Annotated in this window: 110 protein-coding genes and 1 pseudogene (1 of these 111 cut by a window edge); 44 read left to right on the forward strand and 67 right to left on the reverse strand. The window is 68.9% G+C overall.

Going from position 1 to position 110,113, the window contains the following annotated elements; all coding sequences use genetic code 11:
• The 9 genes and pseudogenes from AC1RGU_RS27160 to AC1RGU_RS27200 form a co-directional block, all read right to left on the reverse strand.
• Positions 1-72, reverse strand: a pseudogene (locus AC1RGU_RS27160) (GTP-binding protein); the annotation flags it as partial.
• A 141-nt stretch (positions 73-213) separates the two neighbouring features.
• Positions 214-2,316 (reverse strand): elongation factor G, encoded by a 2,103-nt coding sequence (fusA, locus tag AC1RGU_RS27165; protein WP_062478855.1) that lies wholly within the window; start codon positions 2,314-2,316, stop codon positions 214-216.
• Positions 2,317-2,413: 97 nt separating this feature from the next.
• Positions 2,414-2,887 carry a 30S ribosomal protein S7 gene (rpsG, locus tag AC1RGU_RS27170; protein WP_007829591.1) on the reverse strand — a complete coding sequence of 158 codons (474 nt, stop codon included), beginning with the start codon at positions 2,885-2,887 and terminating at the stop codon, positions 2,414-2,416.
• A 147-nt stretch (positions 2,888-3,034) separates the two neighbouring features.
• A complete protein-coding gene (gene rpsL, locus AC1RGU_RS27175; protein WP_013543948.1) occupies positions 3,035-3,412 on the reverse strand; it encodes a 30S ribosomal protein S12 in 378 nt (125 codons plus the stop codon).
• Between the two features lie 203 nt (positions 3,413-3,615).
• Positions 3,616-4,785 carry a D-alanyl-D-alanine carboxypeptidase family protein gene (locus AC1RGU_RS27180; RefSeq protein WP_070061890.1) on the reverse strand — a complete coding sequence of 390 codons (1,170 nt, stop codon included), beginning with the start codon at positions 4,783-4,785 and terminating at the stop codon, positions 3,616-3,618.
• Between the two features lie 40 nt (positions 4,786-4,825).
• Positions 4,826-5,458, reverse strand: coding sequence for an alpha/beta hydrolase (locus AC1RGU_RS27185; RefSeq protein WP_492699329.1), 633 nt, complete (start codon positions 5,456-5,458; stop codon positions 4,826-4,828).
• A 70-nt stretch (positions 5,459-5,528) separates the two neighbouring features.
• Entirely contained in the window at positions 5,529-5,882 is a 354-nt protein-coding gene (locus AC1RGU_RS27190) for a (2Fe-2S) ferredoxin domain-containing protein (protein ID WP_062478851.1), read from the reverse strand.
• Between the two features lie 9 nt (positions 5,883-5,891).
• Positions 5,892-7,013 (reverse strand): VanZ family protein, encoded by a 1,122-nt coding sequence (locus AC1RGU_RS27195; protein ID WP_492699331.1) that lies wholly within the window; start codon positions 7,011-7,013, stop codon positions 5,892-5,894.
• Positions 7,014-7,032: 19 nt separating this feature from the next.
• Complete coding sequence (locus tag AC1RGU_RS27200; RefSeq protein ID WP_062478845.1) at positions 7,033-7,461, reverse strand: CopD family protein; 429 nt, start codon at positions 7,459-7,461, stop codon at positions 7,033-7,035.
• 337 nt (positions 7,462-7,798) lie between these two features.
• Here AC1RGU_RS27200 and hemB point away from each other — a divergent pair, with 337 nt between their 5' ends.
• Positions 7,799-8,812 carry a porphobilinogen synthase gene (gene hemB, locus AC1RGU_RS27205; protein WP_260685269.1) on the forward strand — a complete coding sequence of 338 codons (1,014 nt, stop codon included), beginning with the start codon at positions 7,799-7,801 and terminating at the stop codon, positions 8,810-8,812.
• A gap of 75 nt (positions 8,813-8,887) precedes the next feature.
• A complete protein-coding gene (locus tag AC1RGU_RS27210) occupies positions 8,888-10,033 on the forward strand; it encodes a magnesium transporter CorA family protein (RefSeq protein ID WP_492699334.1) in 1,146 nt (381 codons plus the stop codon).
• Positions 10,034-10,116: 83 nt separating this feature from the next.
• Here AC1RGU_RS27210 and AC1RGU_RS27215 read toward each other — a convergent pair whose 3' ends face one another.
• Positions 10,117-10,485 carry a hypothetical protein gene (locus AC1RGU_RS27215; protein WP_062478764.1) on the reverse strand — a complete coding sequence of 123 codons (369 nt, stop codon included), beginning with the start codon at positions 10,483-10,485 and terminating at the stop codon, positions 10,117-10,119.
• A gap of 287 nt (positions 10,486-10,772) precedes the next feature.
• Between AC1RGU_RS27215 and AC1RGU_RS27220 the strand changes: the two genes are divergently transcribed.
• Positions 10,773-11,663 carry a LysR family transcriptional regulator gene (locus AC1RGU_RS27220; RefSeq protein ID WP_159274733.1) on the forward strand — a complete coding sequence of 297 codons (891 nt, stop codon included), beginning with the start codon at positions 10,773-10,775 and terminating at the stop codon, positions 11,661-11,663.
• Between the two features lie 55 nt (positions 11,664-11,718).
• Here AC1RGU_RS27220 and AC1RGU_RS27225 read toward each other — a convergent pair whose 3' ends face one another.
• The gene (locus AC1RGU_RS27225; RefSeq protein ID WP_492699336.1) at positions 11,719-12,402 is read right to left on the reverse strand and encodes a dienelactone hydrolase family protein; all 684 of its coding nucleotides are present in this window, start codon (positions 12,400-12,402) and stop codon (positions 11,719-11,721) included.
• 58 nt (positions 12,403-12,460) lie between these two features.
• Entirely contained in the window at positions 12,461-13,060 is a 600-nt protein-coding gene (locus AC1RGU_RS27230) for a 2-hydroxychromene-2-carboxylate isomerase (protein ID WP_492699338.1), read from the reverse strand.
• 139 nt (positions 13,061-13,199) lie between these two features.
• Here AC1RGU_RS27230 and AC1RGU_RS27235 point away from each other — a divergent pair, with 139 nt between their 5' ends.
• The gene (locus tag AC1RGU_RS27235; protein ID WP_492699340.1) at positions 13,200-13,946 is read left to right on the forward strand and encodes an SDR family oxidoreductase; all 747 of its coding nucleotides are present in this window, start codon (positions 13,200-13,202) and stop codon (positions 13,944-13,946) included.
• A gap of 3 nt (positions 13,947-13,949) precedes the next feature.
• The gene (locus AC1RGU_RS27240; protein WP_099793548.1) at positions 13,950-14,603 is read left to right on the forward strand and encodes a MarC family protein; all 654 of its coding nucleotides are present in this window, start codon (positions 13,950-13,952) and stop codon (positions 14,601-14,603) included.
• Positions 14,604-14,609: 6 nt separating this feature from the next.
• Here the strand turns inward: AC1RGU_RS27240 and AC1RGU_RS27245 are convergent, their stop codons facing one another.
• From AC1RGU_RS27245 to purT, 10 genes are all read right to left on the reverse strand, one after another.
• On the reverse strand, positions 14,610-15,071 hold the full coding sequence (locus AC1RGU_RS27245; RefSeq protein WP_492699342.1) for an EVE domain-containing protein: 462 nt from the start codon (positions 15,069-15,071) through the stop codon (positions 14,610-14,612).
• A gap of 67 nt (positions 15,072-15,138) precedes the next feature.
• A complete protein-coding gene (locus tag AC1RGU_RS27250; RefSeq protein ID WP_062478783.1) occupies positions 15,139-16,305 on the reverse strand; it encodes an ABC transporter substrate-binding protein in 1,167 nt (388 codons plus the stop codon).
• Positions 16,306-16,337: 32 nt separating this feature from the next.
• Entirely contained in the window at positions 16,338-18,194 is a 1,857-nt protein-coding gene (locus tag AC1RGU_RS27255; protein ID WP_492699345.1) for an AMP-dependent synthetase/ligase, read from the reverse strand.
• A gap of 8 nt (positions 18,195-18,202) precedes the next feature.
• Positions 18,203-18,976, reverse strand: coding sequence for an ABC transporter ATP-binding protein (locus AC1RGU_RS27260; protein WP_056576626.1), 774 nt, complete (start codon positions 18,974-18,976; stop codon positions 18,203-18,205).
• 268 nt (positions 18,977-19,244) lie between these two features.
• Positions 19,245-20,063 carry an ABC transporter ATP-binding protein gene (locus AC1RGU_RS27265; protein ID WP_492699347.1) on the reverse strand — a complete coding sequence of 273 codons (819 nt, stop codon included), beginning with the start codon at positions 20,061-20,063 and terminating at the stop codon, positions 19,245-19,247.
• Positions 20,060-21,136, reverse strand: a complete 1,077-nt coding sequence (locus AC1RGU_RS27270) for a branched-chain amino acid ABC transporter permease (RefSeq protein WP_062478791.1) — start codon at positions 21,134-21,136, stop codon at positions 20,060-20,062. The genes AC1RGU_RS27265 and AC1RGU_RS27270 overlap by 4 nt, the downstream gene beginning before the upstream one ends.
• Positions 21,137-21,143: 7 nt before the next feature.
• Complete coding sequence (locus AC1RGU_RS27275; RefSeq protein WP_070061875.1) at positions 21,144-22,019, reverse strand: branched-chain amino acid ABC transporter permease; 876 nt, start codon at positions 22,017-22,019, stop codon at positions 21,144-21,146.
• Between the two features lie 21 nt (positions 22,020-22,040).
• On the reverse strand, positions 22,041-22,871 hold the full coding sequence (locus AC1RGU_RS27280) for a helix-turn-helix domain-containing protein (RefSeq protein ID WP_095950254.1): 831 nt from the start codon (positions 22,869-22,871) through the stop codon (positions 22,041-22,043).
• A gap of 113 nt (positions 22,872-22,984) precedes the next feature.
• Complete coding sequence (gene lipP1 / locus AC1RGU_RS27285) at positions 22,985-23,926, reverse strand: LipP1 family hormone-sensitive lipase (RefSeq protein ID WP_492699349.1); 942 nt, start codon at positions 23,924-23,926, stop codon at positions 22,985-22,987.
• Positions 23,927-24,115: 189 nt separating this feature from the next.
• A complete protein-coding gene (purT, locus tag AC1RGU_RS27290; RefSeq protein WP_492699351.1) occupies positions 24,116-25,318 on the reverse strand; it encodes a formate-dependent phosphoribosylglycinamide formyltransferase in 1,203 nt (400 codons plus the stop codon).
• Between the two features lie 180 nt (positions 25,319-25,498).
• Here purT and AC1RGU_RS27295 point away from each other — a divergent pair, with 180 nt between their 5' ends.
• From AC1RGU_RS27295 to AC1RGU_RS27305, 3 genes are read left to right on the forward strand one after another with little or no spacing between them, the layout of a single operon-like run.
• The gene (locus AC1RGU_RS27295) at positions 25,499-26,347 is read left to right on the forward strand and encodes a 3-hydroxybutyryl-CoA dehydrogenase (protein ID WP_062478806.1); all 849 of its coding nucleotides are present in this window, start codon (positions 25,499-25,501) and stop codon (positions 26,345-26,347) included.
• 37 nt (positions 26,348-26,384) lie between these two features.
• A complete protein-coding gene (locus tag AC1RGU_RS27300; RefSeq protein ID WP_062478810.1) occupies positions 26,385-27,200 on the forward strand; it encodes a crotonase/enoyl-CoA hydratase family protein in 816 nt (271 codons plus the stop codon).
• A gap of 47 nt (positions 27,201-27,247) precedes the next feature.
• On the forward strand, positions 27,248-28,606 hold the full coding sequence (locus AC1RGU_RS27305) for a serine hydrolase domain-containing protein (RefSeq protein ID WP_492699353.1): 1,359 nt from the start codon (positions 27,248-27,250) through the stop codon (positions 28,604-28,606).
• Between the two features lie 27 nt (positions 28,607-28,633).
• On the opposite strand, the gene AC1RGU_RS27310 is transcribed toward AC1RGU_RS27305, so the two are convergent.
• Positions 28,634-29,419, reverse strand: a complete 786-nt coding sequence (locus tag AC1RGU_RS27310) for a type III pantothenate kinase (protein ID WP_062478816.1) — start codon at positions 29,417-29,419, stop codon at positions 28,634-28,636.
• A 134-nt stretch (positions 29,420-29,553) separates the two neighbouring features.
• Here AC1RGU_RS27310 and lysM point away from each other — a divergent pair, with 134 nt between their 5' ends.
• On the forward strand, positions 29,554-30,015 hold the full coding sequence (gene lysM, locus AC1RGU_RS27315) for a peptidoglycan-binding protein LysM (protein WP_062478819.1): 462 nt from the start codon (positions 29,554-29,556) through the stop codon (positions 30,013-30,015).
• A gap of 19 nt (positions 30,016-30,034) precedes the next feature.
• Here the strand turns inward: lysM and AC1RGU_RS27320 are convergent, their stop codons facing one another.
• Positions 30,035-30,988: an AraC family transcriptional regulator gene (locus AC1RGU_RS27320; RefSeq protein WP_139700444.1), complete on the reverse strand. Its 954-nt coding sequence runs from the start codon at positions 30,986-30,988 to the stop codon at positions 30,035-30,037.
• A gap of 129 nt (positions 30,989-31,117) precedes the next feature.
• Here AC1RGU_RS27320 and AC1RGU_RS27325 point away from each other — a divergent pair, with 129 nt between their 5' ends.
• On the forward strand, positions 31,118-31,390 hold the full coding sequence (locus tag AC1RGU_RS27325; protein WP_095950262.1) for a DUF4242 domain-containing protein: 273 nt from the start codon (positions 31,118-31,120) through the stop codon (positions 31,388-31,390).
• A 15-nt stretch (positions 31,391-31,405) separates the two neighbouring features.
• Here AC1RGU_RS27325 and AC1RGU_RS27330 read toward each other — a convergent pair whose 3' ends face one another.
• Entirely contained in the window at positions 31,406-31,816 is a 411-nt protein-coding gene (locus AC1RGU_RS27330; RefSeq protein ID WP_369630479.1) for a rhodanese-like domain-containing protein, read from the reverse strand.
• A gap of 218 nt (positions 31,817-32,034) precedes the next feature.
• Between AC1RGU_RS27330 and AC1RGU_RS27335 the strand changes: the two genes are divergently transcribed.
• From AC1RGU_RS27335 to AC1RGU_RS27345, 3 genes are all read left to right on the forward strand, one after another.
• Positions 32,035-33,144: a TRAP transporter substrate-binding protein gene (locus AC1RGU_RS27335; protein WP_070061869.1), complete on the forward strand. Its 1,110-nt coding sequence runs from the start codon at positions 32,035-32,037 to the stop codon at positions 33,142-33,144.
• Between the two features lie 127 nt (positions 33,145-33,271).
• Complete coding sequence (locus AC1RGU_RS27340; protein ID WP_095747756.1) at positions 33,272-33,940, forward strand: TRAP transporter small permease subunit; 669 nt, start codon at positions 33,272-33,274, stop codon at positions 33,938-33,940.
• Positions 33,937-35,874, forward strand: a complete 1,938-nt coding sequence (locus tag AC1RGU_RS27345) for a TRAP transporter large permease subunit (RefSeq protein WP_492699356.1) — start codon at positions 33,937-33,939, stop codon at positions 35,872-35,874. Before AC1RGU_RS27340 ends, AC1RGU_RS27345 begins: the two co-directional genes overlap by 4 nt.
• Before the next feature lie 14 nt (positions 35,875-35,888).
• Here the strand turns inward: AC1RGU_RS27345 and AC1RGU_RS27350 are convergent, their stop codons facing one another.
• Genes AC1RGU_RS27350 through AC1RGU_RS27360 form a run of 3 tightly spaced genes read right to left on the reverse strand, consistent with a single transcriptional unit; the run spans position 35,889 to position 37,108 of the window.
• Positions 35,889-36,329, reverse strand: a complete 441-nt coding sequence (locus tag AC1RGU_RS27350) for a DUF6691 family protein (RefSeq protein ID WP_369630482.1) — start codon at positions 36,327-36,329, stop codon at positions 35,889-35,891.
• A gap of 15 nt (positions 36,330-36,344) precedes the next feature.
• Positions 36,345-36,782, reverse strand: a complete 438-nt coding sequence (locus AC1RGU_RS27355) for a YeeE/YedE family protein (protein WP_492699359.1) — start codon at positions 36,780-36,782, stop codon at positions 36,345-36,347.
• A 2-nt stretch (positions 36,783-36,784) separates the two neighbouring features.
• Positions 36,785-37,108, reverse strand: a complete 324-nt coding sequence (locus tag AC1RGU_RS27360; RefSeq protein ID WP_062478840.1) for an ArsR/SmtB family transcription factor — start codon at positions 37,106-37,108, stop codon at positions 36,785-36,787.
• 106 nt (positions 37,109-37,214) lie between these two features.
• Between AC1RGU_RS27360 and AC1RGU_RS27365 the strand changes: the two genes are divergently transcribed.
• Positions 37,215-38,126 (forward strand): MBL fold metallo-hydrolase, encoded by a 912-nt coding sequence (locus AC1RGU_RS27365; protein ID WP_492699361.1) that lies wholly within the window; start codon positions 37,215-37,217, stop codon positions 38,124-38,126.
• Between the two features lie 12 nt (positions 38,127-38,138).
• On the opposite strand, the gene AC1RGU_RS27370 is transcribed toward AC1RGU_RS27365, so the two are convergent.
• Together AC1RGU_RS27370 and AC1RGU_RS27375 are read right to left on the reverse strand one after the other, a co-directional pair.
• Positions 38,139-40,172, reverse strand: a complete 2,034-nt coding sequence (locus AC1RGU_RS27370; RefSeq protein ID WP_492699363.1) for a PEP/pyruvate-binding domain-containing protein — start codon at positions 40,170-40,172, stop codon at positions 38,139-38,141.
• Between the two features lie 64 nt (positions 40,173-40,236).
• The gene (locus AC1RGU_RS27375) at positions 40,237-40,521 is read right to left on the reverse strand and encodes a double zinc ribbon domain-containing protein (RefSeq protein WP_492699365.1); all 285 of its coding nucleotides are present in this window, start codon (positions 40,519-40,521) and stop codon (positions 40,237-40,239) included.
• Between the two features lie 227 nt (positions 40,522-40,748).
• On the opposite strand from AC1RGU_RS27375, the gene gorA reads away from it, so the two are divergent.
• The gene (gorA, locus tag AC1RGU_RS27380; protein WP_492699367.1) at positions 40,749-42,107 is read left to right on the forward strand and encodes a glutathione-disulfide reductase; all 1,359 of its coding nucleotides are present in this window, start codon (positions 40,749-40,751) and stop codon (positions 42,105-42,107) included.
• Here gorA and AC1RGU_RS27385 read toward each other — a convergent pair.
• Together AC1RGU_RS27385 and AC1RGU_RS27390 are read right to left on the reverse strand one after the other, a co-directional pair.
• Positions 42,104-43,012, reverse strand: coding sequence for a ketopantoate reductase family protein (locus AC1RGU_RS27385; RefSeq protein ID WP_492699368.1), 909 nt, complete (start codon positions 43,010-43,012; stop codon positions 42,104-42,106). The genes gorA and AC1RGU_RS27385 overlap by 4 nt on opposite strands.
• A 52-nt stretch (positions 43,013-43,064) precedes the next feature.
• On the reverse strand, positions 43,065-43,979 hold the full coding sequence (locus AC1RGU_RS27390; RefSeq protein ID WP_070061858.1) for a LysR substrate-binding domain-containing protein: 915 nt from the start codon (positions 43,977-43,979) through the stop codon (positions 43,065-43,067).
• A 187-nt stretch (positions 43,980-44,166) separates the two neighbouring features.
• Here AC1RGU_RS27390 and AC1RGU_RS27395 point away from each other — a divergent pair, with 187 nt between their 5' ends.
• The 7 genes from AC1RGU_RS27395 to AC1RGU_RS27425 all read left to right on the forward strand — a co-directional run bounded on the left by AC1RGU_RS27395 (position 44,167) and on the right by AC1RGU_RS27425 (position 51,102).
• Positions 44,167-44,934 (forward strand): ABC transporter permease, encoded by a 768-nt coding sequence (locus AC1RGU_RS27395; protein ID WP_492699370.1) that lies wholly within the window; start codon positions 44,167-44,169, stop codon positions 44,932-44,934.
• On the forward strand, positions 44,931-45,959 hold the full coding sequence (locus AC1RGU_RS27400; RefSeq protein ID WP_492699372.1) for an ABC transporter ATP-binding protein: 1,029 nt from the start codon (positions 44,931-44,933) through the stop codon (positions 45,957-45,959). Before AC1RGU_RS27395 ends, AC1RGU_RS27400 begins: the two co-directional genes overlap by 4 nt.
• Positions 45,960-45,981: 22 nt before the next feature.
• Complete coding sequence (locus AC1RGU_RS27405) at positions 45,982-47,058, forward strand: extracellular solute-binding protein (RefSeq protein ID WP_062481407.1); 1,077 nt, start codon at positions 45,982-45,984, stop codon at positions 47,056-47,058.
• Between the two features lie 9 nt (positions 47,059-47,067).
• Positions 47,068-47,889 carry an ABC transporter permease gene (locus AC1RGU_RS27410; protein WP_062481405.1) on the forward strand — a complete coding sequence of 274 codons (822 nt, stop codon included), beginning with the start codon at positions 47,068-47,070 and terminating at the stop codon, positions 47,887-47,889.
• On the forward strand, positions 47,840-48,388 hold the full coding sequence (locus tag AC1RGU_RS27415) for a TIGR00725 family protein (protein WP_062481403.1): 549 nt from the start codon (positions 47,840-47,842) through the stop codon (positions 48,386-48,388). Before AC1RGU_RS27410 ends, AC1RGU_RS27415 begins: the two co-directional genes overlap by 50 nt.
• A 59-nt stretch (positions 48,389-48,447) precedes the next feature.
• Positions 48,448-49,965 (forward strand): AMP nucleosidase, encoded by a 1,518-nt coding sequence (locus AC1RGU_RS27420; protein ID WP_062481401.1) that lies wholly within the window; start codon positions 48,448-48,450, stop codon positions 49,963-49,965.
• Between the two features lie 114 nt (positions 49,966-50,079).
• Positions 50,080-51,102, forward strand: coding sequence for a Bug family tripartite tricarboxylate transporter substrate binding protein (locus AC1RGU_RS27425; protein WP_174250308.1), 1,023 nt, complete (start codon positions 50,080-50,082; stop codon positions 51,100-51,102).
• 37 nt (positions 51,103-51,139) lie between these two features.
• Here the strand turns inward: AC1RGU_RS27425 and AC1RGU_RS27430 are convergent, their stop codons facing one another.
• Positions 51,140-52,189: a hypothetical protein gene (locus AC1RGU_RS27430; protein WP_492699375.1), complete on the reverse strand. Its 1,050-nt coding sequence runs from the start codon at positions 52,187-52,189 to the stop codon at positions 51,140-51,142.
• Positions 52,190-52,269: 80 nt separating this feature from the next.
• The gene (locus AC1RGU_RS27435) at positions 52,270-52,965 is read right to left on the reverse strand and encodes an ArsR/SmtB family transcription factor (RefSeq protein ID WP_492699377.1); all 696 of its coding nucleotides are present in this window, start codon (positions 52,963-52,965) and stop codon (positions 52,270-52,272) included.
• A gap of 83 nt (positions 52,966-53,048) precedes the next feature.
• On the opposite strand from AC1RGU_RS27435, the gene AC1RGU_RS27440 reads away from it, so the two are divergent.
• The gene (locus AC1RGU_RS27440) at positions 53,049-54,212 is read left to right on the forward strand and encodes a cytochrome P450 (protein ID WP_492699379.1); all 1,164 of its coding nucleotides are present in this window, start codon (positions 53,049-53,051) and stop codon (positions 54,210-54,212) included.
• Between the two features lies 1 nt (position 54,213).
• On the opposite strand, the gene AC1RGU_RS27445 is transcribed toward AC1RGU_RS27440, so the two are convergent.
• Together AC1RGU_RS27445 and AC1RGU_RS27450 are read right to left on the reverse strand one after the other, a co-directional pair.
• Positions 54,214-55,179 carry a pyridoxamine 5'-phosphate oxidase family protein gene (locus tag AC1RGU_RS27445; protein WP_492699381.1) on the reverse strand — a complete coding sequence of 322 codons (966 nt, stop codon included), beginning with the start codon at positions 55,177-55,179 and terminating at the stop codon, positions 54,214-54,216.
• Positions 55,176-55,841, reverse strand: a complete 666-nt coding sequence (locus AC1RGU_RS27450) for a glutathione S-transferase family protein (protein WP_492699383.1) — start codon at positions 55,839-55,841, stop codon at positions 55,176-55,178. The genes AC1RGU_RS27445 and AC1RGU_RS27450 overlap by 4 nt, the downstream gene beginning before the upstream one ends.
• Before the next feature lie 105 nt (positions 55,842-55,946).
• Between AC1RGU_RS27450 and AC1RGU_RS27455 the strand changes: the two genes are divergently transcribed.
• The 7 genes from AC1RGU_RS27455 to AC1RGU_RS27485 all read left to right on the forward strand — a co-directional run bounded on the left by AC1RGU_RS27455 (position 55,947) and on the right by AC1RGU_RS27485 (position 62,857).
• A complete protein-coding gene (locus tag AC1RGU_RS27455; protein WP_062481103.1) occupies positions 55,947-56,837 on the forward strand; it encodes a LysR family transcriptional regulator in 891 nt (296 codons plus the stop codon).
• A gap of 38 nt (positions 56,838-56,875) precedes the next feature.
• On the forward strand, positions 56,876-57,841 hold the full coding sequence (locus AC1RGU_RS27460; protein WP_062481101.1) for an ATP-binding cassette domain-containing protein: 966 nt from the start codon (positions 56,876-56,878) through the stop codon (positions 57,839-57,841).
• 11 nt (positions 57,842-57,852) lie between these two features.
• Positions 57,853-58,701 (forward strand): ABC transporter permease, encoded by an 849-nt coding sequence (locus AC1RGU_RS27465; protein ID WP_492699385.1) that lies wholly within the window; start codon positions 57,853-57,855, stop codon positions 58,699-58,701.
• 812 nt (positions 58,702-59,513) lie between these two features.
• Positions 59,514-59,966, forward strand: coding sequence for a MarR family winged helix-turn-helix transcriptional regulator (locus AC1RGU_RS27470; RefSeq protein ID WP_062481097.1), 453 nt, complete (start codon positions 59,514-59,516; stop codon positions 59,964-59,966).
• Positions 59,967-60,047: 81 nt separating this feature from the next.
• Entirely contained in the window at positions 60,048-60,473 is a 426-nt protein-coding gene (locus AC1RGU_RS27475; RefSeq protein ID WP_062481095.1) for an organic hydroperoxide resistance protein, read from the forward strand.
• A 188-nt stretch (positions 60,474-60,661) separates the two neighbouring features.
• Complete coding sequence (locus tag AC1RGU_RS27480; protein ID WP_492699388.1) at positions 60,662-61,780, forward strand: DUF2855 family protein; 1,119 nt, start codon at positions 60,662-60,664, stop codon at positions 61,778-61,780.
• 33 nt (positions 61,781-61,813) lie between these two features.
• A complete protein-coding gene (locus tag AC1RGU_RS27485; RefSeq protein ID WP_369630500.1) occupies positions 61,814-62,857 on the forward strand; it encodes a serine/threonine protein kinase in 1,044 nt (347 codons plus the stop codon).
• On the opposite strand, the gene AC1RGU_RS27490 is transcribed toward AC1RGU_RS27485, so the two are convergent.
• Complete coding sequence (locus AC1RGU_RS27490; RefSeq protein WP_492699390.1) at positions 62,858-63,754, reverse strand: LysR family transcriptional regulator; 897 nt, start codon at positions 63,752-63,754, stop codon at positions 62,858-62,860. It abuts the gene before it with no gap.
• A 90-nt stretch (positions 63,755-63,844) separates the two neighbouring features.
• On the opposite strand from AC1RGU_RS27490, the gene AC1RGU_RS27495 reads away from it, so the two are divergent.
• Genes AC1RGU_RS27495 through AC1RGU_RS27515 form a run of 5 tightly spaced genes read left to right on the forward strand, consistent with a single transcriptional unit; the run spans position 63,845 to position 69,189 of the window.
• Positions 63,845-65,554, forward strand: coding sequence for an acyl-CoA dehydrogenase family protein (locus tag AC1RGU_RS27495; protein ID WP_492699392.1), 1,710 nt, complete (start codon positions 63,845-63,847; stop codon positions 65,552-65,554).
• Positions 65,555-65,588: 34 nt separating this feature from the next.
• Positions 65,589-66,578, forward strand: a complete 990-nt coding sequence (locus AC1RGU_RS27500; protein ID WP_492699394.1) for a Bug family tripartite tricarboxylate transporter substrate binding protein — start codon at positions 65,589-65,591, stop codon at positions 66,576-66,578.
• 37 nt (positions 66,579-66,615) lie between these two features.
• On the forward strand, positions 66,616-67,584 hold the full coding sequence (locus tag AC1RGU_RS27505; RefSeq protein WP_492686953.1) for a tripartite tricarboxylate transporter substrate binding protein: 969 nt from the start codon (positions 66,616-66,618) through the stop codon (positions 67,582-67,584).
• Between the two features lie 16 nt (positions 67,585-67,600).
• Positions 67,601-68,047, forward strand: a complete 447-nt coding sequence (locus tag AC1RGU_RS27510; protein ID WP_492699396.1) for a PaaI family thioesterase — start codon at positions 67,601-67,603, stop codon at positions 68,045-68,047.
• Complete coding sequence (locus tag AC1RGU_RS27515) at positions 68,044-69,189, forward strand: CaiB/BaiF CoA transferase family protein (protein ID WP_095950285.1); 1,146 nt, start codon at positions 68,044-68,046, stop codon at positions 69,187-69,189. Before AC1RGU_RS27510 ends, AC1RGU_RS27515 begins: the two co-directional genes overlap by 4 nt.
• A gap of 12 nt (positions 69,190-69,201) precedes the next feature.
• Here AC1RGU_RS27515 and AC1RGU_RS27520 read toward each other — a convergent pair whose 3' ends face one another.
• The 10 genes from AC1RGU_RS27520 to AC1RGU_RS27565 all read right to left on the reverse strand — a co-directional run bounded on the left by AC1RGU_RS27520 (position 69,202) and on the right by AC1RGU_RS27565 (position 82,581).
• Positions 69,202-70,200 carry a Bug family tripartite tricarboxylate transporter substrate binding protein gene (locus AC1RGU_RS27520; RefSeq protein WP_492699399.1) on the reverse strand — a complete coding sequence of 333 codons (999 nt, stop codon included), beginning with the start codon at positions 70,198-70,200 and terminating at the stop codon, positions 69,202-69,204.
• The gene (locus AC1RGU_RS27525; protein ID WP_062482648.1) at positions 70,197-71,411 is read right to left on the reverse strand and encodes a VWA domain-containing protein; all 1,215 of its coding nucleotides are present in this window, start codon (positions 71,409-71,411) and stop codon (positions 70,197-70,199) included. Before AC1RGU_RS27525 ends, AC1RGU_RS27520 begins: the two co-directional genes overlap by 4 nt.
• Positions 71,408-73,756 (reverse strand): DUF5682 family protein, encoded by a 2,349-nt coding sequence (locus tag AC1RGU_RS27530; RefSeq protein WP_492699401.1) that lies wholly within the window; start codon positions 73,754-73,756, stop codon positions 71,408-71,410. Before AC1RGU_RS27530 ends, AC1RGU_RS27525 begins: the two co-directional genes overlap by 4 nt.
• A 13-nt stretch (positions 73,757-73,769) precedes the next feature.
• Entirely contained in the window at positions 73,770-74,849 is a 1,080-nt protein-coding gene (locus tag AC1RGU_RS27535) for an AAA family ATPase (RefSeq protein ID WP_062482644.1), read from the reverse strand.
• Positions 74,846-76,408, reverse strand: coding sequence for a DUF5691 domain-containing protein (locus AC1RGU_RS27540; RefSeq protein ID WP_492699403.1), 1,563 nt, complete (start codon positions 76,406-76,408; stop codon positions 74,846-74,848). Before AC1RGU_RS27540 ends, AC1RGU_RS27535 begins: the two co-directional genes overlap by 4 nt.
• Entirely contained in the window at positions 76,405-77,751 is a 1,347-nt protein-coding gene (locus AC1RGU_RS27545; protein ID WP_492699405.1) for an SWIM zinc finger family protein, read from the reverse strand. The genes AC1RGU_RS27540 and AC1RGU_RS27545 overlap by 4 nt, the downstream gene beginning before the upstream one ends.
• A gap of 58 nt (positions 77,752-77,809) precedes the next feature.
• Complete coding sequence (locus AC1RGU_RS27550) at positions 77,810-78,364, reverse strand: hypothetical protein (RefSeq protein ID WP_492699407.1); 555 nt, start codon at positions 78,362-78,364, stop codon at positions 77,810-77,812.
• Positions 78,361-80,397, reverse strand: coding sequence for a molecular chaperone HtpG (gene htpG, locus AC1RGU_RS27555; RefSeq protein ID WP_447747818.1), 2,037 nt, complete (start codon positions 80,395-80,397; stop codon positions 78,361-78,363). Before htpG ends, AC1RGU_RS27550 begins: the two co-directional genes overlap by 4 nt.
• A 158-nt stretch (positions 80,398-80,555) precedes the next feature.
• A complete protein-coding gene (locus tag AC1RGU_RS27560; protein ID WP_492699409.1) occupies positions 80,556-81,605 on the reverse strand; it encodes an ABC transporter substrate-binding protein in 1,050 nt (349 codons plus the stop codon).
• A 67-nt stretch (positions 81,606-81,672) separates the two neighbouring features.
• A complete protein-coding gene (locus AC1RGU_RS27565) occupies positions 81,673-82,581 on the reverse strand; it encodes a LysR substrate-binding domain-containing protein (protein WP_492699411.1) in 909 nt (302 codons plus the stop codon).
• Between the two features lie 101 nt (positions 82,582-82,682).
• Between AC1RGU_RS27565 and AC1RGU_RS27570 the strand changes: the two genes are divergently transcribed.
• Together AC1RGU_RS27570 and aqpZ are read left to right on the forward strand one after the other, a co-directional pair.
• Entirely contained in the window at positions 82,683-83,696 is a 1,014-nt protein-coding gene (locus AC1RGU_RS27570) for a zinc-dependent alcohol dehydrogenase family protein (protein WP_492699413.1), read from the forward strand.
• 188 nt (positions 83,697-83,884) lie between these two features.
• A complete protein-coding gene (aqpZ, locus tag AC1RGU_RS27575) occupies positions 83,885-84,589 on the forward strand; it encodes an aquaporin Z (RefSeq protein WP_095747097.1) in 705 nt (234 codons plus the stop codon).
• 22 nt (positions 84,590-84,611) lie between these two features.
• On the opposite strand, the gene AC1RGU_RS27580 is transcribed toward aqpZ, so the two are convergent.
• The 5 genes from AC1RGU_RS27580 to AC1RGU_RS27600 form a co-directional block, all read right to left on the reverse strand.
• Positions 84,612-84,950, reverse strand: coding sequence for a hypothetical protein (locus AC1RGU_RS27580; protein ID WP_492699415.1), 339 nt, complete (start codon positions 84,948-84,950; stop codon positions 84,612-84,614).
• Positions 84,951-85,092: 142 nt separating this feature from the next.
• Positions 85,093-86,454 carry a sensor histidine kinase gene (locus AC1RGU_RS27585; protein WP_492699417.1) on the reverse strand — a complete coding sequence of 454 codons (1,362 nt, stop codon included), beginning with the start codon at positions 86,452-86,454 and terminating at the stop codon, positions 85,093-85,095.
• Complete coding sequence (locus AC1RGU_RS27590) at positions 86,451-87,107, reverse strand: response regulator (RefSeq protein WP_062480678.1); 657 nt, start codon at positions 87,105-87,107, stop codon at positions 86,451-86,453. The genes AC1RGU_RS27585 and AC1RGU_RS27590 overlap by 4 nt, the downstream gene beginning before the upstream one ends.
• A gap of 98 nt (positions 87,108-87,205) precedes the next feature.
• On the reverse strand, positions 87,206-88,315 hold the full coding sequence (locus AC1RGU_RS27595) for a winged helix DNA-binding domain-containing protein (protein WP_492699419.1): 1,110 nt from the start codon (positions 88,313-88,315) through the stop codon (positions 87,206-87,208).
• Between the two features lie 10 nt (positions 88,316-88,325).
• Positions 88,326-89,150 carry a pseudouridine synthase gene (locus AC1RGU_RS27600; protein WP_159274784.1) on the reverse strand — a complete coding sequence of 275 codons (825 nt, stop codon included), beginning with the start codon at positions 89,148-89,150 and terminating at the stop codon, positions 88,326-88,328.
• A 164-nt stretch (positions 89,151-89,314) separates the two neighbouring features.
• On the opposite strand from AC1RGU_RS27600, the gene AC1RGU_RS27605 reads away from it, so the two are divergent.
• From AC1RGU_RS27605 to AC1RGU_RS27620, 4 genes are all read left to right on the forward strand, one after another.
• Positions 89,315-90,457: an MGDG synthase family glycosyltransferase gene (locus AC1RGU_RS27605; RefSeq protein ID WP_492699421.1), complete on the forward strand. Its 1,143-nt coding sequence runs from the start codon at positions 89,315-89,317 to the stop codon at positions 90,455-90,457.
• Positions 90,454-90,954, forward strand: coding sequence for a hypothetical protein (locus tag AC1RGU_RS27610; RefSeq protein WP_159274786.1), 501 nt, complete (start codon positions 90,454-90,456; stop codon positions 90,952-90,954). Before AC1RGU_RS27605 ends, AC1RGU_RS27610 begins: the two co-directional genes overlap by 4 nt.
• Positions 90,951-91,490, forward strand: a complete 540-nt coding sequence (locus tag AC1RGU_RS27615; protein WP_159274787.1) for a dual specificity protein phosphatase family protein — start codon at positions 90,951-90,953, stop codon at positions 91,488-91,490. Before AC1RGU_RS27610 ends, AC1RGU_RS27615 begins: the two co-directional genes overlap by 4 nt.
• Positions 91,491-91,579: 89 nt before the next feature.
• Positions 91,580-92,710 carry a zinc-binding dehydrogenase gene (locus AC1RGU_RS27620; RefSeq protein ID WP_492699424.1) on the forward strand — a complete coding sequence of 377 codons (1,131 nt, stop codon included), beginning with the start codon at positions 91,580-91,582 and terminating at the stop codon, positions 92,708-92,710.
• 73 nt (positions 92,711-92,783) lie between these two features.
• On the opposite strand, the gene AC1RGU_RS27625 is transcribed toward AC1RGU_RS27620, so the two are convergent.
• Both AC1RGU_RS27625 and AC1RGU_RS27630 read right to left on the reverse strand, forming a co-directional pair.
• Positions 92,784-93,470 carry a TetR/AcrR family transcriptional regulator gene (locus tag AC1RGU_RS27625; RefSeq protein ID WP_070063030.1) on the reverse strand — a complete coding sequence of 229 codons (687 nt, stop codon included), beginning with the start codon at positions 93,468-93,470 and terminating at the stop codon, positions 92,784-92,786.
• An 11-nt stretch (positions 93,471-93,481) separates the two neighbouring features.
• Positions 93,482-94,717: a CaiB/BaiF CoA transferase family protein gene (locus AC1RGU_RS27630; protein ID WP_492699426.1), complete on the reverse strand. Its 1,236-nt coding sequence runs from the start codon at positions 94,715-94,717 to the stop codon at positions 93,482-93,484.
• A 100-nt stretch (positions 94,718-94,817) separates the two neighbouring features.
• Here AC1RGU_RS27630 and AC1RGU_RS27635 point away from each other — a divergent pair, with 100 nt between their 5' ends.
• Genes AC1RGU_RS27635 through AC1RGU_RS27645 form a run of 3 tightly spaced genes read left to right on the forward strand, consistent with a single transcriptional unit; the run spans position 94,818 to position 97,792 of the window.
• A complete protein-coding gene (locus AC1RGU_RS27635) occupies positions 94,818-95,813 on the forward strand; it encodes a Bug family tripartite tricarboxylate transporter substrate binding protein (RefSeq protein WP_070063028.1) in 996 nt (331 codons plus the stop codon).
• A complete protein-coding gene (locus tag AC1RGU_RS27640; RefSeq protein WP_492699428.1) occupies positions 95,810-96,580 on the forward strand; it encodes an enoyl-CoA hydratase/isomerase family protein in 771 nt (256 codons plus the stop codon). Before AC1RGU_RS27635 ends, AC1RGU_RS27640 begins: the two co-directional genes overlap by 4 nt.
• Before the next feature lie 45 nt (positions 96,581-96,625).
• Complete coding sequence (locus AC1RGU_RS27645; protein ID WP_492699430.1) at positions 96,626-97,792, forward strand: acyl-CoA dehydrogenase family protein; 1,167 nt, start codon at positions 96,626-96,628, stop codon at positions 97,790-97,792.
• Here the strand turns inward: AC1RGU_RS27645 and kdpE are convergent, their stop codons facing one another.
• The 13 genes from kdpE to AC1RGU_RS27710 form a co-directional block, all read right to left on the reverse strand.
• Entirely contained in the window at positions 97,793-98,494 is a 702-nt protein-coding gene (kdpE, locus tag AC1RGU_RS27650; RefSeq protein ID WP_062480698.1) for a two-component system response regulator KdpE, read from the reverse strand. It abuts the gene before it with no gap.
• Positions 98,495-98,502: 8 nt separating this feature from the next.
• Positions 98,503-101,247 (reverse strand): DUF4118 domain-containing protein, encoded by a 2,745-nt coding sequence (locus tag AC1RGU_RS27655; RefSeq protein ID WP_492699432.1) that lies wholly within the window; start codon positions 101,245-101,247, stop codon positions 98,503-98,505.
• A 13-nt stretch (positions 101,248-101,260) separates the two neighbouring features.
• Positions 101,261-101,395, reverse strand: a complete 135-nt coding sequence (locus tag AC1RGU_RS27660) for a hypothetical protein (RefSeq protein ID WP_307581936.1) — start codon at positions 101,393-101,395, stop codon at positions 101,261-101,263.
• Positions 101,385-101,741: a hypothetical protein gene (locus tag AC1RGU_RS27665; protein ID WP_062473825.1), complete on the reverse strand. Its 357-nt coding sequence runs from the start codon at positions 101,739-101,741 to the stop codon at positions 101,385-101,387. Before AC1RGU_RS27665 ends, AC1RGU_RS27660 begins: the two co-directional genes overlap by 11 nt.
• Before the next feature lie 13 nt (positions 101,742-101,754).
• Positions 101,755-102,348: a potassium-transporting ATPase subunit KdpC gene (kdpC, locus tag AC1RGU_RS27670; RefSeq protein ID WP_159274790.1), complete on the reverse strand. Its 594-nt coding sequence runs from the start codon at positions 102,346-102,348 to the stop codon at positions 101,755-101,757.
• A gap of 13 nt (positions 102,349-102,361) precedes the next feature.
• Entirely contained in the window at positions 102,362-104,470 is a 2,109-nt protein-coding gene (gene kdpB / locus AC1RGU_RS27675) for a potassium-transporting ATPase subunit KdpB (RefSeq protein ID WP_492699435.1), read from the reverse strand.
• Between the two features lie 13 nt (positions 104,471-104,483).
• Positions 104,484-106,283, reverse strand: coding sequence for a potassium-transporting ATPase subunit KdpA (gene kdpA, locus AC1RGU_RS27680; RefSeq protein WP_492699437.1), 1,800 nt, complete (start codon positions 106,281-106,283; stop codon positions 104,484-104,486).
• 1 nt (position 106,284) lies between these two features.
• Positions 106,285-106,383 carry a K(+)-transporting ATPase subunit F gene (kdpF, locus tag AC1RGU_RS27685; protein WP_056576794.1) on the reverse strand — a complete coding sequence of 33 codons (99 nt, stop codon included), beginning with the start codon at positions 106,381-106,383 and terminating at the stop codon, positions 106,285-106,287.
• Positions 106,380-106,520 carry a hypothetical protein gene (locus AC1RGU_RS27690; RefSeq protein ID WP_167395072.1) on the reverse strand — a complete coding sequence of 47 codons (141 nt, stop codon included), beginning with the start codon at positions 106,518-106,520 and terminating at the stop codon, positions 106,380-106,382. The genes kdpF and AC1RGU_RS27690 overlap by 4 nt, the downstream gene beginning before the upstream one ends.
• A 214-nt stretch (positions 106,521-106,734) precedes the next feature.
• Positions 106,735-107,385, reverse strand: a complete 651-nt coding sequence (locus AC1RGU_RS27695) for a hypothetical protein (RefSeq protein WP_492699439.1) — start codon at positions 107,383-107,385, stop codon at positions 106,735-106,737.
• Between the two features lie 187 nt (positions 107,386-107,572).
• Positions 107,573-107,911 (reverse strand): hypothetical protein, encoded by a 339-nt coding sequence (locus AC1RGU_RS27700; RefSeq protein WP_489061167.1) that lies wholly within the window; start codon positions 107,909-107,911, stop codon positions 107,573-107,575.
• 8 nt (positions 107,912-107,919) lie between these two features.
• On the reverse strand, positions 107,920-108,915 hold the full coding sequence (locus AC1RGU_RS27705; protein ID WP_492699441.1) for a DUF3829 domain-containing protein: 996 nt from the start codon (positions 108,913-108,915) through the stop codon (positions 107,920-107,922).
• A 184-nt stretch (positions 108,916-109,099) separates the two neighbouring features.
• Positions 109,100-110,113, reverse strand: the 3' portion of a protein-coding gene (locus AC1RGU_RS27710) for a YeeE/YedE family protein (protein ID WP_492699443.1). The gene runs 102 nt beyond the window's last position; 1,014 of the gene's 1,116 nt are visible here — the last part of the coding sequence; its start codon lies beyond the right edge, outside the window; the stop codon is at positions 109,100-109,102.

Genomic DNA, 110,113 nt, shown 5'->3' on the forward strand with positions numbered 1-110,113 from the left:
GCCGTGGTCAACGTGACCGATCGTGCCCACGTTCACGTGCGGCTTGGTGCGGGTGAATTTACCTTTTGCCATTTTTCAATCCTTGAAAGAGCATGTCCCGTGTGTTGGTTTTATGTCTGCATCCGATTGCTGGTTCGCCCCGCACGGGAACAGGGCGGCACCGGATCGCAGACAAGAAGGGCCGCGCACTGCGAGGCCCCACATTCTTGAAACTTACTTCGAGCGAGCGGCCACGATGGCTTCGGCGACGTTACGGGGAGCTTCAGCGTAGTGCTTGAACTCCATCGTGTACGTGGCGCGGCCTTGCGTGGCCGAGCGCAGCGTCGTCGAGTAGCCGAACATTTCCGACAGCGGGACTTCAGCCTTGATGAGCTTGCCGCCACCGATCATGTCGTCCATGCCCTGCACCATGCCGCGACGGCTGGACAGGTCGCCCATCACGTTGCCGGCGTAGTCTTCAGGCGTTTCGACTTCCACGGCCATCATCGGCTCGAGGATGACCGGGCTGGCCTTGCGGGCGCCTTCCTTGAAGCCGAAGATGGCGGCCATCTTGAACGCCATTTCGTTCGAGTCCACGTCGTGGTACGAACCGAAGTGCAGCGTGACCTTGACGTCGACGACGGGGTAGCCCGCCAGCACGCCTTGCGTCAGTGCTTCCACAACGCCCTTTTCCACGGCGGGGATGTATTCGCGAGGAACCACACCGCCCTTGATGGCGTCGACGAACTCGAAGCCCTTGCCGGCTTCCTGCGGCTCGATCTTCAGGATGACGTGACCGTACTGGCCCTTACCACCCGACTGGCGAACGAACTTGCCTTCGGCTTCTTCGACGGTCTTGCGGATCGTTTCGCGGTAAGCCACTTGCGGCTTGCCCACGTTGGCTTCCACGCCGAATTCGCGCTTCATGCGGTCCACGATGATTTCGAGGTGCAGTTCGCCCATGCCGGAGATGATGGTCTGGCCGGATTCTTCGTCGGTGCGCACGCGGAACGACGGATCTTCCGAAGCCAGGCGCTGCAGGGCGATGCCCATCTTTTCCTGGTCGGCCTTGGTCTTGGGCTCGACGGCCTGCGAGATCACGGGCTCGGGGAATTCCATGCGTTCCAGCGTGATCATGGCGTTCGGGTCGCACAGGGTTTCGCCGGTGGTGACGTCCTTCAGGCCCACGCAAGCGGCGATGTCGCCGGCACGGATTTCTTCGATTTCGAGACGTTCGTTGGCGTGCATCTGCACGATACGGCCGATACGCTCTTTCTTGCCCTTGACCGGGTTGTAGACGGTGTCGCCCTTGCTCAGAACGCCCGAGTACACGCGCACGAAGGTCAGCTGGCCGACGTAGGGGTCGGTCATGAGCTTGAATGCCAGCGCCGAGAACTTCTCGCCGTCGTCAGCCTTGCGGGTCACGTCTTGCTCGTCGTCGTCCGTGCCGTGCACCGGAGGAATGTCCAGCGGCGAAGGCATCAGTTCGATCACGGCGTCGAGCATGCGCTGCACGCCCTTGTTCTTGAACGCGCTGCCGCACAGCATCGGCTGGATTTCGCCGGCGATCGTGCGCGTGCGCAGACCGTGGGTGATTTCCTCGAGCGTCAGGTCACCTTCTTCAAGGTACTTGTTCATCAGCTCTTCCGAAGCTTCGGCCGCGCTTTCGACCATCTTCTCGCGCCATTCCTTGGCCAGCTCGACCAGCTCGGCGGGGATTTCGCGCGTTTCGAACTTCATGCCTTGCGAGGCTTCGTCCCAGAAGATCGCCTTCATCAGACGCAGGTCGACCACGCCCTGGAACTTGTCTTCGGCACCGATCGGGATCACGATCGGCACGGGGTTGGCCTTCAGGCGGTCGACCATCATCTGGCGAACGCGGAAGAAGTTGGCGCCGATGCGGTCCATCTTGTTGACGAACGCCAGACGCGGCACCTTGTACTTGTTGGCCTGGCGCCAGACGGTTTCCGATTGGGGCTGCACGCCGCCGACCGAGTCGTACACCATGACGGCGCCGTCCAGCACGCGCATCGAGCGCTCGACTTCAATGGTGAAGTCCACGTGGCCGGGGGTGTCGATGATGTTGATGCGGTGCTCGGGCAGCGAGTGGTCCATGCCCTTCCAGAAGCAGGTCACGGCAGCCGAGGTGATCGTGATGCCACGCTCTTGTTCCTGCTCCATCCAGTCGGTCGTTGCCGCGCCATCGTGCACTTCGCCGAGCTTGTGGGTCACGCCCGTATAGAACAGGATACGTTCGGTGGTGGTGGTCTTGCCGGCGTCGATGTGCGCGGAGATACCGATGTTGCGGTAGCGCTCGATGGGGGTCTTGCGGGACATGATGTACTTTCGGGTTTAAATGCGTTGAGCGCTGGGCGTCGAGCACGGGCGATTTCGCCCGGTACTCAACCCCCAACGCTCAAGAGACGTGTGTTTTTTAGAAGCGGAAGTGGCTGAAGGCGCGGTTGGCTTCTGCCATGCGGTGCACTTCGTCGCGCTTCTTCATGGCACCGCCACGGCCTTCCGTGGCTTCCATCAGTTCGTTGGCCAGACGCAGGGCCATCGACTTCTCACCGCGCTTGCGGGCAGCTTCCTTGATCCAGCGCATCGACAGGGCGAGGCGACGGACAGGGCGGACTTCGACCGGCACCTGGTAGTTCGCACCACCGACGCGGCGCGACTTCACTTCGACCATCGGCTTCACGTTGTTGATGGCAACGGTGAACGCTTCGAGGGGGTCCTTGTCCGGATTCTTCTTCTCGATGAAGTCGAGGGCACCGTAGATGATGCGCTCGGCAACAGCCTTCTTGCCGCCTTCCATGATCACGTTCATGAATTTGGACAGCTCGACATTGCCGTACTTGGGATCCGGCAGGATTTCACGTTTGGGGACTTCGCGACGACGTGGCATTTTTCTAACCTCTTTGCTTCAGTTGGCATCGTTTCCGATACCGCGAGAGCCAGTCAGGACTCTCACTTACTCGACCCGACATTGGGTCACTTCGTTCGACAAGCCCGCCAAGGCCATCGAACACCGCTTGTTTTCTGACAGGAAGGCTTAGGCCTTCTTGGGACGCTTCGCGCCGTACTTGGAACGCGACTGCTTGCGGTCTTTCACGCCTTGCAGGTCCAGCGAACCGCGCACGATGTGGTAACGCACACCGGGCAAGTCCTTGACACGACCGCCGCGAACCAGCACGACGCTGTGTTCTTGCAGGTTGTGGCCTTCGCCGCCGATGTAGGAAATGACTTCGAAGCCATTGGTCAGACGGACCTTGGCAACTTTACGAAGCGCCGAGTTGGGCTTCTTGGGCGTCGTGGTGTAGACGCGGGTGCAGACACCGCGACGTTGCGGCGAGTTCTGCATGGCAGGGCTCTTCGAATTGATCTTCTCGACCGTTCGACCCTGACGCACCAGTTGATTGATGGTTGGCATGAATGAATTAGTCCCAAAACAACCCAGCCTTGGTGGTGAAACCGCCCTTGGTCGTGACTCAAGGAAGCCGGGAATAACGAAAACGTGAAACCCTTCGGAAAATTCCGAAAAGCCCACGAGTATAGCAGGCAGGTCTGAAATGGCAATGTCAGGCGCCTGGAGCGCCCGCCACCGCCTGTTTCAAGGCCTCTTTTCCCTGTCTCTTACTTGATCCAGAGACGCACGGCGTCCCAGGCGCGGCCGAAGACGCCGGCCTGCTCGACCGGCTCCAGGGCGACCAGCGGCACGTCGGCCAGGGGCTGGTCGTCCAGCGTGACCTTGAGCGAGCCGACGGCCTGGTACTTGGTGAACGGCGCGACCAGCGGGTCGGGGCGCGACACCTGCGTCTTGATCTTGCTGGCGGAACCGGTCGGCACGGCGACCACGATGGCCTCGGGGCGGCCCAGCTTCAGCACGTTGGCCTTGCCCTTCCAGACGGCGGGCGTGGCAGCCGGCTGGCCGGCGTCGAACAGGCGCACGGCGTCGTAGGCCGTGTAACCCCAGTTCAGCAGCTTCTGCGACTCGTTGGCGCGCACGGCTTCGCTGCTGGCGCCCAGCACGATCGACAGCAGGCGGCGGCCGCCGGTCAGGTTCGGGAAGTCGCGCTTGGCGGTGGCGATCATGCAGTAGCCGGCGGCGTCGGTGTGGCCGGTCTTCAGGCCGTCGACGGTCGGGTCGCGGAACAGCAGCAGGTTGCGGTTGGTGTCGTTGGTCGACGGGGTGCCCGGGTAGCGGTACTTCTTGATGGCGTAGTACTTGGCTTCCTCGGGGAAGTCCCGCACCAGGCGCGTGGCCAGGATACTCAGATCGCGCGCCGTGGTCGTGTGGCCGGGCGCCGTGAGGCCTTCGGGGTTCTTGTAGGTGGTGTTCTTCATGCCCAGCACCTTGGCCTGGGCGTTCATCATCTCGACGAAGTGCTCCACCGTGCCGCCCACGCCTTCGGCCAGCGCCACCGTGGCGTCGTTGCCCGACTGCACGATCACGCCCTTGATCAGGTCTTCCACCGGCACCTGCATCTTGGGGTCGATGAACATGCGCGAACCGGGCATCTTCCAGGCGCGCGGGCTCACCGGCAGGGTCTGGGTCAGCGTGATCTTCTTGGCACGCAGCGCGTCGAACGCGACGTACGCGGTCATCAGCTTGGTGAGCGAGGCCGGCTCGACCGGGCTGTCGATGTCCTTCTGCGCCAGGATCTGGTTCGCGGTCACGTCGAGCAGCAGGTAGCTGCGCGCGGCGATTTCAGGCGGGGCCGGCATCTGGGCGGCGGCGATCACGCCAACCGAGGCAGCAGCGGTCAGCACCAGTGCGCGAAGCGCAGTGAAAAAACGATTCATGGGGAAGATAAGAAGAGACGAGGACAAGCCTGCAAGGCTTTCATTCGGTGCCCGCGCGCAGATGGCGGGCGACCAGGCTTTTGAGCAGCGGCAATTGTCCGTGAAAGAAATGGCCGCCCCCGGGAATAACCGTGACAGGGAGTGACTGGGGACGCGCCCAGTCCATCACGGCGGCGAGAGGCACGGTGTCGTCGGCTTCGCCATGGACCACCAGCGCGCGCTCGTGCGCCTCGGCCGGCAGCGTGGCCACCGAGAAACGCGAGGCGGCCGTGCCGACCAGCACCAGCTGCCGCACGTCGCGTGCGGCCCAGAGCTTCTCGGCCGCGCAGCTGGCCACGAAGGCACCGAAGGAGAAGCCGGCGATCGCCAACTGGCCCTCGGGCGCGAGCTGGCCGACGACATGCAGCATGTCCTCGAGCTCGCCACGCCCTTCGTCGTGGACGCCTTCGCTGGCACCCACGCCGCGGAAGTTGAAGCGCACGGCCGTCCAGCCGCAGGACACGAAGGCGCGGGCCAGGGTCTGCACGACCTTGTTGTCCATCGTTCCGCCGAACAGCGGGTGCGGATGGGCGATCACCGCGATGCCGCGCGCGTCGCCGGACGGCAGGTCGCGCTGCACCTCGATCACGCCCGCGGCCCCGTGGAGGCTGATTTTTTCGGTCTGGGAGTTCATGGCGCTGGGGTTGGCTGGGCCGGCGATGCCGGCAACGTGCACGGTACGAGCACGGGGTCCGCGGGAAAGTTCAGCGGCCGACGTCGGGCGGCAGCAGCAGCCGCTCGACGACCTGGCCGTTCTTCAGGTGCGACTCGACGATCTCGTCGATGTCCTCGGCGTCCACGAAGGTGTACCAGACCGCCTCCGGATAGACCACCGCGACGGGCCCGCCCGCGCAGCGGTCGAGGCAGCCGGCCTTGTTGACGCGCACCTTGCCGGGCCCGGCGAGCCCCTGCTCCTTCACCTTGGCCTTGCAGCGGTCGAAGCCTTCCTGCGCGTTGTGCAGGGCGCAGGAGTCTTCGCCATTCTTGCGTTCATTCAGGCAGAAGAAGATGTGGCGGCCGTAGTAGCCGGACGGCGCGGCGGGAGTGGTGCTGGGCATCGACCGATTTTATGAGCGTGCGTGCTCAGGCCGAGGGCGGCGCCGCGACAGCGCAGCCACCACGTACACCAGCACCGCGAAGGGCCAACCCCAGCCCAGCCACTGGGCCAGGCCGTGGAAGCGGATGAAGCGGCCCTGCTCCCAGGTGGCCAGGGTCTGTGCAAAGTAGGCGCTCTCGGGCGCCTGGTTCAGCAGGCTCAGCTGGAGCACGAGCCCCATGAGCAGCAGCGCGCCGCACAGCCGGCGCGGCGCAAAGAGCAGCAGCACGCCCGCGGACACCGCCGCGGCCAGCCCGACCTGCACCGGCAGATCGAGCCAGGCCCACGCATGCTCGGGGCCGTAGCTCATGGCCGCCGACAGCGCCGAGGCCGCGACGCCCGCGAGCAGGATGAGCGGCAGCAGCACCGCGCGCTGCACCACGTTGCGCGCCACCAGGTAGCCCAGCAGGCACGGCACCAGCGCCCCGAGCATCACGCACAGCAGTTCCACGGCCGGCACCAGCGGTTCCAGCTCGAACTGGCGCACCGGCAGCCAGTCGATGAAGGGCGTGTCGAGCAGCCACTCGGAAATCGTCGTCTCCAGCCGCTCGAAGACCTGGCCGAGGCCGAAGGTGACGGCGGCAGGGAACAGCAGCGCAAAGGGCCAGAGCGCGAGCAGCACGAGGCCGCCGCGCGCGTCTTCGACGAACCATTGCGAGCGCACGCGGCTCCAGTGCGCGATCGCACCTAGCCGCTCCAGCGCCGCGGCCAGCACAGCGCCGAGCACGGTTCCGGCGGTGTTCAGCCCCAGGTCGACATTGGAAGGAATGCGCGCTGGCAAATAGCTCTGCAGCGTCTCCATGGCAAAGGCGATCGCCGCGCCCGCCACCGTGGCGCGCAACAGCGCACGCCACACACTGTGACTGCTGCCCGTGCGCAGCACGCTCAGCGCGCACAGAAAACCGAAGGGCACGTAGCCCGCCACGTTCACCCCGAAATCGAACCCCGTCCAGTACTTGGGCCAGGGCGCCGACAGGTAGGCCCAGGGCGCGATCCCCTGGTCACGCCAGTCGGCGAAGGGGTACAGGCTGGCATAGACGATCAGCGCCGCATAGGCCAGCGCCAGGGGGAGCGCGGCAGACTTGTGCGGCATGTCTACCGTCGACACGGGCTCAGAAGGGCTTCACCACCACCAGGATCACGATGCCCAGCAGCAGCAGCACGGGCAACTCGTTGAACCAGCGGTACCAGCGGTCGCTGCGACGGTTGCCGCCCGCCGCGAAACGGCGCAGCAGCACGCCGCAGCCATGGTGGTAGCCGATGGCCACCAGCACCAGGGCGAGCTTGGCGTGCATCCAGCCGTTGCCGGGGCCGCGCCCGATGCCGTAGCCCAGCCAGAGCCAGGCGCCGAACACCAGCGCCGGCACCGCCAGGAAGGTCGTGAACCGCAGCAGCTTGCGCGCCATCAGCAGCAGGCGCTCGCGCTCCGCGACCGACTCGGGGGGCACCATCGCCAGGTTGACGAAGATGCGCGGCAGATAGAACAGCCCGGCAAACCAGCTGGCAATGAAAACAATGTGAAGAGATTTGACCCAGAGCATGGCGGCAGTTTAGTGGTGGCTGCACACTGACCCCTCTTCGGGGCCCTTTGCCAAGGTTTCGGGCAAAAAAAAGCCCGACGTCTTCACGTCGGGCTGGGAAGCCCTTTTGCTGTCACACATCAAGGCACCCGCTCAGGGAGGAAAAGCGGGGAGCGGCAAGCCGCCCGCTTCAGAATTTAACAAAGACGAAACAAGGTTTCAAGCGATTGAGGCAGTTTCTTTGACTTTTACAACAAAAATCTAGAACTTAAGTTCTATTAATTTCCGTAGTTGTCAGACAACTTGCCTCCAGCAGCGCTGGGCTGCGATTTCGCGCTTCAGGCACAATTTTAGATATATGACGTCACCATTTTCCCCGCTCGCGATGTTCCCCGCCGGCCGCCCGCGACGGCTGCGCCGCGATGCCTTCACCCGCAACCTCGTGCGCGAGCATGCACTGACGACGAACGACCTGATCTACCCGGTGTTCGTGCAGGAAGGCGAGAAGCGTCGCGACGCCGTGCCCTCGATGCCCGGCGTGGATCGCCTGAGCCTGGACCTGCTGCTGCCCGTGGCCGAGCAGTGCGTGCAGGCCGGCATCCCGGTGATGGCGCTGTTCCCGGTGATCGACGCCAGCCTCAAGACGCCCGCGGGCGACGAGGCCTTCAACCCCGACGGCCTGATTCCCCGCGTGGTGGCCGCGCTCAAGGCGCGCTTCCCCGAGCTGGGCGTGATGACCGACGTGGCGCTCGACCCCTACACCAGCCACGGCCAGGACGGCCTGTTGGACGAGACGGGCTACATCCTCAACGACGCCACCGTTGAAGTTCTGGTGAAGCAGGCACTCACACAATCGCAAGCTGGCGTCGATATTGTGGCGCCGAGCGACATGATGGACGGCCGCATCGGCGCGATCCGCACCGCGCTCGAAGCCCGCGGCGACATCCACACGCGCATCATGGCCTACAGCGCCAAGTACGCCAGCGCCTTCTACGGCCCCTTCCGCGACGCTGTCGGCTCATCCGCCACGCTCGGCAAGAGCAACAAGAAGGTCTACCAGATGGACCCCGGCAACAGCGACGAGGCGCTGCGCGAGGTCGCCATCGACATCGCCGAAGGCGCCGACATGGTCATGGTGAAGCCCGGCATGCCCTACCTGGACATCGTGCGCCGTGTGAAGGACGAGTTCCGCGTGCCGACCTTCGCCTACCAGGTGAGCGGCGAGTACGCCATGCTGAAGGCCGCGGCCCAGAACGGCTGGCTCGACCACGACGCCGTGGTGCTCGAAAGCCTGCTGGCCTTCAAGCGCGCCGGCGCCGACGGCGTGCTGACCTACTTCGCGCTTGACGCCGCCCGGTTGCTACAAAAATAATAGCTACTGCGGCATGCCTGCCGCACCTCCACGGCACTTCTGGCGTGGAAGAAGAACCACCGGGGGCGAGTGTCCATGCGCATCTTCGAAATCAGCCGCTCGCAGGTCAGCGAGCACGCCTCGCTGGCGCCGCTGGCCGTGCCGGGCGCCTGCGCCGCCGCCAGCTACCTCTGGATTTCGCTGACGCGCGACGAATTCCGCGCCGCCCAGTCCGAGGTGCAGCAGATCCTGCAGACGCTGTGCCAGACCCAGCTGGTCGACCTGCACGTGGCCGACCTGCTCAACGACCAGCTGCCCTCGCACTACGACTACACCTCGCTGTACGACGTGCTGGTGTTCCGCCGCCTGGCCACGGGCAACGGCGCTGAAACCGGCAACACCGGCGAGCCTTCGCTGCCGCAACGCCCGTCGCGCGGCGGCCCGCCGGTGCTGCGCCGCATCGACACCCGCCCCGTCGGCTTCGCGGTGTTCGACCGCGTGCTGCTCTCGGTCCACCCCGAAGACGGCACGGTGCGCGATGCCTTCGCCGCCCGGCTGCTGGCGGCCGCCTCGTCCGACGACCGCGGCACGCCCGCGCTCGACGTGCGCGCCACCTCGGCCCGCCTGCCGACCAGCCCGGCCGACCTGATGCTGCGCATCGTCAACCTGATCGTCGACGGCTACCTCGACATGCGGCGCGAGCTCACGAAGCAGCTCGACCACTGGCAGACCGAGCTCATCGACCCGCGCAGCCGCTTCACCAACTGGAGCGCGCTGATGGAGGCGCGCCAGTCACTGCACCGCCTGGACGAAATCTGCGAAGACCAGCGGGCCGCCATGCAGGACTGGATCGATTCGCTCGAAACCCTGCCCGTGCCGCAAGGCGAGACCGCGCAGCGCGAGCGCGACCTGATCATGGTGCGCAGCCGCGACGTGCTGGAGCACATCCAGCGCGTGGTGCACCACGTGCACCGGCTCGAGCAGAACGCCGAGACCGCCGTGCAGATGCACTTCAGCGTCCAGGGCCACCGGGCCAACGACATCATGCGGGTGCTGACCGTGCTCACCGCCATCTTCCTGCCACTCAACCTCATCGCGGGCATCTTCGGCATGAACTTCGAGTTCATCCCGCTGGTGCACAAGGCGGACGGCTTCTGGATCGCGATGTCGGCCATGCTGGTCATCGCGGTGCTGCTGGTCCTGATCTTCTGGCGCAAGCGCTACCTCGCCCGCACGCGCTGAGCGCCCATGAAAAAAGCCACGCGGATGCGTGGCTTTTCTGGTCAGCTCGGGCCGCCCCGGAAGGCGGCTGGCTTCGCGGCCAATTACTTGGCGACGGCGCCCGAACCTTGCTGGGCTTGAACGCGTGCGTCCATCGGGTTCACCATGGTCGAGATGACCTTGCTGTTGACGCGCGAACCCGAGGTCACGTTCTGGTCGGGAGCGTAGGCGGTGCGGATGGCTTCGGCTTCGACGATCGAACGGTCCTTCGACACGGCCACGGTTTCCGCGCCGCGCGAACCGCGCACGACGTTCTGGTTCGGGGCTGCGGCGGTGCGCTGGGCTTCGGCGTTGACTTCGTCGCGGCTCTTGGACGAGATCACTTGGGTCACGCCTTGGTACGTCTCGGCTTGGGCGCCGGTGGCGGCCAGGAGGGTCAGGGCGGCGGCTGCGAAAATGTGCGAGGTCTTCATGTCTGTTCCTTGTGTTCGGCTAGATGGGATGTCCACCAGGCTTGCACGTTGGCTCGCCTGTGCGGCGAGTGTCAGCCGGAATTCCTTCGGGAAAACACTCGGTTCAGAGACACGGTGTTTCCTGTAGCGAAACAATCAGTCAACAAAGTCGTGCACGCAAAAAAACCGGGCACAAGGCGCCTGACTGCTTCCGGCTTACACCAGAACCCCGCGCCGGTCCTATCCGGCAAAACCCCCGAGAATCGGCACACCGCGCTCCCTCGCGAAAAACAACGGGCTTCACTGACATGGACAGTCTCGATCTGATCAAAACCTTCCGGGAAGTCGCCTCGCACGGCAGCTTCTCCCAGGCCGCCAAGCGGCTCGACATGTCGAAGGCCACGGTCAGCAAGTACGTCGCCGAACTCGAGACCCGCTTCGGCGTGCGCCTGCTCAACCGCTCCACGCGTTCCGTCAGCCTCACCGACGCCGGCCAGCTGCTGCTCGAACGCAGCACCCCGATGCTCGAGATGGTCGAACTGACCCAGGCCGAACTGCAGGAGCGCGCCAGCCAGCCCGGCGGTCGGCTGCGCATCTCGGCGCCGCACGGCATGGGCAACGGCGAGTTCCCCGACCTGCTGGCCGACTTCATGCGCCACTACCCCGACGTGAGCATCAGCCTGCAGCTGACCAACCGCACCGTCGACCTCGCCGAGGAAGGCATCGACGTCGACATCCGCAGCGGCCCGGTGGAAGACGCCAACCTCATCGTGCGCAAGCTGCGGCTCATCCACATGGTGGTCTGCGCCTCGCCGATCTACTGGAAGAAGCACGGCAAGCCCGCGCACCCGCAGGAGCTCGCCCACCACGACGCACTGACCCATTCGCTGCTGGGCACGCAGCCCGCGTGGCGCTTCGATGACAACGGCCAGCCGCTGGACGTGCAGGTCAAGAGCCGCATGGACTGCACCGAAGGCGCGCCGCTGATCCGCGTCGCGATGCGCGGCTTCGGCGTGATCTACCTGCCCTCGCTGCTGGTGCAGTCGCACATCGACAGCGGCGAGCTGGTGCCGGTGCTCGAAGGCTATGCGCGCAAGGACATGTGGCTGTCGGCCGCCTACCTGCAGCGGCGCCACAACAGCGCGGCGCTGCGCGCGCTGCTCGACTTCCTGCAGACCCGGGTCGGCGCCAAGAAGTAGCAGATGAAATGAAAAAAGCCCGGCACTGCCGGGCTTTTGCTTGAAGCGTGACGGATCAGCCGACGTGCTTGGCAAAGAAGGCCAGCACGCGTTCACGCGCCGGCTTCGCCGCCGCGGCGTTGTACGAACCGCGCTGGTCGCAGTTGAAGCCGTGGTCGGCTTCGTAGACATGCACTTCCACCTCGGGGTGCGCCTTCTTGAAGGCCTCGATGGTGTCCAGCGGAATCCAGTGGTCGCGGTTGCCGAACTGCGCGAGCACCGGCACCTTCGGCTGGCGTGCGCTTTCTTCCGGCGTCGTCATGCCGCCACCGTAATAAGGTGCGGCAGCGGCCAGACCCGGCAGCAGGGCTGCGGCGCGCCAGACCAGCAGGCCGCCCCAGCAGTAACCGACGATGCCGACCTTGCCCGCCTTCGAGGCATAGGCGATCGCGGCTTCGAGGTCCTGCAGCACGCCGGGCGCAGGCAGCGCCTCGACCGCGGTCTTGTAGCCGAAGCCGGTCTTCATGTCGTCGTCGCTGTAGCCCAGCTCGACGCCGGGCTTGACGCGGTGGAAGGTCGACGGCGCCACGGCCAGGTAGCCGTCGGCCGCATAGCCGTCAGCCACCGAGCGGATGTGCGAGTTCACGCCGAAGATTTCCGGCACCACCACCACGGCGCCGCGCGGCGTGCCCGCGGGCTCGGCCACGTAGGCGGGAAAGGTGAAGCCATCCTTGGCGGTGAGGTCGATGAATTGGCCCATGGGGTTCTCCTGAAACGATGGAATGAAAAAAGAAAAGCGGGTCGGCTTGCGCGCGCCGTTACGCGCGCAGCGCCCGCTCGACGAAATCGAGCCGGTCCTGGCCCCAGAAGATCTCGCCGTCGATCACGTAGCTCGGCGCGCCGAACACCTGGATGTCGATCGCTTCCTGCGTGTAAGCCTCGTAACGCTCCTGCACCGCCTGGCTCTGCGATTGCTCGGCGCGCTTGGCCGGCAGGCCGCATTCCGCGACCAGGGCTTCGAGCAGGTTCGGGTCGCCGATGTTCCGCTCCTGAACCCACACGGCCGCGAACACCGCCGCGCAGATGCGCATCGCGGCCTCGGTGCCGTCGTGCAGGTCGACCGCGATGATCAACCGCGCGGCATCGTCGCCGGCCACCGGAAAGAACTTCGGCTTCGGGTTCAGCGGCAGGCCCAGGTGCTTGGAGAAGCGCGCCAGCTCGAGCAGCCGGTAGGCTTGGCGCTGCGGCGCGCGCTTGCCCAGCGGCAGCCCGCCCGACACGGGGAACACGCTACCCATGTCGATGGGCCGCACGCGCACGGTGGCGCCGGCGGCCGCGGCGATGGCGGCAAAGCGGGTATGCCCCAGATAGGTCCACGGGCTCTGTGGCGCAAAGTAATAGTCGATGGTCTTGTGCATTCAGTAACCTCCGTGCTGCGCACTGCGGTGCGAGCTGGCTTGGGGCGGCGCGGCGCTCACGCTCATGCGCCAGCCCTCGGTGATGTAATCCAGGCCGTCGGTTTTAACTGACGCACAGTTTCTCTGCAGGAGGTGGGATTTGGACCAGGTGCTCTTGATCACCGGCGGTGGGCGCGGCATTGGTGCCGCCACGGCCTTGCTCGCCGCGAAGCGTGGCTACGCCGTGGCCGTGAACTACGCCAGCAACTCGCTGGCCGCCGACGAGGTGGTGCGCACCATCCGCGCGGGCGGCGGCACCGCCATGGCGGTGCAGGCCGACGTGGGCGACGAGGCCCAGGTGCTCGCGATGTTCGCGAAGGTCGACGCCAAGCTGGGGCGCCTCACCGCGCTCGTGAACAACGCCGGCGTGGTCGACGTGCAGGCGCGCGTCGACGAGATGAGCGTGGCGCGCCTGGAGCGCATGTTCCGCATCAACGTGATCGGCAGCTTCGTCTGCGCCCGCGAGGCCGTGAAGCGCATGAGCACGAAGTACGGCGGCGCGGGCGGCGCCATCGTCAACATCTCCAGCGGCGCCGCGCGCATCGGCTCGCCCGGCCAGTACGTCGACTACGCGGCCAGCAAGGCAGCCATCGACACCTTCACCATCGGCCTGGCCAAGGAAGTGGCCGACGAAGGCATCCGCGTGAACGCGGTGCGCCCCGGCGTGATCGACACCGACATCCACGCCTCCGGCGGCCAGCCTGGCCGCGCCGCCGAGATGGGCCCAGGCGTGCCGATGAAGCGCAGCGGCACCGCCGAAGAAATTGCCGGTGCCGTCCTGTGGCTGCTCTCGCCCGAGGCCAGCTACACCACCATGGCCCTGCTCGACGTGACCGGAGGACGCTGAGCCATGAGCACTTCCATGGACCTCATCAAGCCGCTGGTCACGCTGGTGGCCATCGTCAACCCGCTGGCCATCGTGCCCTTCTTCATCCACTACACGCAGGATTACTCCGACGCCCAGCGCAAGCGCACGGTGCGCATGTCGGCCTTCAGCGCCTTCGTGGTCATTGCCGTGAGCGCGCTCATCGGGCTGCAGCTGCTGTCCTTCTTCGGCATCTCGATCGCGAGCTTCCAGGTCGGCGGCGGCCTGCTGCTGCTCATGAGCTCGATCTCGATGCTCAACGCGCAACCGGCCGAGAGCAAGACCAACGTCGATGAGTTGCGCGCCACCGAAGTGAAGGCGTCGATGGGCGCCTCCATCGCGGTGGTGCCGCTCACGATTCCGCTGCTCACCGGCCCGGCCGCCATCTCCACCGTGGTGATCTACGCCGACAAGACGCAGCACCTGTGGGAGCTGGGGCTGCTGGTCGGCTATGGCGTGGTCGTAGCGCTGGCGACCGCACTGGCCTTTTCGCTCGCGCAGCCGATCGCGCGGGTGCTCGGCAAGACCGGCATCAACATCATGACGCGGCTGATGGGCCTGATCCTCGCCGCGCTCGCGGTCGAGGTGATGGCCGACGGGCTCGGCAAGCTGTTCCCGATCCTGTCGAAAGTCGCCTGAACAGGTTCAGGCCAGCATCTTCTCGATGACCTTCCAGTGCGCCGGCTCCACCGGCGTGATCGACAGCCGGTTGCCCTTGCGCAGGATGACCAGGTCGGCCAGCTCGGGCTTGGCACGCAGCTCGGGCAGCGACAGCAGCCGCGTCTTGCGCAGCGCCTGCACGTCGACCAGCAACCAGCGCGGATCGTCCGGCTTCGCGCCGGCGTCGTAGTACGGCGACTTCGGGTCGAACTGCGTCGGATCAGGCTGGATGCCAGAGGCCACGCGCGCGATGCCGGCAATGCCGGGCTCGGGGCAGCTCGAGTGATAGAACAGCACGCCGTCGCCGACCTTCATGCCATCGCGCATGAAGTTGCGTGCCTGGTAGTTGCGCACGCCGGTCCACGCCACGGTGGCATCGGGCGCGGCGAGGGCATCGTCGATCGAGACCTCGTCGGGCTCGGATTTCATCAACCAGTACTGGGGCATGGCGGCAGTCTCGCGAAGGGGATTTCGCGGAATATAGCCGCTCGCCCCATTCCGGGGCGGCCCTCGCTTACGGCGTCACGTAGTCAGAGACGACCACCCACTTGCCGTCCTTGATCTGCGACAGCCGCGACTGGTCGTTGCCCAGGCGCTTGGTGGCGGTGTAGGTGCTCTTCGGGCTGCCGAACATGTCGGGCTCGAAGGTGATGCTGTCCATCGCCTTGATGAAGCTGTCGGTCGTCAGGTTCGGGCCGGCCTTGGTCGCGGCCTTGATGAACGAGTCGATGATCACGTAGCCGTACACCGAGAACACGGTCGGGTCTTCGTTGAACTTGGTCTTGTACTTGTTGGCCCAGAAGCGCAGCGGCTGCGACTGCTCGTCGGTGTAGGGGTTCTGCACCGTCATGGTGGCGTACACGCCGTCCATGGCCTTGCCGCCCAGCTTGTGGATCAGGTCGGTGTAGGCCGCGCTCGAACCCAGGAAGGTCGGGTTGAAGCCGGTCTTGCGCGACTCGCCCACCGTGCCGATGGTCTCGCGGATGATGGTGCCGAGCACCACGAGGTCGCAGTTGGCGGCCTTCATCTTGGCGACCTGCGAGCTGAAGTCGGTGGCGCCGCGCTTGAACGAGGTCTTCTCGGCCAGCTCCATGCCCGCGGCCTTCAGGCCGGCCTCGGCGCCGCGCTGCACTTCCAGGCCGAACTCGTCGTCCTGGTAGATCGTGCAGACCTTCTTGGCGCCCTTGTCCTTGATCATCTTGGGCAGTGCCAGGCGGATCTGGTCGTAGTAGGTGGCCGCGAACGAGTACTTCAGCCGGTTCAGTGGCTCGTACATTTCGCGCGCCGCCGTGATGGGCATGTAGTTGACGACGTTCTTGTCGAACTGCACCGGCATCGCCGCCATGTTCTGCGCCGTGCCGATGTGGCCGGCCATGATGAAGATCTTTTCCTGGTTGACCAGCTTCTGCGCCGCCAGCACGGCCTTCTTCGGGTCGTAGCCCGAGTCTTCCACGAAGAGCTTGAGCTTGCGGCCGTTGAGCGTGCCCTGCTCGTTGAGTTCGTCCACGCGCAGCTGCATGCCGTTGCGCGCCTGCTTGCCGAAGCCCGCCAGCGGACCCGACAGGTCCTGGATCGTGCCGATGCGGATCTCGTCCTTGCTCACGCCCTGCTGCTGCGCGGACGCGAGCGTCGCGATCAAGCCCAGCACGGCCAGCGTCGTCAATGTCTTGAGCTTCGTCATAGCGTTGTCTCCTCGGGTTGGCAAAAAAGAGGTCAGCGGTACATGGCGTCGATGCGCTGCGCGTACTTGGTCTGCACCAGCTTGCGCTTGAGCTTCATCGTGGGCGTGAGCTCCTCGTCCTCGGCGCTGAGCTGCGTCTCGAGCAGGAAGAACTTCTTGATCTGCTCGACGCGCGCGAACTTGGCGTTGACGCGATCGATCTCGCCCTGGATCAGGTCCTGCACTTCCTGCGTGCGTGTCAGGCTCTCGTAGTTGCTGAACGGCACGTCGTGGTCCTGCGCGAATTTCTCGACGTTCTCCTGGTCGATCATGACGATCACCGTGAGGTAGGGCCTCTTGTCGCCGATCACCACGGCATCGGTGATGTAGAGGCTGAACTTGAGCTCGTTCTCCAGCTCGCTCGGGGTCACGTTCTTGCCGCCTGCCGTGATGATGATGTCTTTCATCCGGTCGGTGATGCGGAAATACCCGTCCTCGTCCATCACGCCCACGTCGCCCGTGTGCAGCCAGCCGTCGGCGTCGATGGTCTCGGCGGTCTTCTCCGGCAGATTCAAATAGCCCATGAAGACATTGGGGCCGCGCACCAAAATTTCGCTGGTGGCCGGATCGATGCGCACCTCGTTGTAGCCGGTGGCCGGGCCGATGGAGCCAGGCTTGATGCGCGTGACGGGCACGGCCGTGGAAGCGCCGCACGACTCCGTCATGCCCCACACCTCGAGCATGGGCACGCCCAGCGCGAGGTACCACTTGACCAGCTCGGGCGAAATGGGCGCCGCGCCGGTCACGAGAAAGCGCGCGCGGTGGATGCCGATGAGCTTGCGCGCGTTGTCCAGCGCCAGCAGCCGCGCCAGCCGGAACTTCAGGCGCAGCCCCGTGCCGATCTCCTGCCCCGCGAGCACCTTGTTGGCGATGGTCTCGCCCACGCCGATGCTCCAGTGGTAGGCGGCCTGCTGCAGCGGGCTGGCCTCTTTCAGCGCGATCATCACGCCCGAATAGAACTTCTCCCACACGCGCGGCACGCCCGTGAACACCGTCGGCGCGATCTCGCGCACGTTCTCGGGCACCGTCTCGGGGTTCTCGACGAAGTTGAGGATCGAGCCGGTGTACATCGCGAAGTACTCGCCGCCCATGCGCTCGGCGATGTGGCACAGCGGCAGGAAGCACATGCGCTCGTCTTTCTCGTCCTGTGCGATGAGCGTGTTGTAGCCGCGCGCCGTGTACACCAGCCCCGCGTGGCTGTGCATAGCGCCCTTGGGCTTGCCGGTGGTGCCCGAGGTGTAGACAAGAATCGCGAGGTCTTCGGGCCGGCAGGCGGCCACGCTGCGCTCCACCGCCTGCGGGTCGCCCGCCAGGTGCGTACGACCGAGGGCGCGCAGCGCATCGAGGCTCATCACCGCCGGGTCGTCGAGCTCACGCAGGCCTTCCATGTCGAACACGACCACGCGGCGCAGGCCGGGCAGACGGGCGCGCACCTCGAGCGCCTTGTCGAGTTGCTCGTCGTCTTCCACGAACAGCACCGTGGTGCGCGAGTCTTCGCACAGGTACTCCACCTGCGAGGCGGCGTCGGTCGGGTAGATGCCGTTCGACACACCGCCGCAGCTCAGCACGGCCAGGTCGGCCAGCACCCACTCGATGACGGTGTTGGAAAGAATGGACGCGCACTCGCCGCGCGTGAAGCCGATGGCCTGCAGGCCGGCCGCGATCTCGCGCACGGCCTCGGCGGTCTGGCGCCAGCTCCAGGCGCGCCAGATGCCCAGCTCCTTCTGCCGCATCCAGATGTTGTCGCCGCGCTGGCGCACGGCGTTCCAGAACATGGCCGAGAGCGTGTCGCCGGGCACGAGGATGTCGTGGCCGGGTTCGATGGTTCGAAGATCCCAGAGTCCTTGCATGGCGACGGTTACCTCCAGGTCTTCTTCTTTTTCCAGCGCCGCTCGCCGCGCACGCCGTCGTCCTTGACACCGAGGTAGAACTCCTTGATGTCGTCCTTCTCGCGCAGGCGTTCGCACGAGTCTTCCATCACGATGCGGCCGTTCTCCAGCACGTAGCCGTGGTCGGCGGCATTGAGCGCCATGTTCGCGTTCTGCTCCACCAGCAGGATGGTGGTGCCGCGCTCGCGGTTGATGCGCACCACGATCTCGAAGATCTCCTTGGTGAGCTTGGGGCTCAGGCCCAGGCTGGGTTCATCGAGCAGGATGAGGTGCGGCGCCGCCATGATGGCGCGCGAGATGGCCAGCATCTGCTGCTGCCCGCCCGAGAGCAGCCCGGCGTCCTGCGTGGCGCGCTCACGCAGGATCGGGAAGTAGGTGAAGACGGTCTCGATGTCCCGCGCCACGCCGTCGCGGTCCTTGCGGGTGTAGGCGCCCATCAGCAGGTTGTCCTTCACCGACAGCAGCGGGAACACCTCGCGCCCTTCGGGCACGTGGCTCAGTCCCTGCTGCACGATGAAGGCCGGGTCTTTCGCCGTGATGTCCTGCCCCTGGAACTCGATGCTGCCCTTGCGCGGATCGATGATCCCCGAGATGGTCTTGAGGATCGTCGTCTTGCCCGCGCCGTTGGAGCCGAGCACGGTGGCGATCTCGCCCTTGCGCACCTTCAGGCTCACGCCGCGGATGGCCTTGATCGGGCCATAGGCGCTTTCGACGTTGAGCAGTTGAAGCACGACGTCGCTCATGCCACTGCTCCCTGATTCAAGGCGGAACATGCAGAGCCATCACGCCACGACGAAGCCCGGTGTGCGGTGCGGCGTGGGCGCCCCCTCTGTGCCGCCGAGGAGCGCAGCGTTTCGCGGATCAGGGCTCGCAGCTGTTTGAGCGCAGCGAGTTCTGCGAGACCCCGCGAAACGCGAGCACCGCAGGGGAGCCGCGAAGCGGCCGGCGCAGTGGGGGCGACCGCGCCGTGCCGCGCACCGGGCGCCTCCAAAGAGGTAACGAAGAAGCAAGTCACGCCACCGCCCTCCGCAAACTGCTCACGTCATCCACAGTCCCAAGGTAAGCCTCGATGACACGCGAATCCGCCTGCACCTCGCGAGGCGACCCCGTAGCCAGCACCTCGCCCTGATTCATGGCAAGCACGCGATCCGACACCTTGGAAACCAGCGACATGTCGTGCTCGACCATCAGCACCGACACCCCCAGCTCATGCTGGATGTCCTGAATCCAGAACGCCATGTCCGCCGTCTCCTCGACATTGAGCCCCGAAGAAGGCTCGTCGAGCAGCAGCAGCTTGGGCTCGGTGCACAGCGCGCGCGCCAGCTCCACCACCTTGCGAACGCCGTAGGGCAGCCCCGCCACCATCGAGTCGCGGTAGTGCTGCAGGTCGAGCAGGTCGATCACCTGCTCCGCCTTCTCGCGCGCCGCGATCTCGGCGCGGCGCGTGGCCGGCGTGAAGAACACCTCGCTCCAGAAGCCCGTCTGCCGATGCGTGTGGCGCCCGATCAGCAGGTTGTGCAGCACCGTCGCATGCTCGAACAGCTCGATGTTCTGGAAGGTGCGCGCAATGCCCAGCGCGGCAATCGCGTGCGGCGCCTGCTGCGTGAGCGCGATCGCCCCGCCCGCCTCGCCATGCCAGGTGATCTCGCCCGTGGTCGGCGTGTAGATGCGGCTGATCAGGTTGAACACCGTCGTCTTGCCCGCGCCGTTCGGGCCGATGAGCGTGAACACCTCGCCGCGCCGAACATCGAAGCTCACCTTGTTGACCGCGAGCACGCCGCCGAAGCGCACGCTCAGGTCTTTCGCAGACAGAAGGACGTCGTTGCTCATCTCAGCCGGTCCGATTTGGTGAACGACTTCTGCCGCTTGAACAGCCCCTTGCGGTAGAACGGGAAGAGCTGCAGCCAGGTGCGGATCTTGAGCCAGCGCCCGTACAGCCCCAGCGGCTCGAACAGCACGAAGGCGATCAGCACCAGCCCGTACACCAGCCCCTGCAGGCCGGGCGCCTGCCCGACCACCGCCGGCAGCCAGTCCTTGCCCATCGAGATCAGCTGCGGCATCGCGATGAGGAAGATCGCGCCGAGGAACGCGCCGTGCACCGAGCCCAACCCGCCGATCACCACCATCAGCAGCAGGTCGATCGACTGCAGGATGTTGAACTGGTCCGGCGAGATGAAGCTCAGCTTGTGCGCATACAGCGCGCCGCCCAAGCCAGCGAGCGCGGCCGAGATCGCGAACGACATCGTCTTGTAGCGCGCCAGATGAATGCCCATGCTCTGCGCCGAAATCTCCGAATCGCGGATCGCCACGAAGGCACGCCCCGTCGGCGAGCGCAGCAGGTTCAGGATGCCCAGCGTGGACACCACCGCGACCACCAGGCACAGAAAGTAGAAGCCTTCGCCCGAGCCCAGCGACCAGCCGAACAGCTGCGGCGACTTCACATGCAGGCCCGCATTGCCGCCCGTCACGCTTTCCCAGCGCGCGAACACCTCCTCGACGATGAAGCCGAAGGACAGCGTCGCGATGCCCAGGTAGATGCCCTTCACGCGCAGCGCCGGCATCGCCACCACCACGCCCACCGCCGCCGACAGCGCGGCCGACGCCAGCAGCGCGAGCGGGAACGGCACGCCCATGTTCGTCAGCACGCCCTGCGTGTACGCGCCCGTTCCGAGGAACGCCGCGTGCCCGATGGAGAACTGCCCCGTGAAGCCCGCCAGCAGCATCAGCCCCAGGCCGACGATGCCGTAGATCAGCACGAAGGTCAGCTGCGCGAGCCAGTACTCGTCGATGACCCACGGTGCGACGAGCAGGAAGGCCACGAGCAGGCTGTACCAGAGCACGTGGCCGCCGTGCCGCGCGAGGCGGATGTCCTGGTCGTAGCTGGTCTTGAAGATGAAGCGCATATGAGACTTACACCTTCTTGCGCAGCTTTTCGCCGAACAGGCCGTTCGGCTTGATCATGAGCATCAGCAGCACCACGATGTACGGCGCCGTGTCCTTGAAACCGTCGGGCAGGTAAAAGCCCGCGAACGACTCGACGATGCCGATCACCAGCCCGCCGACGATCGCGCCCGGCAGGCTGCCAAAGCCCCCCACCACCGCCGCCGGAAAGGCCTTCAGTCCGATGAAGCCCATGTTGGCGTGCACGAAGGTGATGGGCGCCAGCAGCATGCCGGCGATGGCGGCCACCGCAGCAGCAAGCCCCCACACCAGCCCGTTGAGCCGCTTCACCGGAATGCCCATGTAGTAGGCCGCGAGCTGGTTCTGCGACGAGGCCTGCATCGCGATGCCCAGCTTGCTGTAGCGGAACATCGCGTACAGCAGGCCGCACAGGATCGCGGTGGCCACGATGATCACGAACTGCTCCAGGTTCACCACCAGCTCGCCCAGCTTCCAGATCTGGTCCTTGTAGGGCACGGCCAGCGTGTGGGTGTCGGTGCCGATGCCCGGCACCATGGTGATGAGGCCGCGCGCCACGTAGGCGATGCCGATGGTCAGCATCACGATCGAGAACTGCGGCTGCCCGAGGATCGGGCGGATCACCACCAGCTCGAGCAGCACGCCGAAAGCCGCCATGGCCACCACGGCCAGCAGCGCCGCGAGCCAGAACGGCATGCCGAACAGCGACATGCCCGCGAAGGCACCGAACGCGCCCAGCATCATCAGGTCGCCCTGCGCGAAGCTCACCGTTTCGGTGGCCTTGTAGATCAGCACGAAGCCCAGCGCGATGAGGCCGTAGATGCACCCTTGCGCGATGCCCGAGAGCAGGAGTTGGAGGATCTGCATGCGATGCCGTCCCGCCTGCGCTTACTGCCGGAACCCGCCGGCCGCGTCATGCAGCGCGAGGCGGCGCGAGCCCGCCACGATGTCGCTGGGCTTGAGCCCGTAGACCTGGCGGATCGAATGGCTGAAGTGCGTGGAGTCGGGGTAGCCGGTGTCCAGCGCGATGTCGGTGAGCGTGCCGCTCTGGTGCACGTAGCGCAGCAGGCTGCGCGCACGCTTCCAGGCCCGGAAGCCGCGAAAGGCCATGCCCGTCTCCTGCTTGAACAGGTGCAAAAAGCGCGAGAACGACAGGTGCACCGAGGCCGCGCAGTCTTCCGCCGAAGCGGGCGCGGCCGGGTCAGCCACGAGCATGTCGACCACCTTGCGGATGCGCGCGTCGAGCGGGCGCGGCGTGAGCGGGCCGTCGAAGAACAGCGCGTCGAAATCGAAGCCGTCGAAGTCGATGCCGCGCGCCGAGGCCGCCAGCAGGTGAGCGTGGACCTCGCGCATGCGCTGCACGAAGGCCGGCGCATCGACCGGGCCGCAGTGCTGCAAGAAGGCCGGCATGCGCGCGGGATCGACCGACTCCGATTCGATCAGCAGGTTGAAGATCAGCGGGCAGGCGCTCTCGACCTGGTGCGGCACGTGCGGCGGCACCACGATGAACTCGCCGCTTTGCCAGGCCCCGCCGCCGATGCGGATGCGGTTGGGCGGCGCACCGGCGGGCGACACGTACACGCCGTGCCCGCCCATGGCGCGCTCGGCCGCGGCGCCGAGCAGCCCGGCGTAGAAGACGCGCTGCGGCGTGAGCCACATGAGGCGTTCGCCCTGCCGTGCATCGCCGCCCGAAGGCGTCGACGTCCTGGTTCGCTGCATGGTGTCTGTCTCCTGCATCGGTCGACGACGTCCGACCGGGGGGTGGCGTCGTGTTCGCTGGATCGTAGCGGCGGGGGCCTTGCGCGCGGCATCCATTTGCGCGGGGACTTTCCCTAGGCCGGCGCGAACGCGCGGCGCAGTTCCGCCGCGCACAACGCGACGGCGGTGTGAGCCTCGTCGAGCACCTCGCCCATGGTGATGAAGCCATGGATCTGGCGCTCGAAGCACACGTAGTTCGCGCGGTTGCCGGCGGCCGTGAGCGCCTCGGCGTAGGCCGCGCCTTCATCGCGCAGCGGGTCGTAGCCGGCCGTGAGCACGAGCGCCGGCGGCAGGCCCGACAGGTCGGCGTGCAGCAACGGCGAGGCACGCCAGTCAAGGTCGTGCTTCGCGTCGGTGATGTAGTGGTCGTGGAAGTAGGTCATCGTGTCGCGCGTGAGCAGGTAGCCCTGCCCGTTCGCCTGGTGCGACGGATGGCCGCGGCGCATGTCGGTGGCCGGGTAGATCAGGAGCTGGAACACGATCGGCAGGTCGCCCGCATCGCGCGCGGCGATCGACGCCACGGCGGCGAGGTTGCCGCCCGCGCTGTCGCCGCCCACGGCAAGGCGGCTCGCATCGAGCCCCAGCGCGGCGGCTTCGCGGCGCACCCAGCGGGTGGCGGCGAGCACGTCGTCCACGGCGGTGGGAAAGCGGTGCTCGGGGCCCATGCGGTAGTCGACCGCGACCACCGCGCAGCCCGCGCCGTTGGCCAGCTCGCGGCACAGCACGTCGTGCGTGTCGAGGTCGCCGATGACCCAGCCGCCGCCGTGGTAGTACACCAGCACCGGCAGCGGGCCCGGGCCTGCGCCGAGCGGCTTGTACAGCCGCACCGCAATGGTGCCGTGCGGCCCGTCGGCGGCGAGGTCGCGCACCTCGGCGACCTCGGGCGGCAGCGGCTGCGTGGCGGTGCGGCGCTCGCGGTAGTAGGCCCGCGCATCGGCGGGCGACAGCGTGTGGGTCGGCGGAATGCCGCGCGCTTCGATGAAATCCAGCAAGGCGCGCGCCTGGGGATGCAGCATGGTGTCTCCGGTGAATCGAACGGAGCGCTCAGTGTGGAGGGCGGGGCGCCTGCGGGGTATCCGCATGCACCCGCACCCGACCGGCGTCCTGGCGACAAGACCCGCACCATGCCCGCACCGCTGCGGGGTCGCTTGCGAAAACTGGCTACCGGGGCCCGGCTCGCGGGTTCACCCGGAGGGTTCGGTCGCTCAGGTCGTGCGGGGCTTCACGCGCGAGGCGGCTTCCTTGGCCAGCCGGCGAGCCGTGTCGGTGTCGGCCGCATGCACCAGCGCCACGCCCATGCGGCGCTTGACGAAGCTCTCGGGCTTGCCGAACAGGCGGATGTCGCTGCCCGGCACCTGCAGCGCCTCGGCCACGCCGTCGAAGGCGATGCCGGTGGCGTCCACGCCGCCGTAGATCACGGCGCTGGCGCCCGGGCTCTTGAGCGAGGTGTCGACCGGCAGGCCGAGGATGGCGCGCGCGTGCAGCTCGAACTCGTTCTGCCACTGTGTGGCCATGGTGACCATGCCGGTGTCGTGCGGGCGCGGGCTGACCTCGCTGAACCAGACCTCGTCGCCCTTCACGAACAGCTCGACGCCGAACAGGCCCTGGCCGCCCAGGTCGGCGGTGACGGCCTGCGCGATCTGCTGCGCCTTCTGCAGCGCGGTCGGTGCCATGGGATGCGGCTGCCAGCTTTCCACGTAGTCGCCGCTGACCTGCACGTGGCCGATGGGGTCGCAGAACTTCGTTTCGACGGCGCCGGCCGCATCCTTGGCGCGCACGGTCAGCAGCGTGATCTCGTAGTCGAAGTCGATGAAGCCCTCGACGATCACGCGGCCGTGGCTCACGCGGCCGCCGGCCATGGCGTAGTCCCAGGCCTTCTGCACGTCGGCCGGGCCGTCGATCTTGCTCTGGCCCTTGCCGGAGCTGCTCATCACGGGCTTGACGATGCAGGGGTAGCCGATGCCCGCGTCGATGGCGGCCTGCAGCTCGGCCAGCGAGTCGCAGAACTTGTAGGGGCTGGTGGGCACGCCCAGCGTCTCGGCCGCCAGGCGGCGGATGCCTTCGCGGTCCATCGTGAGGCGAGCGGCGCGGGCCGTGGGAATCACGCGCACCACGCCCGCGTCTTCCAGCTGCTGCAGCATGGGCGTGGCGATGGCCTCGATCTCGGGCACCACCAGCGTGGGCTTCTCGGCCTCGATCAGCGCCTTGAGCTGGTCGGGGTCGCTCATGGTGATGGTGCGCGCGTGGTGCGCCACCTGCTGGCCGGGCGCGTTCTCGTAGCGGTCGACGGCGATGGTCTCGACGCCCAGGCGCTGCAGGGCGATCAGCACCTCCTTGCCGAGCTCGCCGGAGCCGAGCAGCATCACGCGGGTGGCGGAAGGGGACAGGGGGGTGCCGAGGGTGGTCATGCGAGGGCTCGAAAAAATGGGGTTGAAAACAATCGCAGCACTGTAAGCCACCCCGGGCCGGTGTCGCCCACGGGAACGGCGGGCCCATCGGGCTGCTTCACAATTACCGCCATTGCGTGACGGCGGCCCCGCGGCCGCCCTCGCCTCCGATTTTCTTTTTTGTTTCAAGGAGCATTTTTCATGACGATTCAGACTGTGGGCATCATCGGCGCCGGCACCATGGGCAACGGCATCGCCCAGGCCTGCGCGGTGTCGGGGGTCAACGTGGTGATGATCGACGTGGCCCAGGCCGCCGTCGACAAGGGCATCGCCACCATCTCGGGCAGCCTCGACCGCCTGATCAAGAAGGAAAAGCTCACGGCCGAGCAGAAGGCCGCCGCGCTGGCGCTGATCAAGGGCTCGACCGACTACAACGACCTGAAGGGTGCGCAGCTGGTCATCGAGGCCGCCACCGAGAACCACGCGCTCAAGCTCAAGATCCTCAAGCAGGTGGACGAGCTGGTGGGCCCCGAGGTGATCATCGCGTCGAACACCTCGTCGATCTCGATCACGCAGCTGGCCGCCGCCACCTCGCGCGCCGACCGCTTCATCGGCATGCACTTCTTCAACCCGGTGCCGATGATGGCGCTGGTGGAGCTGATCCGCGGCTACCTCACGAGCGACGCCACGCACGACGCCGTGAAGGCGCTGGCCGAGAAGCTGGGCAAGTCGCCCATCACGGTGAAGAACGCGCCGGGCTTCGTGGTCAACCGCATCCTGGTGCCGATGATCAACGAGGCCTTCTTCGTGCTGGCCGAAGGCCTGGCCACGGCCGAGGACATCGACGCCGGCATGAAGCTGGGCTGCAACCAGCCCATCGGCCCGCTGGCGCTGGCCGACATGATCGGCCTCGATGTGTGCCTGGCCGTGATGGAGGTGTACCTCGAGCAGTTCGGCGATTCCAAGTACCGCCCCTGCCCGCTGCTGAAGGAAATGGTCGCCGCCGGCCAGCTCGGTCGCAAGACCGGCCGCGGCGTCTATACGTACTGATCCGGCATTCCATAAAAACAAGGAGACAAGCAACGCCATGACCGCCACCCCCACCACCCCGCCCGCCGAAGGCTGCATCGACACGCAGGTGCTCGACCACGTGCTGCTGATCGGCATCAACCGCCCCGCCAAGCGCAACGGCTGGACGCCGCCGATGTTCAAGCAGCTGGCCGAGGCCTACACGCGCCTGGACGACGACCCCAGCCTGCGCGTGGGCGTGCTGCATGCGTTCGGCGACCACTTCACGGCGGGCCTGGACCTGCCGGCGGTCACCGAGTACATGAAGCGCGGCGAAAAAGCGATCCCGGCGGGGCTGGTAGAGCCGCACGATTTCGGCCTGGAGGGCTACCGCCGCCGCACCAAGCCGATGGTGGCGGCCGTCAAGGGCATCTGCTTCACGGTGGGCATCGAGCTGATGCTGGGCGCCGACATCGTGGTGGCGGCCGACAACTGCCGCTTCTCGCAGATGGAAGTGCAGCGCGGCATCATGGCCACGGGCGGCGCCACGCTGCGCATGGCCGAGCGCGCGGGGCTGGGCAACGCGATGCTGCACCTGCTCACGGCCGACGAATTCGACAGCGCCGAGGCCTATCGCCTGAACTTCGTGCAGAAGGTGGTGCCGGCCGGCCAGGAGCTCGACGCGGCGCTGCAGATCGCGCAGCGCATCGCGGCCCAGGCGCCGCTGGCCGTGCAGGCCACGCGGCTCAACGTGCTCAAGGCGATCGAACACGGGCCGCTGGCGGCCGTGGCGGAATTCATCGAGACGCAGAAACGCCTGTCGAACAGCGAGGACGCGGCCGAGGGCGTGCGCTCCTTCATCGAGCGCCGGCCTGCGCGGTTCAGCGGCCGCTGAGGCTGTTGATTTCCGTTCCGTTTCTGTCGTCCACTGGAGCCCGTTGCATGCCCTCTTCTTCTGTGTCGTCGTTTCTCTTCTTTCAACGCACGGCGCTGGCCGCCGCTTTCACCCTTCTTGCCGTGAACACCAGCCTCGCCCAGACCCCGCCGGCGCCCGCGCTGCCCGATCCCGCCGCCACCTCGGTCGAGGCGCTGGGCTGGATGCAGGGCTTTCCGCCGCCGCCCGACAAGCAGATCACCTTCGACAACCCGGTCGGCGGCGTGTACCCGCGCATCCGCTGGAGCTTCTCGCACGTGCGCGAGACGGTGCCCACGGCCAACGTGTGGCGCGGCCCCGGCGCCGCCAGCCCGCTGCCGGCGGCCAAGCCCCGCTTCGACATCGAGGCCGTGCGCTTCCAGCCCATGGGCGGCGGCGAGGTGCAGACCTTCGGCCAGATGATCGCGCGCACCTACACCGACGGCATCCTGGTGCTGCACCGCGGCCAGGTGGTCTACGAGAAGTACTTCGGCGCGCTCACGCCCGAGCGGCCGCACCTGGCGATGTCGGTCACCAAGTCCTTCGTGGGCACGCTGGCGGCCATCCTCGCGCAGGAAGGCACGCTCGACCCCTCGGCGCCGGTCACCAAGTACCTGCCCGAGCTCAAGGACACGGCCTACGGCGACGCCACGGTGCGCCAGGTGATGGACATGACCATCGGCGTGCGCTACTCCGAGAACTACGCCGACCCGAAGGCCGAGGTCTGGGACTACGCACGCGCCGGCGGCATGCTCACGCAGGGCGCCAACTACGCGGGCCCGAAGTCGTTCTACGAATTCCTGGCCACGCTCAAGAAGGAAGGCACGCACGGCGACGCCTTTGCCTACAAGACGGTCAACGCCGAGGTGCTGGCCTGGATCGTGCGCCGCGCGTCCAACCGCTCGCTGGCCGACCTGCTGAGCGAGAAGATCTGGCGCCGCATCGGCGCCGAGCAGGACGCGTATTTCATGGTCGACCGCATCGGCACCGAGTCGGGCGGCGGCGGCCTGAACACGGTGCTGCGCGACATCGCGCGCTTCGGCGAGACGCTGCGCAACGGCGGGCGTGCGCCCAACGGGCAGCAGGCGATCGCCAAGGCGGTGGTCGACGACATCCAGCGCGGCGCCGATCCGGCGAAGTTCGCGAAGGCCGGCTACGCGCTGCTGCCGGGCTGGAGCTACCGGAACATGTGGTGGGTCTCGCACAACCCGCACGGCGCATACATGGCGCGCGGCATCCACGGCCAGAGCATCTACGTCGACCCGAAGGCCGAGATGGTGATCGTGCGCTACGCCGCGCACCCGATCGCCGCCAACGCGGGCAACGACCCGCTCACCCTGCCCGCCTTCCAGGCCATGGGCGAGGCGCTGATGAAGCCTGAGCCCTGATGAGGCGGTGAGAAGAAGGAAGACGGGTCAGCCGGCAGCCGCCGGGGCCCGTGCCTTCGCGATGACGAGCAGGCCGTCCATGATCAGGCTCTCGACCAGTTCGAAGTCCCCGTTCATGGCGGGCGCCATCTTCCAGCCCGCGCCGCCGGTCATGAAGCAGGCCGGCTCGGCGCCGCAGTGCGAGCGCACGTGCTGCACCATGCGCTCGACCGCCCCCGCGATGGCGTAGGTGCCGCCGCTGGTCAGCGCGTCGCTGGTGTTGGTGGGAAATTCGCGCACCTCGCCGGTGGGCACGTGCAGGCCCGCCGTGCCCGACTCGAGCGCGCGCAGCATGATGCCGTGGCCCGGCAGGATCAGGCCGCCCAGGAACTTGCCGCTGGCATCGATCGCCTCCACAGTGACGGCCGTGCCGATCAGCACCACCACCATCGGCCGCTCGGGCCCCTGCGACAGCATGCGGTGGCGCGCGCCGATCATGGCCACGAAGCGGTCGGCGCCCAGCCGCGTCGGATGGTCGTAGCCGTTGACGATGCCGGCCTCGCCCGCGCTCGACACCACCCAGCGCGGGGCGCAGTCGAAGCGTTCGGTGATCTGCTCTTCGGCGCGCCGCCGCAAGGTGTCACCGGCCACGACGCAGCCCAGCATGGAACCGGGCGCCGGCAGCTCGGCCCAGGGGCCATCGGCCAGGCGTTCGATGTGGTCGAGAAACTCGGCACCATGGGCCTGCAGTGCCGCACCGGGGAAGGCCCCCTCGTAAAGCGCCCACTTGAGCCGGGTGTTGCCGATGTCGATGGCGAGGAAGGGGGAAGACATGCGCGCGATTATTGCGACTTTGTTGTTATTCCTGCTGGCGCCTCTTTGACAGTCGCGGCGCGGGCCTACGCGGAGCGTCCCGGTTCCGCCGCTACATTCGCCTTTTCCATCCACCACGGCACAAGGAGAAAACCATGGGATTGCTCAGCTTCATCAAGGAAGCCGGTGAAAAACTGTTCGGCGGTTCGTCGGCCCAGGCGGCCACGCCCGATGCGAACACGGCAGCCGCCGCGGCCATCAAGACCTACATCGAGACCCAGAACCTCGGCCTCACCGGACTGGAAGTGACCTACACCGCCAGCAGCGGCGTCGTCACCCTCGCGGGCCAGGCGCCCTCGCAGGAAGCCAGCGAGAAAGCCGCGCTCGCCGCGGGCAACGTGGCCAACGTGACGAGCGTGGACAACAACCTCGTCGCCCCGGCCGCACCGCCGGCCCAGTACCACGACGTGGTGCGCGGCGACACGCTCTCGGCCATCTCGAAGAAGTACTACGGCGACGCCAACAAGTACAACGCGATCTTCGAGGCGAACAAGCCGATGCTGTCGCACCCCGACAAGATCTATCCGGGACAGAAGCTGCGCATTCCGGCACTCTGACCCCCGCAACGGCGCCTCGCTAGGCGCCGTTGTGCCGCCAGGCCCCTGGCGACACGCCGTACTCGCGCTTGAACGCGCGGTTGAAAGCGGCTTCCGATTCGTAGCCCACGCCTTCGGCGATGCGCGCCAGGTTGCCCTGGTCCTTGCGCAGCATGCCGGCGGCCAGGACCATGCGCCAGCGCGCCAGGTAATGCATGGGCGGCGCGCCCACCAGTTCGGTGAAGCGGTCCGCCAGCACGCTGCGCGAGACGTGGATTTCCTGCGCCAGCGCGTCGACCGTCCAGTTGCGCGCGGGCTCGGCGTGCATCAGCGCCAGGCAGCGGCTCACGTGCGGGTCGCGCAGGCCCGCCAGCCAGCCCGGGTTGTTGGCCGGCATGGATTCGATGTAGCCGCGCAGCACTTCGGTGAACAGCACTTCCGCCACCTTGGCGGCCACCATCTCCGAACCGGGCGTGTGCGAAGCCGCATCCCCCAGGACGAAGTTGACCGACTGCTCGATCCACGGGCCTGCCGGCCTGCTGCGCAAGGGCGTCGTGAAGAGGCGCGGAATGTTCGCCATGACGGGGTTGGGCGCGTCGCCTTCGTACGCGAACCAGCTGCAGACCAATAAGGTGCGCTCGCCCTGGCCGCCGTAGCGCACGCGCGCCAGCTCGGGCGCTCGCGGACTCACCACATGCGACATGTCCACCGCCGCATGCTGCAGGCCGCTGCCCAGCACATGCGAATCGCCATGCGGCGCGGCGATCACGTCGCCGGCATGCGCGCGCAGCGGCGCCTCGCCTTCGACCTGGGCCCAGCATTCGCCTTGCAGCACGAGGTGGCAGATGGCCAGGCGCTGCGCGCCGGGCCTGAGCACCTGCGCGATGTCCGCGCCCCTGGGTACCTTGAAGCACCAGGGTGCATACATGTCCCCGTTCAGGAACAGCGCGCCCTCCAGGCGGATGGTCCGCAGCACGTCCGACAAGACATCCATGGTCACCTCCCGGCTAGCGAGGGCGGGGTTCCGGACAACAAGTCCGGCGAGACGGGCAATACAGGACGGCTTCGCGTCGGCACCATAGGTCCTGGTCGCCTTCGACCGATTCTAGACAGGAGTACCGCCATGCCCAAGTTCGTCATCGAGCGAGAGATCCCCGGCGCCGGCCAGTTCACCGCGGCGGACCTGAAAGCCATCTCGCAAAAATCCTGCGGCGTGCTCAGCAGCATGGGCACCGACATCCAGTGGATCCACAGCTACGTGGCCGACGACCGGATCTACTGCGTCTACCAGGCCACCGACGAGGCCCTCGTGCGCCGGCACGCGGAGCTCGGTGGCTTCCCGGCCAACCGTGTGGACCGGGTGTACAGCGTGATCGACCCGGCCACGGCCGAGTGAGGCGGGCAGCGCGCTCTAGTTCTGGCGCCAGGGCAGCCCGCGCTTGCGCCAGCCGCCGATCAACCCGCGGTGCCCGTTCTCGTCCGGGTTGCCCTCGAAGCCTTCGAGGATGTTGTAGGCCTGCGCGCCCAGCTCGGTCGCGCGCTTGGCCGCGGCGATCGAGCGCACGCCGCTGCGGCACAGCAGCACCAGCTTCTTTCCGCCCTCTGCGGCGGCGCGCACGCCGTCGTCGAAGGCCGGGTTGATCGCCATGCCCGGCCACTGCTTCCAGGCCAGCGGCACGGCGCCGGGCACGTAGCCGACCCACTCGCGCTCGGCATCGGTGCGCACGTCCACCAGCACGGCCTCGCCGCTCGCCATCCACTGCGCCGCCTGCTCGGGCGTCACGTCGCCGGCGTAGCCTTTTTCTCCAACGGGTTCACTCATGGTTGCTTTCTCTCTCGAATCTCTAGGGTAAGCCCGAAGCCTTTGGCGGCTGCGGGCGATCGATCTGCACGCCGGATGATGGAATTTTTCACCGGTTCGTGAAAACCCTGTTTGTCACAAGGTGTGGCGCGCCAAAGATGGCGGTCGCGGCCAGTCGAAACCATAACGTGAAGACGACGGCCTGGGTGTTCCGGTCAGAGAACTATATGGAGAGACACATGACAGACAGCAAATCGCCCCGCCGTCGCAGCCTTCTCAAGGGCGCGGCGGTGGCCGCAGGCGCGATGTCCGCGCCGATGGTCAGCATGGCCCAAACCACGTCGCTGCGTTTCCAGAGCACCTGGCCGGCGAAGGACATCTTCCACGAGTACGCCAACGACTTCGCCAAGAAGGTGAACGACATGGCGGGCGGGCGCCTGAAGATCGAGGTGCTGCCCTCGGGCGCCGTCGTGCCCGCCTTCCAGCTGCTCGAGGCGGTGAACAAGGGCACGCTCGACGGCGGCCACGGCGTGGTGGCCTACCACTACGGCAAGAACTCGGCGCTGGCGCTGTGGGGTTCGGGCCCCGGCTTCGGCATGGACGCCAACACCGTGCTGGCCTGGCACAACTACGGCGGCGGCAAGGCGCTGCTCGACGAGATCTACAAGAGCCTGAACATGGAGGTGGTGTCGTACCTGTACGGCCCCATGCCCACGCAGCCGCTGGGCTGGTTCAAGAAGCCGGTGGCCAAGGTCGAGGACATGAAGGGCCTGAAGTTCCGCACCGTGGGCCTGGCCGTGGACATGTTCACCGAGATGGGCACCGCGGTGAACCCGCTGCCCGGCGGCGAGATCGTGCCCGCGCTGGACCGCGGCCTGATCGACGCGGCCGAGTTCAACAACGCCTCGAGCGACCGCGTGCTGGGCTTCCCCGACGTGGTGAAGAACTGCATGCTGCAAAGCTTTCACCAGTCGGGCGAGCAGTTCGAGGTGCTGTTCAACAAGGGCAAGTACGCCGCGATGCCGCAGGAGCTGCGCTCCATCATCGACTACGCCGTGCAGGCCGCCAGCGCCGACATGAGCTGGAAGGCGGTGCAGCGCAACTCGCAGGACTACGCCGACATGAAGAAGGCCGGCATCAAGTTCTACAAGACGCCCGACGCCGTGCTGCGCGCGCAGCTCGCGGCCTGGGACAAGACGGTGGAAAAGAAGGCCGGCGAGAACCCGCTCTTCAAGAAGGTGCTGGAGTCGCAGCGCGTGTTCGCCGAGCGTGCGCTGCAGTGGCAGAACGATTACGGCGTCGACTTCAAGATGGCCTACAACCACTACTTCGGGAAAAAGAAGAGCTGATGCTTCCCGTCGGCGCGCACGTCGTTCCTGCGCGCGCCTTCCCCCCGCACAGGGGGCAACACCGGTGGCCCGGCATCGCCGGCGCCACGGTGTTCCATGAACGGGCCTCGCCCATGCTGCTGCCGCCATGACCATCCAACGCTTCCTTCACGCCGTCGACCGGTTCAGCATGCTGGTGGGCAAGACCTTCTCGTGGCTCATCGTCGCGCTGATGCTGCTGGTGTGCGGCGAAGTGTTCAAGCGCTATGCGCTGAACGCGCCCACGGCCTGGATCTTCGATGCCAACAACATGCTGTACGGCACGCTCTTCATGATGGGCGGCGCCTACACGCTCTCGCAGGCCGGCCATGTGCGCGGCGATTTCTTCTACGGCAGCATGAAGCCGCGCACGCAGGCCGCGCTCGACCTCGTGCTGTTCGCGGTTTTCTTCCTGCCCGGCGTGGTGGCGCTCACCTGGTCGGGCTGGACCTACTTCGGTGAATCGCTCGCGATGCGCGAACAGACCTTCAACGCCGACCCGATTCCGGTGTACCCCTTCAAGTTCGTGATTCCCGTGGCCGGCGCGGTGCTGCTGGTGCAGGGCCTCGCCGAGATGGTGCGTTGCGTGCTGTGCCTGAAGACCGGCGTGTGGACGCCGCGCCTGAAAGACGCCGAAGAAATGGACGTGGTCGGCGACCAGCTTGCCAGCAGCAGCTACGTGAACGAGGCCGACAAGCGCGAGGTGATCGAAAAGGCCCACGCCATCGAGCAGGCCGCGCAGCAGCGCAAGAGCGACACGACGGGAGGTGCCGCATGAGCGAACCCGCACTCGGCCTGCTGATGCTGGGCCTGATCGTCTTCGTGATCATGCTCGGCTTTCCCACGGCGTTCACGCTGATGGGGCTGGGCATGTTCTTCGGCTTCATTGCCTTCTACGACCCCGCCTCGCCCTGGCTCGACAACAAGGTCTTCGACCTGATGGTGCAGCGCGCCTTCGGGGCCATGACCAACGAGACGCTGCTGTCCATCCCGCTCTTCGTGCTCATGGGCTATGTGATGGAGCGCGGCGCGCTGGTCGACAAGATGTTCCACAGCGTGCAGCTCGCGTTCCGCCGCGTGCCGGGCTCGCTGGCGGTGACCACGCTCATCGTGTGCACCTTCTGGGGCATTGCGAGCGGCCTGGTGGGCGCGGTGGTGGTGCTGATGGGCGTGATCGCGATGCGCCCCATGCTCAACGCGGGCTATGACACGCGGCTGGCGGCCGGCGTGATCACGGCCGGCGGCACGCTGGGCATTCTCATTCCGCCCTCGGTGATGATCATCGTGTACGCGGCCGTGGCCGGGCAGTCGGTGGTCAAGCTCTATGCGGCGGCGATGTTCCCGGGCTTCTTCCTCGCCCTGCTGTACCTGATCTACGTGATCGGCTGGGCCGTGCTGCAACCGAAGGTGGCGCCCAAGATGCCGATCGACCAGCAGCGTGCCCCCATCACGCCATGGGTGGCCCACCTCGCGGCCAGTTACTCCCCGCGCATGCTGCCCGCGCTCGCCGCGGCCGTGGTGGCGCCGGGTCGCGCCTTGCGCGGCGCGGTCGAGGGCGTGCGCCTGAGCTGGTGGATGCTGCTGCGAGGCCTGCTGAGCGCGCTGGTGCCGCTGGCGCTGGCCGCGGTCACGCTGGGCTCGGTGTGGTGGTACGTGACCATCTACTCGCAGAAGGACAACAACGCGGCCGCCCCGGTGGCCACGCAGCAGGCGACGCAGAAGACCGGCGAACCCACAGCCGCCGCGCCGGCTGCAGCCGAGCCGTCAGGCACCGGTCTGGCCGAGCCGCCGAGCACCGACGAACCCGCGAACACCACCGAAAGCAGCGGCCTGCAGGAGCCCCCCGGCGGCGTCGAGGAACCTCCGGGCAGCGAGCCGGCCGCCGCCCCTGCCAGTGAGGGTGGCCTGCAGCAGCTGGGCGACGCGGTCGAGGCACCCAAGACCGCCGCGGTGCCCGATGCCTTCTACACCGGCTTCTGGGTGGCCTGCCTCTTCACGCTGGCGCTGCTGGGCTGGTACTACTGGCGCATGGACGCGGAGCAGTTCGAAATCTTGCGCATGCTGGTGTCGTCGGTGATGCCGCTGGCCACGCTCACGCTGGTGGTGCTGGGCGTGATCCTGTTCGGCATCACCACGGCCACCGAGTCGGCGGCGGTCGGCGCGGCCGGCGCCTTCCTGATGGCGTGGCAGGCCGGCACGCTGAACTTCAAGAAGATCAAGGAGGCGGTGTTCCTCACGCTCAAGACCACCTCGATGGTCTGCTGGCTGTTCGTGGGCTCGGCGCTGTTCTCGGCGGTGTTCGCGCTGCTGGGCGGCCAGCGCATCGTCGAGGAGTGGGTGCTGAGCATGAACCTCAGCCCGCTGCAGTTCTTGCTGCTGTCGCAGGCGATCATCTTCGTGCTGGGCTGGCCGCTGGAGTGGACCGAGATCATCGTGATCTTCGTGCCCATCTTCCTGCCGCTGCTGGCGCACTTCCAGATCGATCCGCTGCTGTTCGGCGTGCTGGTGTTCGTGAACCTGCAGGCGGCGTTCCTGTCGCCGCCGGTGGCGATGTCGGCCTTCTATCTGAAGGGGGTGTCGCCGCCGCACGTGACGATCAACCAGATCTTCGCGGGGATGATGCCGTACATGCTGATCGTCATCCTGTGCATGGTGTTCATGTACATCTGGCCGGGGCTGACGCTGTGGCTGCCGCAGTACCTGTACGGCTGAACGCGCGCGCCTTCTCAGGCTGAGGCCGGGCGCCGCGCGAAGCGGCGGCGCTCGAGCAGCTCGAACAGGCCCATGCCCAGCAGCATGGCGCCCACGAAGACCAGCGCCTTGACCTCGCCCGTGCCGAGCGAGACCAGCGCGGGCCCGGGGCAAAAGCCCGCGATGCCCCAGCCGACGCCGAACAGCAGGCTGCCGCCGACCAGGCGGCGGTCGATGTGGCGCAGGCTGGGCAGCGTGAGCGGCCCGCCGAGCAGCGAGGCCTTGCGACGGCCCGCGAGCAGGAAGCCGACGGTGCTCACCGCCACCGCGCCGGCCATCACGAAGGCGAGCGACGGGTCCCAGGCCCCGCCCACGTCAAGAAAACCCAGGATCTTGGCCGGATTGGCCATGCCGGAGACGATGAGGCCGAGCCCGAAGACAAGGCCGGCGAGCAAGGAAGCAATGGCGGTCCACATGGCAGGTCTCCCGATTCAGAAGTTCAACAAGTGGCGCACCACGAACACCGTGGCGAACCCCGCGGCCATGAACGCCAGCGTGGCGACCAGCGAACGCGGCGAGCGCCGCGCCAGCCCGCACACGCCGTGGCCGCTGGTGCAGCCCGCGCCATAGCGCGTGCCCACGCCCACCAGCAGGCCGGCCAGCGCGAGCGTGCCGTAGCCCGCGTCGATCTGCGCCGCGGGCAGCACGGCGAAGAGCCCGTAGACGAGCGGCGCGCCGACCAGCCCGAGCACGAAGGCCGCGCGCCAGGCCATGTCGCCCTTCATGGGGCGCAGCAAGCCGCCCAGCACGCCGCTGACGCCGGCGATGCGGCCGTTGAGCAGCACGAACATCGCGGCGGAAAGTCCGATGAGCACGCCGCCGGCCAGTGCGGCCCAGGGCGTGAAATGAGGCCAGTCGATGGTGGGCATCTTCAGTTCTCCTTCGGGCAGTAGAGGCGGTACAGCACCGCCAGGATCTCGAGCAGGGCCGGGTCGGCCACGCGGTAGTAGATGTTCTTGCCCTCGCGGCGGGTGTCCACCACGCCTTCGGTGCGCAGCACCGACAGCTGCTGCGACAGGGTGGGCTGGCGGATGCCCAGCGTGCTTTCGAGGTCGCTCACGCACATCTCGCCCTGCGAGAGCTGGCACAGCAGCAGCAGCCGGGCCTCGTGGGCCAGCAGCTTGAGCACGGCGACAGCCTGGCCGGCGGCGCTGCGCAGCAGTTGGGGGTCGATGGCGTGGGTCGGGGTCTTCATGGGAGGATGACAGTTCGCGAAATAACATTATATGAATTCATATAATATTTGTCGCTTGATTGATTGAATGAGTGTCTGGCCTCCAGGCACCGCAGAAGGAGCGCCGATGACCCCGACCCCCATGCCCCCACGCGCCACCACCCAGGCCTTCTTCGATCCCGCGACGGGCACGGTGTCCTACGTGGTCTGGGACCATGCGACGAAGCGCGCCGCCGTCATCGACCCGGTGCTCGACTACGACTTCCGCTCCGGCCACACCGACACCGCCTCGGCCGACCGCCTGCTGACGTACGTTCACGCGCAGGCGCTGCAGGTCGACTGGATCCTGGAGACCCACGCGCACGCCGACCACCTCTCGGGCGCGCGCCATGTGCAGTCGCAGGCCGGCGGGCGCATCGCCATCGGCGAGCACATCCGCACGGTGCAGGCCACCTTCCGCCACCTCTACAACCTGGAGCGCGACTTCCTGCCCGACGGCAGCCAGTTCGACCACCTCTTCAAGGACGGCGAGCGCTTTCACATCGGCGAGATCGAGGCGCAGGCCCTGCGCGTGCCCGGCCACACGCCGGCCGACATGGCCTACCTCGTGGACGACGCGGTCTTCGTCGGCGACACGCTCTTCATGCCCGACCTGGGCAGCGCGCGCGCCGACTTTCCGGGCGGCGACGCGCGCGAGCTCTACCGCTCGATGCGGCGGCTGCTCGCGCTGCCGCCCGAGACCACGCTGTACGTCTGCCACGACTACCCGCCCGCCTCGCGCGAGCCGCGCTGGCAGAGCACGGTGGCGCAGCAGCGCGCCCACAACATCCACGTGCGCGACGGCATCGGCGAAGACGAGTTCGTGCGCATGCGCACCGCGCGCGACGCCACGCTCGAAGTGCCGACGCTGATCCTGCCGTCGATGCAGGTCAACGTGCGCGGCGGCCGCCTGCCGCCGCCCGACGACAACGGCGTGGCCTACCTGCGCATTCCGCTGAACACGCTGCCGGGCCACCGCCCGCGCACCACGGCGGGCTGAGGGCGCGGCGACCTAGCGCCGCCGCTCCACATACGGCCGCGCCTGCAGCAGCACGATCTTGTCGCCCACGGTCGCCCACTCGATGTCCTGGTCGACCGCGTTGAAGGTGCGCTTCACCGCCGCGCCCACGTTGGCGAGCCGCACCACCAGCTCGTCGGTCAGCACGTGGCGGCCCACTTCCACGGGCACTTCCTTCACGCCGCCGTCCTTGTCCAGCTGCAGCGCCGTCTCTTCGGCCGAGCGGCTGAGCACCTGGATGGCTTTCGACCAGCTCGAGTACATCACCTGCTCCGCCACGCGCTTGCCCTCGACCACGCGGATGCCGATGCCGCGCTTGGCCGAGATGTAGGTGACGTGCGGGTGGCCCGCGTCGAAGGGGTCGCGCGTGATCATCACGCCGGCGTTGGTCGAGTCGATGGCGGTCTGCACGAACACGCCCATCAGCACCGACTCGGCACCGAAGCCCGCGGCGCTGCGCGCCTCCCAGGCCTCGGGGTTGAACACCGAGGCCCACACTTTCTTCACCGCGAGCTCGAGCGCGTCGCCGGTCTTCACGTTGGGCACCGTCGTGTAGAGCCCCGCGCCGCTGAAGCCCGGCAGGTCTTCCGAGTTGGACGAGCTGCGCACGAACACGCCGCCCCCGCCCAGCTGCGCCTGCCACGCCGCGCGCCAGGCCGCCGCGGTGGCCGGCTCGACGGGCCATTGCACGATCTCGTCGCGCAGCTGCGCCAGCGCCTTCAGCCGCACCTGCGGGTCGCCCGCGAAGCCCGGCTGCTGCTGCATGCGCGCGATGCGCTCGGCCAGCCCGTTCGATCGCATGAAGCGGTCGTAGTGCGCGAACGGAATGCAGAAGCCGTCAGGCACGGTGGTCGAGGGAATGCGCGCGGCCAGCACCGCGCCGAGGTTGGCCGCCTTCGAGCCGCATTGCACGCTGTGGCGCGCACGCAGCGAGGCCAATGGCAGCAGTCGCGTTTCGCGCAGGTCCGGCTTCGCGGCCTTGCTGCCGGGCAGCGCGCCGGTGGCGGCCGCACGCACGGCGCGCGGCGGCAGCGCGGCGATTTCTTCCGGCGTGAGGCGGCGCAGCTGGTAACCCGAGGCCGCCACCTTCAGCGCCACCCACTGGCCCGCATGCGCCTTCAGCACCGTGGCGGCATCGCGCACGTAGGCGTTCGGAATGCCCCAGCCCTTGGCCAGCAGGTTGACGTGCGACAGCGCCGTGGACGGCCGCTCGGTGAGCACGCCGGCCACCGGCGGCAGGTTGATCGGCACCTCGCGCAGCACGGCGATGTCGTCGGGCAACAGCGCATTCAGGCCCGAGGCGTCGTTCACGATGCGCACGCGGCCGGTGGCGGTGCCCAGGTTCATCGGCAGGTAGGGCTGCTCGCGGATCAGCGCCTCCTGGCTCACGAAGTCGATGCCGGCTTCCTTCGCGATGCGCTCGTGCAGCGTGGAGTTGGTCTTGAACTTCACCGGCGCGAAGAAGCTGGCCTTGACCTGTGCCTCGGCCTCGCGCAGCAGCGGCACCGTGAGCCGGTCGCCTTCCCAGAACTCGTAGGTGAAGGTGCCGATGTTCTGCTGCCAGCTCAGCGTGCCGAACAGGAAGCGGCGGTCGGGCACGAGGTAGTTGCGGTCGATCTCGCGCTTGACCGTGTTCGGCGTGAGCCGCGTGTCGCGCAAAAATCGCACATGCAGCTGGAAGCGCGGCGTGTCGATGTAGTGCATGCGCGCCGGCTTCGCCTGCCGGTCGATCGCGAACAGCACATGGGCCAGCTGCATCGGCGTGCCGGCGTCGTAGACGCGCGCCAGCGTGTCGAAATCGCCCTGGCTGCGCAGCGCCGGCAGCGAGGCGGGCACGGCGGGGCGCGGCACCAGTTGCGCGGCCGGCCCTTCGTGCTGTGGCTGGTTCTGCTGCTGGTAATACGACGGCTTGCGCGCGAGCTGCGCGCCGGCCGGCGCGGGCGCGACGACCATCGCGCACAGCGCCAGGACCGGCAGCCACGCCAGTGCCGTGCCGTCCTTCTTCTTCCTGTTGGATTCGTTCTTCATGGGGCTCCCTGCCTTGTTGCCGACAACCGCGAATTCTCGCTGTCGGCCCGCCCCTTTTCACGGATCAGGTGCGGGGCGCGGCCTCCGTCGACTGGCCGCATTGCGCGCAGAACTTCGCGCCGGGCGCCATCGCCGTGCCGCACTGCCGGCAGGCCGCGGGCAGCATCGACGTGCCGCATTGCTGGCAGAAGCGCGCACCGGCGGCGTTCACCGCGCGGCAGGCCGGGCAGGCGCTGCCGCCGGGTGGCGGAGGCGGTGCGTCGCGGCCGTATCCATAACCGCCTTGCGAACCGTGGTGCCCGCCGCCGTGGCGCGCGCCGCCATGTCCACCGAAGAGTCGTTCCAGCATGCCCATGTGTTTCTCCCTTGCGTCGTGCAACAAACAGGCCGGTGGCAACGTCGCCGGTGGCGATGAATTCCCGCGGGCCTGCAGACAGTGGATTCCCTGAAGCAGCTTCAGGGTCAAGCGCCCCCCGGCAAAGACCCTCGCAGGCCGCGGTGCTTCACGGCCATGGCCCCGGCCGCAGCGCCGCCGCCGCCCCGCCGCTACAGTCGGCCGCAAGGAGCGTCTTTCTCATGCAATCATTCGATTTCGACCTCTTCGTCATTGGCGGCGGCAGCGGTGGCGTGCGTGCCGCGCGCATGGCGGCGCAGACCGGTGCGCGCGTCGCGCTGGCCGAGGCCGCCGAGCTCGGCGGCACCTGCGTCAACGTGGGCTGCATCCCGAAGAAGCTCTACAGCTATGCGGCCGGCTATGCCGAGTCGTTCGAGGAGGCCGAAGGCTACGGCTGGAAGCTCCCATCGGCGCCGCAGTTCGACTGGGCGCACCTCAAGGCCCAGCGCGCCAAGGAGATCAGCCGGCTCAACGGCATCTACGGCTCGCTGCTGAAGAACTCCGGCGTCACGCTCGTCACCGGCTGGGCCCAGCTGGTCGATGCGCACACGGTTGAAATCGAAGGCAGGCGCCACACCGCGCGCCACCTGCTGGTGGCCACCGGCGGCACGCCCTTCGTGCCCGAGATTCCAGGCCGCGAACACATCGTGACCTCCGACGCGATGTTCGACCTCGACCCGTTCCCCAAGCGCCTGCTGGTGGTGGGCGGCGGCTACATCGCCTGCGAGTTCGCCTCGATCTTCAACGGCCTGGGTTCCAAGGTGACGCAGCTGCACCGCCGCGCCCACCTGCTCACCGGCTTCGACGACGACGTGCGCCAGTTCCTCGCGAACGAGATGGGCAAGGCCGGCGTCGACGTGCGGCTGAACTGCGAAGCCTCGTCGATCGCACGCGGGCCCGACGGCCTCGTGGTCACGCTCGCGCGCGGCCAGCAGATCGAGGCCGACACCGTGCTCTTCGCCACCGGCCGCGTGCCCAACACGCAGGGCCTCGGCCTCGAGGCGGCGGGCGTGAAGCTCGACGACAAGGGTGCCATCGCGGTCGATGCGCACTACCGCACCTCGGTGCCGTCGATCTACGCGGTAGGCGACGTGTCGACCCGCGTGCAGCTCACGCCCGTGGCGTTGGCCGAGGCGATGGTGGTGGTCGATGCGCTGTTCGGCAAGGGAAAGCGCGGCATGGACTACGAGTTCATTCCCACCGCCGTGTTCACCCACCCCAACGTCGGCACCTGCGGCTACAGCGAGATCGACGCGCGCGCGAAGTTCGGCGAGGTCACCGTGTTCTCGAGTGAGTTCAAGTCGCTGCGCCACACCCTCTCGGGCCGCAGCGAGCGCACCTTCATGAAGCTCGTGGTCGACAAGAAGAGCGACCGCGTGGTGGGCCTGCACATGGTGGGCGCGGACGCGGGCGAGGTGGTGCAGGGCTTCGCGGTGGCGATGCGCGCGGGCGCGACGAAGGCGTTGTTCGACAGCACCATCGGCATCCACCCCACCGCTGCCGAAGAGTTCGTGACGATGCGCGAACCCATGCCCGGCTAGGCGCCGGCCTGGGGCTGCTTGCTTTCGAGCAGCTTCACCATCACGAACAACACCCGGTTCGCCGGCGTCGGCACACCCAGCGCCTCGCCACGCCGCACGACCAGCCCGTTGAGGTGGTCGATCTCGCTGCGCTTGCCGCGTGCGAGGTCTTGCGCGGTCGACGAATACTGCGAGGGCATCGACTGCGCGATGCCGCGCACCGCCGCGTCGACGTCGCCCGGAATCACCACGCCCTCGGCCTTCGCCACCGCGAGGCATTCGGCGACCACGTCGCGGATCACGTCGGTCACTCCCGTGCCCTGCACGAGCTCGCCATACGGCAGCTGCGACACGGCCGACAGCGCGTTGTAAGCGCAGTTGAGCACCAGCTTGGCCCACAGCGCGCCGCGCACGTTGTCGGAAATCTGCGTGGACACGCCGGCCGCGATCAGTGCCTGCGCGACCTCGTCGCTGCGGCGCGAGGGCGCGATCACCAGCTCGCCGCGGCCGTGGTGCTTCACGTGGCCCGGCCCCGCCATCTCGGTCGCCACGTAGACCACGGCGGCGGCCACGTCGTGCGACGGCAGCGCCGCGCGCACGCGCGCGTCGTTGTCGACGCCGTTCTGCAGCGTGAGCACCAGCGCGCCGGGCGCGAGGTGCGGCTGGATCTGCGCGGCGGCCGATTCGGTGTCGGTGGACTTGACGCAGAACAGCACGAGGTCGGCGCCCTGCACGGCGCCTGCCTCGGTACTGGCATCGAGGCGCACCTGTTCGTCGAAGGCCTTCGTCTCCAGCCGCAGCCCGTTCGCGCGCACCGCCTCCACATGCGGGGGCCGGCCGATCAGCACGACTTCGTGGCCCGCGCGCGCCAGCATGGCGCCGTAGTAACAGCCGACCGCGCCGGCACCCATGACTGCGACTTTCATCGATTCGATTCCTTGGTTGTTCCGTGGCCAGAGCGTAGCGAAGACGGCCGCTTCATGCCTCGGTCTCCACGCCGCGCGACTTCTGCCCTTCGTCCATGATCCATTCGCGAAACGCCGCGAAGGCCGGCAGGTCGAGGCGGTCGGGCCGGTAGCACAGGTAGTGGCCCTGGTCCACGCGCACCGGCGTGCCGCAGGGGCTCAGCAGCGCGCCTTCGGCCAGCTCTTCCTGCACCAGCAGTTTCGGCACGAGGCCGATGCCCAGCCCGTTGAGCGCCGCCTGGATCAGCGCCGAGTACTGCGCGAAGCGCGGGCCGGCCACGGTCTGCACCTCGGGCACGCCGTGCTGCGCGGCCCACTGGCGCCAGGCGGTGGGCGCGCCCTCGTGGTGCAGCAGCGTGTGGCCGACGATGTCGATGGGCTGCACGATGCGGTGGCGCCCCTCGACCAGCGCACGCGCCACGATCAGCACGAACTCGCGCCCCGCGATGTATTCGGACACCACGCCGGGCCAGCCGTCGGGACCGTAGCGGATGGCGGCATCGACGCCGGCCGGAATGCCGTCGCTGGGCTCCAGGTGGCGGCTGAAGCTCAGCATCACGTGGCGGCTCTTCTGGCTGAAGGCCGGCAGGCGCGGAATGAGCCACTTGGTGAGGAAGGTGGGCACGCTGGCCAGCGTGAGCAGGCCGGCGCCGGCATCGCCCGAGCGGGCCTCGAAGGTCGCGGTCTCGATGGCGCGCAGGCCGCCCGAGATCTTCTGCCAGTACACGCGCCCCTGCGGCGTGAGCTGCACGCCGCGGCCGTTCTTCTGCAGCAGCTCGCGGCCCAGGAAAGCCTCGAGCCCCGCGATCTGCTTGCTGACGGCGCTCACGGTGATGCACAGCGCACCGGCCGCGAGCGTGATGCTCTGCTGGCGCGCCACGGCGTCGAAGGCCAGCAGTTCCTGGATAGTGGGGCAGTCGCGTTTCATGCCTGGCTCCGGTTGATGAAAGTCGTGTGAAAAACACTTGCCGATTGCTCAAGTGTCGTCATCCAACTTTCACCCATAAGTGTGCATCTGCTTCCTAGAATTCGCTGGAACGCGGCAATCCGCCGTGGGCAAAAAGTAGAGCATCCGGAAAGTATGCCGGGTGCGCAAGACCTTCGGAGACACCCCCTTGATTCGCGGCATCTCGCTCGTCTACGGCCTGTACCTGCTGCTGCCCATCGCCCTGCTGGCGATCGGCAGCTTCGGCGGCAACTGGACCAACACGCTGCTGCCCACGGGCGTCACCGGGCGGTGGTATGTCGACCTGTGGCTGGACACCTCGTTCCGCAAGGCCTTCGTGAGCAGCCTCGTGGTGGCGATGGCGGCCTGCGCGATCAACACGGTGCTGGCGCTGCCGCTGGCCTATGCGCTGTACCACGGCGCGCGGCGCGGCAGCAGCATCGCGGCGCGCATCGTGAGCGCCACGCCGGTCGCGGTGCCGACCATCACGCTGGCCTTCGGCTACATGATCGTGTTCAACACCGACCTCGCGCCGTGGCTGGGCTCGATGCCGCTGCTGATCGCCGCGCACGCGATCCTCACGCTGCCCTACCTCACGAACACGCTGCTCACCGACCTGCGCCACCTGGACCTCGGGCGGCTCGAGCAGGCCGCGGCCACGCTCGGCGCCTCGGGCTGGCAGCAGTTCACCGGCATCGTGCTGCCCAGCCTGCGCCAGAGCCTGATCAGCGGGTTGGTGATGGTGGCGGCCATCTCGGTGGGCGAGTTCGGGCTGTCGAACCTGCTCACGAGCTTCCAGAACCGCACCTACCCGGTGGTGCTGCTGCAGGCCTTCTACGGCGCGACGGGCTTTGCCTGCGCGGCGACCGTCATCCTTCTCGTGCTGGCGAGCGCGTCGGCCCTTCTTTCCTCTTCTCTGGTGAAGCAGCGCGCATGAGCCTCTTACTCGACAACGTCAGCTACAACTACCCCGGCAGCACGCACGGCCTGCACGACGTGTCGCTCGACGTGCGCACGGGCGAGCTCGTCGCGGTGATCGGGCCCAGCGGCTCGGGCAAGTCGACGCTGCTCAAGCTGGTGGCGGGGCTGGAGACCGGCCACACGGGCCGCATCGTGCTCGGCGGCGACGACATGTCGCGCACACCGGTGCACCAGCGCCACATCGGCATGGTGTTCCAGAGCTATGCGCTGTTTCCGCACCTGAGCGTGCTGGACAACGTGGCCTACGGGCTCAAGCTGCGCAAGGTGGACACGGCCCCGCGCCGCCAGCGTGCGCAAGAGCTGCTCGACATCGTCGGGCTGGGCGACCACGCACAGCGCGCCGTGGCGCAGCTCTCGGGCGGCCAGCAGCAGCGTGTGGCCCTGGCCCGCGCGCTCGCCATCGATCCGCGTGCATTGCTGCTCGACGAGCCGCTGTCGGCGCTGGACGCCAGCGTGCGCGGCCATCTGCGCGACCAGATCCGCTCGATCCAGCAGCGCTTCAACGCGACCACGCTGCTGGTCACGCACGACCAGGAAGAAGCGCTGGTGATGGCCGACCGCGTGGCGATGCTCAAAGACGGCCGCCTGCTACAGATCGCCACGCCGCGCGAGATCTACGAGCACCCCGCGAGCCGCGCGGTGGCCGAGTTCGTCGGGCTCTCGACCATCCTGCCCGCCAAGGTGGCTTCGCCGGGCCGGCTCGACATGGGCTTTGCCGAGCTCTTCGCCGAGACCGGCAGCCGGCCCTTCGGCACCGCGGTGCACGTGCTGGTGCGGCCCGAACACATCCAGTCCGACCCGGCGCCGGACAGCGTCAACCGCCTGGCCGGCCGCACCGGCGCGCAGCGCTACCTGGGCGCGCTCACGCGCTACGACTTCGACGTGACGGGCGCGGGCAAGCCCTTCCTCGCCGAGTCGGCCGCGCCGGCGGCCGAAGCGATCGCCATCGCCCCCGAACACCTTCGCCTGCTCGACCACTGACCTTTCCTCTCAAGGAGCCACCATGCAACGCAGACATCTGATCCAGGCCGCCGGCGCACTGCCCGTGCTGTCGCTCGCCCGCACCGCCTTCGCTTTCGACGGCCCCGAGCTCTACGCGGGCGAGAAGGCGCTGTACGCCGAGGCGCAGAAGGAAGGCCTGTGCGTCTCCTTCGACACCGGCCCCGAGTGGGCCAACTGGAAGTCGCTGTTCCGCGACTTCAAGAAGCGCTACCCTGAGATCGAGCTGACCTACAACGACATCGGCTCGGCCGCCACCGTGGTCGCGCTCGAGAAGACCAAGCGCCGCCCACAGGCCGACACCGCCTACTACTTCGCCGCCTCGGCCGTCGACGCCGCGAAGAAGGACGTGGTCGCGCCCTTCAAGCCCGTCAACTTCGACAAGCTGCCCGCCGTGTTCCGCGAGGCCGAGGGCCGCTGGTTCACCATCCACACGCTCAACATCGCCTTCCTGGTGAACAAGAAGCTGGTGAAGAACGTGCCCACCGGCTGGGCCGACCTGCTCAAGCCCGAGTTCAAGAGCACGGTGGTCTACCTCGACCCGCGCTCCACCGGCATCGGCCAGGTGCTGACCTTTGCCGCGGCCTACGCCAACGGCGGCAGCGTCGACAACGTGCAGCCCGGCACCGACTACCTGGGCAAGCTGCATGCGGCCGGCAACGTGCTGCGCGTGGAAGGCACCACGCCGTATGCCAAGTTCCTCAAGGGCGAGATCCCGGTGTGGATCAGCTACGAGAACGACGGCCTCAAGGCCAAGCATGTCGACGGCATGGGCGATGCGGTGGAGGTCGTGATCCCGAAGGAGGCCAGCGTGGCCGCGCCCTATGCCATCAGCCTCGTGAAGAACGGCCCGAACCCGAACGCCGGCAAGCTGTGGCTCAACTTCATCATGAGCGAGGCGGGCCAGTCGCTGTTCGCGCAGGGCTTCGTGCGCCCTGCCGTGCCGGGCACGCCGCTCTCGGCCGATGTCGCGGCCAAGATGCCGGCCGCGCCGCAGATCAAGCCGCTCGACGTGGTGAAGGCCTCGGAGCGCAAGGCCGAGGTCGACAAGCTCTGGGCGCAGGCCGCGCTGGGCAAGTAAGGGGCCGTGATGCGACGCTTTGGCGCCTGGCCCGCCTGGGCCTTCATGGCGCTCTTCTTCGCAGTGCCGCTGGCGGCACTGCTGCCCGAGGCCTTCGGCGAGGGCGGCAGTGCCTTCGGGCGGCTGTTCGGCAACCCGCTGTTCCTGGGCGCGCTACGCAACACGCTGGGCCTGGGCCTGGCGGCGGGCGCGATCTCGGCGCTGGTGGGCACCTGCATCGCCATCGAACTGGCGCGCCAGCCCGAAGGCCGGCGCCAATGGATGATGACCCTGCTGGGCCTGCCGCTCGCGTTCTCGGGGCTGGTGATCGCCTACGGCTTCATCCTCGCGTTCGGCCGCGCGGGCTTCGTGACGCAGCTGCTCGCGGGCCTGGGCGCCGACCCGGCCGTGATCGGCAGCTGGATCTACAGCGTGTCGGGCCTGGGGCTGGCCTATGCCTACTACCTGATCCCGCGCGTGGCGCTGTCGCTGTACCCCGTGTTCGCCAACCTCGACCTGCGCCCGGCGCAGGCGGCGCGCACGCTGGGCGCCTCGAAGGCGCGCGCCTTCCGGGACACGGTGCTGCCCGAGGTGCTGCCCTCGGTGCTGTCGAACGCCTGCATGGTGGCCGCGATTGCCATGGGCACCTACGGCACGGCGCTGGCGCTGGTGGGCACGCAGCTGAACATCCTGCCGCTGATGCTGCTCGCGCAGGTGGGCGACGGCGGGTCCGATTTCGCGGTGGCGGCGGCCCTGTCGCTGGTGCTGATGGTGGTGTGTGTGGTCGTGATGGGAGTGGGCGATGTCTTTACACGAAGGCGCGAGCGCGGTGCTGTCGGCGCCGGTCACTGAGGCGCTGACGCGCCTGGCGCAACGGCAGTGGGGGCCGCAGCGCCACCGCCAGCCGGTGGCGATGCTCGGCCCGGGCGACGGCGGCCCGGCCGAATGCGAGGCCGCCTACGCGGTGGCGCATGCGCTGGCCGGCGCGGGCATGGCGGTGGTCTGCGGCGGGCGCGGCGGCGTGATGGCCGCGGCCTCGCGCGGCGCGGTGGAGGCCGGCGGCATCGCCGTGGGCATCCTGCCCGAGGACGACGACCGCCACGCCAACGAATGGCTCAGCGTGGCCATTCCCACCGGCATGGGCGAGATGCGCAACGGCATCATCGCGCGCAGTGGCGTGTGCCTGGTCGCCATCGGCGGCAACATGGGCACGCTGTCGGAGATGGCCATGGGCCTGAAATGGGGCAAGCCGGTGTTCGTGATGCACGGCGACGTCGCCCTGCCCGGCGCGGTGCAGGCCACGGACGTGGACGACATGCTGGCCAAGGTGCTGGCCTGCCTGCTGGACTGAGGTCCGCCCACCCTGTTTCCGGCCTCCCCATCGACACGGGCGCATTGCACAATGACGGCATGCCCTACATGCCCACCTTCGTCGCTCCCGCCCGCTTCACCGACGCCGCCGAGGCGCTCGACCAGGTCAAAGCCATCTACCAGGGCGGCCTGGCCCACCTGCGCGAATCGATGCTGCGCTTTGTCGCCGGCGAGGCGCTGCCGGGCCGGGTGCGGGCCTGCTACCCGTTCGTGCGGGTGCACACGCACACCGTCTCGCGCCACACGCCGCCGGCCAACGCCGGCCTGAGCTACGGCTTCGTGGCCGGCCCCGGCCGCTACGAGACCACGCTGACGCGGCCCGACCTGTTCTCGCGCTACTACCTCGACCAGTTCCGCCTGCTGCTGGAAAACCACCAGGTCGAGATCGAGGTGGGCACCAGCACGCAGCCCATTCCGATCCACTTCTCGTTCGCCGAGAACGACCACATCGAAGGCACGATGAGCGCCGAGCGCCGCGCCCTCATGCGCGACGTGTTCGACCTGCCCGACCTGGGCGCCATGGACGACGGCATTGCCAACGGCACCTTCGAGGCGCTGCCCGGCGAGCCGCAGCCGCTGTCGCTGTTCACGGCGGCGCGCGTCGACTACTCGCTGCACCGCCTGCGCCACTACACGGGCACGGCGCCCGAGTGGTTCCAGAACTTCGTGCTGTTCACCAACTACCAGTTCTACATCGACGAGTTCGTGCGCCTGGGCCACGAGGCCATGGCCGACGAGAACAGCGAGTACATCGCCTTCATCGAGCCCGGCAACGTGATCACGCGCCGGCGCGGGCTGGCCGCCGGCCACAGCGACACCTTCGCCCACCTGCTGGACGGCAGCCAGGGCACCGCGCCGCCGCGCCTGCCGCAGATGCCGGCCTACCACCTGGTGCGCGAGGACTACAGCGGCATCACCATGACCAACATCGGCGTCGGCCCGGCCAACGCCAAGACCATCACCGACCACATCGCCGTGCTGCGCCCGCACGCCTGGATGATGCTGGGCCACTGCGCCGGCCTGCGCAACACGCAGCAGCTGGGCGACTACGTGCTGGCCCACGCCTACGTGCGCGAGGACCACGTGCTCGACGAGGAGCTGCCGCTGTGGGTGCCGATTCCGGCGCTGTCGGAGATCCAGCTGGCGCTCGAACAGGCGGTGGCCGACGTCACGAAGTGCGAAGGCCCCGACCTGAAGACGATCATGCGCACCGGCACCGTGGCCAGCACCGACAACCGCAACTGGGAACTGCTGCCCGGCAACCAGCCGCAGCGCCGCTTCAGCCAGAGCCGCGCCGTGGCGCTGGACATGGAAAGCGCCACCATCGCGGCCAACGGCTTCCGCTTCCGGGTGCCCTACGGCACGCTGCTGTGCGTGAGCGACAAGCCGCTGCACGGCGAGATCAAGCTGCCCGGCATGGCCAACCACTTCTACCGCGAGCGCGTGGAGCAGCACCTGCGCATCGGCATGCGCGCCATCGAGATCCTGCGCCAGGAAGGCACGACCCGGCTGCACAGCCGCAAGCTGCGAAGCTTCGCGGAAGTGGCTTTCCAGTAGGCTCCGACGCCTTTCGCCCCTTTGTCCCCTCAGGGTTTCTCCCTGTGCGGGCGAGGGCGTGTTTGCCTTGTTTCGCGGACATCATTGGCTGTCACGTACACAACTGGAAACACGATGCGCCCGTCTTCGCCGCCTGCCGCCGCCCTTCCCCTGTCCCGCCGCCGCTTCGGCACCTGGCTGGCAGCCTCGGCCGCTGCCGCCGGTGCGGGCCAGGCCGCGCTGTGGGCCGGCAACGCCCGCGCGGCCGACGCGCCGCTGAGCAGCAAGCTGCGCATCGTCATTCCCGCCAACGAAGGCGGCGGCTGGGACCAGACCGGCCGCGCCCTCGGCGCCGCCCTGCTGGCCTCGGGCGCCGTGGGCACCGTCACCTACGAGAACATCGGCGGCAAGGGCGGCACCATCGGGCTGGCCAAGTACGTCGAGAAGTACGACGCCGACCCCGAGGCGCTGCTGGTCAGCGGCATGGTGATGGTCGGCGCGGTGGCGCTGCAAAAGCCCGCCGTCACGCTGGCGCATGTCTCGCCCGTGGCGCGGCTGACCAGCGACTACGAGGTGGTCGCCGTCAAGGCCGACTCGCCCATCAAGACCCCCAAGGACCTCGTCGCCCAGCTGCGCGCCGATGCCGCCAACACCGTCATCGCGGGCGGCTCGGCCGGCGGCGTGGACCACATGTTCGCCGGCATGCTGGCGCGCGTGGCCGGCGCCTCGGCGTCGCTGAACTACCAGCCGCACCCGGGTGGCGCGCAGGTGGTCGAGGCGCTCGAAACGGGCAAGGCGGCGGTCGGCATCTCGGGCTACAGCGAGTTCGCCGAGAACATCGCCAACGGCAAGCTGCGCGCCATCGGCGTGTCGTCCAAGCACCCGTTCCAGGGGATCGCCTCGGTGCGCCAGCAGGGCGTGGACGCCGACCTGGCCAACTGGCGCGGCGTGATGACCGGCAAGAAGGTGCCGCCCTACCGCCGCGGCCAGCTGCTCGAGGCGGTGCAGCGCGCCACCACGCACGACCTCTGGCAGAAGACCATCAAGCGCAACAACTGGGACCCGTACTGGATGGCGGGCAAGGACTTCGAGAGCTTTCTCGAACTCGACACGGCGATGGCCGGCCCGCTGATCTATCTGCTCAAGCTGAAGGCCTGAGCGGGGTCTTGGCACGGCGCCTGGGCGCCGTCCGCGGTCATCGGCAAAGCCACGTGCGCGTGCACTGGGTGGCAATCCGGAAGACGCGCTTTGCCGGCGTGCTGCCGCTCGCCGCAACGAAGGCGTACTGGGCTCCTCCCTTGGCGCCCTCGGTGTTGAGCTGTGCCAACCAATCCACATCGCTGCTCATCACCGCATCGACCACGTAGTAGTAATAGGTGGTCGAATCGTTGCTCACCTTGACGTAGTAGGTGCCACGCGAGGCCACGGAGGTGAACGGTACGAAGCCTCTGTCACCCATCGCGTTGAGCGTTTCGAGGCTGTCGCTCATTACGTCCCGCGGGAAAGCCTTGAACTCGTACGCACAGCGATCACTGGCGCCCTGCTGCCGAATCAGTGCCATCTTCGGCGCATCCCATTCGCCCGACTGCCGGCAATAGCCTTGCGCGCCCATCGCATTGAGCCGTGCCAGGACATCGTCGCTCGCGCCGAACCAGTCGGCATCGATCGGCATGCTCTCGTACGTTGCCGCTGTGGCCGGTCTTCCATAGAGGTATTGCACGCCCGCCCCGCCCTGACCGGGGAAGAACATCATCGGCAGGAAGCTCGCGGCGGCCTCACCATTCGGCGGCGCGGCCTTGTCGAAGGTCCACACATAGGACGACTCCAGCGACGACTTGGCGAAGATGCCATTGCCCGTCTGGGAGTTGAGAAAGCCGGAATAGTAGTAGCCCACGAACTCAGGACTGTTCAGCAGGCCGAGCACCGTTGCGGGCACGGTGCCGCCGAAGGGATTGCGCTCTTCTGCAATCTTGGCGAGCTTGTAGGTGTAGGTGACGACGGGGCCAGGCCGGGGCCCTGTTCCGCCCGGCTGCGGTTCAACCGGTCCGGGCCCTGAACCGGTTCCGGGTTCCGGATCGGTCGTTGTGTTTGGTGTGGTTTGTGTGTTCGTTGGCGGTGTCTGCGATGTACCTGTCACGGGTGGAACGAAGCCGGCAAAACCGCCGCCGCCTCCACCCCCACCACCGCCTCCCCCGCACGCGCCCAGAACGATGCAGCTCACGGCTGCCCATGTTTTCACAGTCACGGTCTCTCTCCCTTGGAAACCGAAGATCGTAGCCAGTTCGCAGCATCCCGTTCACTCGGGTTCGCCCGCAGGACAGAGGCTCAGGCGAACAGTTCCGGCATCTCCCGCTGCGCCTTCGGCGTGAGCGTGAGCGCACGCCCGTCGAGTTCCTGCCGCACCCAGCCGCGCCGCAGCGACAGCTGCAGCCACGCGGCCCCGAGCGCGCCGCCCAGGTGCGGGCGGCGTTCGCTCCAGTCGAGGCAGGCGCAGGCGAAGCGGCGGCGCGAGCGGCGCACGGCGTCGACCTCGACGCCCAGGCTCTCCAGTGCGATGGCGCCGTCGGACGTGAGTTCGTACGAGCCGCTCGCCAGGCCGCTGAGCCAGCCCTGCGCATGCAGCCGGTCGTGCAGCGCGACGCCCGCGGTGCCGGCCATGTGGTCATAACAGGTGCGGGCGCTGCGCAGTCGGCTCGGCGTGTTGGGCTGGAAGGCGGTGGCCGAGGGGCGCGGCGCGCCGGCCACGACCATGAGGCTTTCGAGCGCGGCGGCCACGTCGTCGCTGGCCAGGCGGAAGTAGCGGTGCTTGCCTTGCACGAGCACCTCGACCAGTCGCTCTTCCTTCAGGCGCGCGAGGTGCGCGCTCGCGGTCGAGGCGGCCACCTCGGCCACGGTGGCGAGCTCGGTCGCGGTGCGGGCGTGGCCGTCCATCAGGCAGTTCAGCATGCGGGCGCGGGCCGGCTCGGCGATGGCGCCGGCGAGGCGGGCGAGCTGGAAGTCGGAAGCGGTGGTGTCGTCCATGCGGGCATCCTAAGGCGATGCCGCATCCCACACTTCGTTCGCGACCGAAGTGTGCCGGCGGCGGCGAACGCACACTGCGCGCCATGACTACCGCCACGCTCACTCATCCCGCCGACCCGGTCGCCGCCGCCACGCATGCCGACCCGTACCCGTACTACGCCACGCTGCGCGACGGCCCGCCGCTCGCGTGGCACGCCGGCTTGCGCGTGTGGGTCGCGAGCCGTGCCGATGTCGTCATGCAGGTGCTGCAGGCGCACGGCCCGCTGCGCGTGCGCCCCGCCGCCGAGCCCGTGCCGCGCGCGATCGTGGGCAGCCCGGCGGGCGAGGTATTCGGGCACCTCGTGCGCATGAACGACGGCCCCGCGCACCAGGCGCATCGGCCGGCCTTGCAGCGCGCGCTGGCCGGGCTCGACCTGCACGCGGCGCACGCCGCCGCGCTCGACGTGGCGCGGCAGCTGCCTGCGCAGGCGCCGCTGTCCGAGGCGCTGTTCTCGCTGCCCGTGCGGGCGATGGCGCACCTGCTTGGTTTCGACGGTGCGACCTTGCCGCAGGTGGACCGCTGGATGCGCGATTTCGTCGCCTGCCTTTCTCCGCTGTCGAATGCCGACCAGCTGCAGGCGGCGAGCGTGGCGGCCGGCGCGCTGATGAACCGCTTCCAAACCCTGAGCGCGAACGCCTCGCCGCGCGACGGCACGCTGCTGGCGGCGGTGCTGGCCGAAAGCGCGGCAAGCGCGCCGCTCTCTCGCGCGCTGCTGGCGAACCTCGTCGGCCTGCTCTCGCAGACCTGCGACGCCACGGCGGGCCTGCTGGGCAACAGCCTCGTCGCACTGGTGCGCGAGCCCGCGCTGCGCCCGCTGGCGCGCACGCGCGACGGGTTGCTCGCCATCGTCGAGGAGACGTCGCGCCATGACCCGTCGGTGCAGAACACGCGCCGCTTCGCGATCGAGCCCGTCGAGATCGCCGGCACCTCGCTGGCGGCGGGCGACGCGGTGCTGGTGCTGCTGGCCTCGGCGCAGCGCGATCCGGCGTTCAACCCCGATCCCGACCGCTTCATGCCCGTGCGTGCGCAGCGGCGCGTGCTTGGCTTCGGCCATGGCATGCATGCGTGTCCGGGGCAGGCGCTGGCCTGCACGCTGGCTGCGGCGGGTCTTGAAGCGCTGTTGCGCTCGCAGCGCGCGCCCGACCTCGACGCACTCGACTGGCACTACCGCCCGTCAGTCAACGGACGCATTCCCGTCTTCGACTGAGTCAGTGCGCGGCCCAGCGCCCCGTGCCCGCCAGGTGCGGCGACAACGCGGCCTCGCCCCAGCGCAGCGGCAGCGCGGCCGGACGGCGCAGCGCGCGCGTGACGTGAAAGCGCATGAGCCGCTCCGCGCCCTCGAACGCTTCAACCTCAGGGCCGTCCGTGACGATCTCCGCCGTGGCGCTCAGGTGCAGCAGCTCGCCGGTGTCGAAATCGACGAACAGCAGGCCCGCGCGCGGGTGCGCCTGCAGGTTGCCCAGCGTGTTGAAGAAGCGGTTGCCGTTGAAGTCGGGCACCGTGAGCACGCCGCCCGCATCGACGCGCACGAAGCCCGGCCGACCGCCGCGGTGCGACACGTCGACGCCGTGCGAGCGCGCATCGGCCACGTCGCCCATCGCCACCGCGTCGGGATACGCCGTGGCGATGAACAGCGTGTCGGACGCGCCGATGAGCCGTTCGGCTGCGAGATCGAGCGTGTCGAGCCACTGCACGGCAGGCTCATTGGCCGGCGGCGCGGCGAACACCGGCTCGCGCGCCTGGATGTAGCGCGGGCAGTTGCCGAAGCTCTGCTGCACCTCGACCATGAAGCCCGCCGCATCGAGCGCCTCGACCGTGCCGTTCATGCGGTTGCGCCGCCGCGTGTGCGGCTGGATGCCCAGCAGCCCCAGCGTGGCACCGGCCGCGAGCTGGCCCGTGAGCGGATCGCCGGCGCCCGGCAGCGCATCGATGCGCAGGTGCGTCGCATCGGGCGAGTGCACGAAGCCCGCCGGTGCGGCGAGCATGCTGGCCCACGGCTGCAGGTCGGCGTCGAGACTGCCGACCACGAGGAACGGCAGCAGTGCGAAGAACTCGCGGTGCTGGTCGGGCATGTAGTCGCGGATCACGCGCGGGCCCACCGCCTCCATCTGCTCGCGCGAGCCCACGAGCGATTGCAGCGCGCGCTCGCCCGCGTGGAAGGGCGCGGCGATCATGACGCCACCGCCAGGCCGACCGGCGAACGCACCATCGGCACGAACCCGGGCAAGGCCTCCACGCGCGCCAGCCAGGCGCGCAGCTGCGGGTAGGCGTCGAGCGACACGCTGCCCTCGGGCGCATGGGCGACGTAGGCGTAGTTCGCGATGTCGGCCAGCGTGGCCGACGGGCCCGCGAGGAAGGGCTGCTCGGACAGGCAGGTCTCCATCACCGAGAGCAGCGCGTGCGAGCGCTTGACGGTCTCGGTGCGGTCGGCGTCCGCGCCGAACAGCACCATGATGCGCGCCGCCGCCGGGCCGTAGGCCAGCGGACCGGCCGCCACCGAGAACCAGCGCTGCACGCGCGCCGCGCCCACCGGGTCACGCGGCATCCAGCGCGCCGGGTCGGGGGCGTAGCGTTCGTTGAGGTACACGAGGATGGCGTTCGAGTCGGCCAGCGTGACCTCGCCGTCCTCGATCACCGGCACCTGACCGAAGGGGTTGCGCGCCAGGAACTCCGGCGTGCGGTGCTCGCGCTGGCGCAGGTTGAGCTCGACGATCTCGAAGGGCAGGCCCAGCACCGAAAGGAAGAAGCGCACGCGGTGCACGTGGCCCGAGATGGCGCTGCCGAAGAGCTGGATCGGCTGGGCGGGCTGGCGGGTGTTGGTGTTGTTCTCGGTCATGAAGAGTCCTTCGGGTGGGTATGGCTTCGATTCTTCTCTCTTCCATCAAATGAATGAATAGCCTTTGCCGGATTTGACTGCTGCGTTTTCCGGTTTAATCGCGCCATGGATCGCTTCAAAGCCATGCAGACCTTCGTGCAGATTGCCGACCAGGGCAGCCTGACCCGCGCCGCCGAGGCGCTCGGCAGTTCGCTGCCTGCCGTGGTGCGCGCGCTCGCCGCGCTCGAGGCGCACCTGGGCGTTCGCCTGTTTCACCGCACCACGCGGCGCCTGTCGCTCACCGAGGAGGGTCGTCACTACCTGCCGAGCGCGCGCGAGGTGCTGCTCGCAGCCGACGCCGCCGACCAGGCGCTGAAGGCCGAGGCGCGCGAGCCCGCCGGGCAGCTGGTCATCACCGCGCCGGTGCTGTTCGGCCACATGTACGTGGCGCCCGCCATCGTGCGCTTCATGCAGCGCCACGAGAAGGTGCGCTGCAGCGTGCGGCTGCACGACCGCACGGTGAATTTGCTCGAAGAAGGCATCGACGTCGGCATCCGCATCAGCCCGCTCGAAGACTCGTCGCTGGTGGCGCAGACGCTGGGCACCATCCGCCGCGTGGTGGTGGCCAGCCCCGCCTTCCTGGCGCAGCATGGCGTGCCGCGTCATCCGCGCGACCTGGCGGGCGCACCCTGCGTGCGCGGGCGCATCGATGCACCGTCGCAATGGGCGTTCCGCGATGGCGGCAAGACCGTGCACGTGACGCCCGACAACCGCCTCGAGTTCAACCACCTCGCGCCCGCCATCGAGGCCTGCGCCGCGGGCATGGGCTTCGGCACCTTCTTCTCCTACCAGGTGCTGCCGCACGTGGCGCAGGGCCGGTTGCAACTGGTGCTCGAAGACTACGAGCCTGCGCCCCGCCCCGTGAGCGTGATCTACCCGAACGCGCGGCTGTTGCCGGCGCGCACGCGGGCCTTCATCGACTGGATGAAAAGCGAGTTCAGCGGCTTGCGCATGTAGCTGCTGCGCCAATCGGCCGGCTGCGTCAGAATGGCCGCGTGCCATCCCACACCACCCCCTCCTCGCCTTCCTCTTCGTCCTCTTCCCCGTTGTTCCAGGTCCGTGGGCTGCGCAAGCGCTACGGCGAGACCACGGTCGTCGACGACCTCTCGTTCGAGATCGCGCCCGGCGAGTGCCTGGGCGTGATCGGGCCGAACGGCGCGGGCAAGACCACCACCATCCGCATGTGCCTGGGTCTCACCGCGCCCGATGGCGGCAGCATCGAGGCGCTGGGCCTGCAGATGCCGCGCGACGCGCTGGCGATCAAGGCGCAGCTGGGCGTGGTGTCGCAGTTCGACACCCTCGACCCCGACTTCAGCTGCGCCGAGAACCTCGTGGTGTACGGCCGCTATTTCGGCTTCAGCAAGGCGCATGTGCGTGCACGCGTGCCGCAGCTGCTGGAGTTCGCGGCGCTCTCGCACAAGGCCGACGCCAAGCCCGGCGAGTTGTCGGGCGGCATGCGCCGGCGCCTGTCGCTGGCGCGTGCGCTGGTGAACGACCCCAAGCTGTTGCTGCTCGACGAGCCCACCACCGGGCTTGACCCACAGGCGCGGCACCTGATGTGGGAGCGGTTGCAGGTGCTGTTGCAGCAGGGCAAGTCGATCCTGTTGACCACGCACTTCATGGACGAGGCCGAGCGCCTGTGTTCGCGTCTGCTGGTGCTCGACCATGGCCGCAAGATTGCCGAGGGCCGTCCGCGTGACCTGATTGCCGAGCATCTGGAGCCTGATGTGGTCGAGGTGTATGGCAATGGGGCGCTGTCGCTGGCCGGGTCGGCCGAGCTGCAGGCGCTGGCTGCGCGCGTGGAAGTGAGCGGTGAGACGGTGTTCTTCTATACGCAGGACGCGCGGCGTCTGCTCGACGCACTGACGCAGCATGGCGGGCTGCGCACCTTTCATCGGCCGGCCAATCTGGAAGATCTTTTCCTCAAGCTCACCGGTCGGCAGATTCGCCAGGATGGCTAGGCCTTCTTTCTATGAACACAACCACAGCTTCTTCTGCCGTTTCTCCCGACTCACCTGTGCCGCCTTCACCCTCCGTGTGGCGTGCGCCTGAGCTGTCGATGCGATGGTGGCCGGTGTTTTTGCGCAACCTGCTGGTGTGGCGCAAGCTGGCGCTGCCGAGCCTGATCGGGAACATCGCGGAGCCGCTGATCTGGCTTGTGGCGTTTGGCTACGGGATGGGCGCTTTGGTGGGGCAGGTGACGGTGGATGGCACGCAGGTGCCGTACATCCTGTTCCTGGCGAGTGGGTCGATCTGCATGAGCGCGATGAATGCGGCGAGCTTCGAGGCGCTGTATTCGGCGTTTTCTCGGATGCATGTGCAGAAGACTTGGGACGGGATCATGAATGCGCCGGTGGGGCTGGATGACATCGTGCTGGCGGAGATGCTGTGGGCGGCGTTCAAGTCGATTTTTACTGTGACTGCGATCTTGTTTGTGATGCTTGGACTTGGGATCAGTCACAGCCCGAAGTTGATCGTGGCCTGGATGGTGTTGATCGGGTGTGGGATCACGTTTTCTTCTGTGGCGTTGATCTTCAATGCGTTGGCGAAGGGGTATGACTTTTTTACCTACTACTTCACGTTGTTCATGACGCCGATGATGTTTTTGAGTGGGGTGTTTTTTCCGCTGGAGCAGTTGCCTTCTGTGGTGCGTGCTGTGGCTGCTTGGTTGCCTTTGACGAATGCTGTTGCTTTGGTGCGGCCGCTGTTTATGGATCGATGGCCTGAGGGGTGGTGGGTGCATGCGGGTGTTTTGGTTGTGTATGCGGTTGTTGCTTTCTGGATTGCACTGGCTTTGACTCGGAAGCGGTTTCGGGGGTAGTTCGTTGAGGTGTTGGCTTGGTTTGCTTCCCGAGGCCGGGTCTCGGCCCGGCGGCCGACCTACTTTTCTTTGCTTCGCCAAAGAAACGTAGGCAAAAGAAAGGCGACCCTACTGTCTGCGTCCCTCCGCTTCGCTACGGGCAACCTGCGGTGCTCACGTTCCGCGGGGTCTCGCCCAAACTCGCTTCGCTCAAACAAGGGCGAGCCCTGATCCGCGAAACGCTGCGCTCCTCGGCGCATACAGAAGGGCTTTGGATACCTAACGGGCCATCGCTTCGCTCGGCCAGTGGGCCGCAGCAGGCGCTTCGCGCCTGCTGCGGCGGGGATCGGTAGTGGCGTTGGTCGTTGCGTGAGCCGCTGGCGTGTGCGCTCATGCAGATGCAGATATGCCTGCGAGCACCAGCACCAGCATGAGTGCGGGCGGATGCGAGCACGAGCACGAGCACGAGCACGAGCACAAACGCAGGCTTCGGCTGTTGGTAGTTCCCGGGCCGAGCGAAGCGACGGCCCGCCCGGTATCAAAGCCCCTCTGGCTGCGCCGAGGAGCGCAGCGTTTCGCGGATCAGGGCTCGCAGCTGTTTGAGCGAAGCGAGTTCTGCGAGACCCCGCGAAACGCGAGCACCGCAGGTTGCCCGTAGCGAAGCGAAGGGTCGCAGACAGTGGGGTCGCCTTTTCTTTGCTTACTTTCTTTTGGCGAAGCAAAAGAAAGTGAGTCGCCCGCCGGGGCGAGACCCGGCCCCGGAAAGCAACCCCCAAAACCAATCCAAAACAACTACATTGCACACAATTGAATTGCGAACTACAATTCCCCCCATGCCAACGAAACCCAACACAGACGACCTGCTCAAGCTAGACAACCAGCTCTGCTTCGCCGTCTACTCCGCCTCCTTGGCAATGACCCGCCTCTACAAGCCGTTGCTAGAAAAGCTCCAGCTCACCTACCCCCAATACTTGGTGATGCTCGCCCTCTGGGAGCAAGACGGCCCCACCGTCTCCGCCCTCGGCGAGCGCCTCTCGCTGGATTCCGGCACCCTCACCCCGCTCCTCAAGCGCCTCGAAGCCAACGGCTACGTATCCCGAGTCCGCGACGTCGCAGACGAGCGCCGCGTCCACATCACGCTCACCACCGCAGGCCGCAAGCTCAAGTCCCGTGCCGCCAACGTCCCCGAGTGCCTCATGGCCGCCGCCGAATGCTCCGTCCCCGAGCTGATCGCCCTCACGCAGCAAATCCAGACCCTGCGCGACCGCATCCGCAAAGCCGCCTGACACACAACCCATCCAGAGTTCTCCCCGGCTTCGTGAGAAGAAGCCCTTTCATCACCACTCCCCTGACCAAAGGAAATCACCATGACCACCAAGCTCGACAAAGTTCTCTACACCGCAGAAGCCCACACCGTCGGCGGCCGTGACGGCGCCGGCAAGTCCAGCGATGGCGCCATCGACGTCAAGCTGAGCTCGCCCGGCTCGGGCAAGCCCGGCACCAACCCCGAGCAGCTGTTCGCGGTCGGCTACGCCGCCTGCTTCATCGGCGCCATGAAGGCCGTCGGCCCGAAGATCAGCGTCAAGGTGCCGGAAGAAGTCGCCATCGACTCCAAGGTCTCCCTCGGCCCGACGAACGGCGGCGCGGCCTACGGCATCTCGGTGCAGCTGGCGATCTCGCTGCCCGGCCTCGACGACGCACAGAAGAAGCTGCTGGTCGACACCGCCCACCAGGTCTGCCCGTACTCGAACGCCACCCGCGGCAACATCGACGTGGAACTCACCATCGTCTGATTCCGCTCTGACGGTTTCACGAAAAAAGCGCCCCGGCCCCAAGCCCGGGCGCTTTTTTCATGTCTGTCTCACGGGTGACGCCGAAACGCACGCCGAGATAGCGCCTTTCACCAAGCTTGGCTAATGTGGCCGCACGTCTCGCCCGTCCCGCCACCCGTCTTCAACACACACCCGTGGAGATCGACCCCATGAGCACCACCCACCTCCTGATCCGCAAAGACCAGCTGGCCACCGCGCGCCTGCACACCGACACCACCGAACGGCCGCTGGCCGACGGCCAGGTGCGCGTGCGCATCGACAGCTTTGCGCTCACCTCCAACAACATCACCTACGCCGCCTTCGGCGATGCGATGAGCTACTGGCAGTTCTTTCCCTCCGAGGAAGAAGGCTGGGGCAGCATCCCGGTGTGGGGATTCGCCAGCGTGGTGCAGTCGCAGCACCCGGGCGTGGCCGTGGGCGAGCGGATCTACGGTTACTGGCCGATGTCCACGAGCGCGGTGCTCAGCCCCGACCGGCTCTCGCCTTCGCGCTTCACCGACGCGGCGGCGCACCGCGCCGAGCTGCCCGCGGTCTACAACCAGTACTTCCGCTGCAACGCCGACCCGCTGTACACCACCGACACCGAAGACCTGCAGGCGCTGCTGCGCCCGCTGTTCATCACCTCGTGGCTCATCGACGACTTCATGGCCGACAACGACTTCTTCGGCGCCACCACCATGCTGCTGTCGAGCGCCTCGAGCAAGACGGCCTACGGCACGGCCTTCCAGCTGCACCAGCGCGACGGCATCGAGGTGGTCGGCCTCACCTCGCCCGCCAACGTGGCCTTCTGCCAGAGCCTGGGCTGCTACGACCGCGTGGTGATCTACGACGCGCTGGACACCATCGCGGCCGACACCCCGTGCGTGTACATCGACTTCGCCGGCAACGGCGAGCTGCGCACCGCGATCCACGAGCGCTTCACGAACCTGAAGTACAGCAGCTCGATCGGCGGCACGCACGTGGAGCAGCTCGCCGCCAAGGGCGCGGGCAAGAGCCTGACCGGCCCGCGCGCCACGCTGTTCTTCGCGCCGGCGCAGATAAAAAAGCGCACCACCGAATGGGGCGCCGACGAGTTCGGCCGGCGCATGGTGGCCGCGTGGCACCGCTTCCTGGCCACGGTGACCGACGCCAGCAACCCCTGGCTGCACACCGAGCACCACCACGGCGGCGAGGCGGTGCAGGCCGCCTACGCGCAGGTGCTGGCCGGCAAGGGCGACCCGCGCACCGGCCATATCCTTTCGCTTTACAAACAAGCGGGCGCTCGCTGACCCGCACGGGGCCCATGTGGCGACAATCGCCGCATGACCCCTTCTTCTGTCGCGCCCGCGAACACCCATCCTTACGAGAGCCTCACGCCCGACGTGGTGCTCGACGCGCTCGCGACACTCGGCCTGCACGGCGACGGCCGCCTCACCGGCCTGAACTCCTATGAAAACCGGGTCTACCAGGTCTACCTGGAAGACCCGAATCCCCATCCCGCGGTGGTGCTCAAGTTCTACCGCCCCGGCCGCTGGAGCGAGGCCGAGATCCTCGAAGAGCACGCCTTCTCGCTCGAACTGGCCGCCGGCGAGGTGCCGGCCGTGCCGCCGCTGGCCTTCGACGGCAAGACGCTGCACCACCACGCCGGCTTTGCCTTCAGCGTGAGCCCCTACCGCGGCGGGCGCGCGCCCGAGCTGGACAACTTCGAGGTGCTCGAATGGGTGGGCCGCTTCCTGGCGCGCATCCACACGGTGGGCAGCGCCAAGCCCTTCGAGGCCCGCCCCGCGCTCGACCTGCAGACCTTCGGCCTGGACTCGCGCGACTGGCTGCTGGAGAACGACAAGATCCCGCTCGACATGCAGCGCGACTGGGAAAAGACCTGCAACGAGGCGCTGGACATGGTCCGCGCCACCGCCCTGGCGCTGCAGCCGCCGGCCTCCGACTTCAAGCCCCGCAAGCTGCGCCTGCACGGCGACGTGCACCCCGGCAACATCCTGTGGACGCCCACCGACCGCCCCGGCGGCGGCCCGCACTTCGTCGACCTGGACGACGCGCGCACGGGCTTCGCGGTGCAAGACCTGTGGATGCTGCTGTCGGGCGACCGCGCGCAGCGCACGGCGCAGCTGTCGGGCCTGCTCGACGGCTACGAGCAGTTCCGCGAATTCGACCGCCGCGAGCTGGCACTCATCGAGCCGCTGCGCACGCTGCGGCTCATCCACTACAGCGCCTGGCTGGCGCGCCGCTGGGAAGACCCGATCTTCCCGATCAACTTCCCGTGGTTCGGCTCGAGCGACTACTGGAAGGGCCAGATCCTCGTGCTGGAAGACCAGTGCGAGCAGATGGCGGAAGAGCCCCTGTACGCGTGATCACCCGGCGGCGCTCGCGGCCAGGCTCTGCGCCACGCCGTCGAGCAGCCGCTCGACCAGCACATTGACCGGCCCGGCGCGCCACACGCCGTAAGCCTCCGACTGCGCCACCGCGCGGTCGAGCGGGCGGAACACCGCGCCGCGCAGCGCCGAGTGCCGCATCGCCTGCGGCACCAGCGCCACGCCCATGCCCTGCGACACCAGCGACACCACGGCCAGCCAGTGCCGCACCTCGTGGCGCACCTCGGGCAGGAAGTCCGCCTCGGCGCAGATCGACAGGATGCGCTCGTGGTAGTCGGGTGAGGCCTCGCGCGAGAACAGCACGAAGGGCTGATCGCGCAGGTCGGCCGGCGCCAGCACGCGCTTGCGCGCCAGCGCATGGCCCGCGGGCAGACAGGCCACGAAGGGCTCCGACAGCAGCAGCCGGTGCTGCAGCTCGGCCGGCATGCGGCTGGTGTGGACAAAGCCCAGGTCGAGCCGGTCGTGCAGCAGCTCGGCGATCTGCACGCCCGAATTGAGTTCGCTCAGCGTGATGCGCACCGCCGGATGCCGCGCCTGGAACGCGCGCAGCGCGGGCGGCAGGCCGCGGTAGAGCATGGCGCCCACGAAGCCGATGCGCAGCCGGCCCGCCGAACCGGTGGCCACGTCGCGCGCCTCCAGCGCGGCCTCCTCGGCCTGCAGCAGCACGCGCCGCGCCGACACGCGCAGCGCCTCGCCCGCGGGCGTGAGCCGCACTTCCTTGCTGTTGCGCTCGAACAGGCGCGCGCCCACCGAGTCTTCGAGCTGGCGGATCGCCACCGACAGCGGCGGCTGCGAAATGGCCAGCCGCCGCGCGGCGCGACCGAAGTGCAGCTCTTCGGCGAGCACGGAGAAGTAGCGCAGGTGCCGCAGTTCCATGAATAGCTAAATCAAATCGTACAAGACCAAATCAATATTAGACACGGATCATTGCCCATCCAACAATGCGGCGAACCAGGAGACGCCCGCATGCCCACACCCGCTGCTTCCGCTGCCACAGCCGCCGCGCACCCGATCCCCGATCGCCACGGCCAGAACCTCTTCACCACCGACACCGAGCTGCACACGCTGCTCGCGCTGTACCTGCCCGAAGCCCTGCGCACCCACATGCGCCCGCATTTCGAGCGCCTGGGCGGCCTGGCGGGCGGCCTGCTGGACGACCTGGCCGGCACCGCCGACCGCAACCCGCCCACGCTGAAGCAGCGCACGCGCACCGGCATCGACGAGCAGAAGGTCATCAAGCACCCGGCCTATGTCGAGATGGAGCGCCTGGCGCTCAGCGAATTCGGCCTGGCCGCCATCTCGCACCGCGACGAGACGCTGGGCTGGGCCGGCAAGATGCCGCCGCTGGTCAAGTACGTGCTGACCTACCTCTTCGTGCAGGCCGAGTTCGGCCTGTGCTGCCCGGTCTCGATGACCGACTCGCTCACGCGCACGCTGAAGAAGTTCGGCGCGCCCGAGCTGGTCGCCAAGTACCTGCCGCGCCTGACCTCGCTCGACTTCGACGAGCTGGCGCAGGGCGCGATGTTCATGACCGAGCAGGCCGCCGGCTCCGACATCGCCGCCACCGCCACCACCGCGCAGCGCCAGGCCGACGGCAGCTGGCGCCTGGCCGGCGACAAGTGGTTCTGCTCCAACCCCGACGCCGGCTTTGCGATGGTGCTGGCGCGCGCCGACGACGCGCCCGCGGGCATGAAGGGCGTGTCGCTGTTCCTGCTGCCGCGCGAACTCGACGACGGCAGCCTCAACCACTACCGCATCATCCGGCTCAAGGACAAGCTGGGCACGCGCTCGATGGCCAGCGGCGAGATCCGCCTCGAAGGCGCGGTGGCCTACCTCGTGGGCGAGGAAGGCCGCGGCTTCCAGCAGATGGCCGACATGGTCAACAACTCGCGCCTGTCCAACGGCGTGCGTTCCGCCGGCCTGATGCGCCGCGCGGTGGCCGAGGCCGAGTACATCGCCTCCGAGCGCCGCGCCTTCGGCCGCGCGCTCGAGCAGATGCCGCTGATGCAGCGCCAGCTCGACAAGCTGCGCGTGCCGTCCGAGCAGGCCCGCACCATGGTCTGCCAGACCGCGCAGGCGCTGGCACGCTCCGACGCCGGCGAGCCCGATGCGTACGCGCTGCTGCGCATCCTCACGCCGCTCATCAAGTTCCGCGCCTGCCGCGATGCGCGCCAGGTCACGGGCGACGCGATGGAGGTGCGCGGCGGCTGCGGCTACATCGAGGAATGGAGCGACCCGCGCCTCGTGCGCGACGCACACCTGGGCTCGATCTGGGAAGGCACCAGCAACATCGTGGCGCTCGACGTGATCCGCGCCGTGAAGCGCGAAGGCTCGCTGCCCGTGCTGCGCGCGCACGTCGAGTCACTGATCAGTAACGCCACCACGCTCACGCCGGCCTTTGCCGCCGCGCTGCGCGACACCATGGCGCGCGCCTGCGCCCTGGCCGAGACCGCCGCGCGCGAAGGCGGCGACGTGCTCGCGCGCCAGGCCGCCTCGGCGCTGTACCACTGCACCAGTGCCGCCGCGATGGCCTGGGAGGCCTCGGCCGGCGGCTCCGCCGCGCGCCTGCGCTGGGCGCAGCTGGTGCTGCTGCACCGCGTGCTGCCGCGCGATCCGCTGGCACCCGACGCGCTGCCCGCCGACTGGCATGCCGCCCTGGTGCGCACGGCCGCCTGAGCCCCTTTTTCGAGAACAACGGAGACAAGACCCCATGCGACAACGACTCAGCCTCCTCCTCGGCACCGCCTGCACCGCGCTGCTGCTGGCGGCCACGCCCGCCGCGCAGGCCCAGCCCGGCGCCTTCCCGACCAAGCCCATGACGCTGGTCGTGCCCTTCCCGCCCGGCGGCCCGACCGACGCGATGGCGCGCACGCTGGCCGCCGAGCTGCGCGACAAGCTCGGCCAGCCCATGATCGTGGAGAACCGCGCGGGCGCGGGCGGCAACATCGGCGCCGACTACGTGGCGCGCGCCGAGGCCGACGGCCACACGCTGCTGTTCGGCACCTCGGGCCCGCTGGCCATCAACGTGAGCCTGTACCGCAAGATCAGCTACGACCCGACCAGGAGCTTCGCGCCCGTGATCCAGGTCGGCTACCTGCCGAACATCCTGGTGGTGAACCCGGCCCTGCCGGTGAAGAACGTGGCCGAGCTGGTCGCCTACGCCAAGGCCAACCCGGGCAAGCTCAGCTACGCCTCGTCGGGCAACGGCGCCTCGTCGCACCTGGCGGGCGTGCTGTTCAACTCGGTGGCCGGCACCGACCTGCTGCACGTGCCCTACAAGGGCACGGGCCCGGCACTCAACGACCTGCTGGGCAACCAGGTCAGCATGACCTTCACCGACATCCTCACCGCGCTGCCCTACGTCAAGGCCGGCAAGCTGCGCGCACTCGGCGTGGCCACCTCGGCGCGCTCGCAGGCGCTGCCCGAGGTGCCGACCCTCACCGAACAGCTGCACAAGCCCTACGACGTGAGCGTGTTCTTCGGCATCGTCGCGCCCGCCGGCACGCCGGCCGACCGCGTGACCAAGCTCAACCACGCGTTCGCCGAGGTGCTCAATTCGCCGAAGGTCAAGCAGATGTTCGCCGCGCAGGGCCTGGAAGCCACGGCCGACACCTCGCCGCAGAAGCTCGCGCAGTTCATCGGCAGCGAAACGGCCAAGTGGAAGGACGTGGTGAAGAAGTCCGGCGCGCAGCTCGACTGATCGCCACGGCTCACAAGAAAAACAAGGAGACAAGAAGATGAAAACGCAACGGCTGTCACGCCTGCTCGCCCTCGCCGCGCTGTTCACCGCAGCCGGCGCCGCCACCGCAGAGACCTACCCGCAACGCCCCGTCACGCTGATCGTTCCGTATGCCGCGGGCGGGCCCACCGACCAGCACCTGCGCGCCGTCGCCGATGAGGCCGGCAAGGCCCTGGGCCAGCCCGTGGTGCTCGACAACCGCCCCGGCGCGAGCGGCACCAACGGCGCCGCCGCGCTCGTGCGCGCCGCGCCCGACGGCTACACGCTGGCGGTGCTGCCGGCCTCGGTGTACCGCGAGCCCTTCATCAACAAGGTGGCCTTCGACCCTGCGCGCAGCTTCTCGTACGTGGTGATGCTGTCCGACTACACCTTCGGCCTCGCGGTGAAGGCCGACGCGCCGTGGAAGACCTGGCAGGACTTCGCGGCCGATGCCGCGCGCCGCCCGGGCAAGCTCAACGTGGGCGCCACCGGCGCGGTGGGAACGCCGCGCATCGTGATAGACGAAGCCGCCGAGATGGCGAAGGTCCAGCTCAACATGGTGCCCTTCAAGGGCGACGCCGAAGTCACCAACGCCATCCTCGGCGGCCACATCGACGCCGCGCCGCTCTCGGGCGTGGCCGTGCCGCACATCGATGCCGGCAAGATGCGCTACCTCGTGATGCTCACGCCGCAGCGCGTCAAGCGCTACCCGCAAGTGCCCACGCTGCGCGAACAGGGCGTGGACGCGGTCATCGATTCGCCCTACGGCATCGCCGGCCCGGCCGGCATGGACCCGGCGCGCGTGAAGACCGTGCACGACGCCTTCCGCAAAGCCTTGGCATCGCCCGCCGGCCTGCGCGTGCTGGAGCAGCTGAACCAGCAGGCCAACGCGATGGACCCCGAGCAGTACCGCCGCTACGCGCTGGCCACCACCGCGCGCGAGAAGGAGCGCGTGGCGCGCCTGCGCCAGCGCGGCCTGCTCGACTGACCCCACGGTGCGCCGCATGCAGGACCCCGCTTTCACCAACGAGCCCGCCGGCGTGCTGTTCGGCCTGCCCATGCCGATGGCGCGCGCCTTCGCGCTGCGCGGCGAGGCCATCGGCGACGAGCGCGCGCGCGTGCGCATGCCCTACAGCGCCGACCACACCAACAGCCGCGGCGACGTGCACGGCGGCGCGATCGCCGTGCTGTTCGACTGCGCGCTCTCCAGTGCCGTGCGCTCGCACGCGCCCACGGCCTTCGGCGTGGTCACCGTCGACATCACGGTGCACTACACAGCGCCGTGCGCCGGCGACGTGATCGCCACCGCCGTGTGCGAGCGGCGCGGTCGCGCGATGTGCTTCGCGCGCGGCGAGGCGCGCAACGCCGACGGCGAGCTGCTCGCGCTGGCCACCGGCACCTTCAAGCTGGTGCCGCGCACCGCTCCCTCTTCTTCCGAGTCCACCCCATGACCACCGCCCCTTCTTCGACCGGCGCCCTCGCGGGCATCCGCGTGCTCGACATCTCGCGCATCCTCGGCGGCCCCTACTGCGGCCAGATCCTCGGCGACCACGGCGCCGACGTGCTCAAGGTCGAGCCGCCGCAGGGCGACGACACGCGCACCTGGGGCCCACCCTTCAAGGAGGGTGTGGCCTCGTACTACCACGGGCTGAACCGCAACAAGCGCGTGCAGCACCTGGACTTCTCGACCGAGGAAGGCCGCGAGGCGCTGCTGGCGCTGGTGGCCGAGGCCGACGTGCTGATCGAGAACTTCAAGACCGGCACGATGGAGCGCTGGGGCATCGGCTACGAGACGCTGTCGCAGCGCTTTCCGCGCCTGGTGTGGTGCCGCGTGTCGGGCTTCGGCGCCGACGGCCCGCTGGGCGCGCTGCCGGGCTACGACGCTGCCGTGCAGGCCATGACCGGCATCATGAGCATCAACGGCGAGGCCGACGGCGGCCCGCTGCGCGTGGGCCTGCCGGTGGTCGACATGGTGACGGGGCTCAACGCGGTGATCGGCGTGCTGCTCGCGCTGCAGGAGCGCCAGCGCAGCGGACGCGGCCAGTTCGTGGAGGCGGCGCTGTACGACAGCGGCCTCTCGCTGCTGCACCCGCACGCCGCCAACTGGTTCATGGACGGCACGGCGCCGCGCCGCACCGGCAACGCGCACCCCAACATCTACCCCTACGACGCACTGGCCACAGGCACCGACCCGATCTTCGTGGCCGTGGGCAACGACCGCCAGTTCGCGAGCTTCTGCCGCTGCATCGGCCTGCCCGCGCTGGCCGACGACCCGCTGTACCGCACCGCCGGCGCGCGCTCGGTGAACCGCGACGGCCTCAAGCAGCAGCTCGAAGCCGCGCTCGCCGCCTTCGACGGCCGCACGCTGGTCGACCAGCTGATGGCCGCCGGCGTGCCCGCCGCGCCGGTGCTGCCGGTGGCGGCCGCGCTGCAGCACCCGCACACGCTGCACCGCGAGATGGTGGTGGAAATGGAAGGCGGCTACCGCGGCATCGGCGCGCCCGTGAAGCTCAGCCGCACGCCGGCCAGCTACCGCCATGCGCCGCTGACGCCGGGCGACGCGTTCCTGCCCAACGACGACGCGGCGCGCTGACCTGTCGCGCGCTCAGTCGAGCGAGAGCTTGAGCGCGCGGATCAGCGGATGCCAGCGCGCCGACTCGCGCGCCAGCAGGGTCTCGAACTCGGCCGGCGTGCCGCCCACCGGCTCGACGCCGGCCTCGGCGAGGCGGCGCTGCACCGCCGGGTTGTGCAGCGCGCTGGCCACCGCACGCTGCAGCCGCGCCACCACCTCGGGCGGCGTGCCCGCGGGCGCCACGAGGCCGTGGAAGATCGCGGCCTCGACCTTCGGCAGGCCCAGCTCCGCGAAGGTCGGCACGCCCGGCCATTGCGCCAGGCGCGCGGGGTTCGCCACCGCCAGCACGCGCAGCCGGCCGCCCTGGATGAAGCGGCGCGCCGTGGCGAGCTCGCCCATCGCGAACGGCAACTGGCCGCCCGCCACCTCGACCAGCGCCGGCCCGGCGCTGCGGTACGGCACGTGCACCATCTCCAGCCCGGCCTCGCGCGCGAGCAGCGCCATCGCGAGGTGCTGCGCGCTGCCGTTGCCGGCCGACGCAAAACTGAAGCGGCCCGGAAAGGCGCGCGCGTCCTCGATGAAGGCACGTGCGTCGCGCACGCCGCTGGCCGGGCCGACCAGCAGCACCATCGGCAGCCGCACCAGCTGCGTGACCGGCGTGAAATCGCGCGACGGGCTGTAGCTCAGGCTGCGGTACAGCGCGGGGTTGAACACCCACATGCCGTTGTCGGCCGACAGCACGGTGTGGCCGTCGGCCGGTGCGCGCGCGGCCTCGAGGGCGGCGAGCGCGGTGTTGCCGCCGGGGCGGTTCTCGATCTGCACCGGTTGGCCCGTGTCGATGGTGAGCTGGGCGCCGATGGCGCGCGCGACGACGTCGGCGATCGCGCCCGTCGGGAAGGGCACGATCCAGCGGATCGGCCGCGCGGTGTCGTCGGGCTGCTGCGCCCAGGCCGTGCCGGCCACCAGACCCACCAGACCCAGCGACGCGGCCAGCCGCCGTCGCTTCAGGTCGGGCAGGCGGCGCTGCGTCACGGGGCGGCCCGGCTGGTCTTCAGGCCCTGCCCCGCGGCCCAGGTCGACACGTCCTCGCGCTTGATGGCCGCGGCCATGAGGCCGGGGAACGCATCGGGCGTGCACGCGAACGAGGGCACGCCCAGCGCCGCGAGCTTGGCGGCCAGGTCGCGGTCGTACGAGGGCGCGCCTTCGTCGCTGAGCGCCAGCAGCGCGATGAACTGCACGCCGGCCTCCACCAGCTGGTGGGCGCGGCGCAGCAGGCCGTCTTCCACGCCGCCTTCGTACAGGTCGGAGATGAGGATGAGGATGGTGTTGCGTGGCTCGCGCACCAGCGTCTGGCAGTAGCCCACGGCGCCGTTGATGTCGGTGCCGCCGCCCAGCTGCACGCCGAACAGCAGGTCGACCGGGTCCTGCAGCTGCTCGGTCATGTCGACCACGGCGGTGTCGAACACCACCAGCTTGGTCGACACCGCCGGCAGGCTCGCCATCACCGCGCCGAAGATGCTCGAATAGACCACCGACGCGGCCATGGAGCCGCTCTGGTCGATGCACAAGATCACTTCGCGCTGCGGCTGGCGCGCCTTGCGGCCGTAGCCCACCAGCGTCTGCGGCACCACCGTGCGGTACTCGGGCTGCCAGTGGCGCAGGTTGGCGCGGATGGTGCGGTGCCAGTCGATCTCCGAATGGCGCGGGCGGCGGTTGCGCTGGCTGCGGTTGAGCGCGCCGCTCACGGCGCTGCGCATCGGCTCCTCCAGCTTCTTCATGAGCTCGTCGACCACCTTGCGCACCACGGCGCGCGCCGTGTCCTTGGTGCCGGCCGGGATCACGCTCGCCAGCGCCACGAGGTTGGCCACCAGGTGCACGTCGGGCTGCGCGTTCTCGAGCATCTCGGGCTGCAGCAGCATCTGGCGCAGGTTCAGGCGCTCCATCGCGTCGCGCTGCATCACCTGCACCACCTGGCTCGGAAAGTACTTGCGGATGTCGCCGAGCCAGCGCGCCACGCTGGGCGCCGAATCGCCGCGGCCGCCGCGCTGCCCGCCCTGGCCCAGGCCGCGCCGGCCGTCGGCTTCGTAGAGCGCGGCCAGCGCCTGGTCGATCTCGCGCACGCGGCCTTCGATGGCGCCGCAGCTGGCGTTGGCTTCGCTGCCGAGCACGAGGCGCCAGCGCTGCAGGCGGTCGGTGGGCGGCAGGGTTTCTTCTTCGTCGATGGGTGTTGGATTCGCGCTCATGCCTTCACTCCCAGCAGTTCCCGCAGCAGCGGCAGCGCGAGCACCGCGCGTGATTCGTCCCAGTCGGTGGCGGCCACGGCGGACGGCAGCGTGCCGCCGACCGCACCGCGCTTGGCGCGCTCGCCGAGCGCGCGCCGGTCGGCGCCCGAGAAGTCCGCGAAGCTGCGCCGCACCAGCGGCAGCACCTGCACGAAGTGCGCCTCGCCGAGCCCCGCGAGCCAGCCGTCGACCAGCGACCACACGGCATCGTCGTGCAGCAGCACCATCGCGTTGCGGTTGAGAAAGCCTTCGAGCCAGGCCGCCGCATCGGTCGGCGGCGCGCCGGCCGAGAGGTTGCGCGCGAGTTGCTGCGAAGCGCCGTCGCTGTCGATCTGCGCGTCGTCGAGCAGCAGCCGACAGCTCACGCCGCGCAGCAGCGGCGCGCCGGTTTCGCCGAAGGCGATGGATCGCAATGCGTTGCGCCAGGCGGTGGTCGTTTCTTCGCCGTCGCGCAGGCGCACCGCGTCGTGCGCGCCGATGAGGCGGGTGCGCAGCGACTCGGCGGCTTCGGCGTCGAGCGCGCCGCAGGCGATCGGCAGGCCGATGGCGCCGCGCACGATGAGGCTGTCGAGCACGTGCGAGAGCAGCGCGCTGTCGGTCTGGCGCACGCTGCCGTAGCGGAACACGTTGGCCAGCGGCGGCACGGCGCCGATGAGCTGCACGGCGTCGCCGGTGAGCGCGGCGCGGTCTTCGAGCGCGCGGGTCACGGCCTGCACGGCCACGGGCAGGTCGGCCAGCAGCACGGTGTCGACCTGCTCGGCCAGTGCGGTGAGCGAGGTCTCGGCCGCGAGCCCTTCCATCACGCGCGCGCTGGCGGCATGCGCCACGGTGGCGCCGAAGCGGCTGGCCTCGATGACGCGCAGCGCGAACTCGGGCTGCCACTGCAGCTGCCACACCTCGTGGAAGGTGCCGCGGCTCGCGCGCTGGCCGGCGGTGACCTCGCCCCACGGCAGGTCGAGCAGGCGCAGGCGGTGCAGCAGGTGGCTGCGTGCCAGGTCGTTGGGCTGGCGCAGGTCGAGGTCGAGCGTCTTCGCGGTGGCCTCGGGCTTCAGGCGCAGGCTCTTCTGCGCCTGTTCGAGGTCGCGCTGCAGCGGCACGGTGGGCACGTCGGCCGGCACCTGGCCCATGCGGTCGCCGACCGTGAGGCGCTCGCGGATGAGCGTGAGCGGCGCCTGCTCGCCCATGCAGATCACGCTGCGCACGGCCTCGTCGAGCTCGGGCAGACCGGGCGCGGGGCGCTCGCGCAGCGCGGCCAGCGTGTCGGCCAGGCGCGTGGCCTCGATCAGGTGGGCGGAGGAGCAGTCGAGGTCGTGCTCGCGCAGCAGGCGCGCGACGCGGGCGAGCCAGCCGGTGCTGCGCCCCGCCACCTCGTGCCCCTGCTGCCACAGGTGTTCGTACCAGCCCGGCGAATCGATGCCCGCGCCGTAGCCGCTGGCGCTCGTGAGGTGCCGGTACGTCCACGGCACCCAGGTCGCGAGCACCTTGAGCTTGGGCAGGCCCTTGAGCAGCGCGGCATCGGCCTTGGCGGTGGCCGCGCCCTGCAGCGCGGGCACGTGCCAGGCACCGCAGACGACGGCGATGCGCTGGTGGCCGGCCTTGACGGCCTCGCGGATCGATTGCCGCATGAAGGCTTCGCGCCGCTGCTCGCGTTCCATCGCGCGCACGCCGCGCCGGTCTTCGGGCGTTTCGGCGCGCACGGCGGTCATGGCTTCGGCGATGGCGCCGAACAGGTCTTCGCCGTCGCCGCGCTCCTCGACCATGTGGTTCCACCAGCTCTCGCCATCGGCATAGCCGGCGGCGTGGGCGAGCCAGTCGAAGGGGTCGTCGGGCAGCGTGTGCGCCGCTTGTTCTTCCTCGGGGGCTTCGACCGTTTCGGCGACGGGCACCGTGTCGGTCTCGTCATCGCCGAGCGGTGTTTCTTCAGGCTCTGCGGCCTTGGCCTCATCGGCCGCGCGCGCAGCCTGCTCGATCGCCATGCGGTGCGCCTGCGGCAGGTCGATGAAGCGCGTGGGCACGCCGCGCGCGGCGCCCCACTGCAGCGCCTGCCATTCGGGCGAGAAGGTGGCGAAAGGATAGAACGCGGCCAGGCCGGTGTCCTCGCTCGCGTGGATCAGCACCGCCACCGGCGGTTGCAGGTCGGCATGCGCCAGGAAGGACAGCAGCGGTTCGGCCTCGGGCGGGCCCTCGACGAGGATGCAGTCGGGCTGCAGCGACTCGAAGGCGCGCAGCAGGCTGCGCGCACAGCCGGGGCCGTGGTGGCGGATGCCGAAGTAGTGCAGCGGCGAAGGCGCCGCGCTCGTGCTCATGCGCCGGCTCGCGTCAGAGTTGTTCGCGGCAGGCGCGGTACAGGTCCTTCCAGTCGGCCCGCTCCTTCACCACGGTCTCCAGGTATTCCTTCCACACCACCTGGTCCTGCACCGGGTCCTTGATGACCGCGCCGATCAGGCCCGAGGCCACGTCGGCCGAGCGCAGCACGCCGTCGCCGAAGTGGCCGGCCAGCGCCATGCCGCTGTTGATGACCGAGATGGCTTCGGCGGTCGAGAGCGTCGACGTGGGCGACTTGATGCGCGTCTTGCCGTCTTCGGTCTGGCCGTTGCGCAGCTCGCGGAAGATCTGCACCACGCGGCGCACTTCCTGCAGCGCGGGCGGCTCGGCCGGCAGCGCGAGCGCGCGGCCCAGTTCACCGACGCGCTTGACGACGATCTGCACTTCCTCGGCCTCGCTCGACGGCACGGGCAGCACCACGGTGTTGAAGCGGCGCTTGAGCGCGCTCGACAGTTCGTTCACGCCCTTGTCGCGGTTGTTGGCGGTGGCAATGACCGAGAAGCCGCGCGTGGCCTGCACCTCGGTGCCGAGCTCGGGCACGGGCAGGGTCTTTTCCGACAGCACGGTGATCAGCGAGTCCTGCACGTCGGCCGGGATGCGCGTGAGTTCTTCGACGCGCGCGATCTTGCCCAGGCGCATGGCGTGCACCAGCGGGCTCGGCACCAGCGCCTTTTCCGAAGGGCCATGGGCCAGCAGCTCGGCATAGTTCCAGCCGTAGCGCAGCTGTTCTTCGCTGGTGCCGGCGGTGCCCTGGATCAGCATCGTCGAGTCACCGCTCACGGCCGCGGCCAGGTGCTCCGACACCCACGACTTGGCGGTGCCCGGCACGCCGTACAGCAGCAGCGCGCGGTCGGTGGCGAGCGTGGACACGGCGATTTCCATCAGGCGCGAATTGCCGATGTACTTGGGGCTGACCTCGAAGCCGTTGGCCAGCTTGCCGCCCATCAGGTAGGTGAGCACGGCCCAGGGCGAGAGCTTCCAGTTGGCCGGGCGCTGGCGGTCGTCGACCTTCTGGAGCGCTTCGAGTTCTTCGGCGAATTGCTGTTCGGCATGCTGGCGCAGGACATTGCTCATGGACGGCCTTGGGAAGAGGTTGAAAGTGAGGAAGAGGAAGAAGACAAGGGAAGGGTCGCGACCAGCCGGCGCGCACGCACGATGCGCGCGGTGTCGGCCAGTGCGTTGGCGAGGCCGGGGCTTTCCTCGGCCGCGCGCGGCAGGTCGGCCAGCAGCGCCAGTGCATCGAGGTGCAGCAGCGCGGCGGCAGTGCCGAGCACCTGGCGCAGCACGTAGTCGTTGACGAGGTCGCCGCGCTCGACGCGCATGCGCAGCGCCTGTGCGATGCGCTGCGACAGCGCGGCCGACGGCGTGTCACCGGGTGCGCAGGCCTGGTCGGCAAAGGCAACGACGTCCTGCACGCCCTGACCGGCATCGCCGAGCTGCGTCGCCCAGTGGCGCTCGCGGCGCTCGCGCGGCAGCAGCGCCAGCAGCGGGCCCACGCCGCCGCGGTGGGCACGCGGGCGGTCGAGCAGCGCATCGCACCAGTCGAAATCGGGCGCGGCCAGCACGGCCTCGTTCCAGCCGCGCAGCAGCGCGTCGTGCCAGTCGCCCTTGGCGGCCCAGTCGAGCAATGCGGCGGGTGTCAGGCCGGTGCGCGCGGTCCACCAGGAAAGCGGCATCTGGCGCACGAGCTGGTAGAGCCACCAGGCGCGCTCGCCGAGGCTGTCGTGCGTGGGGCGCGCGGCGTCGATGGCGTCGTCCTTCCAGCGCGGGTCGGCGGCCTCGGGGGCGTTGAGTTGCCACGTCGCGCCTTGCGACGACAGCAGCGGCGCAAGGAAGGCTTCGACGCGCCGCACGTGCGCGCTGGCCGGCAGGCGCTGCAGCAGCTCGACCACGGTCTGGCGCACGTCGCGCGCACGGTCTTTCAGCTGGGCTTCGAGCAGCGCTTCGTCGTCGGGGCCGAGGTTTTCGGCCAGTGCGCCAAGCAGCACGGCGCGTTCCTTGGCGGGCAGCTGCGGCAGCTCGGCGGCGAGGCGTTCGCGCGCGCCGGCCGGGTCATCGCGGCGTTGCTCGGCCAGCACGGCGCGGCGCTGGTCGATGCTGCCTTCGTCCCAGCGGGTCTGCGAGTCGGCCTGCGCGCTGGCGCCGACGGCGTAGCGCCAGTCGTCGTTGCGCGCGGCCAGCCAGCGCCCGCGCTCGCCGAGTGCGAGCACCACGGCGGGCCGCAATGCGGTGTCGCGGCGGCCGGCATCGAGCGCGGCGGGCAGCAGGCTCGGTGGCAGGCGCCAGCCGGCGGTGGCGAGCATGGCCAGCACCTCGTGCTGCAGGCGCTGCGGACCGCTGGCAAGTGCGTCGGCGATCACGGCGAGCAAGGCGGGGTCGCCGAGCGCGGGGCAGGTGTCGTTGGCGGCGGGCGGTGCGTCATCGGCCGGCAGGCCCGGTGCGACGAAGCCCGCGCGGCGGCCGACGGCCACGGCGCCCGCGACGCGCAGCAACACGCCCTGCGCGGTGTCGGTGGGTTGTTGCAGCGCCTGGAGCAGCGCGCCGAAATCGCCGGCCATGCCGTCGGCGGCCGGCACGGGTTGGCGTGCGGTGCCGACGAGGGCCGTCTGCAGCAAGGTGTTCCAGTGGCTCATGCGCGTGCTCCACTCAAGGTCCAGACGGGTGCTCCACCCTCAGCCGCCCACGCGGTGAGCGGCGCGAACTGCTCGCCGTCCCATTCGCCGAAGACGCGCAGCGGCGCGCCGCCCGAATGCGCCAGCAGCTGCCAGGCTTCCGCCGCGGCCAGCTGCATCGGCAGCGCTTGCGACGCGGCGCCCAGGCGCAGCCACCACTGGTCGCCGTGCCGCGCGGGCACGGCATCGGCCCACACCAGCGGCAACAGCGGCTGCCACGGGTTGGCCGCGATCTGCTGGGCCATGCGTTGCCATTCACCGGCTTCGTCGGAGGCGGCGACCGGCGCGGCGGTCGCCGCGGCCTCGGCCGGCAGTTCGGCCACCACCGCGCGTTGCGAGGCGTGGCCGGGATAGAAGCACAGCACGGCCGCGCGTTCGCTGCCGCTGACCCAGCCGGTCTCGAAGCCGCGTCCGCCGTGCGAGTAGTCGAGCAGCAGCGCGCGGCGTCCGCTCGCGCGGCCCTGCAGCCACACATGGCGTTCGACCAGCTTGGTGTCGCGCTCGTCCAGGCACTGGCCCAGCACGAGCCAGTGGTCGCTCACGCGTTCGCCGTCGGCCAGCAGCGCCTCGCGGTCCTGCGGCCAGCCGAGCGCGGCGCGCAGGTCGGCGCGCGTGGCGGGCGACAGGCTGTCGCGGCGCGGCACCGCATCGACGATCAGTTGCAGCCGGCCCAGCCGGTCGAGCAGCCGCGCGGGCCAGCCTTCGCCGGCGCCGATCAGCTCGGCCGCCTGCGTGATGCGCTGGCCGAGCCCCGGCGCCTGCGCGTCGACCATGCGCGCGGCCATGGCGGCCCAGCCCTCGGCCTGCTCGCTGCCGAGCGCGGCCAGGCCGCGTTGGGTCTGGTCGTCGAGCCAGCGCGCGAGCTCCTGCACGCCGGCCTCGATGCGCTTCCAGCGCTGCGCGTCGCGCTTGGCGGCGGCAGCAGGATCGGGCGCGGCAGCGGGTTCGGCGGCGCGGGCTTCTTTCTTCTCGGCCTTGTCGCGGCGCGAGGCGAGCCAGTCGGCCACCCAGGGCGGCGGCGCGCCGGCGGTGAAGCTGGCTTCGCTCTGCGCGCGCAGCAGCATCAGCGCCAGGCCGTGCTTGCAGGGGAATTTGCGGCTCGGGCAGGAGCAGCGGAACACCGGGCCCGACAGGTCGACCTGCGTCTGGTACGGCTTGCTGCCGCTGCCCTGGCATTCGCCCCAGACGGCGTCGTCGGAATGCGCGAGCGTGGGCCACTTGGCGGGCGCGAGCAGGCCTTTGGCGGCCTTCGCGGAGGCGTCGTCCGGCGCGAGCGCGAGGACGGCTTCGGTACTGAGACTCATGGAAAGGGCAGCCTCGCGCCGGGCCGCGGCGCGGTCAGGGGTGGGAGGGGCGCGACCATCAGGGCGCGATGGGGTTGCCGGGCGTGCCTGCTTCGCCGGCCGCGACGGCGGTGGTCGCGGCAGGCGCGCGGTAGGACACGCGGGCCGCCGGCACGGGTGCGGCGGCGATCGGTGGCGACGGCGACATGGGCCGCGTGACGCCGGCCTTGGTGACGCTGACAGGCGCGGTGGCCGTTGCCGAAGCAGGCACCACCACGCCAGGCGTCGCCTGCCCAGGCGCTGCGGGCGCCGTCTCGTACGGGTTGTGCAGCACCACGCTCTTGCCGACGCCTACGCCGGTACCGATCGGGCCGACACCAACGCCCACGCCGACGCTGGCCGAGCCAGTGACGGCGCCGTTGTCGTGCAGCGCCACGCCCGCGCCGAGCGGGCCCCAGCCGGTGTTCAGGCCGACGGAGAAATTGCCGTCCTTCGTGGCACCGAGCCCGAGCGAGAGCCCGGGCACCAGCGGAATGCCGATGTGATAGTGCGAACAGCCGCCCACCAGAAGCAACAGCAGCAGCGCCGAGGTGGCAGCCGCTGCGCGACGAACGATGCGCGGCCGGGCGTTCACACCAGCAGCGCGTTGACGCGCCTCACGTAGGCAGCCGGGTCGGCCGGCAGGCCGCCTTCGGCCAGCAGGGCCTGGTCGAACAGGATGTTCGCGAGGTCGTCGAAATGCGCGGAGCCTTCGAGCTTCTTCACCAGCGGGTGCTCGGCGTTGACTTCGAGCACGGGCTTGAGGTCGGGCGCGGGCTGGCCGGCCTGCTTGAGCATGCGCGCGAGCTGCGTGCTCATGCCGCCGTCTTCCACCACGAGGCAGGCGGGCGAGTCGACCAGGCGCGTGGTCACGCGCACGTCTTCGGCCTTGTCCTTGAGCGCTTCCTTCAGCTTCTCGAGCAGCGGCTTGAACGACTCGGCGGCTTCCTCGGCGGCCTTCTTCTCGGCCTCGTCCTGCAGCTTGCCCAGGTCGACCGCGCCCTTGGCCACGCTCTGCAGCGGCGTGCCGTCGAACTCGTTCAGGTAGTTCAGCGCCCATTCGTCGACACGGTCGGTCATGAGCAGCACCTCGATGCCCTTCTTCTTGAAGACTTCGAGCTGCGGGCTGTTCTTGGCGGCAGCGAGGTTGTCGGCCGTGATGTAGTAGATGGCGTCCTGGCCTTCCTTCATGCGCGCCTTGTAGTCGGCGAAGCTCACGCTCGCGACGTCGCTCGTGGTGGAGGCAAAGCGCAGCAGCTTGGCGATGCGGTCGCGGTTGCCCATGTCCTCGCCCAGGCCTTCCTTCAGCACTGCGCCGAACTCGGCGTAGAACTTGGCGAACTTGCCCGATTCGTCGGCGGCTGCGGCGGCCGTTTCAGCGGCGGTGGGCGTGTTCTTGTCGACCACGTCGGTCACGCCTTCGGTCGGCTCGGGGGCCGGCACCGATTCGCCCGAACCCACATCGGTCTTGCCTTCGTTGCTGTCGGGCGCGGTCTTCTGCTTCTTCGCGAGGTCTTCGAGCATCGACAGCACGCGCTTGGTGCTGCCTTCGCGGATGGCCTTCACGTCGCGGCTTTCCTGCAGCAGCTCGCGGCTCACGTTCAGCGGCAGGTCGGCCGAGTCGATCACGCCCTTCACGAAGCGCAGGTAGTTGGGCAGCAGCGCCTCGGCGTCGTCCATGATGAAGACGCGCTTGACGTACAGCTTGACGCCCGCGCTCTTGTCGCGGTTCCACAGGTCGAACGGAGCCTTGGACGGGATGTACAGCAGCTGCGTGTACTCGGTGCTGCCTTCGACGCGGTTGTGGCTCCAGGCCAGCGGCGCCTCGAAGTCGTGGCTGATGCTCTTGTAGAACTCTTCGTACTGCTCGGCGGTGATGTCCTTCTTGGGGCGGCTCCACAGGGCGTTGGCCTTGTTCACCGTTTCCCACTCGCCGGTCTTCACCATGTCGCCGGGCTGGTCGTTCTCGCCGTCTTTCCACTCTTCCTTTTCCATCAGGATGGGCAGGGAGATGTGGTCGGAGTACTTGCCGACGATCTGCTTGAGCTTCCAGGCGTTGAGGTATTCGTCGGCGTCGTCGCGCAGGTGCAGCGTGATGCTGGTGCCGCGCGCGGCGCGCGTGATGTCGGCCACCTCGAAGTCGCCGGCGCCGCCGCTCACCCAGCGCACGCCCTGGTCGGCGGGCAGGCCCGCGCGGCGCGACTCGACCGTGATCTTGTCGGCCACGATGAAGCCCGAATAGAAGCCCACGCCGAACTGGCCGATGAGCTGCGCGTCGGCCTTCTGGTCACCGCTCAGGCGGCTCATGAAGTCTTTGGTACCACTCTTGGCGATGGTGCCCAGGTTGTCGATGGCTTCCTGGCGCGACAGGCCGATGCCCTTGTCGGTGATGGTGAGGGTGCGCGCGGCCTTGTCGAAGGTCAGGCGCACGTCCAGGTCGGGCTGGTCTTCGTACAGCGCGGGGTGGTCGAGCGCCTCGAAGCGCAGCTTGTCGCACGCGTCGGACGCGTTCGAGATCAGCTCGCGCAGGAAGATTTCCTTGTTGGAGTACAGCGCATGCGTGACGAGGTGCAGCAGTTGCGCGACTTCAGCCTGGAACGGGAGTTTGGTATTGGAGGAATCAGCCATGGGAAAGAAAGGGATCGAAGCCAAAAAATTCTAAGGCGAGCCGCCCATGGTGGGCGGCGGCCTTGCCAACTTTATGAACTGGGGTTGTCGCGCCAAAAAACAACGAGCGCAAGGCCGCGCGAACTTTGTCACACGGGTGTCGGCTACGCGCCGCGCTTTCAGCGAGGTTGGGATTCGACTTCGCGCGTCCAGCGGTCGATGAGCCGCTTGCGCTCGGCCGCCTTGCCGTACTTCTCGAAGTCGTACTTGATGAGCTTCACGCTCTCCATCGACGGAATGCGCGGATCGGGCTTGAAGGTCTTGTTGGCCGGCGACTGCAGGCTGCCGGCCTTGGCGCCGATGGACTGGCCCGCGGGGCTCATGAGCCAGTCGTAGTAGCGCTTGGCGTTCTCCTTGTTGCGCGCGCCCTTCACGAGCGCGATGCCGCCGATCTCGAAGCCCGTGCCCTCGCAGGGCGCGGCGGTCTTCACCGGAAATTTGTCGTGCCGCCAGCGCTCGAAGCCGAAGATGAAGCTCACGCCGATCGCCACCTCGCCCTTGGCCACGTTGGGCGCCTGGGCCTGGCCGCTGCGCGTGTAGCTGGTGACGTTCTTGTGCAGCTTCTTCAGGTAGTCGAACGCGGGCTCCTCGCCCATCTGCTGCACCAGGCCCGCGATGACGGTGTAGGCCGTGCCGCTGGTGGCGGGGTGCGAGATTTCGATCTCGCCCTTGTATTCGGGCTTGATGAGGTCGGCCCAGCACTTGGGTTCGGCGAGCTTCTTTTTCTTCAGCAGGTCGGTGTTGAAGCCGAAGCCCATCGCGCTCGTGTAGAAGCCGCCCACCATGTTCTGCGACATGGCGTACTGGCGCACCGACCAGTCGTGCAGGTCGTTGATGTAGGCCGGGCGGTAGGGCTCGAGCAGGCCCTGCTCGGCGGCCTGCAGGAAGGGGTCGCCGGTGCCGCCCCACCAGAGGTCGGTCTTGGGGTTGGCGGCTTCGGCGCGCAGCTGCGCACCGATTTCACCGGTGCCCTTGTGGGCCTGCTGCACCTTGATGCCAGTCTCGCGCGTGAAGGCCGTGGCGGCCGCCTCGCACCAGCCCGCGTCGGTGCTGCACAGCGCGTTGACGGTGCCCTGCGCGGCGGCCTGCGACGCCCCGAGCAGGAGCGCCGTGCCCAGGCAGGCGGTGGCAAGGGCACGCACGGTGTGCCGGGGAGCGAATGAAGGCATGAGCAGGTCTCCTCGTTGTTCGACGTTGTATGACAGCGCAGGATAGCGCCGGCTTGGGTGCTTGAGGTCAGCGCGCCGCCAGCAGCGGCGGCAGATGCGCCACCAGCCAGTCGATCACCACGCGCGTCTTCAGCGGCAGGTAGCGGCTCGGCGTGCGGATCACGTGCAGCGGAAAACCGAAAGGCTCGGGCTCGTCGAACACGCGCACCAGCGTGCCGGCCGCGAGCGCGTCGGCCGCCAGCCAGGCCGGCAACCGCGCCAGGCCCATGCCGCCGATGGCGGCCTCCAGCAGCACCTCGGCGCTGTCGCAGCGCAGCCGCGAGGGCAGCGCGGCCTCCACCTCCGCGTCGCCTTCGCGAAAACGCCAGGGCGAGACCTGCCCGTCGCGGGCGTAGTACACGGCCTCGTGCGGCGCGACCAGCGCGTGCAGGTCGCGCGGATGGCCACGCTCGGCCAGGTACGCGGGCGCGGCGCACAGCAACATCCACTGCACGCCGACCGGCCGCGCCACGAGCCCCGCGCTGTCGTCGAGTTCGCCGCTGCGGATGGCCAGGTCGAGCCCCTCTTCCACGAGGTCGACGCGCCGGTCGTTGAAGGCCAGCTCCAGCGACAGCTGCGGATGCTGGCGCGCCAATGCCAGCAGCAGCGGCCCGACCTTGAGCCGCCCCAGCATCGCCGGCATGCTCAGGCGCACGAGGCCGGCGGCCGTGTGGCGCGCGGCGTCGGTCAGCGCCTCGGCCGCCTCCAGCTCGGCCAGCGCACGGCGGCAGCGCTCGTAGTAGCCGTGCCCTTCCTCGGTGAGGCTCTGGCTGCGCGTGGTGCGCAAGAAAAGACGCGTGTCCAGCCGCGCCTCGAGCCGCGCGATGCTCTTGGCGACGGCCGAACGGGTGACGTGCAGGCGCTGCGCGGCGAGCGCGAAGCTGCCCGCCTCCACCGCTGCGACGAACTCCTCGATGCCTTGAAGGCGTTGGCTCATTGGATACTTTCAAGCACCATTCTTCGGAAAATTATCCACCACCGGATCGTTTTCATCGTCAATAGCATCGAGGCCGATCTTTTCCGATGGAGCCTTTTCCGATGCAAGAACCCGACGTGCTGCGCCGCTGGCAGCTTCCCCGACTGGGCCGCGCCCACCTCGCACAGGCCGAAGCGCCGATGCCCTCGCCGGGCGAGGGCCAGATCCTCGTGCGCGTGGGCGCAGTGGCGCTCAACTACCGCGACCTGCTCATGGTGCACGACGGCATGGGCATGGCGCTCGAGCTGCCCTTCACGCCCGGCTCGGACATGGCGGGCACCGTGGTGGCCGTGGGCCCCGGCGTGCGCCGCTTCGCCGTGGGCGACCGTGTGATCAACACCTTCTGGGGCGGCTGGACCGACAGCCACTGGCACGCCGACACCACGCTGCTCGGCGGCCCCGGGCCGGGCATGCTGGCCTCGCATGTGTGCATCGATGCGAACTGGGCCGTGGCCGCGCCGGCCACGCTGAGCCTCGAGGAAGCGAGCACGCTGCCGTGCGCCGGCCTCACGGCGTGGTTCGCGCTGGTGGAGACCGGCGCCCTGCGCGCGGGCGAGACGGTGCTGGTCCACGGCACCGGCGGTGTCGCGCTGTTCGGCCTGCAGCTCGCGCGGCTGCACGGCGCGCAGGCCATCGTGGTGACGGGCAGCGCCGACAAGCAGGCCGCGGCGCGCGCGCTCGGCGCCACGCATGTTCTGGCGCGCGACAGCGACTGGCCCGCCGAGGTGCGCCGGCTCACGCACGGCCGCGGCGCCGACCAGGTGCTCGAGCTCTCCAGCGGCCCCGACCTCGACCGCTCGCTGCAGGCCGTGAAGCAGGGCGGGCGCGTGTCGATCATCGGCATGCTCGGCGGCGACACGCTGAGCGCGTCGTTCTACGCGATGGTGCTCGGCCGCGTGACGGTGCAGGGTATCGGCGTCGGCCACCGGCGTGCGCTCGAAGAGCTGGTGCGCGCGGTCGATGCGAACGCGCTCAAGCCGGTGATCGCCGCGCGCTACGGCTTCGACGCACTGCCCGCCGCGCTCGACCACCTGGAACGCGGCGCGTTCGGCAAGGTCGTCGTGACGATGGCATGACGGCGATGTGACGCGGCCCCGCCCTCGCCCGACCATTTGCAAATGCTGCAGGGCACAAATCCACAGCATTCGTGAACAGTTGCCGCTAAGCGCGCCGGTTTGCTCGACGCCTCCAATTCCCGTTCCTAGAATGCGGCCCGCGTTCGGCTCCCGCCGTGCGTGCTTTCTCAACTTCAGGATGGAGCGTTATGGAACACAGTACCTACAAAAAGTGGTCTGCAGAATTCATTGGTACTTTCTGGCTCACGCTCGGAGGCTGCGGAAGCGCAGTTCTGGCCGCGGCCTTTCCGGGCGTCGGCATCGGCCTGCTCGGCGTCTCGCTGGCCTTCGGTTTGACCGTGGTCACGGGCGCCTATGCGCTCGGTCCGATCTCGGGCGGCCACTTCAACCCGGCCGTGTCGATCGGCCTCGCAGCCGCGGGCCGCTTCAAGGCCGGGCAGCTGCCGGGCTACATCGTGTCGCAGGTGCTGGGCGCCATCGCCGCAGCCGGCGTGCTGTACCTGATCGCCACCGGCAAGCCGGGCGCGGACATCGGCGGCTTTGCCACCAACGGCTACGGCGAGCACTCGCCCGGCAAGTACGGCATGACGGCCGCGCTCATCAGCGAAGTGGTGATGACCGCCGTGTTCCTGATCGTGATCCTGGGTGCCACCGCCAAGCGCGCGGCCGCAGGCTTCGCGGGCATGGCCATCGGCCTGTGCCTGACGCTGATCCACCTGGTGTCGATCCCCGTGACCAACACCTCGGTGAACCCGGCGCGCAGCACCGGCCCGGCGCTGTTCGGCCCGTCGTATGCGGTGTCGGAACTGTGGCTGTTCTGGGTCGCCCCGATCGTGGGCGCGATCATCGGCGCGGTGATCTACCGCGCACTGCTCAGCAGCAACGACGACTGAGCTTTCCGCAGCGGAGGCTAGCTCAGCTTCCGCTGCCCGACTTCACCATCGGCAGTGAAGTCGATTGCCCGATGGGCTCGGTGCCCGTCGGGTGCGATGCCGCATAGGCGCCGGCCTGGATGTCGGACACCGGGGTCATCCCGTTGATCGCCGGCGCCGACGTCGACTGCCCGATGGGCTCCGTGCCGCTCGGACGTGCCGCCGCCATCGCGCCGGCCTGCACCTCCGGGTTCTCCGGCGAATTCAACTGCAGCGGGTGGAAGTCCGAACCGTCGGTGGTTTCGGCGGAGGCGTTGACCGTGCCCAGGGCCGCGAACGCGGCGAAGGAAGCAACGGCGAGAAGCTTGAACGAAGTGCGCATGGTGTGTTCTCCTGAGGGCAGGTTGTCTCCGGTCCGGTGCCGTCGCGCGGACCGCGCGCAGCAGGACCTGCAGCCACTCTAGGCAGCCTGACTGAGGCCAGCGTGAGCGAAGAATGAGCCGGGAGTGAGCACCACGCGATGACTACGTCGGCAGCACCACCCGCGCCCTCAGCCCCGGCCCGTCGTCCCTGTTGCGCAGCTCGATGCGCAGGCCATGCCGCTCGGCCGCCGTGCGCGCGATCGCCAGGCCCAGCCCGCTGCCGCCCGCCGCCGCGCCCGGCACGCGAAAGAAGCGGTCGAACACGCGCTCCAGTTCGGCCGGCGGAATGCCCGGCCCGTTGTCGAGCACGTCGACCACCGCCTGCCCATCGACGCGGTGCAGCCGCACATCGACCACCCCGCCTTCGGGCGCGTAGCGCAGCGCGTTGTCGATGAGGTTGTCGAACACGCTGCGCAGTTCGGACGCGGGCGCAGTCACCACCGCACCGGTCAGGCCCTCGAAGCCCACGTCGATGCGCCGCGCATCGGCCAACACCATGCGCTGGCCCAGGCTTTCGCGCAGCAGCGCCTCGATGTCGACCCGCTCACCCGGCGCATCCGAGGGCGGTGCGTCCTGCCGCGACAGCTGCAGCAGCTGCTCGATGAGATGCTGCGCGCGCGTCACGCCGGCCTCGAGCTGGATGAAGCGCTCGGTGGCCTCGCCGGCCGGCACGTGCGCGCGCAGGTTCTCGATCTGCAGGCCGATGGCGGCCATCGGCGTGCGCAGCTCGTGCGCCGCGTCCTGCACGAAGCGCCGCTGCGTGGCGAAGGCGCTGCGCACGCGCGACAGCAGGTGGTTGAAGGCGCCCACCAGCGGCGTGATCTCGTCGGGCACGCGCGCCAGCGACAGCTCGGTGGGGCGGCGCTCGTCCTGCGAGGCCACGTCGCGCGCCACGCCGCGCAGCGAGCGCGAGGCAGCCGACACGATGAGCCACAGCACCAGCAGCGCCGCCGGCAGCAGCAGCGCGATCGGCAGGCCCTCGAGCAGGGCCCGGCGCAGCGCGCGGCGATGGCGGTAGTCCTCGTTCTGCAGCACCTGCACGCGCGGCGCGTCGGCATGCGGCGCGGGCTCGGCCGTGAACACGCGCCAGCGCGAATGCGCGGGCCCTTCGGCGTGCACGTCGCTGAAGCCGCTGCCCGGTTGCAGCGGCACCGACAGCGCGGGCCACGAGCTCGCGCGCAAGGTGGCGCCGTCGGCGCTCCAGATCTGCACCACGAAGGCGCCGCGCGAGAAGGCCGCCTCGCCGTCCATCGCGCGCGGGGTCTTGGGCGGGTCGTTGCCCGCGTACGACTCGGCCACCAGCCGCATCTGGTCGTCGAGTGCGTTGTGCACGAGGTTGCCGTAGGCCAGGAAAGAGAACCATGCCGTAAGCACCGCCGCCACCACATGCAGCGTGACCAGCCACAGCAGCAGCTGGGTGCGCAGCGAACGCGGTCGCCACCAGCGGCGGGCCGCATCGGTCATGCAGCCACTCGCCAGCCCAGACCGCGCACGTTGCGGATCGCGTCGGCGCCGAGCTTGCGGCGCATGCCGTGGATCAGCACGTCGATGGCGTTGCTGGTCACTTCGTCGCCCCAGCCGTAGATGCGGTTTTCGAGCTGCTCGCGCGAGAGGATGGCGCCGGGCCGCTCCAGCAACGCATGCAGCAATGCGAACTCGCGCGCGGTGAGCGCCTCGCGCACGCCGTTCACCGCCACCTCGCGCGTCGTGAGGTCCAGCTGCAGCGCGGCGGTGCCGATCAGCGAATGCGCGGCGCCGTCGCGGCGGCGCACCACGGCGCGCATGCGCGCGAGCAGCTCGCGGAACTCGAAGGGCTTGAGCAGGTAGTCGTCGGCGCCCAGGTCCAGGCTGTGGATGCGGTCGTCCAGCCCGTCGCGCGCGGTGAGCACCAGCACGGGCGTGGCGTCGCCGCGTTCGCGCGCGCGGCGCAGCACCTCGGTGCCGTCCTGGCGGGGCAGGCCCAGGTCGAGCAGCACGCAGGTGTAGCCGCCGTCGCCGAGCGCGCTGTGCGCCAGCTCGCCGTCGCGCACCCAGTCGGCCGACCAGCCCGCGCCCTCGAGCGCCTGCTTCAGGCTGCGCCCGATCATTTCGTCGTCTTCCACCAGCAGCACGCGCATCGCGGCGACTCCTTTGCGCGCAAGGTAGCACGCGACCGGAATGATCGTCTGGGGCCCTGCGCCTCGGCGCAGCGTAGACGCGAAGACTTAGGCGGGGCTTAGGGCCGCAGGACGCGGACGGCGTGCCGCTCGGCGTCGTAGTCCGTGGCAAAGGCCAGCAGGCGCAGCGCCTCTTCTTCCACGCCACGCCGGTCGGCCGCCGACCAGCGCGTGAAGGGTTCCAGCACCACGGTTGCTGTGCGCGTCGCGCGCTCGATCTTCCATGTGCCCGCCACGAAGCCGTCGAGCAGCACCGTGCCGCGCACGATGCCGTTGATGGTGAAGACGCGGGCGCGGTGCGCCTCGTCGAGCACGCGGCGGCGGTCGGCGTGCGAGAGCAGCAGGTTGTCCCATTCGGCGACCAGGCGCGGCGGCGCGGGCGTGTCGGGGTCGGGGCGCGGCGCGCGCGGCAGGTCGAAAAGCTCCTGGCCCTCGTCGCCGGTGAACACGCGCAGCTGCGGCCTCAGCCGTTCGGCCACGGCCTTCCAGCCCGTGAGGCCCGACCACGCGCCGGCATCGGCCAGTGTCGCGGGGCCGAAGGCGGCGAGGTAGCGCAGGAGCAGGTCGTCCTGCGTGGCGGTGGCGATCTCGGCGGTGGCGTCGCCCAGCCAGTCACCGAGCGGCTGCAGCAGCGCGTTCTGGTGCGAGTTCCAGCTGCCCGCGGGCGGCAGGTGGACCAGCGGCACGTTGTTGCGGATGAGCGCGGCGAGCGAGACCGGCGCGTGGTCTTTCCAGCGCGCGGCCAAAGCCTGGCCGAGGGCGGTGCCGGTGAGCGGCCCGTCATCCAGCAGCGCACGGCCCGCCGTCACGACAGCCGCGCGGTCGACGCCTTCGAGGGCCCGCGCATGCAGGCCCGACAGGCCGCGCTGGTGCACGGGTTCGAGCAGCGGCCGCCAGGCCCACGCGTCCGCAGCGGTCATCAGGTGCAGGGTGGCGCGCAGCGTCGACATGCGCACGATGCGGCGGCTTTTCAGCGCGTCGGTCAGCTGCGCGCGATGAAAGCCTTCGAGCCGGCTCCACAGGCCGACGTAGGGCGGGTTGGGCGCCTGCGCCTGGAGGCCCGCCAGCTTCTCGATGGCCTGCACGACGCTCGCCTTGCGCCGCGCCAGCAGCATCTGCCGGGCCAGCGTGGCCCGGTTCAGCGCACGCCGGCTCAGCACCACGGCCATGGGCAGGTCGTCAGAATTTCTCGTGCGGCGCCAGGTAGCGCCACTGCCCCACCGGCAGGTTGCCGAGCATCACCTTGCCGATGCGCACGCGCTTCAGGCCCACCACCTTCAGGCCGACCAGCTCGCACATGCGGCGGATCTGGCGCTTCTTGCCTTCGGTGAGCACGAAGCGCAGCTGCTCGGGGTTCTGCCACTCGACGCGCGCCGGCTTGAGCGCCTGGCCGTCCAGGCTCAGGCCGTGCCGCAGCCGGGCCAGCATGGCGGGCGGAAACACCGCCTGCACGTTGGTGGTGACCGGGTCGTCGTCGTCCAGGCGCACCAGCTGGCCGGTGGGCGCGGGCTGGTCCAGGCCGTGGTAGGCCACGCGCACCAGGTATTCCTTGTCCATCGTCGAGTCTTCGCCGATGAGCTGGCGCGCGATGCGGCCGTCCTGCGTCATCACGAGCAGGCCGGTGGAGTCGATGTCCAGCCGCCCGCACGGCGCCAGGCCGCGCAGCTGCTGCGGGCCGAAGAAGAAGCGCGCGTTGTCTTCCGACCAGCGGTTCTGCGGCGTGAACAGCGTGACCGCCGGCTCGTGGCCGTCCTCGGCCTGCCCGCTCACGTAGCCGATGGGCTTGTTGATGAGGATCGTGACCTGGTTCGCCTGCTGCCCCTTGGCGGCCTTGTCGACCTCGATGCGGTCGTTGGGCGTGACCTTCACGCCCATCTCGGCGGGCTTGCCGTTGACCCGCACCCAGCCCTGCGCGATCCAGTCGTCCGCCTCGCGGCGCGAGCACAGGCCGAGTTCGGCCATGCGTTTGTTGAGGCGGATCGGGGCGGGAGCGGTGTCGGTCATGGGAGCAATGGTTGCGGCTGGCGGGTGGCGATGCACAGCCCGCGGGACGGGGCGTCCCGTGACATTTTCGCCGATGGCGGGCGCCGCGCCATGCCCGGGGCCGATGTGTCGCAATGCGTGGCGATAATGCGCGCCAATCGGCACGCCGCCGGCACCCCTACTGCATGACCCACCTCCTGATCCTCAGTGTGAGCGCCGGCAACGGCCATGTGCGCGCCGCCCAGGCGCTCGAAGCCACCCTTGCCCGGTCGTTCGCACCGCACACCGCAGTGCATGTCGACGCCATGGCCCATGTGCCGGCGGGCTTTCGCAAGGTGTACACCGACTGGTACCTGCAGCTGGTGAACCGCGCGCCCGAGCTGTGGTCGTACCTGCACCAGCGCACCGACGTCACGCCGCACCACGCGCCCTCGCAGCGGCTGCGCCGCGGCATCGAGCGCCTGAGCACCGGGGCGCTGGTGCGCGAGATCCGCCGCGCCAAGCCCGACGCCGTGATCTGCACCCACTTCCTGCCGGCCGAGCTGCTGATGCGCGAGCGCAACCGGGGCCGCATCGAATGCCCCGTGTGGCTGCAGATCACCGACTACGACCTGCACAACATGTGGCTGGTGCCAGGCATGACGGGCTACCTCGCGGCCACGGAAGAAGTCGCCTTCCGGCTGCGCGCGCGCGGCATTCCGCCCGAGCGCGTGCATGTCACGGGCATTCCAGTGATGCCGGCTTTTTCCGAGCCCGATGCGCCCGAGCTCGCGCACGCGGCCTGCGCGAGTGCGCTGGGCCTGGACCCTGCGCGCCCGGTGCTGCTGATGGCGTCGGGCGGTGCCGGCGTGGGCGACCTGCCGAGCATGGTGGAGCGCGTGCTGGCGCTGGGCGGCGACACGCCCTTCCAGGTCATCGCGGTGGCCGGCCGTAACGCCGAGGCCCATGCACGGCTGGAGGCGCTGTCGCAGCGCCATCCGGGCCGCGTGGTGGCCGTCGGCTTCACGAACGAGATGCACAAGATGATGGCCGCGGCCGACCTGGTCGTGACCAAGCCCGGCGGCCTCACGGTGTCCGAGTGCCTGGCGCTGGGCAAGCCGATGCTGCTGATCTCGCCGATTCCGGGGCAGGAAGAACACAACGCCGGCTTCCTCATGGAAGAAAGCGCCGCCTGGCTGGCCTACGACGCCATCGGCCTGGACTACAAGGTGGCGCGCCTCATGGCCGACCCCGCCAAGCTCGCGGCCATGGCCGCGCGCAGCCGCGCGCTGGGCAAGCCGCGGGCCGCGCGCGCGGTGCTGCAGCGCGTGCTGGGCCTGGGCGCATGAGCGGCGCAGCCGTGGAGCCGCGGCCCGGCATCGGCCGCACGCTGGTCTACCTCGCGTGGGTCGTGACGATGGCGTTCTTCTTCGCCAACGCCGAGATCCAGATCGAAGGCGGCGCCGGCTGGGCGACCTCGCTGCCCACCTGGCGCATCGAGAACAACATCTGGCTCGACCTGTTCTGGGGCGGCCGCGCGATGACGGGGTACCACGCCTGGGTGTTCACCTTCATGATGCTGGTGTTCTTCTCGCCGCTGGCCTTTCAGGGACGCTGGGCGCTGCGCGACTGGGGGCTGGCGCTCGCGGGGCTGATCGTGTTCTGGGTCTGCGAAGACTTCCTGTGGTTTCTCATCAACCCGGCCTTCGGCTTCGAGAACTTCAATCCCGTGAAGGCCTTCTGGCACAAGCACTGGCTGTGGGGCGCGCCGGTCGACTACTGGGGCGGGCTCGCGGTGGCGCTGCTGATCCTGGTGCGTCGCCACTGGCCGCGCCGCGCACGATGAAGCAAGACACCGCCGACCTGCGCCCCGGCCACTGGGCCGATCCGCTCGACGCCCTGCAGGTCGAGAACCTGCACCGCATCACGCCCACGCTGTACCGCAGCGCGCAGCCGCGGCGCGCCAACGTGGCGGCGCTGCAGTCGCTGGGCATCCGCACCGTCGTGAGCCTGCGCTCCTTCAACGACGACCGGAAGGTGTTTGCCGGCAGCGGCATCCGGCTGGTGCGCGTGCCGATCAACACCTGGTCGATCGACGACGCCAAGGTGCTGCGCGCGCTGGTCGCGATGCGCGAGGCCGAAAAGCAAGGGCCGGTGCTCATCCACTGCATGCACGGCGCCGACCGCACGGGCGTGGTGGCGGCCGTCTACCGCATGGCCGTGCAGGACTGGGACAAGGACAGCGCGCGTCAGGAGATGCTGCGCGGCGGCTATGGGTACCACACGCTGTGGCGCAACATCCCGCGCTACATCGAGCGGCTCGATCCGCTGCGGATGCGCCATGCGCTGGCCCATGCCCCGGTGATCCCCATGGTGTCTTGAAGGCGCCAGCAGGCGCGCGCACCCGCTCCTATACTGGCCGCCCCGTGGCCGATGGCCATCTCCGAACGACCTTTCACAGGGGCTTTCCCATGGCACTCCAACTGCGCTCCCTCGTCCGTTCCAACGGCGAACTCGAACTCTCCCTGCACGACGACCCGATCCCCGAACCGCAGGCCCACGAGGTGGTGATCCGCGTCGAGGCCTCGCCGATGAACCCGTCGGACCTGGGCCTGCTCTTCGGCGCCGCCGACATGAGCACCGCCGTGGCCTCCGGCACCGCCGATCGCCCCGTCGTCACCGCCACGGTGCCTGAACGCGCGCGCGCCTCGATGGCGGCGCGGCTCGGCCAGTCGATGCCGGTGGGCAACGAAGGTGCGGGCGTGGTGGTCAAGGCAGGCTCGTCGCCGGCCGCGCAGGCGCTGCTGGGCAAGACCGTGGCGGCCATCGGCGGTGCGATGTACTCGCAGTCCCGCGCGGTGCCCGTGGCGATGTGCCTCGAGCTGCCGGCGGGCACCACGCCGGCCGAGGGCGCGTCGTGCTTCGTGAACCCGCTGACCTCGCTGGGCATGGTCGAGACCATGAAGCGCGAAGGCCACAAGGCGCTGGTGCACACGGCGGCCGCGTCCAACCTGGGCCAGATGCTCAACAAGATCTGCCAGAAGGACGGCATCGACCTCGTCAACATCGTGCGCAAGCCCGAGCAGGAAGCGCTGCTGCGCGGCATCGGCGCGAAGTACGTGTGCAATGCCAGCTCGCCGGACTTCCTCGAGCAGCTGACCGACGCGCTGGTCGCCACCGGCGCCACACTGGCCTTCGACGCCACGGGCGGCGGCAAGCTGGCCGGCCAGATCCTCGGCTGCATGGAGGCGGCACTGAACCGCACGGCCAAGGAATACAGCCGCTACGGCTCGACCACGCACAAGCAGGTCTACATCTACGGTGGCCTGGACCGCAGCCCGACCGAGTTCGTGCGCAACTTCGGCATGGCCTGGGGCATGGGCGGCTGGCTGCTGTTTCCGTTCCTGCAGAAGCTGGGCGATGAAGGCACGCAGCGGCTGCGTTCGCGCGTGATCGCGGAACTGAAGACGACGTTTGCCAGCCACTACACGCGGGAGGTGTCGCTGGTCGAGGCGCTGCAGCTGGATGCGATCGGGGTGTATGGGAAGCAGGCGACGGGGGAGAAATTCCTGCTGAATCCGAACAAGGGGCTGGCGGGCTGACACCTGCCTGGGCGCAAGACCATCGGCCCGGCCCGCAACCCGGCGTTCGACTCGATTCAGCCGGCGTGGCGCCTCACCTCGGCCGCGAATTGCGGCTGCGGGGCCCCTGCCATGCGTCGGGGTCTTGCGCGAAGCTTTGAACAATCATCGTCGACAGCTCTTTTTGCACCGCGCGCAAATCGACCGTCGATTCTTTCAACAGCGCCTGCAGCATCACGCCACGCAGCGCCCCCAGCACGATGACGGCAGCCGTGGCGGGATCGACGCCCTTTCGCATTTCGCCTGCCGCGATGGCGGCCCGGAAGTGCAACGCCAGGAAGTCGATCACGCTCTGGTTGTAGCGCCCCAGGCTTTCGCCGGTTTCGGAATCGTCGGTGGTGGCCTCGGCCATCAGCACCAGCAAGGCGCGGGTGTTGGTCCATCCGCCATCGGCGCGCCCCAGGTACACGTCCACGAAGGAAAGCAACGATGCCATGCCCTCGTCGGCCGGAGGGCTGCGCTCGAGCTCGTGCATGAAGTTCTGGTTGATGTAGGCAGCCAGCGCACGCAGCAGCGCAGGCTTGCTTCCGAAATGATGCGCCGCCAGGCCCCGGCTGTAGCCGGCCGCCTCACCCACTTCGGCGAGCGTCATCCCGACCCACCCCTTGCGCGACACGATCTCGCGGGCCGCTTCGAGCAGGCGTGCCTCAGCGGCTGCGCGGCGCTCCATCTGCGTTCGGCGAGGGAGCGTGGTGTTCGGCGATTTGGCGGCGGTCCTCATGGGCCCGAAGTCTAACGACGCGATGCGGCATCCTTCACCACGCCGGCGCTGAGCAACCGGTCGATCCGGTCGCCGGCATAGCCCAGCTCCCCGAGGATCTCGTTCGAGTGCTGCCCGAGCAGTGGCGCACCGCTGCGGATCTGCGCCGGCGTCGCGCCAAACAGCGTGGCCGGCCGCGTGGTCCGCAGGGCGCCTTCCGAGGGATGGTCCATCGGCTGGAACATGCCGACCGCTTTCAGGTGCGGGTGCTCGGGCAGGTCGTCGATGCGCCAGATCTGCGTGGCGGGAATGTCGAGTTCTTCGCAGATCGCGACCCACTCGGCGGTGCTGCGCGTCGGTGTCAGGCTGTGGAGCTCGCGATAGAGCTCGCGAACGCTCGCGTTGAGCTTGTGCCGGTCCGACAGATCGTATGCACCCGCCAGGTCTTCCCGTCCCACGCGGCGGAACAGCGCGAGCCACTGCTGCGGGCTGTACGGCAGCATGGCGATGTAGCCGTCCGACGTCGGTGCCGGCTTGCGCCCGCCGCTCACCACGCGCCCATAGCCCGCGGGTGCGGTCGGCGGATCGAAGGCGAGCCCGCCCATGTGCTCCACCATGGTGAACTCGACCATCGTCTCGAGCATGGGCACTTCGACGTACTGGCCGTTTCCGGTGCGCTCGCGATGGAACAGTGCCGCGAGCACCGCATTGACGACCACGATGCCGGTGGTTTTGTCGGCCATCAGCGTGGGCACGTAGTCGGCCGTTCCCGTGGACTGCCACATCAGCCCCGCGACACCGCTGGCGGCCTGAATGATGTCGTCGAACGCCGGCTTGGCATGGTCCGGTCCGTCCTGGCCGAAGCCGGTGGCCGCGCAGTAGACGATGTCGGGACGTACCGCACGCAGCGCGTCGTAGCCCAGGCCCAGGCGTTCGATGGCGGGAACGCGCATGTTGTGCACGAAGACATCGGCGTCCGCCGCGAGTTCGAGCAGGATCTTCCGGCCTTCGGCGCTCTTGAGGTCGACCGCCAGGGAGCGCTTGTTGCGATTGATGGCCAGGAAGATCGAACTCATGCCGGCGTGGCGCGACACACCGTTGGCGCGCATCAGATCGCCTTCGATCGGCTCGACCTTGATGACGTCGGCGCCATAGTCGCCCAGGATCTGCGTGGCAACGGGTCCGAGCACGACCGAGGTCAGGTCGAGCACGCGAACGCCCTTGAGCGGTCCGCTCGCCGCTGGTGCCGTGGGGGGCCGTTTTTCCATGAAGGTTCTCTGCTGATGTGGTGAGGGTCATCTTATCAACTTGCTTGTCGATCAACAAGTAACTTCATAGAATCCGGCCTCCACCACAGGAGACACGTTCATGAACCCTTTGTCGAAGATGCTGCGCGCCGCGGCGTTCACGGCCGCGCTGGCATCCGCCGCGGCACCGTTCGCACAGGCCCAGCCACAACAGGCCGCCGCGACCTATCCGTCCAAGCCGATCCATTTCGTCGTGCCTTTTCCGCCCGGCTCCGGCACCGACGTCGGCGCACGCTTCTTCGCGCGAAAGCTGGGCGAGCTGGCAGGACAGCCGGTGATCGTCGAGAACCGCGCGGGCGCCAACGGTTTCATCGCCGTGAAGGCCGTGACCTCCGCGCCTGCCGACGGCTACACCCTGCTGATGGGCAGCAACTCGACGCTGGCCACCAACGTGGCGCTGTTCAAGCAACTGCCGTACGACCCGGTGAAGGACCTGGCCCCGGTCTCGACGCTCATGCGCTCGCCCATCGTGCTCATCGTGCCGGCCAACTCGCCCTACAAGACACTCAAGGACCTGATCGATGCGGCGCGCGCCAAGCCCGGGCAGCGCACCTATGCATCGGGGTCGGCCGCCTACCAGCTCATGGGCGAACTGTTCGCCGACAAGGCCGGCATCCAGCTGCTCAACGTGCCCTACAAGGGCGCGCCCGATGCAGTCAACGCCACCCTCTCCGGGCAGACCGATCTGGGCTTTTCCGACATCACCGCCACCATGGAGTTGCTGCGCGGCGGCAAGATCCGCGCACTCGCCATTGCGGCCGACCAGCGCCTTGCCGGCCTGCCCGATGTGCCCACCGCGCAGGAACAGGGCATCGGCGGCTTCAGCGCCGACACGTGGACGGGCGTCGCCGTGGCGGCCAACACGCCGAAGCCGGTGGTCGACAAGCTGTCGGACATGTTCGTGAAGATCCTCGCCATGCCCGAGACGCGAGAGTTCTACGCCAAGCAGAACGTGATCACGATGAAAGGCGGCCAGGACGAGCTGCGCGACTTCCAGCGCGAACAGATCGCCGTCTGGAAGCGCATCGCGGCGGCCGCAAGGATCGAACTCCAATGACCGATTCGCCCTCCATTTCCCAAAGCCGCGAGGCCCATGTCGTCACGCTGACCCTGCAGCGCGGCCCGCACAACTTTGTCGATGCCGGCACAATGCGCGACCTGGCCGACCGCCTGGCCGCACTCGACGACGATGCGGGCTGCCGCGCCATCGTGCTCGCGGCCGAAGGCAAGTCGTTCTGTGCCGGCGCCGACTTCTCGGGCGTTCCCTCGGGCGGCCAGGCCGTCGACCCCGCCGACTTCTACACCCATGCCATGCGGCTCTTCGACGCTCGAAAGCCGTTGGTCGCGGCGGTGCAAGGCGCGGCGGTGGGCGCGGGCGTCGGGCTTGCGCTGGTGGCTGACTTTCGCGTGACCTGCCCCGAAGCGCGGTTCAGCGTCAACTTCAACCGGCTGGGCTTTCACCCCGGCTTCGGTCTGAGCCACACATTACCTCGCCTGATCGGCATGCAGCAGGCCTCGATGCTGTTCTACACAGGCCGCCGCATCGACGGCAGCGAAGCGCTGGCCATCGGCCTGGTCGACGAACTGGTGACGGCCGACGAGGTGCTGGCCCGCGCGCAGGCGCTCGCCCAGGAGATCGCCGAGTCGGCGCCGCTCGCGGTCCAGAGCACGCGCGCCACCTTGCGCGCCGGCTGCGCGCAGGACGTGCGCGCAATCAACCAACGGGAGCTGGCCGAGCAACAGGTGCAATTCCTGAGCGATGACTTCCGTGAAGGCGTCAAGGCCATGGCCGAGCGCCGCACGCCGCGCTTCACCGGTCGCTGAGCGACCACTCGATCAGCTTTGCACAGACAACGACGGAGTACCTGAATGAATTTCGAACTCGACCCCGAACACCAGACGCTCAAGGAGCTCGTCGCCAGCTTCGTGCGCGAAGACCTGCTGCCGCTGGAACCGGCCCTGCTGCAACGGGAGGCCGCTGGCGAACCCTGGGAGCTCTCGGCCGATGAGCACGCGCGGCTGGACACCGTGTCGAAGGCTCGTGGCCTGTGGGGCCTCGATGCGCCCGCCGAAATGGAGGGCCTCGACCTGCCGGTGGTGGCGATGGTCGGGGTGAACGAGGAATTCGGCAAGACCATCACGCCCTACGAGCTGCCCCCCGACTCGCCCAACCTGCGGATGCTGCTGACCGCCGCCAACGACGCGCAGCGCGCCGCCTACCTGGCCCCTTACGCACGCGGAGAGACGGTTTCGGCCATCGCCATTTCGGAGCCCGGCGCGGGCGCCGACCCTTCGGCCATGTCGACGCGCGCCGTGCGCGACGGCGACGACTGGGTTCTCAATGGCCGCAAGATCTGGATCAGTCGCGCCGCGCGCGCGGACTGGACCATCGTCATGGCCGTCACGGACAAGACCAAGGTGGGGCGCCCAGCCATCTCGGCGTTCATCGTCGACCGCAACACCCCGGGCTTTCGCGTCGAGCGTCGCATCCCCATGATCGGCGGCGTCTCGACCTACGAGGTGCTGCTCGAAGACTGTCGCGTACCGCATGCACGCCTGCTCGGCCAGGAAGGCCAGGGGTTCGCGCCGATGCAGGCGCGCCTGTCGAGCCGGCGCCTGCAGATGGCCGCATGGTGCGTCGGCCGCGCCCAGCGCGCGCTCGACATGATGTGCGAGTACGCACCGCAGCGCAGCACCTTCGGCGCCTCGCTCGCCGAACGCCAGACGGTGCAATGGTGGATTGCCGACGCGGCCACGCGCATTCACGCCTGTCGACTCATGACCTACGAAGCAGCCGCGCGCATCGATCGTGGCGACGAGGCGCGCAGCCAGGTCTCCATGGTCAAGGTGTTCGCCACCGAGATGGCGGGGAAAGTGATCGACCACGCGATGCAGATGTTCGGCGCCATGGGCATGACCAAGGAAATGCCACTGCATCAGATGGCCAACGAGGCGCGCCTGATGCGGATCTACGAAGGTCCGAGCGAAGTGCACCGCTGGGTCGTGGCGCGCGAACTGCTCGGCTTGAAACGCTGACTAGACGACCAGCCGGTACCCCACCGCCGTCTCCGTCAACAGATGCTTCGGCTGCGCCGGATCGGCCTCCAGCTTCTGCCGCAGATGCCCCATGTAGATGCGCAGGTAGTGGCTCTGGTCCGTGTGCGACGGGCCCCACACCTCGCGCAACAGCTGCCGCTGTGTCAGCACCCGGCCGGCGTTGGCCACCAGCACCGACAGCAGCCGGTACTCGGTCGGCGTGAGGTGCACCTCGGCGCCGGCGCGGCGCACGATGCGTGCGGCGCGGTCCAGTTCGATCTCGCCGAAGCGGAACACGGCCTCGGCGGCCGGTTCGTCGCCGTTGCCACCGGCGGCGCGCGGTCGGCGCAGGTTGGCGCGCACGCGGGCGAGCAGTTCGCCGGTGCCGAAGGGCTTGGTGAGGTAGTCGTCGGCGCCGGCGTCGAGCGCGGCGATCTTGTCGGCTTCGTCGGTGCGGGCCGAGAGCACGATGATCGGCACCTGCGACCAGCCGCGCACATCGCGGATCAGCGACACGCCGTCGCCGTCGGGCAGGCCCAAATCAAGCACCAGCAGGTCGGGTTGCCGCGTGCCGGCGGCGGCCAGGCCGTCGCGCAGCGTGCCGGCCTCGTGCACCTGCCAGCCTTCGGCCTCGAGCGCGCCGCGCACGAAGCGGCGGATCTGCGGCTCGTCTTCGATCACGATGGCGGTGGGGGATGGCATGACTGGTTTCAGAGCTGGGCTTCAGCGGGTTCGGGTGGCTCGCGGCGCGGCAAGGTGACGGTGAATTCTGCACCGCCGTCGCGCGCATTCGCCGCGCTGATCTCGCCGCCGTGCGCGCTCACCACGGCGCGGCAGATGGCCAGGCCGAGGCCGACGCCGGGCGTGGCGGATTCGGCCTCGCCGCGCGTGAACTTGTCGAACAGGGTCTGCTCACGGCCGTGCAGCGCTGCGGGGAGGCCGGGGCCGTGGTCGCGCACGGTGAGCACCAGCGCGGCAGGCTCGGCGCGCGCGCCGACCTCGATGGGCGCGGCGCCGTACTTGGCGGCGTTCTCCAGCAGGTTGACGAGCACGCGCTCGATGAGCACGGCGTCGAACTCGACCAGCGGCAGCTCAGGGTCCCACGCGGTCTGCACGGTCATGCCGCGCAGCGCGGGGCGGGCGGCGCGAATGGCGGCGCCCACCACCTCTTCGACCGACTGCCAGTCGCGCCGCAGGTTGACCGCGCCGCCGGCCACGCCGCTTTCGAGGCGCGCCATGTCGAGCAGGTTGCTGACCAGCGCATGCAGCGCATGGGCCTGCGCGACGATGGCGCGCGCGGCCTCGCCGTGTTCTTCGGGCGGCAGGGTCTGCAGCGACTCGGCCAGCGCGATGAGCGCGGTGAGCGGCGTGCGCACGTCGTGCGAAATGGCGCCGAGCAGCGCGTTGCGCAGGCGCTCCGATTCCATCTCGACCACGGCGCGCTGCGCGACTTCGACGTAGTGCACGCGCTCCAGCGCGATGGCGATCTGTCGCGCCAGCGTGTCCAGCTGCTGCGCCTGCTCGGGAATGAGCAGCCAGCGCGGGCGGGCCGGGCACAGCGCGAGCACGCCGCGCACGCGCATGGGTGCGCGCAGCGGCACGTAGTGCCAGGGCTGCGCGGCGAGCGTGGCGGTGGCCAGGCCGGCGGGCTGGCCGTGGCGGAAGGCCCAGTCGGCCACCTGCGCGTCGAAACCGGGCGGCGGGTCGGCGGGGGGCACGAGCTGGTCGGCTGCGTCGGTGACCAGCACGCGCGCATGGCCGCCGAAATGGGCCTGCACGGCGGCGGCGCCGAGCGCGACGACCTGGGTGCTTTCGAGCGCGGCCGAGAGTTCGCGCGTGAGCTCGAACAGCGAACGCGCGCGGCGCTCGCGGCTGGTCGACACGCCGGCCGCGAAGCGCAGCCCGGCCGTGAGCTGGCCCACCAGCAGGCCCACGCCGAGCATCACGGCGAAGGTCAGCAGGTACTGCACGTCGCTGACCGCGAAGGACAGGCGTGGCGCGACGAAGAAGTAGTCGAAGGCCGCCACGTTGAGCATCGCCGCCAGCGCCGAAGGCCCGCGCCCGAAGCGCATCGCCACACCCACCACGCCGAGCAGGAACAGCATGACGATGTTGGACAGCTCCAGCACGCCCGTGAGCGGCGTGCACAGCAGCGTGAGCGCGATGCTGGTGGCCGCGGCCCAGGCGTAGCCGGGCCAGCGCGACTGCGCGCGCTCATCGTCGTCGTCGGCCTGCGTGGCGACCAGCGTCGCTTGCGACAGGCGGCGCGCGCTGTCGGCGCGGCCCACTTCGAGGATGTCGAGCGCCGGTGCCCGCTGCGCCAGCGCGCGGGCCAGCGGCACGGCCGACGCGCCCCACCAGCGCCGCCAATCGCGCACGGGCTCCGCGCGCCCGATGACCAGCGTCGCGCAGTTCAGGCGCCGCGCCTGCTCGGACAGTTGCTCCGCCACATCCGCACCGGTGAGCACGGCCGTGGCCGCGCCCAGTTCTTCGGCCAGCTTGAGCACGGCGAGGATGCGGTCGCGCTGCGCGGCATCGAGGCGCTGCAGCCGTGGCGTCTCGACGTACGCGGCATGCCAGCGCACGTTGAGCTGGCCCGCGAGCCGCGCGGCGGTGCGCACGGTCTGCGCCGCGCCCTCGTGCGGGCCGACGCAGGCGAGGATCGCACCCGAGGTGTTCCAGGCCTGCAGCGCCGCGCCGCCCTGCCCGTTGCCGCCGGGGCCCGACTGCTCGACGCGCCAGCCGCGCACGTCGTCCTCTACATGCTCGGCGGTGCGGCGCAGGGCGATCTCGCGCAGCGCGATCAGGTTGCCCTTGCGGAAGAAGTTCTGCGCGGCGCGCTCGGCCTGCTGCGGCAGGTAGACCTTGCCGGCCGCGAGCCGCGCCGTGAGCTCGTCGGGCGTGACGTCGACCAGCACCACCTCGTCGGCCTCGTCGAGCACGGTGTCGGGCACGGTCTCGTGCACGCGCACGCCGGTGATGGCGCCGACGGTGCCGTTGAGGCTTTCCAGGTGCTGCACGTTGAGCGCCGACCACACCTCGATGCCGGCGGCCAGCAGCTCCTGCACGTCCTGCCAGCGCTTGGCGTGGCGCGAGCCGGGCGCGTTCGTGTGGGCCAGTTCGTCGACCAGCAGCACGGCGGGCTTGCGCGCCAGCGCGGCGTCGAGGTCGAACTCCGCGAGCGTGCGGCCCCGGTAGGGCACCTCGCGCAGCGGCAGCGTGTCGAGCCCCGCGAGCAGCGCGGCGGTCTCGCTGCGGCCGTGCGTTTCGACCACGCCGATGAGCACGTCGCGCCCGGCCTCGCGCTCGCGCCGGGCGGCGCTGAGCATGGCCCAGGTCTTGCCCACGCCGGCGCTGGCGCCGAAGTAGATGCGCAGCTTGCCGCGCAGCGCGCGCGCCTCGTCGCTGCGCAGTTGCGCGAGCAGGGCGTCGGGGTCGGGGCGGGTCTCGGGCATGGGAGCGCGCAGATTAGCGCATTGGCGGTCCGTTCTTGCGCCGCCGTGAGTGTCGGCGCGCGGTGCGCGACAGCACCCACCAGGCGAAGCCCAGCGGCACGAACAGCGCCGCCATGGCCAGCAGCGCGTGCAGCAGGTCAGTGACCATGGCGCAGGCCGCAGCGCGCGAGGTGATCGCGCCAGCTCATGAGCCGGCCGATCTCGCCCGAAGGCACGCACTCGATGAGGCGGTGCAGCACCTCGGCGTAGCGCGCGGTCGGAAAACGGATCATCAGGCGCACGCAGGGCGCGTCGCTTTCCTGCGAGCTGCAGGCATGCAGCAGCGGCTCGCAGCGCACCACGCCGGCCTCGGCGCAGGCGGCGATGCTGCGGCGCACGCGCAGCGCGTCGGCGCAGCAGACGGTGACGTCGAGCACGTGGAACTGCGTCGTGCGCGGCGCGATCGGACTTCGCACGACGGCGACAGGATGTTCACGGTAGGCGGCATAGGCCATGGTTGTTTTCTCCTCAACGCACCGTCGAAGAAGCATCGAGCGCCAGGTTCAGCGCCAGCACGTTGACGCGCGATTCGCCCAGCACGCCCCACAGCGGCGACTGGGTGTTCTTCGCGATCAACGCGTTCACCTGATCGATCGGCACGCCGCGTTCGCGCGCCACGCGGGCGGCCTGGTAGTGCGCGGCGGCGGGGCTGATGTCGGGGTCGAGCCCGCTGGCCGACGCCGTGACGAGGTCCACCGGCACCGGCGCGGTGTTGCCCGGGTCGGCCGCGCGCAGCGCCTCGACGCGTGCCTTCACGGCATCGGCCAGCGCGGGGTTCAGCGGGCCCTGGTTGGAACCGCCCGAGGCGCTCGCGTTGTAGGGCTGCGGTGCGGTGGCCGACGGGCGGCCCCAGAAGTGCTTCGGGTCGCTGAAGTTCTGGCCGATGAGCGCGGAGCCGACGGGCTTGCCGTCGCGCATCACCAGGCTGCCCGCCGCCTGCGCGGGGAACAGCGCCTGCGCGGCGCCGGTGACGGCCGCCGGGTAGAGCAGGCCGGTGAATGCGCTCAGCAATGCGAAGAGCACGAGCGCGGGGCGGACGATGCTGCCGTTGTTGTTTTTCATGATGAAGAACTCCTCAGACCAGATGGACTGCAACCAGCAGCCAGTCGATCAACTTGATGCCGATGAAGGGAACGAGCAACCCGCCCAGGCCGTAGATGGCGAGGTTGCGGCGCAGCAGTGCGGCGGCGCCCACCGGCCGGTAGCGCACGCCCTTGAGCGCCAGCGGAATCAGGAACACGATGACGAGCGCGTTGAAGATCACCGCCGACAAAATGGCCGACGACGGGCTGGCCAGGCGCATCACGTTGAGCGCACCCAGCTGCGGGTAGGTCGACACGAAGATCGCCGGAATGATCGCGAAGTACTTCGCCACGTCGTTCGCGATCGAGAAGGTGGTGAGCGAGCCGCGCGTCATGAGCAGCGCCTTGCCGGTTTCCACCACCTCGAGCAACTTGGTCGGGTTGGAGTCGAGGTCGACCATGTTGCCGGCCTCCTTCGCGGCCTGCGTGCCGCTGCCCATGGCCACGGCCACGTCGGCCTGCGCGAGCGCGGGGGCGTCGTTGGTGCCGTCGCCGGTCATCGCGACCAGCCGGCCTTCGGCCTGGTACTTGCGGATCAGCGCGAGCTTGTCTTCGGGGGTGGCCTCGGCCAGGAAGTCGTCCACGCCAGCCTCGGCCGCGATGGCGGCGGCCGTGAGCTTGTTGTCGCCGGTGATCATCACGGTCTTGATGCCCATGCGGCGCAGCTCGGCAAAGCGGTCGCGGATGCCGGTCTTGACGATGTCCTTGAGCTCGACCACGCCGAGCACGCGGTTGCCTTCGGCCACGGCCAGCGGCGTGCTGCCGCGGCGTGCCGTTTCTTCGGCGGCGCGCAGCATCTCGGCCGGCACGCTGCCGCCCAGCGATTCGACATGGCGGCGCACCGCGTCGACCGCGCCCTTGCGCAGCACGATGGCGTCGACGTCCAGGCTGTTCGGCGCGGCCGGCAGGTCGACGCCGCTCATGCGGGTCTGCGCGGTGAAGGGCACGAAGCGCGCGCCGTCGACCGACGCCGCTTCGAGGCCGTCGCGGCGCGCGAGTTCGACGATGCTGCGGCCCTCGGGCGTCTCGTCGGCCAGCGAGGCCAGCATGGCGGCGCGTGCGAGGCGGCCCTTGGGCACGCCGGGCGCGGGCAGGAAGGCGCTGGCCTGGCGGTTGCCGTGCGTGATGGTGCCGGTCTTGTCCAGCAGCAGCACGTCGACGTCGCCGGCGGCTTCCACCGCGCGGCCCGAGGTGGCGATCACGTTGGCCTGCATCATGCGGCTCATGCCGGCCACGCCCACGGCCGACAGCAGGCCGCCGATGGTGGTCGGGATCAGGCACACGAGCAGCGCGACCAGTGCGGTGAGCGACACCACGGTGCCCGCGCCCGCCGCCTCGACGCTGAACACCGAGAACGGCAGCAGCGTGACGGTGACCATGAGGAACACGATCGTCAGCGCGACCAGCAGGATGGTCAGCGCGATCTCGTTCGGCGTCTTGTGACGCTTGGCCGCCTCGACCATGCCGATCATGCGGTCCAGGAAGGACTCGCCGGGGTTCACCGAGATGCGCACCACCAGCCAGTCGGACAGCACGCGGGTGCCGCCGGTGACGGCCGAGAAGTCGCCGCCCGATTCGCGCACCACGGGCGCCGATTCGCCGGTGATGGCGCTTTCGTCGACCGAGGCCACGCCTTCGATGACTTCACCGTCGAGCGGGATCACGTCGCCGGCTTCGACCAGCACGACGTCGCCCTTGCGCAGGTTGGGCGCCTGCTCGGGCAGCCACGGCGCGCCGTGGTGCGGCTGCTGCTGGTCCTTCAACTTCTTGGCCCAGGTGTCCTTGCGCAGGCCGCGCAGCGAGGCCGCCTGCGCCTTGCTGCGGCCTTCGGCCAGCGCTTCGGCGAAGTTGGCGAACAACACGGTGAACCACAGCCAGATGGTCACGGCCAGCACGAAGGCGGGTTGCATGCCGGTGTCGCCCGGGAAGCTCAGCGCATGCACCCAGAGCAGCGTCGTGAGGATGCTCCCGATGTAGACGATGAACATCACCGGGTTGCGCCACTGGGTGCGCGGGTTCAGCTTGGCGAAGGCGCCCCACAGCGCGGGCTTGACCAGCGCTGCGTCGAACAGCGAGAGGGAAGTTTTGGTTTTGGCAGTCATGGTGCGCTCCTTCTTATTTCCAGAGCACGAGGTGTTCGACGATCGGGCCCAGGGCCAGCGCCGGCACGTAGTTGAGCAAGCCGACCAGCAGCACGGTGCCGATCAGCAGGAAGACGAACAGCGGGCCGTGCGTGGGCAGCGTGCCGCTGGTGACGGGCAGGCGCTTCTTGGCGGCCAGCGCGCCGGCAATGGCGAGGACCGGCACGATCATCGCGAAGCGTCCGAGCCACATCGCCAGGCCGAGCAGGCCGTTGTAGAACGGTGTGTTGGCCGACAGGCCCGCGAAGGCGCTGCCGTTGTTGTTGGCGGCCGAGGTCAGCGCATACAGCACTTCCGAGAAGCCGTGCGCGCCGGGGTTCGCGATGCCGACCTTGCCCGCACCCGCGCTCACCGCCAGCGCCGTGCCCGCCAGCACCAGCACCGGCGTGACCAGGATGGCGATGGAGATCAGCTTCATCTCGCGCACCTCGATCTTCTTGCCGAGGTACTCGGGCGTGCGCCCGATCATCAGGCCCGCGATGAACACCGCGAGCATGGCGAACACCAGCATGCCGTACAGGCCGCTGCCGACGCCGCCGAAGACGACCTCGCCCAGCTGCATCAGCACCATGGGGACCATGCCGCCGATGGGCGTGAGCGAGTCGTGCATGGCGTTCACCGCGCCGCACGAGGCGGCGGTGGTCACGGCGGCGAAGAGGGCCGAGGCATCGATGCCGAAGCGCACTTCCTTGCCTTCCATGTTGCCGCCGCTTTGCAGCGCGCTGGCCACCTGGTCCACGCCCAGCGGGCCCAGCAGCGGGTTGCCGGCCTGCTCGGCGGGCGTGACGGCCAGCACCGCCACCACGAACAGCACCGTCATCGCCGCGAGCACGGCCCAGCCCTGGCGCAGGTCGCCGACCACGCGGCCGAAGGCGAAGCACAGCGCCGCCGGGATCAGGAAGATCGCCAGCATCTCCAGCAGGTTGCTGAACGCGGTCGGGTTCTCATACGGATGCGCCGAGTTGGCGTTGAAGAAGCCGCCACCGTTGGTGCCGAGCATCTTGATCGCTTCCTGCGAAGCGACCGGGCCCATGGCGAGCGTCTGCGTTTGGGTGGTGGCGTCTTCCATCACGGGGGCGCCCTTGTCGTCCTTCAGCGGCTGGCCGTCGGGGCCGTTCTTCGGTTGCTGGAAGGCCGTGGCCTCGATCGTCTGCACGCTCTTGTAGGCGTCGAAGTTCTGGATCACGCCCTGCCCCGCCAGGCACAGCGCGAGCACGAACGAGATCGGCAGCAGCACCCACAGCGTGACGCGCGTCACGTCAGCCCAGAAGTTGCCGACCAGGCCCTTGCCGTCACCCCGGCGCGCAAAGCCGCGCACCAAGGCGAAGGCGACCGCGATGCCGGTGGCGGCGGACAGGAAGTTCTGTACCGCCAGGCCGAGCATCTGCGTGAGATAGCTCATGGTCGACTCGCCACCGTAACCCTGCCAGTTGGTGTTGGCGACGAAGCTCACCGCCGTGTTGAAGGCCGAGTCGGGCGACACCGCGCCCATGCCGGCCGGGTTGAACGGCAGCCCGCCCTGCAGGCGCTGCAGGGCATAGAGAAAGATCGCGCCGATGGCGTTGAACGCCAGCAGCGCCAGCGCGTAGCGCAGCCAGTGCATCGACTGCTCGGGCTGCGTGCCCGCGAGCCGGTACAGCGGTGCTTCGACGCGCTGCATCCAGCGCGGCACGCGCTCGGCGCACAGCGCGGCCAGCAGCTTGCCCAGCGGCCAGGCCAGCACCAGCAGCGCGCCGAGAAAAAGGGTCAGCAAGACCCAGGCCGAGGTTTCCATGTCAGAACTCCTCGGCGCAGATCAGCGCGAACACCAGGTACGCGAACAGGACCACGGCGACCAGCGCGCCGAAGCCGTACAGGACTTCGAGGCCGATCACGATGCATCCCCCGGCGTGCGCGTTGCATCAACGCCCGCGTGCGGCTTTTGCGGCCCTTCGAGCCGGTTCAGCCCGACGACCATGGCCGCCACCACGACCCACAGCGCCAGCAAGGCGCCCATCCAGACGATGTCCATTCATCACTCCTGCAAACAAGATGAAACGAGTCTCGGCAGGCGTGCGTAAAACCGGGGGAAAGAGTGAGTGGGGGGGCGTAAAGAAAGCGTAAAAACGCCGGCAACGCAGAGGGTGAGGCCCGCCTGATGCGTCGCGTCGAATGTCTCGGCGAGCTCCAGCAAGGGAGCCGGGGCCATTCAAACAGCCGAGGCTCTCGCCGATGGCGCGGCCCTGTCAGTCCACCTGCCGGGGATACCCGATCTCGGCGATGTCATTTCCGAGCGACGCCATGTCGAGGTCAGGATTGAATCGCCGGACGAGCGCGTCGCTGAGCGGTTGGTGCCGATAGATCGCCTCGACATCGCCCAGGTCGAGGTCGCGTTCGTAGTAGTCAGCCGCGAATTCGACGTACTGCTCGGGCCGGCCGGCGAGGATGCCAAGCAACTCGGCGGAGCCATCCGGATCCTCCCCCGGCGGAAGCTCGACCGGTCCGCAAGTCCAGCGTTCTTCATTGCTCAGGCGCCAGAGACAGAAGGTGCTGTCGCTGGTTGTGAACGCCGGCTCTTCCAGCAGGTTGGTGCGGAACTCCGCCGGCAGCCGTTCGAAGATTCCGGGCCATGGCGTCCCCGGCCGGAATGCCGGAGCCTCGTGCGCAAGCCCGTGGAGCGCGACGCCGGCCTGGCAGAAGATGGCAAACCAATGATCGCCCGAACCATTGCGCATCGATGCCATCGCCGCCTCATCCGACCACGCGGCGTTGAACGCGTAGTACCGGTACTCCCACTCCGGCGAGAGCATGGCGTCGAGCATTGCAAGAGACTGGGTCAGTCGCTTCAACGTCGGAATGTCTGGAAGCGCCTTCAGGTTTCTCGTCGAGAGGGTCATGCGGGGGCGAAGTTGGTTGGGGGATGAACGCGCATGCTATCTGCCGATCGGGTCGGGTGCATGTCTGCCGCCCGAACGCTACAGCGCACAGGTTCAGTTCCGCTACACCCCGGACGGAGGCCCTGTCTATGACATCTACTACCCGGTGGTCATGGACGTGGTGCCCTGATTCGGGCGAGCGACAGGCTCAGTGCGCCATCCACCGCCCGTCGTCACGCCGGCTGACGAAGTAGCCGGCACTGGCGGCGCGCGGGTCGTCGATTGATTTCTCGTTGACGATGTCCATCTCGGCGCGCGCGATCAGCCAGGTGCCGCCCTGCTTGCCGTTGGACCATTGGAAGCGGTGGAAGCGCGCGTCGGAGCCGATGTAGAAGGTGTGCTGCAGCGGCGACGCGCCGTAGTTGCGGAACGCGGTGACGGGAATCTGCTGCGTCTCGCGGGCGCTGCCACAGCCTGCCGCCGCGAGAAGCGCCGCGACCGCAAGGGCCGCGACGCTGCCGCGCGAAAGAACCCGCGCGGTGCCCATGGCGGGGGTCAGCGGCCGAAGCCGCGGTTGTACGAACCCACGGCGGAGTTGTAGTAGCTCACGATGTTCTTGTACGTCGACGGGAACTTGCTGTCCTTGAACGTGCGCCATTGGCCGATCATGTTCAGCAGGCTGCCGTGCAGCGACTCGTAGTTGTAGTTGGGCGCCTTGCCTGCTTCCCCCTTGGCCTTGGCTGCGGCCTTGGCTTCTTCCAGCGCCTTGGAGAGTTCTTCCAGCGAAGCCTGCAACTCGCTGGCCGCCGCATCGACCTTGGCGACGGCGTCCTTGTTCTTCAGGCCGTCGATCTGGTCGAGACCGTTGACGAACTTCTTGGCCATCGCCATCGAGGCCAGCGTGTGGTAGTTGAGCATGTCGCCCTCGGCCTTGAGCTTGGCCATGCGTTCGGTGCGCGACGCCTCCTGCACGCGGTCCAGCTCGCTGCCCAGTTTGTCGATGCTGGCCAGCAGGCCCTTGAAGGCGGCGTTCATGTCGGCGTCGGCCGCGCGGCCCTTGACCCACTTGTCTTCGAGAAAGCTCTTGGACCGGTAGTACGGGTCCATCGGCGTCCAGACGGCGACGAGCTTCTCGCCCGTGGCCACGACGCCGTCGACGGCCGCGTCGAGCGCCGCGTCGCCCGAGCCGTCGGCGCGTGCCTTCTTCAGGTCGTCCACGATGGACTGCACATCGGAAGGGCTGCCATAGAACGAGTTCCCGCTTGGCGACTTGCCGTTCACGTTCATCTGCACGTAGCTCTTGTACTTGGCACCCACGCTGCGGTTGTCGTCGATGAGCCGGTTGTAGCCCTGGCTGTAGGTGGTGCGGGCCGCGGCCTGCACGCGGGCCGGGTCCTTGGCGGGCTGGGTCTTGCCCGATGCGGACGGCGATGGCGAGGCCGCCGCCGGCGTCGGCTTGTTGTCTTCCTTGCAGGCCGCGAGCACGGCGCAGAAGCAAAGGCTCAAGGCAAACAGGCGCGTGCGCGCCGATCGGTTGTTGTGCGCAGTCATGGCGCTCTCCCTCGGTTGTGGTTGTTCGGTGCCGCGCCCGTCGATGAAGGCCATCGTTCGCAGCGGCAACAGGTGCGAAAAATGATAGCCAGCGCCACCGCGTCCGATCGTCGCGAACGCGCGAAAAACGCCCCGCGCACCGAACTAAATTGTGAGGATTCGCTTCAAGGCGTGCCCTGGAAAGTCAGAGCGTGCGTTCGAGCTGCCAGGCTTGGTACTTCAGGCTTACCACCGCACCGATCACGATGCCCGCGATGGCCGGCAGGCTCGCGATGCTCAGTGTCGACAACGCACTCAGGCCCTGCCCGATGGTGCAGCCCATGGCCGTGACGCCGCCGATGCCCATGAGCACGGCGCCTGTCGCGTGGTGCGCGAGATCGCCGGTGCCGGCAAAGCCCTCCCAGCGGAATTCGCGCGACCACAGCGCATGCAGCGCGGCGCCCGCCACCACGCCGGCCACCGACACGATGCCCAGCGTGAGCCGCTTGTTGGCATCGCTGTAGAACATGAGCCAGTCGAGCGCGTAGGCCACCGGCGTGACGAAGCTCAGCGCTTCGGCGCGGCCGGAGTTGGTGGCGAGGAACACGTGCTCGAGCGTGAGCGGATGCTCCTCGACCACCGCCCAGTGGCCGCTGAGCCACCACGCACCGACGACCAGCGCGCCAATCAGCATGCCGCCGACGAGGCTGCGCACATCGCGCGTCTCGCGGCCCCAGGCGGCCCACACGAGCAGCGCGCCGCCGAGCACCAGGCCGAGCGCGAGGCGCAGCGACGATGCCTTCAGTTGGAAAGACGCCGCCAGCACATCGGGCAGCGACGCATTCATCGCCAGGTCGATGTGCACCGCATCGACGGTCGCGACGCGCAGCACCGCGGTGATGCCTTTCAGCGTGGCGAAGGCCGACACGCCCATGAGCACCAGCACCACCAGCGCCTTGAGGCTGCCGCCGCCCAGGCGCACCAGCGTCTTGTTGCCGCAGCCCGAGGACAGCACCATGCCGACGCCGAACAGCAGGCCGCCGACCAGCGCGGCGAGCCAGAGGATCTGGTGCGAGGCGTAGAGCGTGCGGTCGGCATCGACGAGCCCCGCGAACACGAGCGCCGAGAAGCCGATGAGCGCGACGCCGCCGGCCGCGGCCCACTGCTTCACGCGGGTCCAGTCGCCCAGCGCCACCACGTCGCTGATCGCGCCCATGGT

This window comes from Variovorax sp. GW823-FHT02B07, from assembly GCF_058797695.1.

Coding starts and splice junctions, on each gene's coding strand:
- rpsL (WP_013543948.1), bottom strand. CDS start 3,412: ATGCCAACCATCAATCAACTGGTGCGTCAGGGTCGAACGGTCGAGAAG.
- AC1RGU_RS27335 (WP_070061869.1), top strand. CDS start 32,035: ATGACAGACAGCAAATCGCCCCGCCGTCGCAGCCTTCTCAAGGGCGCG.
- AC1RGU_RS27185 (WP_492699329.1), bottom strand. CDS start 5,458: ATGAACTCCCAGACCGAAAAAATCAGCCTCCACGGGGCCGCGGGCGTG.
- AC1RGU_RS27345 (WP_492699356.1), top strand. CDS start 33,937: ATGAGCGAACCCGCACTCGGCCTGCTGATGCTGGGCCTGATCGTCTTC.
- AC1RGU_RS27300 (WP_062478810.1), top strand. CDS start 26,385: ATGACCGCCACCCCCACCACCCCGCCCGCCGAAGGCTGCATCGACACG.
- aqpZ (WP_095747097.1), top strand. CDS start 83,885: ATGGAACACAGTACCTACAAAAAGTGGTCTGCAGAATTCATTGGTACT.
- AC1RGU_RS27275 (WP_070061875.1), bottom strand. CDS start 22,019: ATGCAGATCCTCCAACTCCTGCTCTCGGGCATCGCGCAAGGGTGCATC.
- AC1RGU_RS27210 (WP_492699334.1), top strand. CDS start 8,888: ATGCGCATCTTCGAAATCAGCCGCTCGCAGGTCAGCGAGCACGCCTCG.
- AC1RGU_RS27195 (WP_492699331.1), bottom strand. CDS start 7,013: ATGCCGCACAAGTCTGCCGCGCTCCCCCTGGCGCTGGCCTATGCGGCG.
- gorA (WP_492699367.1), top strand. CDS start 40,749: ATGCAATCATTCGATTTCGACCTCTTCGTCATTGGCGGCGGCAGCGGT.
- AC1RGU_RS27530 (WP_492699401.1), bottom strand. CDS start 73,756: ATGAGCACGAGCGCGGCGCCTTCGCCGCTGCACTACTTCGGCATCCGC.
- lipP1 (WP_492699349.1), bottom strand. CDS start 23,926: ATGCTGCATCCCCAGGCGCGCGCCTTGCTGGATTTCATCGAAGCGCGC.
- AC1RGU_RS27230 (WP_492699338.1), bottom strand. CDS start 13,060: ATGCACAAGACCATCGACTATTACTTTGCGCCACAGAGCCCGTGGACC.
- AC1RGU_RS27705 (WP_492699441.1), bottom strand. CDS start 108,915: ATGACTGCGCACAACAACCGATCGGCGCGCACGCGCCTGTTTGCCTTG.
- AC1RGU_RS27470 (WP_062481097.1), top strand. CDS start 59,514: ATGCCAACGAAACCCAACACAGACGACCTGCTCAAGCTAGACAACCAG.
- AC1RGU_RS27295 (WP_062478806.1), top strand. CDS start 25,499: ATGACGATTCAGACTGTGGGCATCATCGGCGCCGGCACCATGGGCAAC.
- AC1RGU_RS27640 (WP_492699428.1), top strand. CDS start 95,810: ATGACCGATTCGCCCTCCATTTCCCAAAGCCGCGAGGCCCATGTCGTC.
- AC1RGU_RS27490 (WP_492699390.1), bottom strand. CDS start 63,754: ATGGAACTGCGGCACCTGCGCTACTTCTCCGTGCTCGCCGAAGAGCTG.
- AC1RGU_RS27485 (WP_369630500.1), top strand. CDS start 61,814: ATGACCCCTTCTTCTGTCGCGCCCGCGAACACCCATCCTTACGAGAGC.
- AC1RGU_RS27665 (WP_062473825.1), bottom strand. CDS start 101,741: ATGGCCTATGCCGCCTACCGTGAACATCCTGTCGCCGTCGTGCGAAGT.
- AC1RGU_RS27500 (WP_492699394.1), top strand. CDS start 65,589: ATGCGACAACGACTCAGCCTCCTCCTCGGCACCGCCTGCACCGCGCTG.
- AC1RGU_RS27540 (WP_492699403.1), bottom strand. CDS start 76,408: ATGAGCCACTGGAACACCTTGCTGCAGACGGCCCTCGTCGGCACCGCA.
- AC1RGU_RS27595 (WP_492699419.1), bottom strand. CDS start 88,315: ATGGCCGTGGTGCTGAGCCGGCGTGCGCTGAACCGGGCCACGCTGGCC.
- AC1RGU_RS27510 (WP_492699396.1), top strand. CDS start 67,601: ATGCAGGACCCCGCTTTCACCAACGAGCCCGCCGGCGTGCTGTTCGGC.
- AC1RGU_RS27220 (WP_159274733.1), top strand. CDS start 10,773: ATGGACAGTCTCGATCTGATCAAAACCTTCCGGGAAGTCGCCTCGCAC.
- AC1RGU_RS27270 (WP_062478791.1), bottom strand. CDS start 21,136: ATGCGCTTCATCTTCAAGACCAGCTACGACCAGGACATCCGCCTCGCG.
- AC1RGU_RS27630 (WP_492699426.1), bottom strand. CDS start 94,717: ATGGAAAAACGGCCCCCCACGGCACCAGCGGCGAGCGGACCGCTCAAG.
- AC1RGU_RS27570 (WP_492699413.1), top strand. CDS start 82,683: ATGCAAGAACCCGACGTGCTGCGCCGCTGGCAGCTTCCCCGACTGGGC.
- AC1RGU_RS27255 (WP_492699345.1), bottom strand. CDS start 18,194: ATGCAAGGACTCTGGGATCTTCGAACCATCGAACCCGGCCACGACATC.
- AC1RGU_RS27440 (WP_492699379.1), top strand. CDS start 53,049: ATGACTACCGCCACGCTCACTCATCCCGCCGACCCGGTCGCCGCCGCC.
- AC1RGU_RS27260 (WP_056576626.1), bottom strand. CDS start 18,976: ATGAGCGACGTCGTGCTTCAACTGCTCAACGTCGAAAGCGCCTATGGC.
- AC1RGU_RS27320 (WP_139700444.1), bottom strand. CDS start 30,988: ATGGATGTCTTGTCGGACGTGCTGCGGACCATCCGCCTGGAGGGCGCG.
- hemB (WP_260685269.1), top strand. CDS start 7,799: ATGACGTCACCATTTTCCCCGCTCGCGATGTTCCCCGCCGGCCGCCCG.
- AC1RGU_RS27625 (WP_070063030.1), bottom strand. CDS start 93,470: ATGAGGACCGCCGCCAAATCGCCGAACACCACGCTCCCTCGCCGAACG.
- AC1RGU_RS27465 (WP_492699385.1), top strand. CDS start 57,853: ATGAACACAACCACAGCTTCTTCTGCCGTTTCTCCCGACTCACCTGTG.
- AC1RGU_RS27280 (WP_095950254.1), bottom strand. CDS start 22,871: ATGCAGCGAACCAGGACGTCGACGCCTTCGGGCGGCGATGCACGGCAG.
- AC1RGU_RS27350 (WP_369630482.1), bottom strand. CDS start 36,329: ATGTGGACCGCCATTGCTTCCTTGCTCGCCGGCCTTGTCTTCGGGCTC.
- AC1RGU_RS27360 (WP_062478840.1), bottom strand. CDS start 37,108: ATGAAGACCCCGACCCACGCCATCGACCCCCAACTGCTGCGCAGCGCC.
- AC1RGU_RS27240 (WP_099793548.1), top strand. CDS start 13,950: ATGAGCACTTCCATGGACCTCATCAAGCCGCTGGTCACGCTGGTGGCC.
- AC1RGU_RS27225 (WP_492699336.1), bottom strand. CDS start 12,402: ATGGGCCAATTCATCGACCTCACCGCCAAGGATGGCTTCACCTTTCCC.
- rpsG (WP_007829591.1), bottom strand. CDS start 2,887: ATGCCACGTCGTCGCGAAGTCCCCAAACGTGAAATCCTGCCGGATCCC.
- AC1RGU_RS27610 (WP_159274786.1), top strand. CDS start 90,454: ATGAGCGGCGCAGCCGTGGAGCCGCGGCCCGGCATCGGCCGCACGCTG.
- AC1RGU_RS27450 (WP_492699383.1), bottom strand. CDS start 55,841: ATGACCGAGAACAACACCAACACCCGCCAGCCCGCCCAGCCGATCCAG.
- AC1RGU_RS27515 (WP_095950285.1), top strand. CDS start 68,044: ATGACCACCGCCCCTTCTTCGACCGGCGCCCTCGCGGGCATCCGCGTG.
- AC1RGU_RS27265 (WP_492699347.1), bottom strand. CDS start 20,063: ATGAGCAACGACGTCCTTCTGTCTGCGAAAGACCTGAGCGTGCGCTTC.
- AC1RGU_RS27455 (WP_062481103.1), top strand. CDS start 55,947: ATGGATCGCTTCAAAGCCATGCAGACCTTCGTGCAGATTGCCGACCAG.
- AC1RGU_RS27560 (WP_492699409.1), bottom strand. CDS start 81,605: ATGCCTTCATTCGCTCCCCGGCACACCGTGCGTGCCCTTGCCACCGCC.
- fusA (WP_062478855.1), bottom strand. CDS start 2,316: ATGTCCCGCAAGACCCCCATCGAGCGCTACCGCAACATCGGTATCTCC.
- AC1RGU_RS27695 (WP_492699439.1), bottom strand. CDS start 107,385: ATGACCCTCTCGACGAGAAACCTGAAGGCGCTTCCAGACATTCCGACG.
- AC1RGU_RS27410 (WP_062481405.1), top strand. CDS start 47,068: ATGCGACGCTTTGGCGCCTGGCCCGCCTGGGCCTTCATGGCGCTCTTC.
- AC1RGU_RS27370 (WP_492699363.1), bottom strand. CDS start 40,172: ATGAAGAACGAATCCAACAGGAAGAAGAAGGACGGCACGGCACTGGCG.
- AC1RGU_RS27435 (WP_492699377.1), bottom strand. CDS start 52,965: ATGGACGACACCACCGCTTCCGACTTCCAGCTCGCCCGCCTCGCCGGC.
- AC1RGU_RS27445 (WP_492699381.1), bottom strand. CDS start 55,179: ATGATCGCCGCGCCCTTCCACGCGGGCGAGCGCGCGCTGCAATCGCTC.
- AC1RGU_RS27660 (WP_307581936.1), bottom strand. CDS start 101,395: ATGGTCACTGACCTGCTGCACGCGCTGCTGGCCATGGCGGCGCTGTTC.
- AC1RGU_RS27390 (WP_070061858.1), bottom strand. CDS start 43,979: ATGAAACGCGACTGCCCCACTATCCAGGAACTGCTGGCCTTCGACGCC.
- kdpE (WP_062480698.1), bottom strand. CDS start 98,494: ATGCCATCCCCCACCGCCATCGTGATCGAAGACGAGCCGCAGATCCGC.
- htpG (WP_447747818.1), bottom strand. CDS start 80,397: ATGGCTGATTCCTCCAATACCAAACTCCCGTTCCAGGCTGAAGTCGCG.
- AC1RGU_RS27655 (WP_492699432.1), bottom strand. CDS start 101,247: ATGCCCGAGACCCGCCCCGACCCCGACGCCCTGCTCGCGCAACTGCGC.
- AC1RGU_RS27690 (WP_167395072.1), bottom strand. CDS start 106,520: ATGGACATCGTCTGGATGGGCGCCTTGCTGGCGCTGTGGGTCGTGGTG.
- AC1RGU_RS27415 (WP_062481403.1), top strand. CDS start 47,840: ATGTCTTTACACGAAGGCGCGAGCGCGGTGCTGTCGGCGCCGGTCACT.
- AC1RGU_RS27645 (WP_492699430.1), top strand. CDS start 96,626: ATGAATTTCGAACTCGACCCCGAACACCAGACGCTCAAGGAGCTCGTC.
- AC1RGU_RS27375 (WP_492699365.1), bottom strand. CDS start 40,521: ATGCTGGAACGACTCTTCGGTGGACATGGCGGCGCGCGCCACGGCGGC.
- AC1RGU_RS27355 (WP_492699359.1), bottom strand. CDS start 36,782: ATGCCCACCATCGACTGGCCTCATTTCACGCCCTGGGCCGCACTGGCC.
- AC1RGU_RS27365 (WP_492699361.1), top strand. CDS start 37,215: ATGACCCCGACCCCCATGCCCCCACGCGCCACCACCCAGGCCTTCTTC.
- AC1RGU_RS27340 (WP_095747756.1), top strand. CDS start 33,272: ATGACCATCCAACGCTTCCTTCACGCCGTCGACCGGTTCAGCATGCTG.
- AC1RGU_RS27180 (WP_070061890.1), bottom strand. CDS start 4,785: ATGAATCGTTTTTTCACTGCGCTTCGCGCACTGGTGCTGACCGCTGCT.
- AC1RGU_RS27330 (WP_369630479.1), bottom strand. CDS start 31,816: ATGAGTGAACCCGTTGGAGAAAAAGGCTACGCCGGCGACGTGACGCCC.
- AC1RGU_RS27600 (WP_159274784.1), bottom strand. CDS start 89,150: ATGACCGACACCGCTCCCGCCCCGATCCGCCTCAACAAACGCATGGCC.
- AC1RGU_RS27475 (WP_062481095.1), top strand. CDS start 60,048: ATGACCACCAAGCTCGACAAAGTTCTCTACACCGCAGAAGCCCACACC.
- AC1RGU_RS27565 (WP_492699411.1), bottom strand. CDS start 82,581: ATGAGCCAACGCCTTCAAGGCATCGAGGAGTTCGTCGCAGCGGTGGAG.
- AC1RGU_RS27405 (WP_062481407.1), top strand. CDS start 45,982: ATGCAACGCAGACATCTGATCCAGGCCGCCGGCGCACTGCCCGTGCTG.
- AC1RGU_RS27200 (WP_062478845.1), bottom strand. CDS start 7,461: ATGCTCTGGGTCAAATCTCTTCACATTGTTTTCATTGCCAGCTGGTTT.
- AC1RGU_RS27245 (WP_492699342.1), bottom strand. CDS start 15,071: ATGCCCCAGTACTGGTTGATGAAATCCGAGCCCGACGAGGTCTCGATC.
- AC1RGU_RS27535 (WP_062482644.1), bottom strand. CDS start 74,849: ATGAGCAATGTCCTGCGCCAGCATGCCGAACAGCAATTCGCCGAAGAA.
- AC1RGU_RS27420 (WP_062481401.1), top strand. CDS start 48,448: ATGCCCTACATGCCCACCTTCGTCGCTCCCGCCCGCTTCACCGACGCC.
- AC1RGU_RS27310 (WP_062478816.1), bottom strand. CDS start 29,419: ATGTCTTCCCCCTTCCTCGCCATCGACATCGGCAACACCCGGCTCAAG.
- AC1RGU_RS27400 (WP_492699372.1), top strand. CDS start 44,931: ATGAGCCTCTTACTCGACAACGTCAGCTACAACTACCCCGGCAGCACG.
- kdpC (WP_159274790.1), bottom strand. CDS start 102,348: ATGAAAAACAACAACGGCAGCATCGTCCGCCCCGCGCTCGTGCTCTTC.
- AC1RGU_RS27190 (WP_062478851.1), bottom strand. CDS start 5,882: ATGCCCAGCACCACTCCCGCCGCGCCGTCCGGCTACTACGGCCGCCAC.
- AC1RGU_RS27605 (WP_492699421.1), top strand. CDS start 89,315: ATGACCCACCTCCTGATCCTCAGTGTGAGCGCCGGCAACGGCCATGTG.
- AC1RGU_RS27215 (WP_062478764.1), bottom strand. CDS start 10,485: ATGAAGACCTCGCACATTTTCGCAGCCGCCGCCCTGACCCTCCTGGCC.
- AC1RGU_RS27425 (WP_174250308.1), top strand. CDS start 50,080: ATGCGCCCGTCTTCGCCGCCTGCCGCCGCCCTTCCCCTGTCCCGCCGC.
- purT (WP_492699351.1), bottom strand. CDS start 25,318: ATGACCACCCTCGGCACCCCCCTGTCCCCTTCCGCCACCCGCGTGATG.
- AC1RGU_RS27635 (WP_070063028.1), top strand. CDS start 94,818: ATGAACCCTTTGTCGAAGATGCTGCGCGCCGCGGCGTTCACGGCCGCG.
- AC1RGU_RS27590 (WP_062480678.1), bottom strand. CDS start 87,107: ATGCGCGTGCTGCTGGTGGAAGACGACGAAATGATCGGGCGCAGCCTG.
- AC1RGU_RS27505 (WP_492686953.1), top strand. CDS start 66,616: ATGAAAACGCAACGGCTGTCACGCCTGCTCGCCCTCGCCGCGCTGTTC.
- AC1RGU_RS27700 (WP_489061167.1), bottom strand. CDS start 107,911: ATGGGCACCGCGCGGGTTCTTTCGCGCGGCAGCGTCGCGGCCCTTGCG.
- kdpA (WP_492699437.1), bottom strand. CDS start 106,283: ATGGAAACCTCGGCCTGGGTCTTGCTGACCCTTTTTCTCGGCGCGCTG.
- AC1RGU_RS27325 (WP_095950262.1), top strand. CDS start 31,118: ATGCCCAAGTTCGTCATCGAGCGAGAGATCCCCGGCGCCGGCCAGTTC.
- AC1RGU_RS27250 (WP_062478783.1), bottom strand. CDS start 16,305: ATGACGAAGCTCAAGACATTGACGACGCTGGCCGTGCTGGGCTTGATC.
- AC1RGU_RS27495 (WP_492699392.1), top strand. CDS start 63,845: ATGCCCACACCCGCTGCTTCCGCTGCCACAGCCGCCGCGCACCCGATC.
- AC1RGU_RS27620 (WP_492699424.1), top strand. CDS start 91,580: ATGGCACTCCAACTGCGCTCCCTCGTCCGTTCCAACGGCGAACTCGAA.
- AC1RGU_RS27545 (WP_492699405.1), bottom strand. CDS start 77,751: ATGAGTCTCAGTACCGAAGCCGTCCTCGCGCTCGCGCCGGACGACGCC.
- AC1RGU_RS27615 (WP_159274787.1), top strand. CDS start 90,951: ATGAAGCAAGACACCGCCGACCTGCGCCCCGGCCACTGGGCCGATCCG.
- AC1RGU_RS27305 (WP_492699353.1), top strand. CDS start 27,248: ATGCCCTCTTCTTCTGTGTCGTCGTTTCTCTTCTTTCAACGCACGGCG.
- lysM (WP_062478819.1), top strand. CDS start 29,554: ATGGGATTGCTCAGCTTCATCAAGGAAGCCGGTGAAAAACTGTTCGGC.
- AC1RGU_RS27525 (WP_062482648.1), bottom strand. CDS start 71,411: ATGAGCGCGAATCCAACACCCATCGACGAAGAAGAAACCCTGCCGCCC.
- AC1RGU_RS27385 (WP_492699368.1), bottom strand. CDS start 43,012: ATGAAAGTCGCAGTCATGGGTGCCGGCGCGGTCGGCTGTTACTACGGC.
- kdpB (WP_492699435.1), bottom strand. CDS start 104,470: ATGACTGCCAAAACCAAAACTTCCCTCTCGCTGTTCGACGCAGCGCTG.
- AC1RGU_RS27580 (WP_492699415.1), bottom strand. CDS start 84,950: ATGCGCACTTCGTTCAAGCTTCTCGCCGTTGCTTCCTTCGCCGCGTTC.
- AC1RGU_RS27585 (WP_492699417.1), bottom strand. CDS start 86,454: ATGACCGATGCGGCCCGCCGCTGGTGGCGACCGCGTTCGCTGCGCACC.
- AC1RGU_RS27480 (WP_492699388.1), top strand. CDS start 60,662: ATGAGCACCACCCACCTCCTGATCCGCAAAGACCAGCTGGCCACCGCG.